The sequence below is a fragment of the Pseudomonas sp. Irchel s3h9 genome, from assembly GCF_900187475.1.
GTDB classification, from domain to species: domain Bacteria; phylum Pseudomonadota; class Gammaproteobacteria; order Pseudomonadales; family Pseudomonadaceae; genus Aquipseudomonas; species Aquipseudomonas neuropathica.
Map to the genome: position 1 here is coordinate 401508 of NZ_FYDH01000003.1, position 110211 is coordinate 511718.

At 59.5% G+C, this 110211-nt stretch carries 114 protein-coding genes and 3 pseudogenes (2 of these 117 running past the window's edge); 67 read left to right on the forward strand and 50 right to left on the reverse strand.

The features are described 5' to 3' along the window. From CKW26_RS06840 to CKW26_RS06850, 3 genes are all read right to left on the reverse strand, one after another. Positions 1–18 carry the 5' end (the start) of a M14 family metallopeptidase gene (locus CKW26_RS06840; protein WP_095048004.1) on the reverse strand. It extends 1095 nt beyond the left edge of the window, so the window shows 18 of its 1113 coding nt (coding positions 1–18); the start codon lies at positions 16–18; the stop codon falls past the left edge of the window. Between the two features lie 198 nt (positions 19–216). Continuing rightward, positions 217–996, reverse strand: a complete 780-nt coding sequence (locus CKW26_RS06845) for an ABC transporter substrate-binding protein (RefSeq protein ID WP_095048005.1) — start codon at positions 994–996, stop codon at positions 217–219. A 351-nt stretch (positions 997–1347) separates the two neighbouring features. Further along, entirely contained in the window at positions 1348–1776 is a 429-nt protein-coding gene (locus CKW26_RS06850) for a rhodanese-like domain-containing protein (protein ID WP_095048006.1), read from the reverse strand. A gap of 101 nt (positions 1777–1877) precedes the next feature. Between CKW26_RS06850 and ftrA the strand changes: the two genes are divergently transcribed. The 3 genes and pseudogenes from ftrA to CKW26_RS06865 all read left to right on the forward strand — a co-directional run bounded on the left by ftrA (position 1878) and on the right by CKW26_RS06865 (position 3941). Further along, positions 1878–2852, forward strand: coding sequence for a transcriptional regulator FtrA (ftrA, locus tag CKW26_RS06855; RefSeq protein WP_095048007.1), 975 nt, complete (start codon positions 1878–1880; stop codon positions 2850–2852). Between the two features lie 435 nt (positions 2853–3287). After that, positions 3288–3669, forward strand: a pseudogene (locus tag CKW26_RS06860) (DUF6124 family protein). Positions 3670–3671: 2 nt separating this feature from the next. Next, positions 3672–3941 (forward strand): hypothetical protein, encoded by a 270-nt coding sequence (locus CKW26_RS06865; protein ID WP_095048008.1) that lies wholly within the window; start codon positions 3672–3674, stop codon positions 3939–3941. 140 nt (positions 3942–4081) lie between these two features. On the opposite strand, the gene CKW26_RS06870 is transcribed toward CKW26_RS06865, so the two are convergent. Together CKW26_RS06870 and CKW26_RS06875 are read right to left on the reverse strand one after the other, a co-directional pair. Then, the gene (locus CKW26_RS06870; RefSeq protein WP_095048009.1) at positions 4082–4495 is read right to left on the reverse strand and encodes a hypothetical protein; all 414 of its coding nucleotides are present in this window, start codon (positions 4493–4495) and stop codon (positions 4082–4084) included. Between the two features lie 34 nt (positions 4496–4529). Further along, a complete protein-coding gene (locus tag CKW26_RS06875; RefSeq protein ID WP_095048010.1) occupies positions 4530–4868 on the reverse strand; it encodes an FKBP-type peptidyl-prolyl cis-trans isomerase in 339 nt (112 codons plus the stop codon). Positions 4869–5031: 163 nt separating this feature from the next. Here CKW26_RS06875 and CKW26_RS06880 point away from each other — a divergent pair, with 163 nt between their 5' ends. After that, the gene (locus tag CKW26_RS06880; protein ID WP_095048011.1) at positions 5032–6108 is read left to right on the forward strand and encodes a sensor domain-containing diguanylate cyclase; all 1077 of its coding nucleotides are present in this window, start codon (positions 5032–5034) and stop codon (positions 6106–6108) included. A gap of 5 nt (positions 6109–6113) precedes the next feature. On the opposite strand, the gene CKW26_RS06885 is transcribed toward CKW26_RS06880, so the two are convergent. Both CKW26_RS06885 and CKW26_RS06890 read right to left on the reverse strand, forming a co-directional pair. Further along, entirely contained in the window at positions 6114–6578 is a 465-nt protein-coding gene (locus CKW26_RS06885; RefSeq protein ID WP_095048012.1) for a hypothetical protein, read from the reverse strand. Positions 6579–6679: 101 nt separating this feature from the next. Further along, entirely contained in the window at positions 6680–6985 is a 306-nt protein-coding gene (locus CKW26_RS06890) for an RcnB family protein (protein ID WP_034156152.1), read from the reverse strand. Between the two features lie 433 nt (positions 6986–7418). On the opposite strand from CKW26_RS06890, the gene CKW26_RS06895 reads away from it, so the two are divergent. Next, positions 7419–8711, forward strand: a complete 1293-nt coding sequence (locus CKW26_RS06895; RefSeq protein ID WP_095048013.1) for an MFS transporter — start codon at positions 7419–7421, stop codon at positions 8709–8711. A 12-nt stretch (positions 8712–8723) separates the two neighbouring features. Next, complete coding sequence (locus CKW26_RS06900) at positions 8724–9494, forward strand: substrate-binding domain-containing protein (RefSeq protein WP_095048014.1); 771 nt, start codon at positions 8724–8726, stop codon at positions 9492–9494. On the opposite strand, the gene CKW26_RS06905 is transcribed toward CKW26_RS06900, so the two are convergent. Next, positions 9484–10398, reverse strand: coding sequence for a LysR family transcriptional regulator (locus CKW26_RS06905; protein WP_095048015.1), 915 nt, complete (start codon positions 10396–10398; stop codon positions 9484–9486). The two genes, CKW26_RS06900 and CKW26_RS06905, sit on opposite strands and share 11 nt — an antisense overlap. Before the next feature lie 262 nt (positions 10399–10660). Here CKW26_RS06905 and CKW26_RS06910 point away from each other — a divergent pair, with 262 nt between their 5' ends. After that, the gene (locus CKW26_RS06910) at positions 10661–12469 is read left to right on the forward strand and encodes a monovalent cation:proton antiporter-2 (CPA2) family protein (protein ID WP_095048016.1); all 1809 of its coding nucleotides are present in this window, start codon (positions 10661–10663) and stop codon (positions 12467–12469) included. A 135-nt stretch (positions 12470–12604) separates the two neighbouring features. Here the strand turns inward: CKW26_RS06910 and hcnC are convergent, their stop codons facing one another. From hcnC to CKW26_RS06930, 4 genes are all read right to left on the reverse strand, one after another. After that, positions 12605–13864, reverse strand: a complete 1260-nt coding sequence (gene hcnC, locus CKW26_RS06915; RefSeq protein ID WP_095048017.1) for a cyanide-forming glycine dehydrogenase subunit HcnC — start codon at positions 13862–13864, stop codon at positions 12605–12607. Next, the gene (gene hcnB, locus CKW26_RS06920; protein ID WP_095048018.1) at positions 13857–15266 is read right to left on the reverse strand and encodes a cyanide-forming glycine dehydrogenase subunit HcnB; all 1410 of its coding nucleotides are present in this window, start codon (positions 15264–15266) and stop codon (positions 13857–13859) included. The genes hcnC and hcnB overlap by 8 nt, the downstream gene beginning before the upstream one ends. Continuing rightward, positions 15263–15580 (reverse strand): cyanide-forming glycine dehydrogenase subunit HcnA, encoded by a 318-nt coding sequence (gene hcnA / locus CKW26_RS06925; protein ID WP_034156200.1) that lies wholly within the window; start codon positions 15578–15580, stop codon positions 15263–15265. Before hcnA ends, hcnB begins: the two co-directional genes overlap by 4 nt. A 240-nt stretch (positions 15581–15820) precedes the next feature. Further along, positions 15821–16360: a hypothetical protein gene (locus CKW26_RS06930; protein WP_007915001.1), complete on the reverse strand. Its 540-nt coding sequence runs from the start codon at positions 16358–16360 to the stop codon at positions 15821–15823. Between CKW26_RS06930 and CKW26_RS29410 the strand changes: the two genes are divergently transcribed. Beyond that, a complete protein-coding gene (locus CKW26_RS29410) occupies positions 16353–16562 on the forward strand; it encodes a hypothetical protein (protein WP_141231768.1) in 210 nt (69 codons plus the stop codon). The genes CKW26_RS06930 and CKW26_RS29410 overlap by 8 nt on opposite strands. Positions 16563–16586: 24 nt before the next feature. On the opposite strand, the gene CKW26_RS06935 is transcribed toward CKW26_RS29410, so the two are convergent. Then, a complete protein-coding gene (locus tag CKW26_RS06935; RefSeq protein WP_095048019.1) occupies positions 16587–17516 on the reverse strand; it encodes a hypothetical protein in 930 nt (309 codons plus the stop codon). Positions 17517–17823: 307 nt separating this feature from the next. Here CKW26_RS06935 and CKW26_RS06940 point away from each other — a divergent pair, with 307 nt between their 5' ends. After that, positions 17824–18507, forward strand: a complete 684-nt coding sequence (locus CKW26_RS06940) for a response regulator transcription factor (RefSeq protein ID WP_007914996.1) — start codon at positions 17824–17826, stop codon at positions 18505–18507. Continuing rightward, a complete protein-coding gene (locus CKW26_RS06945; protein ID WP_095048020.1) occupies positions 18485–19879 on the forward strand; it encodes a HAMP domain-containing sensor histidine kinase in 1395 nt (464 codons plus the stop codon). Before CKW26_RS06940 ends, CKW26_RS06945 begins: the two co-directional genes overlap by 23 nt. A 129-nt stretch (positions 19880–20008) precedes the next feature. Here CKW26_RS06945 and CKW26_RS06950 read toward each other — a convergent pair whose 3' ends face one another. The 3 genes from CKW26_RS06950 to CKW26_RS06960 are packed head-to-tail and all read right to left on the reverse strand — an operon-like array spanning position 20009 to position 22257. Further along, positions 20009–20419, reverse strand: coding sequence for an SRPBCC family protein (locus CKW26_RS06950; RefSeq protein WP_095048021.1), 411 nt, complete (start codon positions 20417–20419; stop codon positions 20009–20011). A gap of 21 nt (positions 20420–20440) precedes the next feature. After that, positions 20441–21238: an SDR family NAD(P)-dependent oxidoreductase gene (locus CKW26_RS06955; protein WP_095048022.1), complete on the reverse strand. Its 798-nt coding sequence runs from the start codon at positions 21236–21238 to the stop codon at positions 20441–20443. Next, complete coding sequence (locus tag CKW26_RS06960) at positions 21235–22257, reverse strand: aldo/keto reductase (protein WP_095048023.1); 1023 nt, start codon at positions 22255–22257, stop codon at positions 21235–21237. Before CKW26_RS06960 ends, CKW26_RS06955 begins: the two co-directional genes overlap by 4 nt. Positions 22258–22369: 112 nt before the next feature. On the opposite strand from CKW26_RS06960, the gene CKW26_RS06965 reads away from it, so the two are divergent. After that, entirely contained in the window at positions 22370–23266 is an 897-nt protein-coding gene (locus CKW26_RS06965; RefSeq protein WP_095048024.1) for a LysR substrate-binding domain-containing protein, read from the forward strand. 218 nt (positions 23267–23484) lie between these two features. After that, the gene (locus tag CKW26_RS06970; RefSeq protein WP_095048025.1) at positions 23485–24144 is read left to right on the forward strand and encodes an isoprenylcysteine carboxylmethyltransferase family protein; all 660 of its coding nucleotides are present in this window, start codon (positions 23485–23487) and stop codon (positions 24142–24144) included. Positions 24145–24268: 124 nt separating this feature from the next. Here the strand turns inward: CKW26_RS06970 and CKW26_RS06975 are convergent, their stop codons facing one another. Together CKW26_RS06975 and CKW26_RS06980 are read right to left on the reverse strand one after the other, a co-directional pair. Beyond that, complete coding sequence (locus CKW26_RS06975) at positions 24269–24937, reverse strand: HAD family hydrolase (protein ID WP_095048026.1); 669 nt, start codon at positions 24935–24937, stop codon at positions 24269–24271. Positions 24938–25015: 78 nt separating this feature from the next. Beyond that, positions 25016–25429 carry a response regulator gene (locus CKW26_RS06980; RefSeq protein WP_095048027.1) on the reverse strand — a complete coding sequence of 138 codons (414 nt, stop codon included), beginning with the start codon at positions 25427–25429 and terminating at the stop codon, positions 25016–25018. Between the two features lie 199 nt (positions 25430–25628). Here CKW26_RS06980 and CKW26_RS06985 point away from each other — a divergent pair, with 199 nt between their 5' ends. Continuing rightward, the gene (locus tag CKW26_RS06985; RefSeq protein WP_095048028.1) at positions 25629–26570 is read left to right on the forward strand and encodes a class I SAM-dependent methyltransferase; all 942 of its coding nucleotides are present in this window, start codon (positions 25629–25631) and stop codon (positions 26568–26570) included. Positions 26571–26691: 121 nt separating this feature from the next. On the opposite strand, the gene CKW26_RS06990 is transcribed toward CKW26_RS06985, so the two are convergent. Continuing rightward, a complete protein-coding gene (locus CKW26_RS06990; protein WP_095048029.1) occupies positions 26692–27471 on the reverse strand; it encodes a helix-turn-helix transcriptional regulator in 780 nt (259 codons plus the stop codon). A gap of 110 nt (positions 27472–27581) precedes the next feature. On the opposite strand from CKW26_RS06990, the gene CKW26_RS06995 reads away from it, so the two are divergent. After that, positions 27582–28697 carry a polyamine ABC transporter substrate-binding protein gene (locus CKW26_RS06995; protein ID WP_095048030.1) on the forward strand — a complete coding sequence of 372 codons (1116 nt, stop codon included), beginning with the start codon at positions 27582–27584 and terminating at the stop codon, positions 28695–28697. Between the two features lie 158 nt (positions 28698–28855). Further along, on the forward strand, positions 28856–29974 hold the full coding sequence (locus CKW26_RS07000; RefSeq protein ID WP_095048031.1) for a P1 family peptidase: 1119 nt from the start codon (positions 28856–28858) through the stop codon (positions 29972–29974). A 96-nt stretch (positions 29975–30070) separates the two neighbouring features. Here CKW26_RS07000 and CKW26_RS07005 read toward each other — a convergent pair whose 3' ends face one another. Further along, positions 30071–30658: an NAD(P)H-dependent oxidoreductase gene (locus CKW26_RS07005; RefSeq protein ID WP_095048032.1), complete on the reverse strand. Its 588-nt coding sequence runs from the start codon at positions 30656–30658 to the stop codon at positions 30071–30073. Between the two features lie 86 nt (positions 30659–30744). Here CKW26_RS07005 and CKW26_RS07010 point away from each other — a divergent pair, with 86 nt between their 5' ends. Further along, positions 30745–31380 carry a TetR/AcrR family transcriptional regulator gene (locus CKW26_RS07010; RefSeq protein WP_095048033.1) on the forward strand — a complete coding sequence of 212 codons (636 nt, stop codon included), beginning with the start codon at positions 30745–30747 and terminating at the stop codon, positions 31378–31380. Positions 31381–31765: 385 nt separating this feature from the next. On the opposite strand, the gene CKW26_RS07015 is transcribed toward CKW26_RS07010, so the two are convergent. Continuing rightward, a complete protein-coding gene (locus CKW26_RS07015) occupies positions 31766–32452 on the reverse strand; it encodes a GNAT family N-acetyltransferase (RefSeq protein WP_095048104.1) in 687 nt (228 codons plus the stop codon). 151 nt (positions 32453–32603) lie between these two features. Between CKW26_RS07015 and CKW26_RS07020 the strand changes: the two genes are divergently transcribed. The 3 genes from CKW26_RS07020 (at position 32604) to CKW26_RS07030 (ending at position 33849) form a co-directional block, all read left to right on the forward strand. Then, positions 32604–33089, forward strand: coding sequence for a DUF3592 domain-containing protein (locus CKW26_RS07020; RefSeq protein ID WP_095048034.1), 486 nt, complete (start codon positions 32604–32606; stop codon positions 33087–33089). A 181-nt stretch (positions 33090–33270) separates the two neighbouring features. Continuing rightward, positions 33271–33594 carry a YXWGXW repeat-containing protein gene (locus CKW26_RS07025; protein WP_095048035.1) on the forward strand — a complete coding sequence of 108 codons (324 nt, stop codon included), beginning with the start codon at positions 33271–33273 and terminating at the stop codon, positions 33592–33594. A gap of 42 nt (positions 33595–33636) precedes the next feature. Further along, complete coding sequence (locus CKW26_RS07030; protein ID WP_007908149.1) at positions 33637–33849, forward strand: YXWGXW repeat-containing protein; 213 nt, start codon at positions 33637–33639, stop codon at positions 33847–33849. 15 nt (positions 33850–33864) lie between these two features. Here the strand turns inward: CKW26_RS07030 and CKW26_RS07035 are convergent, their stop codons facing one another. After that, positions 33865–34428, reverse strand: coding sequence for a YceI family protein (locus tag CKW26_RS07035; RefSeq protein WP_095048036.1), 564 nt, complete (start codon positions 34426–34428; stop codon positions 33865–33867). 74 nt (positions 34429–34502) lie between these two features. Further along, complete coding sequence (locus CKW26_RS07040; protein WP_095048037.1) at positions 34503–35858, reverse strand: MATE family efflux transporter; 1356 nt, start codon at positions 35856–35858, stop codon at positions 34503–34505. 199 nt (positions 35859–36057) lie between these two features. On the opposite strand from CKW26_RS07040, the gene CKW26_RS07045 reads away from it, so the two are divergent. From CKW26_RS07045 to CKW26_RS07055, 3 genes are all read left to right on the forward strand, one after another. Beyond that, entirely contained in the window at positions 36058–36621 is a 564-nt protein-coding gene (locus tag CKW26_RS07045) for a chorismate mutase (RefSeq protein WP_095048038.1), read from the forward strand. Positions 36622–36787: 166 nt separating this feature from the next. After that, entirely contained in the window at positions 36788–37306 is a 519-nt protein-coding gene (locus CKW26_RS07050) for a phage infection protein (RefSeq protein WP_095048039.1), read from the forward strand. Between the two features lie 147 nt (positions 37307–37453). Continuing rightward, positions 37454–39094 (forward strand): sensor domain-containing diguanylate cyclase, encoded by a 1641-nt coding sequence (locus CKW26_RS07055; RefSeq protein ID WP_095048040.1) that lies wholly within the window; start codon positions 37454–37456, stop codon positions 39092–39094. Here the strand turns inward: CKW26_RS07055 and CKW26_RS07060 are convergent, their stop codons facing one another. From CKW26_RS07060 to CKW26_RS07075, 4 genes are all read right to left on the reverse strand, one after another. Next, positions 39095–39388, reverse strand: a complete 294-nt coding sequence (locus CKW26_RS07060; RefSeq protein WP_095048041.1) for a hypothetical protein — start codon at positions 39386–39388, stop codon at positions 39095–39097. It lies immediately after the preceding gene. Positions 39389–39500: 112 nt separating this feature from the next. Continuing rightward, entirely contained in the window at positions 39501–40196 is a 696-nt protein-coding gene (locus tag CKW26_RS07065; protein ID WP_095048042.1) for a hypothetical protein, read from the reverse strand. A gap of 197 nt (positions 40197–40393) precedes the next feature. Then, positions 40394–40780: a cytochrome c family protein gene (locus CKW26_RS07070; RefSeq protein ID WP_095048105.1), complete on the reverse strand. Its 387-nt coding sequence runs from the start codon at positions 40778–40780 to the stop codon at positions 40394–40396. Between the two features lie 52 nt (positions 40781–40832). After that, a complete protein-coding gene (locus CKW26_RS07075; RefSeq protein WP_095048043.1) occupies positions 40833–42164 on the reverse strand; it encodes a PLP-dependent aminotransferase family protein in 1332 nt (443 codons plus the stop codon). Positions 42165–42253: 89 nt separating this feature from the next. Between CKW26_RS07075 and CKW26_RS07080 the strand changes: the two genes are divergently transcribed. Continuing rightward, on the forward strand, positions 42254–43147 hold the full coding sequence (locus CKW26_RS07080) for a DMT family transporter (RefSeq protein WP_095048044.1): 894 nt from the start codon (positions 42254–42256) through the stop codon (positions 43145–43147). Between the two features lie 3 nt (positions 43148–43150). Here CKW26_RS07080 and CKW26_RS07085 read toward each other — a convergent pair whose 3' ends face one another. Then, complete coding sequence (locus tag CKW26_RS07085) at positions 43151–43966, reverse strand: AraC family transcriptional regulator (RefSeq protein WP_095048045.1); 816 nt, start codon at positions 43964–43966, stop codon at positions 43151–43153. A 131-nt stretch (positions 43967–44097) separates the two neighbouring features. Here CKW26_RS07085 and CKW26_RS07090 point away from each other — a divergent pair, with 131 nt between their 5' ends. Continuing rightward, positions 44098–44610: a carboxymuconolactone decarboxylase family protein gene (locus tag CKW26_RS07090; RefSeq protein ID WP_093441201.1), complete on the forward strand. Its 513-nt coding sequence runs from the start codon at positions 44098–44100 to the stop codon at positions 44608–44610. A gap of 640 nt (positions 44611–45250) precedes the next feature. Here CKW26_RS07090 and CKW26_RS07095 read toward each other — a convergent pair. Further along, positions 45251–46696, reverse strand: a complete 1446-nt coding sequence (locus CKW26_RS07095) for a SulP family inorganic anion transporter (protein WP_095048046.1) — start codon at positions 46694–46696, stop codon at positions 45251–45253. A 157-nt stretch (positions 46697–46853) separates the two neighbouring features. Here CKW26_RS07095 and CKW26_RS07100 point away from each other — a divergent pair, with 157 nt between their 5' ends. Next, complete coding sequence (locus CKW26_RS07100; protein WP_095048047.1) at positions 46854–47171, forward strand: hypothetical protein; 318 nt, start codon at positions 46854–46856, stop codon at positions 47169–47171. Between the two features lie 53 nt (positions 47172–47224). Further along, on the forward strand, positions 47225–47770 hold the full coding sequence (locus CKW26_RS07105) for a hypothetical protein (protein WP_095048048.1): 546 nt from the start codon (positions 47225–47227) through the stop codon (positions 47768–47770). A 40-nt stretch (positions 47771–47810) separates the two neighbouring features. Here the strand turns inward: CKW26_RS07105 and CKW26_RS07110 are convergent, their stop codons facing one another. Then, positions 47811–48446, reverse strand: a complete 636-nt coding sequence (locus CKW26_RS07110; protein WP_095048049.1) for a hypothetical protein — start codon at positions 48444–48446, stop codon at positions 47811–47813. Between the two features lie 128 nt (positions 48447–48574). Then, positions 48575–49033 carry an N-acetyltransferase gene (locus CKW26_RS07115; RefSeq protein ID WP_095048050.1) on the reverse strand — a complete coding sequence of 153 codons (459 nt, stop codon included), beginning with the start codon at positions 49031–49033 and terminating at the stop codon, positions 48575–48577. 143 nt (positions 49034–49176) lie between these two features. Here CKW26_RS07115 and CKW26_RS07120 point away from each other — a divergent pair, with 143 nt between their 5' ends. Next, entirely contained in the window at positions 49177–49821 is a 645-nt protein-coding gene (locus CKW26_RS07120) for a TetR/AcrR family transcriptional regulator (RefSeq protein ID WP_095048051.1), read from the forward strand. A gap of 19 nt (positions 49822–49840) precedes the next feature. Here CKW26_RS07120 and CKW26_RS07125 read toward each other — a convergent pair whose 3' ends face one another. The 3 genes from CKW26_RS07125 to ggt form a co-directional block, all read right to left on the reverse strand. Beyond that, complete coding sequence (locus CKW26_RS07125; protein ID WP_095048052.1) at positions 49841–50854, reverse strand: lysozyme inhibitor LprI family protein; 1014 nt, start codon at positions 50852–50854, stop codon at positions 49841–49843. 196 nt (positions 50855–51050) lie between these two features. Next, positions 51051–51584, reverse strand: coding sequence for a cysteine hydrolase family protein (locus CKW26_RS07130; RefSeq protein ID WP_095048053.1), 534 nt, complete (start codon positions 51582–51584; stop codon positions 51051–51053). A gap of 66 nt (positions 51585–51650) precedes the next feature. Next, positions 51651–53378, reverse strand: a complete 1728-nt coding sequence (ggt, locus tag CKW26_RS07135) for a gamma-glutamyltransferase (protein WP_093441230.1) — start codon at positions 53376–53378, stop codon at positions 51651–51653. A 154-nt stretch (positions 53379–53532) separates the two neighbouring features. Here ggt and CKW26_RS07140 point away from each other — a divergent pair, with 154 nt between their 5' ends. Next, positions 53533–54048 (forward strand): methylated-DNA--[protein]-cysteine S-methyltransferase, encoded by a 516-nt coding sequence (locus CKW26_RS07140; protein WP_095048054.1) that lies wholly within the window; start codon positions 53533–53535, stop codon positions 54046–54048. Positions 54049–54146: 98 nt separating this feature from the next. Here CKW26_RS07140 and CKW26_RS07145 read toward each other — a convergent pair whose 3' ends face one another. The 4 genes and pseudogenes from CKW26_RS07145 to CKW26_RS07160 form a co-directional block, all read right to left on the reverse strand. After that, on the reverse strand, positions 54147–54734 hold the full coding sequence (locus tag CKW26_RS07145; RefSeq protein ID WP_095048055.1) for an NUDIX domain-containing protein: 588 nt from the start codon (positions 54732–54734) through the stop codon (positions 54147–54149). A gap of 152 nt (positions 54735–54886) precedes the next feature. Continuing rightward, positions 54887–55888 (reverse strand): annotated as a pseudogene (locus CKW26_RS07150) (chitinase); the annotation flags it as partial. A gap of 43 nt (positions 55889–55931) precedes the next feature. Then, the gene (locus tag CKW26_RS07155) at positions 55932–56567 is read right to left on the reverse strand and encodes a lytic polysaccharide monooxygenase auxiliary activity family 9 protein (protein ID WP_095048057.1); all 636 of its coding nucleotides are present in this window, start codon (positions 56565–56567) and stop codon (positions 55932–55934) included. A gap of 221 nt (positions 56568–56788) precedes the next feature. After that, positions 56789–57226 carry a hemerythrin domain-containing protein gene (locus CKW26_RS07160; protein ID WP_093434348.1) on the reverse strand — a complete coding sequence of 146 codons (438 nt, stop codon included), beginning with the start codon at positions 57224–57226 and terminating at the stop codon, positions 56789–56791. Positions 57227–57373: 147 nt separating this feature from the next. Between CKW26_RS07160 and CKW26_RS07165 the strand changes: the two genes are divergently transcribed. After that, positions 57374–57799, forward strand: coding sequence for an N-acetyltransferase (locus CKW26_RS07165; RefSeq protein WP_095048058.1), 426 nt, complete (start codon positions 57374–57376; stop codon positions 57797–57799). A gap of 116 nt (positions 57800–57915) precedes the next feature. Here the strand turns inward: CKW26_RS07165 and CKW26_RS07170 are convergent, their stop codons facing one another. Continuing rightward, complete coding sequence (locus CKW26_RS07170) at positions 57916–58266, reverse strand: hypothetical protein (RefSeq protein ID WP_095048059.1); 351 nt, start codon at positions 58264–58266, stop codon at positions 57916–57918. 134 nt (positions 58267–58400) lie between these two features. On the opposite strand from CKW26_RS07170, the gene CKW26_RS07175 reads away from it, so the two are divergent. The 8 genes from CKW26_RS07175 (at position 58401) to CKW26_RS07210 (ending at position 63127) form a co-directional block, all read left to right on the forward strand. After that, positions 58401–58730, forward strand: coding sequence for a DUF6388 family protein (locus tag CKW26_RS07175; RefSeq protein WP_095048106.1), 330 nt, complete (start codon positions 58401–58403; stop codon positions 58728–58730). A gap of 25 nt (positions 58731–58755) precedes the next feature. Continuing rightward, on the forward strand, positions 58756–59460 hold the full coding sequence (locus CKW26_RS07180) for a YoaK family protein (protein WP_095048060.1): 705 nt from the start codon (positions 58756–58758) through the stop codon (positions 59458–59460). Positions 59461–59660: 200 nt separating this feature from the next. Then, a complete protein-coding gene (gene tusD, locus CKW26_RS07185) occupies positions 59661–60053 on the forward strand; it encodes a sulfurtransferase complex subunit TusD (protein WP_095048107.1) in 393 nt (130 codons plus the stop codon). Between the two features lies 1 nt (position 60054). Continuing rightward, a complete protein-coding gene (tusC, locus tag CKW26_RS07190) occupies positions 60055–60411 on the forward strand; it encodes a sulfurtransferase complex subunit TusC (RefSeq protein WP_095048061.1) in 357 nt (118 codons plus the stop codon). After that, positions 60411–60704: a sulfurtransferase complex subunit TusB gene (gene tusB, locus CKW26_RS07195; protein ID WP_095048062.1), complete on the forward strand. Its 294-nt coding sequence runs from the start codon at positions 60411–60413 to the stop codon at positions 60702–60704. Before tusC ends, tusB begins: the two co-directional genes overlap by 1 nt. After that, complete coding sequence (locus CKW26_RS07200; RefSeq protein ID WP_095048063.1) at positions 60701–61036, forward strand: TusE/DsrC/DsvC family sulfur relay protein; 336 nt, start codon at positions 60701–60703, stop codon at positions 61034–61036. Before tusB ends, CKW26_RS07200 begins: the two co-directional genes overlap by 4 nt. Further along, a complete protein-coding gene (locus CKW26_RS07205) occupies positions 61033–62034 on the forward strand; it encodes a glycosyl transferase family protein (RefSeq protein ID WP_095048064.1) in 1002 nt (333 codons plus the stop codon). Before CKW26_RS07200 ends, CKW26_RS07205 begins: the two co-directional genes overlap by 4 nt. Positions 62035–62125: 91 nt before the next feature. Continuing rightward, the gene (locus tag CKW26_RS07210) at positions 62126–63127 is read left to right on the forward strand and encodes a glutathione S-transferase family protein (protein WP_095048065.1); all 1002 of its coding nucleotides are present in this window, start codon (positions 62126–62128) and stop codon (positions 63125–63127) included. A gap of 132 nt (positions 63128–63259) precedes the next feature. On the opposite strand, the gene cysG is transcribed toward CKW26_RS07210, so the two are convergent. From cysG to CKW26_RS07240, 6 genes are all read right to left on the reverse strand, one after another. Continuing rightward, positions 63260–64654 carry a siroheme synthase CysG gene (gene cysG / locus CKW26_RS07215; protein ID WP_095048066.1) on the reverse strand — a complete coding sequence of 465 codons (1395 nt, stop codon included), beginning with the start codon at positions 64652–64654 and terminating at the stop codon, positions 63260–63262. After that, a complete protein-coding gene (gene serS / locus CKW26_RS07220; RefSeq protein ID WP_007908080.1) occupies positions 64655–65935 on the reverse strand; it encodes a serine--tRNA ligase in 1281 nt (426 codons plus the stop codon). It abuts the gene before it with no gap. 15 nt (positions 65936–65950) lie between these two features. Beyond that, the gene (gene crcB, locus CKW26_RS07225; RefSeq protein WP_095048067.1) at positions 65951–66325 is read right to left on the reverse strand and encodes a fluoride efflux transporter CrcB; all 375 of its coding nucleotides are present in this window, start codon (positions 66323–66325) and stop codon (positions 65951–65953) included. After that, positions 66325–67647 (reverse strand): replication-associated recombination protein A, encoded by a 1323-nt coding sequence (locus CKW26_RS07230; RefSeq protein WP_034155144.1) that lies wholly within the window; start codon positions 67645–67647, stop codon positions 66325–66327. The genes crcB and CKW26_RS07230 overlap by 1 nt, the downstream gene beginning before the upstream one ends. 147 nt (positions 67648–67794) lie before the next feature. Then, complete coding sequence (lolA, locus tag CKW26_RS07235) at positions 67795–68415, reverse strand: outer membrane lipoprotein chaperone LolA (protein WP_095048068.1); 621 nt, start codon at positions 68413–68415, stop codon at positions 67795–67797. Positions 68416–68482: 67 nt separating this feature from the next. Next, a complete protein-coding gene (locus tag CKW26_RS07240) occupies positions 68483–70912 on the reverse strand; it encodes a DNA translocase FtsK (protein WP_177409230.1) in 2430 nt (809 codons plus the stop codon). Between the two features lie 276 nt (positions 70913–71188). On the opposite strand from CKW26_RS07240, the gene trxB reads away from it, so the two are divergent. The 4 genes from trxB to infA all read left to right on the forward strand — a co-directional run bounded on the left by trxB (position 71189) and on the right by infA (position 73986). Next, the gene (gene trxB, locus CKW26_RS07245; protein WP_095048069.1) at positions 71189–72148 is read left to right on the forward strand and encodes a thioredoxin-disulfide reductase; all 960 of its coding nucleotides are present in this window, start codon (positions 71189–71191) and stop codon (positions 72146–72148) included. A 61-nt stretch (positions 72149–72209) separates the two neighbouring features. Continuing rightward, on the forward strand, positions 72210–72890 hold the full coding sequence (gene aat, locus CKW26_RS07250) for a leucyl/phenylalanyl-tRNA--protein transferase (protein ID WP_093434297.1): 681 nt from the start codon (positions 72210–72212) through the stop codon (positions 72888–72890). A 57-nt stretch (positions 72891–72947) separates the two neighbouring features. Next, positions 72948–73655 (forward strand): arginyltransferase, encoded by a 708-nt coding sequence (locus CKW26_RS07255; protein ID WP_095048070.1) that lies wholly within the window; start codon positions 72948–72950, stop codon positions 73653–73655. A gap of 112 nt (positions 73656–73767) precedes the next feature. Beyond that, positions 73768–73986, forward strand: coding sequence for a translation initiation factor IF-1 (infA, locus tag CKW26_RS07260; RefSeq protein ID WP_002553999.1), 219 nt, complete (start codon positions 73768–73770; stop codon positions 73984–73986). A 959-nt stretch (positions 73987–74945) separates the two neighbouring features. On the opposite strand, the gene clpA is transcribed toward infA, so the two are convergent. After that, on the reverse strand, positions 74946–77216 hold the full coding sequence (clpA, locus tag CKW26_RS07265) for an ATP-dependent Clp protease ATP-binding subunit ClpA (protein WP_016987404.1): 2271 nt from the start codon (positions 77214–77216) through the stop codon (positions 74946–74948). Positions 77217–77246: 30 nt separating this feature from the next. Further along, on the reverse strand, positions 77247–77630 hold the full coding sequence (gene clpS / locus CKW26_RS07270; protein WP_011334948.1) for an ATP-dependent Clp protease adapter ClpS: 384 nt from the start codon (positions 77628–77630) through the stop codon (positions 77247–77249). A gap of 224 nt (positions 77631–77854) precedes the next feature. Between clpS and CKW26_RS07275 the strand changes: the two genes are divergently transcribed. Continuing rightward, entirely contained in the window at positions 77855–78148 is a 294-nt protein-coding gene (locus CKW26_RS07275; RefSeq protein ID WP_095048108.1) for a cold shock domain-containing protein, read from the forward strand. An 86-nt stretch (positions 78149–78234) separates the two neighbouring features. Here the strand turns inward: CKW26_RS07275 and icd are convergent, their stop codons facing one another. After that, positions 78235–79491, reverse strand: coding sequence for an NADP-dependent isocitrate dehydrogenase (gene icd, locus CKW26_RS07280; RefSeq protein WP_007920207.1), 1257 nt, complete (start codon positions 79489–79491; stop codon positions 78235–78237). 481 nt (positions 79492–79972) lie between these two features. On the opposite strand from icd, the gene CKW26_RS07290 reads away from it, so the two are divergent. The 22 genes from CKW26_RS07290 to nuoN all read left to right on the forward strand — a co-directional run bounded on the left by CKW26_RS07290 (position 79973) and on the right by nuoN (position 106196). Further along, positions 79973–82198, forward strand: a complete 2226-nt coding sequence (locus CKW26_RS07290; protein WP_095048071.1) for an NADP-dependent isocitrate dehydrogenase — start codon at positions 79973–79975, stop codon at positions 82196–82198. Between the two features lie 205 nt (positions 82199–82403). Further along, the gene (locus CKW26_RS07295; protein ID WP_095048072.1) at positions 82404–82850 is read left to right on the forward strand and encodes an NUDIX hydrolase; all 447 of its coding nucleotides are present in this window, start codon (positions 82404–82406) and stop codon (positions 82848–82850) included. Positions 82851–82909: 59 nt separating this feature from the next. After that, positions 82910–84034, forward strand: a complete 1125-nt coding sequence (mnmA, locus tag CKW26_RS07300; protein ID WP_095048073.1) for a tRNA 2-thiouridine(34) synthase MnmA — start codon at positions 82910–82912, stop codon at positions 84032–84034. After that, positions 84031–84654, forward strand: coding sequence for a high frequency lysogenization protein HflD (hflD, locus tag CKW26_RS07305; RefSeq protein ID WP_095048074.1), 624 nt, complete (start codon positions 84031–84033; stop codon positions 84652–84654). The genes mnmA and hflD overlap by 4 nt, the downstream gene beginning before the upstream one ends. A gap of 127 nt (positions 84655–84781) precedes the next feature. Then, on the forward strand, positions 84782–86152 hold the full coding sequence (gene purB, locus CKW26_RS07310; protein WP_016987412.1) for an adenylosuccinate lyase: 1371 nt from the start codon (positions 84782–84784) through the stop codon (positions 86150–86152). 86 nt (positions 86153–86238) lie between these two features. Beyond that, the gene (locus CKW26_RS07315; RefSeq protein ID WP_095048075.1) at positions 86239–87408 is read left to right on the forward strand and encodes a cupin domain-containing protein; all 1170 of its coding nucleotides are present in this window, start codon (positions 86239–86241) and stop codon (positions 87406–87408) included. After that, positions 87401–87826, forward strand: a complete 426-nt coding sequence (locus tag CKW26_RS07320) for a GNAT family N-acetyltransferase (RefSeq protein WP_034155132.1) — start codon at positions 87401–87403, stop codon at positions 87824–87826. Before CKW26_RS07315 ends, CKW26_RS07320 begins: the two co-directional genes overlap by 8 nt. Before the next feature lie 233 nt (positions 87827–88059). Then, the gene (locus tag CKW26_RS07325; RefSeq protein ID WP_095048076.1) at positions 88060–88821 is read left to right on the forward strand and encodes a secretin N-terminal domain-containing protein; all 762 of its coding nucleotides are present in this window, start codon (positions 88060–88062) and stop codon (positions 88819–88821) included. 473 nt (positions 88822–89294) lie between these two features. Further along, on the forward strand, positions 89295–90620 hold the full coding sequence (gene aceA / locus CKW26_RS07330; RefSeq protein WP_007920195.1) for an isocitrate lyase: 1326 nt from the start codon (positions 89295–89297) through the stop codon (positions 90618–90620). 637 nt (positions 90621–91257) lie between these two features. Then, complete coding sequence (locus CKW26_RS07335; RefSeq protein WP_003223812.1) at positions 91258–91671, forward strand: NADH-quinone oxidoreductase subunit A; 414 nt, start codon at positions 91258–91260, stop codon at positions 91669–91671. Between the two features lie 10 nt (positions 91672–91681). Beyond that, entirely contained in the window at positions 91682–92356 is a 675-nt protein-coding gene (locus CKW26_RS07340) for an NADH-quinone oxidoreductase subunit B family protein (protein WP_003223809.1), read from the forward strand. Positions 92357–92429: 73 nt separating this feature from the next. Beyond that, positions 92430–94214: an NADH-quinone oxidoreductase subunit C/D gene (gene nuoC, locus CKW26_RS07345; RefSeq protein ID WP_093434270.1), complete on the forward strand. Its 1785-nt coding sequence runs from the start codon at positions 92430–92432 to the stop codon at positions 94212–94214. Between the two features lie 2 nt (positions 94215–94216). Further along, complete coding sequence (gene nuoE / locus CKW26_RS07350; protein WP_007920186.1) at positions 94217–94714, forward strand: NADH-quinone oxidoreductase subunit NuoE; 498 nt, start codon at positions 94217–94219, stop codon at positions 94712–94714. Beyond that, positions 94711–96066 (forward strand): NADH-quinone oxidoreductase subunit NuoF, encoded by a 1356-nt coding sequence (gene nuoF / locus CKW26_RS07355; protein WP_007920184.1) that lies wholly within the window; start codon positions 94711–94713, stop codon positions 96064–96066. Before nuoE ends, nuoF begins: the two co-directional genes overlap by 4 nt. A gap of 136 nt (positions 96067–96202) precedes the next feature. Continuing rightward, the gene (nuoG, locus tag CKW26_RS07360; RefSeq protein ID WP_095048077.1) at positions 96203–98917 is read left to right on the forward strand and encodes an NADH-quinone oxidoreductase subunit NuoG; all 2715 of its coding nucleotides are present in this window, start codon (positions 96203–96205) and stop codon (positions 98915–98917) included. Further along, entirely contained in the window at positions 98914–99921 is a 1008-nt protein-coding gene (gene nuoH / locus CKW26_RS07365; protein ID WP_007920179.1) for an NADH-quinone oxidoreductase subunit NuoH, read from the forward strand. Before nuoG ends, nuoH begins: the two co-directional genes overlap by 4 nt. A gap of 11 nt (positions 99922–99932) precedes the next feature. After that, the gene (gene nuoI, locus CKW26_RS07370) at positions 99933–100481 is read left to right on the forward strand and encodes an NADH-quinone oxidoreductase subunit NuoI (protein WP_007920177.1); all 549 of its coding nucleotides are present in this window, start codon (positions 99933–99935) and stop codon (positions 100479–100481) included. A gap of 9 nt (positions 100482–100490) precedes the next feature. Then, positions 100491–100991, forward strand: coding sequence for an NADH-quinone oxidoreductase subunit J (gene nuoJ, locus CKW26_RS07375; RefSeq protein WP_007920176.1), 501 nt, complete (start codon positions 100491–100493; stop codon positions 100989–100991). Positions 100992–100994: 3 nt separating this feature from the next. Then, the gene (gene nuoK, locus CKW26_RS07380; RefSeq protein WP_003223790.1) at positions 100995–101303 is read left to right on the forward strand and encodes an NADH-quinone oxidoreductase subunit NuoK; all 309 of its coding nucleotides are present in this window, start codon (positions 100995–100997) and stop codon (positions 101301–101303) included. Further along, positions 101300–103153: an NADH-quinone oxidoreductase subunit L gene (gene nuoL / locus CKW26_RS07385; RefSeq protein WP_095048078.1), complete on the forward strand. Its 1854-nt coding sequence runs from the start codon at positions 101300–101302 to the stop codon at positions 103151–103153. The genes nuoK and nuoL overlap by 4 nt, the downstream gene beginning before the upstream one ends. Positions 103154–103192: 39 nt before the next feature. Beyond that, the gene (gene nuoM / locus CKW26_RS07390) at positions 103193–104725 is read left to right on the forward strand and encodes an NADH-quinone oxidoreductase subunit M (RefSeq protein ID WP_016986254.1); all 1533 of its coding nucleotides are present in this window, start codon (positions 103193–103195) and stop codon (positions 104723–104725) included. A 7-nt stretch (positions 104726–104732) separates the two neighbouring features. Then, complete coding sequence (nuoN, locus tag CKW26_RS07395) at positions 104733–106196, forward strand: NADH-quinone oxidoreductase subunit NuoN (RefSeq protein ID WP_007920173.1); 1464 nt, start codon at positions 104733–104735, stop codon at positions 106194–106196. Between the two features lie 157 nt (positions 106197–106353). Here nuoN and CKW26_RS07400 read toward each other — a convergent pair whose 3' ends face one another. Next, complete coding sequence (locus CKW26_RS07400; protein ID WP_095048079.1) at positions 106354–106821, reverse strand: GNAT family N-acetyltransferase; 468 nt, start codon at positions 106819–106821, stop codon at positions 106354–106356. 324 nt (positions 106822–107145) lie between these two features. Here CKW26_RS07400 and CKW26_RS30205 point away from each other — a divergent pair. From CKW26_RS30205 to CKW26_RS07415, 3 genes and pseudogenes are all read left to right on the forward strand, one after another. Further along, a pseudogene (locus CKW26_RS30205) lies at positions 107146–107250 on the forward strand (transcriptional regulator); the annotation flags it as partial. A gap of 213 nt (positions 107251–107463) precedes the next feature. Beyond that, positions 107464–108789 carry an OprD family porin gene (locus CKW26_RS07410; protein WP_095048080.1) on the forward strand — a complete coding sequence of 442 codons (1326 nt, stop codon included), beginning with the start codon at positions 107464–107466 and terminating at the stop codon, positions 108787–108789. 202 nt (positions 108790–108991) lie between these two features. After that, positions 108992–109774, forward strand: a complete 783-nt coding sequence (locus CKW26_RS07415) for a hypothetical protein (RefSeq protein WP_256579883.1) — start codon at positions 108992–108994, stop codon at positions 109772–109774. 67 nt (positions 109775–109841) lie between these two features. Here the strand turns inward: CKW26_RS07415 and CKW26_RS07420 are convergent, their stop codons facing one another. Then, positions 109842–110211, reverse strand: the 3' portion of a protein-coding gene (locus CKW26_RS07420; RefSeq protein ID WP_095048081.1) for a DUF6124 family protein. It continues 11 nt past the right edge of the window; only the last 370 of its 381 coding nucleotides appear in the window; the start codon falls outside the window, past its right edge; the stop codon is at positions 109842–109844.

Below are 110211 nucleotides of genomic sequence, written 5' to 3' on the forward strand. Positions count from 1 at the left end.
ATGGTCGATGCGTCGCATGGGTAACTCCTCAATATCTGGATCACAAAGATCCCCTGTAGGAGTGAGCCTGTTCGCGATAGCGGTGGGTCAGCCAACACATTCATTGAATGACACACCGCTATCGCGAGCAGGCTCACTCCTACAAGGGTCTCATCACAATTAGAGCGCAAAAAAAGTGGCCACCGCGCAAACGGGGCCACTTTTTTCTACGGCGTATTAATGGCCGTACACATCAAAGTCGAAGTACTTGTCCTGGACTTTCTTGTACTCGCCATTGGCGCGGATTTCGGTGATGGCTTTGTTGAATTGCTCGGCCAGCGCGGTATCGCCCTTGCGCACTGCAATGCCGGCGCCGCCACCGAAGTACTTGGCGTCTTCGTAGGTTGGGCCAACGAATTCAAAGCCTTTGCCGGCGTCGGTTTTCAGGAAACCGTCGCTCAGGTTGACCGAGTCAGCCAGCATCGCGTCGATACGCCCGGAAACCATGTCGAGGTTGGCTTCCTGTTGCGAGCCGTAACGCACCAGGTCGATCCCGGCTGGCACCAGCACTTCGGTGGCGTAACGGTCGTGGGTGCTGGCACGTAGCACGCCGACTTTCTTGCCCTTGAGCTCGGTCAGCGGGTCTTTGACACCGGAGCCTTCCTTCATCACGAAGCGCGCCGGGGTGTGGTAGTACTTGATGGTGAAATCGACGTTTTTCTTGCGGTCGTCGGTGATGGTCATCGACGACAGAATCGCGTCGATCTTCTTCACTTTCAGCGCCGGGATCAGGCCATCGAATTCCTGCTCGACCCAAGTGCATTTGACTTTCATCTGCGCGCACAGCGCATCGCCGATATCGACGTCGAAACCGGCGAGTTTGCCGTCAGGGGTTTTCATCGAGAATGGTGGGTAACCGGCTTCGATACCGATGCGGATCGGCTTGGTGTCTTCGGCCACAGCGGTCAGGGACAACATCGACAGTGCCAGGGCACCGAACATCACTAGCTTCTTCATTTATAACTCCTGTGTGCGGAGGCTTTTATTGGCAGCTTTCGATTCAGCGTTCGGTCATGGCCAATTGGCTACAAAAACCGAAGTGGCCGGCAGCCTATGGCGGCGCGCACAGGGTAAATTGTGTTTAAGCGACAAATACTTATGAAAGATCGGCGCACCGATTGACCGGGGTCAACGGGTGCGCCGTCGTGGTGCAAAGGCTGTAGGACAAGCGCATTTCCAGCGCAGAAAAACGCTGACTTCCCTGTAGGAGCTGCCGCAGGCTGCGATCTTTTGATCTGGCTTTTCAAACATCAAGATCAAAAGATCGTCCGAACGCGGCCCGAGCCTGCGGCAGCTCCTACAAGGGGATCAGCATTCGCAGCCGATTGCGGATTTGGCCGCAGGCGTCAGGCTCAGTTGAAAACCTTCATCCAGCCATCCAGTAACGCCGCCAATCATCTCCTTGACCGGGTAACCCAACGCCGCCAGTTTCACCGCTGCCTTGTTCGCGCCATTGCAGTGCGGGCCGGCGCAATAGACCACGAACAGCGTGGTTTTCGGGTAGCTGGCCAGTTCCGCGGCCGTCAGCAAACGGTTCGGAATATTGATCGCACCCGGCACGTGCCCGCGCTCAAAGGCCAGCGGCCCACGGACATCGACCAGGACAAAATCAATCTCGCCAGCCTCTTGGCTACTGAATACGTCGGAACAATCGGTTTCGAAGGTCAGACGATTACTGAAGTGCATCAGGGCGATCGCCGACGGCGCCGCAGGGATGTCGCGAACCAGACTGACCATGGGTGTTGCTCCTTTATCTGAACGGGTGTGAACAGACTTTATCGAGCCGCCGCTTGCGGCTACAGTGGCGCACAAGACACTCACCGGGAATTTTCCGCCAAATGCCGACATCACCAGGTTTGGTCGCAATTCTGGCCTACGACGGCCTCTGCACATTCGAGTTCGGCATCGCCGTGGAGGTCTTCGGCCTGACCCGGCCGGAGTTCGATTTCCCGTGGTACACCCACGCCATTGCGGCGGTCGATCAAGGCCCGATGCGCGCCTTGGGCGGCATTCAGGTGCTGGCCGATGGCGGCCTGGAATTGTTGGCCGAGGCGCGCACCATCATCATTCCCGGCTGGCGCGACCGCAACGCGGCGGTGCCTCCAGCATTGATCGACGCGTTGCGTCAGGCCCATGCCCGGGGCGCGCGCTTGCTGTCGATCTGCTCCGGTGTATTTGTGCTGGCGGCCACCGGTCTGCTCGACGGCCACGGCGCCACCACGCATTGGCGTTACACGGCGGAACTGGCGCAGCGCTTCCCGGCGATTGCCGTCGATGCTGATGTGCTTTACGTCGACTCCGGGCAGTTGATCACCTCGGCCGGCAGCGCCGCCGGAATCGATGCCTGCCTGCATCTGGTGGCGCGGGACTTCGGCACGCAAGTCGCCAACTCGGTGGCGCGGCGCCTGGTGATGTCGCCGCAACGCACCGGCGGTCAGGCGCAGTTCATTCCGACCCCGGTCAGCCCGACGCCGCGCAATGATCTGTCGCGGGTGATGCAGTGGGCGCGCGAGCGTTTGCATGAACCGCTGGAGGTGCGTGATCTGGCCAGTGAAGCGGCGATGAGTGAGCGCACGTTTCTGCGGCGGTTTACCGAGGCCAGCGGGCAGTCGCCGAAGGCGTGGTTGCAGCACGAACGGTTGGCGCGGGCGCGGGAGTTGTTGGAGAGTACGCCGCATAACACCGAGCAGATTGCCGAGCGTTGCGGTTATCGGTCGGTGGAGAGTTTTCGTGTGGCGTTTCGCGGCGTGGTAGGTGTGCCGCCGTCGGTGTATCGGGAGCGGTTTGGGCGGGGCGTGAGGGTTGAATCCTGAGGTGATTTTGAAGGCGCCTTCGCGAGCAGGCTCGCTCCCACAGTTTGGAATGCGTTCCCCCTGTGGGAGCGAGCCTGCTCGCGAAGGCGCGCAGTCAAACGCAGCATCATTTAGACATCAGCCACAAGGCTACAGCGCCTTGCGCCTTTGCCTACAACTACGCCAGAATCCGCCGGCTTGTGCGGCTTGGGGGCTGCCGGTAACTTGGTTCGCGTCACTGAATGTTCAGTGATCGGGTTTAGTCGCTCGGTTTCATCTCTAGCTTGCAAGCAGTTATTCAGTCTGGCATTTCCATGCCTGCACTCAATGGCGGCTATGCGTAGGGCGCTTTCGAGCGCGCCGGTTTAGCTAGGAGTCCGGTCGACTAACCTGCGTATAGCTGCCACCCAATGTTTAGTCGCAAACGGTGTCAGCCTCATTGAGGTTTCCTAGCATATGTTCAAAATCACGCCAAATCCGCCCGAAACAGACGCGGAAATCGATCCAAATCCAACGTCCCCCCTATTCCACACCGGGTTCCAGAAAACTCCACGAAGCCACCGAACGCGCCCTCGATCACTATCTGAAACCCACACCGCCTTCACCACCACGCAAACCCAGCACCATGTTCCTCGTCGACCCGAACACCGGCGCCGAAGACCTCATGGCCCATGCCTGCGAATCCATGGCCTCGGCCAGCATCATGCTCAGCGACTTCGCCGCCCTGCTCGACTCGCCCTACCGCAACACCGTGCTCGGCATCCAGCAAGTGGTCATGCTCGGCGAACTCGCGGTCAACCGCGCCCTCGACAAAATCGACCCCGCCCTGAGGCAATAAACATGTCCAACAAAACCGATGCACAAGTCGTCGCAGCACTGGTGGCCATGGGCTTCAACGAACGGGACGGACGCTGGGCACAAAACGCCTGCCTGGTGCTCTTCGAAAGCGAACGCGAATCCATCGTCGCCTCCGCCGTCACCGCCCTTCCCCAACTCGATGAACTGGAAATCGACGCCGTCCTGCCCGCACTGCGCCGCGTAACCCGCCGGTTCCCCTCACTGCAAAAAACCGTGGCCGACACACTGGCAGAAATGGCCCACGCAGCCTGATTGACCGCGTGATCGTTCTTCGCGAGCAGGCTCGCTCCCACACTAGATCTGCGGTGGCTCATGGAATTTGAGTACGCCGCCGATCCAATGTGGGACCGAGCCTGCTCGCGAAAGCGTTCTTTCTGCATCGGACGCGTGAGTCACGAAGCTCGAAAATCCGCGAGGATAAAGGGTGTGTGGTCACGCAAGTAAACGTCGACATCGTCCAGCGAGTGCAACGCTTCACTGGATGACTCCACGCGCTCTTCATCGTCATGACGAATGACCGTGACGAAAAAGGTTTCTTCCTGTCGGACCAACGTCGCACTGCGTTTGACCGGCCGCCCATCTTCCTGAGCAAAGGACATCGCACGTACCGTTTCATTTTGCAAAGCTTCAGACACGTCTGCTTTGAGGGCCTTGCGCTTGGCGAGCAGTTCTTTCGCGACTATCCAGCTGCCGACTGCAACGGCAGCGGAAACGAAATACATGTAGTTGTAATTCGATCCTCTGCGCGAGGCATGCCTCTCCACCAGCCAATCGGCAACTTGTGAAACCCACTGCCACACATCCATCGCATTTATTCCCAAGCGTAAAAAAGACCCGGTTTCAATCCTCCCGCGTCAGCACTTCCAACAACTCAATCTCAAACACCAGATTCGAATTCGGCGGAATCTTGCCCATCGTCCGCTCGCCATACCCCAAATGCGCCGGCACCAGCAATTTGCGCTTGCCCCCCACCTGCATCCCCATCAAGCCCTGATCCCAACCCTTGATCACCCGCCCGGTGCCAATCACGCACTGGAAAGGTTTGCCTCGGCTGTAGGAAGAATCGAACTCGCTGCCGTCTTCCAGCCATCCGGTGTATTGGGTGGTGATCAGCGCACCTTTGACGGCGGCTTTGCCTTCGCCGGCCTGAAGATCGATTACCTGCAGTTCATCATTCATAACATTCACTCTATTGTTCAGCCGGCCGCCGTTTTCCCAGAAATGCCGGGGATTGGCAACCTGCCAGCGCAGATCAACATGGTATCCGAACCGAGTAATGAAGCATTAACATAGCCAACCGCCACTACCCCACGGATCGACTCGCCATGCTGGCAGCGCCCTAATGACTCTGTTCTGGATCAGCCTTGCCGTGGGCGCGATCATGCTCGCCGTCATCGCCCTGCTGCTGTGGCGCGAACGCGGTTTGCGCAGGCAGCTCGCGCAGTACCGTGATCTGCTGAGACGGGCCGCCGATGGCCAACACATTCAGCAGGACGGCGACGTCGAGCGTTTCAAGCGTAGCCAGTACTTTGCGCGTATCGGCACTTGGGATTGGGAAGTCGACACGGATCGGCTGTACTGGTCAGATGCGATTTACGGCATGTTCGGGTTCAAGATCGGCGAAATCACCCCGTCCTATGCGTTGTTCTGTTCCTGCGTCCATCCGGACGACCGCACCAAGGTGCGCGAAGGCGAACTGCGCTGCCTGGAGACTGGCGAAAACCACGATGAGGAGTACCGCGTGGTCTGGCCCGACGGCACGATTCGCTGGCTGCGGGAAACCGGCAACGTTGTACGCAACGACCACGACGCGGTGGTGAAAATGATGGGCGTGGTGCGCGACATCACCGAAGAAAAAGCCTCGGCCAGCTACCTGCAACACCTCGCCCACTTCGATCCGCTGACCGGCCTGCCCAATCGCCTGGTGCTGGAGCAACGCTTGTCGGAAGCGCTGGATCACGCGCGGCAGTCCGAGACACGCGTCGCACTGGTGTTCGTCGACCTCAACGGTTTCAAAACCATCAACGACCGCTACGGCCATGCCGCCGGCGACCGCGTGCTGGTCACTATGGGCACGCGGCTGAAACGCATCCTGCGCGCTACCGATACCGTCGCGCGCATTGGCGGCGATGAGTTCGTGGTGATCCTGCAAGGCCTGTCGCCGAGCCTGAGTTTGCAGGACGAAGCGCGCAGCATCTGCCAGAAAATCTTCATCGAACTGTCGCCCCCGATCAGCATCGGCAACGACCAGCGCCACATCGGCACCAGCCTCGGGGTGGCGGTGTTTCCGGACCATGCGACGGCGATGGATCGCTTGCTGCACGTCGCAGATCTGGCGATGTATGAGGCCAAGCGCAGTGGCAATAATCAGTATCGGTTGGGGGGTGGGCAGGTGATGAATCACGTTCGGGTCGAGTAGCTCGATCAGTCCGCAGGCAGGCCAAACGGAACGCCATTGAAGGTATGCGTGCAGCAACGGCAATGAGGCTTCATCTCTTCGACACTCAGCTGCGGATTGACGATTTGCAGCTGCTTTTGCTCATCGACGAAGAGGCCGTTGAAGTAGGCCGACTCGCCCAGTCGCACAATGTCCTTGCGATCGTCTTCGTGGATGGCAACCATCCAGAAAACCGGTTCTGGCCGATCAAGGCGAGATACCGCTTCGCTGAAAATCTCATCCCAATGACCGCCGACGCGGGATAACAGAAAACGAAACAACGGCGTGTAGTCGTAGCCGTGGTGTTTGATGCCATGCATAGAGCCGCGCGTGGCCTCGCTGTGGCTTTGCGCTTTGGTGTTTCGTTGATCACGGTAGTGCCCGCCTGGGTTGTTGCGCCAGACGTTATGGGCGGTGGTGTTTTCTTTGCGATACAGCGGTTTCTTTTCCAACCTGTTGCTCCTGACTTCCCGACATCCAAAACGCCCCAAGGGTTTTACCCGAACGGCGCTCGATTGCAATCAACCGTCCATGGCTGATTATTGCCGGAGATTTAACGCGGGACCGGCTTCATCTCGACAATCGTCCCGTTGGTGATCATCACCATGACGTACTGGTCATTGATCTGTACCCATTGCGCCTGATCAACAGGTTTTTTCAGGCCCTTGGTTTTCCAGTCGATGGCTTTTTCACTGCGCTGATAAATATCCGGCGCCCGATCATTGACCTTCAATTCGCGGTCGCTGACCGGGGATTGCACGGCCTGTTCATTTGAGGTTTGCGCCGCTTGAACAAGTGGGCTGATCCCGGCAATGCCGGCAACGAGGGCCAGGCTGGCGATTAGGGTTTTGCTGTTCATCGGTGAACCTCCTGAATTGTGTAGTACCTCAACTCCGACTGCGTGGGGCGGGAATCATTCCTTTTTTGCCAGGGGTGGGTGCTAGAGGAAATCAAGAGCCCCTCACCCTAGCCCTCTCCCGGAGGGAGAGGGGACTGACCGAGGTGTTTGGCAGAAGTGTGCCGACGTGCGATACCGAGTCGAATGCAAGTTTCAAAACCAACCGAAATCGGCTCCCTCTCCCTCGGGAGAGGGCTGGGGTGGCGAAACCATAAACAGCCGTTACAGCAGCAATGGATTTGTACCCAAAAAACCCCATTGATCCACTTTGCACATCAATCCATGCCAACAATGCAATTAACATCCGGTTACACCTGCGCCACCATCCACCTCAATAAAAACCGTGCGCCGCCCTCCCGTCGCGCACGTCATAAAAGCGGTGGAGTACTTTTCTATGACAGCCTCAATCCCTCACAACGGCTCGCGGGCCGGTGCCATTTTCCGGGTGACCTCGGGCAACTTCCTCGAACAATTCGACTTCTTCCTCTTCGGCTTCTACGCCACGCAGATCGCGGCGGTGTTCTTTCCGGCGAGCAGTGAATTCGCCTCTCTGATGATGACCTTTGCGGTGTTCGGCGCAGGCTTCTTGATGCGTCCGCTCGGCGCCATTGTGCTCGGTGCGTACATCGATGATGTCGGTCGGCGCAAAGGGTTGATCGTCACGCTGTCGATCATGGCCAGCGGCACGATCCTGATTGTGCTGGTGCCCGGATACGAAAGCATCGGCCTGTTTGCGCCGGCACTGGTGTTGATCGGGCGCTTGCTGCAAGGCTTCTCGGCCGGGGCGGAATTGGGCGGTGTGTCGGTGTATCTCGCCGAGATCGCCACGCCGGGCCGCAAAGGTTTCTTCACCGCTTGGCAGTCGGCCAGTCAGCAAGTGGCGATCATCGTCGCCGCCGCGTTGGGCTACGCCTTGAACGCGTGGATGGCGCCGGATGTGGTGGCCGATTGGGGCTGGCGGATTCCGTTTTTCGTCGGCTGCATGATCGTCCCGTTCATCTTTTTCCTGCGCCGTAACTTGGCGGAAACCGAAGAGTTCGCCGCACGCAAACACCGCCCAAGCATGGGCGAAGTGTTCCGCACCCTCGGCCAGAACTGGGGCGTGGTACTCGGCGGCATGTTGATGGTCGCGCTGACCACTACCGCGTTTTACCTGATCACCGTGTACGCGCCGACCTTCGGTAAAACCGTGCTGCACCTGAGCACGTCCGACGCGCTGTTGGTGACGCTGCTGGTCGGTGTGTCGAACTTCTTCTGGTTGCCGATTGGCGGCCTGTTGTCCGACCGTATCGGCCGTCGTCCGGTGCTGATCGCCATGTCGCTGCTGGCCCTGGCCACGACTTATCCGGCGCTGTCGTACCTGGTGCAGGCGCCGAGCTTCAGCCACATGCTGCTGTCGCTCTTGTGGCTGTCGTTTATCTACGGCTTGTACAACGGCGCAATGATTCCGGCGCTCACCGAGATCATGCCGGTGGAAGTGCGGGTTGCCGGTTTCTCCCTCGCGTATAGCCTGGCCACGGCAATTTTCGGCGGTTTCACCCCGGCGATGTCGACCTTCCTGATTCAGTACACCGGCGACAAAGCCGCGCCGGGTTACTGGATGAGTATCGGTGCGCTATGTGCCTTGTGCGCCACTCTTTATCTGTACCGCCGTGCCGGTGGTCGTCTGCAACCTGTCGCGGCCTGAGGAAAACTCGCCATGAAAAAACTGTTTACTGTCACCGCCCTGCTCGCCGGTCTCGCGTTCAACCTCGCGGCCCAGGCCGAAGAATTGAGCGTGATGACCTCCGGCGGCTTCACCGCCGCCTACAAAATCCTCGGCCCGAAATTCGCCGCCGCCTCCGGCAACACACTGACCACCAGCCTCGGTCCGTCGATGGGCAAAGCACCCGAGGCGATCCCCAATCGCCTCGCGCGCGGTGAACACGCCGACGTGGTGATCATGGTCGGCTATGCCCTCGATGACTTGATCAAGCAAGGCAAGGTCGACCCAGCCTCGCGCGTTGAACTGGCGGATTCGCGGATCGGCCTGGTGGTGCGCGAAGGCGCACCGAAACCGGACATCAGCAGCGTCGACGGCCTTAAGAAAACCCTGCTCGACGCACAATCGGTGGCCTACTCAGACAGCGCCAGCGGCGTCTACATCGAGCAGCAGTTGTTCAAGAAACTGGGCATCGAAGATCAGCTGAAACCGAAGGCCAAGATGATTGCGAAAATCCCCGTGGGTTCAGTGGTTGCCACCGGCGACTATCAACTGGGCTTCCAGCAGGTCAGCGAATTGCTGCCGGTGCCGGGTGTGAGTTTCGTCGCGAAGATTCCGGAATCGGTGCAGTCGGTGACGCGTTTTGCCGCTGGGATTCCGGTCGGCGCACAGCATCCGCAAGAAGCCAAAGCGCTGCTCGCTTACCTCGCCGCGCCGGCCGCGCAAGCAGACGTGCAGGCCACCGGACTGGATTCGGTCAAGCGCTGACAATCGGCGGCTGGACCTTCATTTCCACCACCAGCCGCTCCAGTTCCAATGCCGCCGGGGTCAGCGTACGACCCCGGCGTTTGATGATGCCGACACTGCGCATCACTTGCGGATCGGTCAGCGGCACCCGCGTCAGGATCGGATGATCCGGCCCAGGCATCGCCATGAGCGGCACCGCCGCCACCCCCAACCCCGCCTCCACCAAACCGATCATCGTTGTCACATGCCGGGTTTCGCAGACGCTCGAACGCTGCGGCACCACCGTGCTCAACGCCTGGTCGAGCAGAAAGCGGTTGCCGGAGGTCTTGTCCAGCGAGATGTAATCCTGCTGATAAAACTCATCCCACGTCACGCTACTGCGCCCGGCCAACAAATGATCGCGGCGACAAGCGACGACGTAGCACTCCTGCACAAGCGGTTCGAACTCGACTTTGGCATCCTGCGTGCCGAGAAAACTCAAGCCGAAATCCGCCTCGCCATTGACCACCGCACTCAAGACATCGTGCGCACTGGAGTCGAGCACTTTGACTTTGATCCGTGGAAATTGCTGGTGATAGCGCGCGATCACGCGGGGCATGAAGTAGTACGCCGCCGAAGGCACACAAGCAACGGTGACATGGCCCAAACGGGTCGATGCGACTTCGCTGATGCCCAATAACGCAACGTCGAGATCATCGAGCAAACGCTCGACACTGGGCATGAATCCGCGCCCGGCCTGGGTCAGGCTGACCTTGCGTGTGGTGCGTTCGAAGAGTTTTACGCCGAGGGCGTCTTCAAGCTTTTCAATGCGCCGGCTCAAGGCCGGTTGCGAGAGGCGCACGGTGTCGGCGGCCTTGCGGAAGCTGCCCTGCTCGACCACGGCGCGAAAAGCTTGCAGGTCGTTGAGGTCGAAGTTGATGGCCATGGCGGGACTCGGGAGATTGATTCGCTTAGGCTATAAATGTAACCAATTGATGCAATTTATTACAGACCACATGAAGATCCCCTGTAGGAGCTGCCGCAGGCTGCGATCTTTTGATCTTGATTCTTCGAAGGCAAAAGCAAGATCAAAAGATCGCAGCCTCGTTGCACTCGACAGCTCCTACAGGGGATCTTCGGTGGATGAAAAGTCGCTGTAGCCCTTATCCTTGTCACCCCCGCCGTACCGTTGTCAGGAGTAACCCCCCATGCCCCATGAAGGCAATCTGTTGCAAGCCGCTGTCGTCTTTCTGTTCGCGGCCGTGCTCACCGTGCCTTTGGCCAAACGTCTGCAACTGGGCGCCGTGCTCGGTTATCTGTTTGCCGGGGTGATCATCGGTCCTTCAGTGCTGGGCCTGATCGGCAACCCGCAAAGCGTCGCGCATATTTCCGAACTGGGCGTGGTGTTGCTGTTGTTCATCATCGGCCTTGAGCTGTCGCCGCGACGTTTGTGGGTGATGCGCAAATCGGTGTTCGGCGTTGGTCTGGCGCAGGTGTTGCTGACGGCTTCGGTGATCGGCGTGCTGGCGCTGTCGGTGTTTGGCCAACCGCTGAACAGTGCGATCGTGCTCGGCCTCGGTCTGGCCCTTTCCTCGACGGCATTCGGTCTGCAAAGTCTGGCCGAGCGCAAGGAACTGACCAGCCCCCATGGGCGGTTGGCGTTTGCGATTCTGTTGTTTCAGGACATCGCCGCGATCCCGTTGATCGCACTGGTGCCGATGCTGGCGGGTGGTGCTCACGACACCAGTAACGCGGAAAGCCTGAACCATGCGTTGCAGGTGCTCGGCGGTATCGCCGTGGTCGTGGTTGGTGGGCGTTATCTGTTGCGTCCGGTATTTCGCGTGGTGGCGAAAACCGGTCTGCCGGAAGTGTCGACGGCCACGGCGTTGCTGGTGGTGATCGGCACGGCGTGGTTGATGGATCTGGTCGGTGTGTCGATGGCGCTGGGCGCGTTTCTTGCCGGGTTGCTGTTGGCGGATTCGGAATATCGCCATGAACTGGAAGCGCAGATCGAGCCGTTCAAAGGTTTGCTGCTCGGGCTGTTTTTCATCAGCGTCGGCATGGGCGCCAACCTCAGCCTGCTGCTGAGTGCGCCGATCACCGTGCTGGGGCTGACGCTGCTGTTGATCGGGCTGAAATTGCCGCTGCTGTTCGTCGTCGGGCGTCTGGCTGGTGGCTTGAACAAGGTCAGTGCGATTCGCCTCGGTATCGTCTTGGCGGCCGGTGGTGAATTCGCTTTTGTGGTGTTCAAGATCGGTCGCGACCAGGGCCTGTTCGAACCGCGTTTGTATGACTTGCTGGTGTTGACCATCACCCTGTCGATGGCGGTGACGCCGTTGTTGCTGCTGATCTGCGCGCGGCTGGTCAGCCCAAAAGTGCAGCCGGTGGAAGTGCCGGAAAAATACCGTGAGATCGACACTGACACGCCACGCGTGGTGATCGCCGGCATGGGCCGGATGGGCCAGATCGTCGCGCGGATTCTGCGTGCGCAGAACATCAAATTCGTCGCGCTGGACACCTCGGTGGAAACCATTGAACTGTCGCGCAGTTTTGGCGGTGTGCCGGTGTTCTACGGCGACCCGATGCGCCCGGAAATCCTCAATGCGGCCAAGGTCGGTGAGGCGGAATATTTCGTGATTGCCACGGATGATCCGGAGACCAATATCAAGACCGCCGAGGTGGTGCGCAAGCTGTATCCGCACATGAAGATCATCGCGCGGGCGCGTAACCGTCAGCACGTGCACCGTTTGGTCGATGTTGGCGCGGAGGCGATTCGTGAGACGTATTACTCAAGTCTGGAGATGAGTCGGCGCACGTTGGTCGGGCTCGGTCTCACCCAGGCTCAGGCCGATGCGCGGATCAAGCGCTTCAAGCACCACGACGAACAGGTGCTGGAGGCGCAGCACGCGATCTACGACGACGCGGCGAAAGTCCTGCAAACCGCCCAGGAAGCCCGGGCGGAACTGGCGCGGTTGTTCGAATCGGACCAGCTAGAAGAAGAATCCCGCAACACCTGAGCCACACCCGATTGTTCCCACGCTCCGCGTGGGAATACAGCCCGGGACGCTCTGCGTTCCAATTCGCAAGCTGGAACGCGGAGCGTCCCTTGAGGCATTCCCACGCGGAGCGTGGGAACGATCATCTTGCCAAGGTCAGGCCAGTTCCAGTTCCAACGCTTGCTTGACCGGCGCGACTTCAAAGCGGTCCGCCAGAAACGGCGTGATATCCAGCGGCAACGGCTCATCGTTGACCAGTTTGTCCAGCAGCACACCGGTAATCGCCGAGGTCAGAATGCCGGTGCGGAAGTGTCCGCAGGCATTCAAATACCCTTCCACCCCACGCATCGGTCCGAGAATCGGCAACTCATCCGGCGAGCCCGGACGCAAACCCGCCCAGGTGCGTTTCAGATTGACGTCCTTGAGTTCCGGCAGGCAGCGCACCGCGCCCTGCACCAGCCCGGCGATTTCCGGGTAGGTGGTGGTGACGTCGAAGCCCTTATCTTCGGTGGTGCTGCCGATCAGGATCTCGCCGTTGTCCTTCTGCGCCACGTAGCAGTCGCTGGTGGTCAGGCAGCCGTTAAGGATTTTCGGCATGCGCTCGGTCAGCAGAATCTGGCCCTTTACCGGTTTCACCGGGATACGAATACCCGTCGCCCATTCACTCAAGTCCGCCGCCCAGGCACCACCGGCGTTGATCAGCGTCTTGCAGTGGAACACGCCCTCCTCGGCCGTCTGCACACCGGTGACGCGACTGCCGTGATGCAACACACCGGTGACGTTGGTGTTGACGAAGATGTCGACGCCGTTCTGCCGTGCACCTTCCATGTAGGCATCGGCGAGGCGGAACGGGCTGACCTGGTGATCGCAGAGAAACTCCAGTGCCCCGCGTGCTTCGTGGCTGACGCTCGGTTCAGACTCGCGTAGCGCCGCCTGATCGAGCCAGCGCACCTGATCGGCCAAGTGCGGAATGCAGCCGACGATGTGCTCGGCGTAGAGCCGGTCTTCATCGTCGTAAATGACGAATTTCAACCCGGTCTTTTCGAACTTGAAATCCATCCCATGGTTGTCTTTCAGCTCACGGTGCAGCGCCGGGTACAGCGCGTTGGACTGCAGGGCGAAATCGAAGAATGACTCCGGCAGAATGTGCGGCGTGCTTGCGTCCACTGCCACCGCCGCGCCCTGGGTTTCGCGCTTGCGGTTGGCCGACATCATGCGGAAGAAAATCACCCCGCAGCCGAGGCCGACCGACTCACCGATCGCCCACAAACCGCCGGCCGACGCACGGGTGGCGTTGCCCGGGCGCTTGGCATCGATCAGCGCCACTTTGAGGTTTTTGCGCTTGGACAATTGATAGGCGCAGGACGCCCCGATCACGCCGCCGCCGGCAATGATCACGTCGTAGAACTTACTCATGGGTAGCGGCCTCCGTGCCGACAGACTGGAACGCGGAAAAAGGAATCGGATCAATCGGAAAACGCGGACGCAACCAACCGACGTCCTTGCGCCCGGTAGCCTGACGCAAGCGATCGCTGCAGTAGCCGACGCACATGCGCCCCTGGCAATCGCCCATGCTTACGCGGGTGCGCATTTTCAGGCTGGCGATGTCTTGCACGCCTTGCTCCAGCGCCAGGTCGATGTCAGCGCGGGTCGCGTGTTCGCAACGGCAGATCACCGTGTCAGCGGCAGGCAATGCGGTCTGGCCGACGCCGCGTTCGGTGTAGCGATCCACAGCAGCGCGAAAGCGCACGATGGCTTTGAGTTTGCTCAAGTAACGGTCGCGGCGCACACGCGCCAATTCCTCTTCGAGCACGCCGCGTTGCAGGAGAATCGAGGTTGCGGCGATCTTGCCGGCGAGCATCGCCGCTTCACCGCCGCGAATCCCGCCCATGTCACCGGCCAAGTGCACGTGGGGTTCGTTACTTTGCTGCCAGACGTTCGCGTTGGCGCGCAGATAACCGTCATCGCTGAAGCCGTGATCCAGGCCCATCTGCTGGCTCAGTTGGGTGCGCGGAATAAAGCCATAACCGACCGCGAGGGTCTTGGCTTCGAAACGCTCGACGCGGCTCATGTCCGGTTCCCACGTGGCCGAGTACGGCGCGACGCTGACGCTTTTCAGCTCGCCCTCACCATGCGCCTCGACCACGCCCCAGCCGTAGTTCATCGGGATGCCGTGCAGTTTCAGGTAGGCGAGCATGCTCAAACCATCGAGAAACAATTGCGGCTTGTTCAGCAGCGCCAGACTTTCGCGGGCAATCTTGCCGAACGCGCAAGCCTCATACACGCCCGCGACGCTGACGCCCGACGCATGCAACTGCGTCGCCACCAGCGGCAGCAACGGCCCGGTGCCGGCGATGATCACCGGCCCTTGCGGCTTGACCACGCCACTTTTGATTTGCAGTTGCAGACCGCCGAGCATGATCACCCCCGGCAACGTCCAGCCCGGAAACGGCACGCTGCGTTCGTGGCAACCGGCAGCCAGGAGCAATTGCGGATACTCGATCTCGTGCAATTGCTCATCGCCATCCAGCACTACCAATGCACGAGTACCTTCGGCGCCGACCACACGATGGTTGAGGCGTACATCGATCAGCCCGGCCTGTTCCTGAAAATCACCGTGCAGTTTGCCCAGCGCTTCGGAGTAGCGCGGGCCGAGATAATCCAGCTGCACGCCGTCACGCAGCGGCCCGCGATAGACCACACCGCCAAGGCGTGAAGCTTCTTCGAGCAAGGTGCAACGCACCCCGTGGCGCGCCAGTTCGATGGCCGCCGCCATCCCCGCCGGGCCGCCGCCGACGATGACCGGTTGCAGGCTCATACGACCACCTCCTGCGCGGTGATGCGGTTGACCTGGGTTTCAATCTGCATGCCGTCACGCACCACAGTCTGGCAGGCACGGCGTTTGTGCCGGCCGTTGATTTTCACCAGGCAGCACTGGCACACGCCCATGCCGCAATAGGCGCCGGTGATCTGGTCGTGATCGTTGCGGGCAATCTGGCGAACGCCGAGGGACTGGATAACGCTGAGGACGGTTTCGCCGATGGCGGCGGTGACCGCTTGACCGTTGATGTGGACGGTCATGTCCGCCTGCGCCAACGGCTGGATATCGAAGGTTCTTTCTTGGCAGTGCATTGCTATGTTCATCCGTGAGAGTTCGGTTGAGGTGGTGTCAGCTCCTTGCTGCACTACACCGGGTCGACGCGTTTATTGTGGCTGTGAGGGGCGTCGACGCAGCTACTTCGTCAGCGCAACAAGGTGCGCGTGAAGCACTGTAGTTCATGCCTCAGCAAAGGCCTGGATCATTTACGTTAGGCGATATCGCCCGGCGAAATATTGATCCAAGCCAGTGAAAGCGGCTGGATTGTCAAACGATCAATTGGAGAAGACGTACTGCCCTTTGATCTTCCTTGTACCGACCAAAGCGAGGTCCGGAAACAGCAGCGATTTGACCCAGGCGGCGTAGAACACCATGGCCAGAATGAACGCCACGCCGAGCAGAGTCGACACGGGTTCTTCACTGAAGCCGTAGAATTCACGAGGAATCTGGCTGATCGTGAAGGTGACATAGATTGTGTAAATCACCGCGATGCCCTTGTAAAAGCCCCACGCAAACAAGAGCGGAATCACGCCAATAATCAAGACCATGGTCAATGCCATAGCGATGCCACCGTCATTGATTTGAAGCAGCCCGGCTATCGCCCCGAGAAGTCCCCAGATACCCATCAGTGCGACCAGAATGTTGACTTTAACGGCGTGTCGTTTTCTCAGGGCGGGATCCGGATGCGCCCCGATCCAGCCCGCCAGCACTCGATCCTTGACCTTGCCACCCGAAAACGCCTTGAAGGTTTCGGCCCTGGAATGCCCGCTATCGAGCATTTCGACGACTTTTCGTTTGATTGCTTGCTTGTTCAACGTATTCATCCTTAAACGTGCGCGCAACGGCCGCCCCGTTGCCGACGCGGATTTTCCCCTTGTTGCCCGTCAGAAAGCAAAAAGCCGCTTCCACCCGAAGGTGGAAACGGCCGAGGCATGGGCCTCAATGGAGCAATCAGTGCACGAACAGGGCGATCAGGATGATGATCGGGATCGGTACGCCGAGGAAAAACAGCAGTAATGAGCGCATGGTGATGCTCCTTGTTTAACGGACTGGAGTGGTCGTGGTGTAGGTGTCGACTTCTACGTACTCGACGGCATCCCGACGACGACCGCCGTAAGTAGCCGCGAGGCTGGCGAAGAACGCACCGGCCAACAGCGAAATGAACATCCACAGCGAGGTCAAGGCAGCGACTTTCGCAGCGGTGTCGGCGGCTTGTTGAGCTTTGACTTTGGCGTCGGCGAGGGCTTTCTGAGTGCGCGCATAAATCTCGTCAACGCGACGTTCGGCATCGGCCTGAGTCAGGTTGGTACGTTGCGCGACCAGTTGTGCGAGGTAAGTACGGTCTTCAGCACTCAGCTGACCGTTGGCCAGGCTTTGCGCAAAGATGCGGGCCACAGCGCCATGAGCGGCGTCATCGCTGACAGAGGCCGGACGGTCATCGCGGAACAGGCTGTCAATGTAGTAGCCGTACTGGTTGCTGTCGGTGTTGGCCGCCGCAGAACCGGCTGCTTGAGTCATGGCGCTGGCAGCACCGCCAGCCACACTGGCACCGGCCTGCACACCACCACTGATCACGCTGCTGACCGATCCGACCACCAGCACTGCAGTGACCAATGTAGCCACACACCAGGCCAGGAAGCCGTGCGCGGTGTCGCGGAAATACACCTCGTCACCGTGCATGTTCGCCCACTTCACCCGCAAGCGACCGGCGATATAACCGCCCATGCCGGAAGCGATGATTTGCGTCAGCGCCAGCCAGACAATCGTTGAAATGCCCAGGCCCTTGGCGCTGACGCCCTCTCCGGCCCACGGTGAAACGGCAGAGAAACCCAAACCGAACCCGAGCAGGACCAAAATCATCGACAGGGCAGCGGCAGCCGCGGCACCTGCGAAAATCGCGCCCCAGGACACGCCCGAAACGCTGCTCGACTCTTCAACGGCAGGATAAAACCCATCAGAAGATCTATTCATTGTTGTTCTGCTCCAGGCATGAAAAATGGTGTTACAACTCGTCAGCAGAGGAATTGCAGTGACCGTGCCATTCGCGAAAATTAAATAAAATTTTTAATTTCAATAAGTTAGAAAGAATGAACTTACGCAAACCTTGCAAATTGCAATAATTGCCGGATAACAGCGGGTTTTATGCATTGGCCTCAAGTATCAATAGCGCTCCAAATCTGCGTTTGTGACAGGTCAACATGAAAGTTAATTTAAAGCGCCAGCGGATTTTCTTGGCAAAATGCTGCCATTCCGTTTGAACCGATCAGCAGGCCTGCCTATGACTCGTATCTTGACCATCGAAGACGACGCCGTGACGGCTCGGGAAATCGTCGCCGAACTGAGCAGCCACGGGCTGGAAGTCGACTGGGTCGACAATGGCCGCGAAGGGCTCGACCGCGCCGTGAGCGGCAACTACGACCTGATCACCCTCGACCGCATGCTGCCCGAACTCGATGGCTTGGCCATCGTCACCACGCTGCGTACCATGGGCGTGGCCACGCCGATTCTGATGATCAGCGCCCTCTCCGATGTCGACGAGCGCGTACGCGGCTTGCGCGCCGGCGGTGATGATTACCTGACCAAACCGTTCGCCACCGACGAGATGGCCGCACGGGTCGAAGTGTTGCTGCGTCGGCAGAACAGCGGCGCTACTCAGGCAACGACGCTGCAAGTGGCCGACCTCGAACTGGACTTGATCAGCCATGAAGCGCGCCGCGCCGAACAGGTGCTGACGCTGTTGCCGACTGAGTACAAGCTGCTCGAGTTCCTTATGCGCAACAGTGGCCAGATCCTTTCGCGGATGATGATTTTCGAAGAGGTCTGGGGCTATCACTTCGACCCCGGGACCAACCTGATCGACGTGCACATCGGCCGTCTGCGCAAGAAGATCGACGCCGCCGGCCATGTGCCGCTGATCCGCACGGTACGGGGCTCGGGTTATGTCATTGCCGAACCCGTCTGACGGCTGGCGCTCCTCCAGCAGCCGATTGCTGGCGCTGTACAGTTCGCTGTTCGTGGCCTGGAGCGCGATCCTCATGGGGGTCATGTATTACGAGGTCTCCGGCTACCTCGACAACCTCGCCAAACACTCGTTGATGCAACGTCAGCACCTGTTTTCGCACTTTCGCGGCGAACAACTGGAAGACGCCCTCGCCGCCAGCATGACCTTCGACATTCGCGGCATCGACGCCTATGGCCTGTTCGACGCCAACGGCGTTTACCTCGGTGGAGCGCTCCAGCAGATCCCCGAAGGCCTGCCGCTGGACGGCAAGATCCACATGCTTGCCGAATGCGCCGACTCCGATGACCCGACCCTGCCCAATGACAGCTGCGATGCGGTGGCCACACAAACCCGCGATGGGCGCTGGCTGGTGTTGCTGCGCGACAACGGCTCGCTGTTCGCCGTCACGCGGATCATTTTGCATGCGTTGTTCTGGGGCGTGTCGCTGACGATTCTGCCGGGCATTGCCGGTTGGCATTTACTGCGGCGTCGGCCGTTGCGGCGCATCCGGGCGATTCAGGCCAGCGCTCAGGCGATTGTTGCCGGCGACCTGACCCGGCGCCTGCCCCTGTCCAATCGCCGCGATGAACTGGACATGCTCGCGGCCATCGTCAATGCGATGCTGGAGCGCATCGAGCGCTTGATGAATGAAGTCAAAGGCGTCTGCGACAACATCGCCCATGATCTGCGCACGCCACTGACGCGCCTGCGCGCGCAGTTGTATCGCATGCAGCAGCAGGCTGGTGAAGGTTCGCAGGAAGCGGCGCAACTGGATCTGGTGCTCGCCGAAGCGGACACGCTGATGGCGCGGTTTCGCGGGTTGTTGCGGATTTCCGAGCTTGAGGATCGCCAGCGCCGTTCAGGTTTTGTCGAGCTCGATCCAGTGCAATTGCTGGAAGAACTGCACGAGTTTTATTTGCCATTGGCCGAGGAAGGCGAGCTGCGTTTCGAGCTGAACATGCCGGAGACCCTGCCGCCGCTCAATGGTGATCGGGCGTTGCTGTTCGAGGCCTTGGCCAATCTGCTGAGCAACTCGATCAAGTTCACGCCACCGGGCGGCACGGTGATGTTGCGTGGGGTGAACGCCGGTGGGCAGACGCGGATTGAGGTGCACGACTCAGGGCCGGGGATTCCCGAGGCTGAGCGTGAGGCGGTGTTCCAGCGCTTCTATCGCGCCGAGGGTGGGCAGCCGCAGGGTGGCTTTGGCCTCGGATTGTCGATTGTGGCGGCGATTGTCAGCTTGCATGGCTTCAGTCTTGAAGTCGGCAGCAGTGATCTGGGCGGGGCGAAACTGCTGCTCGATTGCCGGCAGAGCCTGATCAAAAACTCCTGATTACTGACATGATCGTTCCCACGCTCTGCGTGGGAATGCCTCAAGGGACGCTCCGCGTTCCAGCTTGCGAAAGGGACGCGGAGCGTCCCGGGCTGCATTCCCACGCAGAGCGTGGGAACGATCATCAACTCAGGTTGGGTAATTGGCTCGGAGTGCCTCGAGGCCACCCTGATAGATGCCGTTAAACAACGCCACCACTTCCTCATCACTCACGCCTTTGGCGTTGAAACGACCCGACCACGTCACCCGTGCACCCTGCCCTTGGGCCTCAACCTTGATCGTCGCCAGGTAATCAGTCGCCGGGAACGGTGCCTGTTCGATCGAATAGCTGTAAGTCTTCGCGGCGTTATCGAACGCTTGCAGTCGCTCGATTACCACAGCGCCGTCAGCGGTTTGCAGGGTGCGCACGCGGCCACCGTCGCTCAGCTCACTGTTGGGAATAAAGGGCAGCCAATCGGGCAGCGTGTTGAAGCCGCCGATCAATTGCCAGACCTGATCGGCCGAGGCCGGAATGTCGATGGTTGCGGATGCTGTTGGCATAAATAAACGTCTCTCCAGAATTCAGATAGTCAGGCTGTCGACCACGCCGCCATCGACGCGCAACGCGGCGCCGGTGGTGGCCGAGGACAGCGGCGAAGCAATGTAGGTCACCAGATGCGCGACCTCTTCGACATCCGCCACGCGCTGGATGATCGAGGTCGGGCGGGCCTTGCGCACAAAGGCGTCGGCTTCATCGCGCAGGTTGCGCCCGGATTCGGCGGCAGCCTCCTTGAGCATGTCTTCCAGGCCGTCGGTGAAGGTCGGCCCCGGCAGGATCGCATTGACCGTCACCCCGGTGCCAGCCAGACGTTTGGCCAGACCGTGGGACACCGCCAGATTGGCGCTTTTGGTGACGCCGTAGTTGATCATGTCGGCTGGCGTGGCCACGCCGGATTCCGAGGAAAGAAAGATCACCCGGCCCCAGCCCTGCTCGACCATCGCCGGCACGTAGTGCCGCGCCAAGCGCACGCCGGAAATCACATTGACCTCATAGAAGCGCGTCCACTCGCTGTCCGGCGTATCGAAGAAATCCACGTCATTAAAGATGCCGAGATTGTTCACCAGAATGTCCGCGCGCGGCTCAGCGGCGAAGAGTTTTTGCGCGCCCTCGGCCGTGCCCAGATCCGCAGTCAAACCACGCAACTGCGCCCCCGGCACTTTCTGCCGAATGCTCGCCAGCGCCTGCTCGACCTTGGCCGTGTCGCGGCCGATCACCACCACGGTGGCGCCGGATTCGGCCAGCGACTGGCTGATGCCCAGACCAATGCCGGCGGTGCTGCCGCTGACGATGGCCAGTTTTCCACTCAGATCAATCTTCATGCCTTCACCTCATCGATTGGCAATGGTGCACGTTCAGAAACCAGTCTGGCGTCGCGCATCGCCTGCCAGAAACCGGCAGGAATGATCGCCGACAACGCCGCGACATCTTCGGCGATACGACCGGGTTTGCTCGCGCCGGGAATCACTGCAGCGACCGCCGGATTGGCCAGCGAAAACTGTAGCGCGGCGGCTTTGATATCAACGTTGTAAGCGGCGGCGATGCGTTTGATCTGCTCGACCTTGGCGATGACTTCAGGGCTGGCCTGCTGGTATTCGAAGTGCGAGCCGCCGGCGAGAATGCCTGAGCTGTAAGGGCCACCGACAACGATTTCAACGTTCTGCGCCCGAGCCGCATCCATCAAGCGCTGCAGCGGGCGTTCGTGATCGAGCAGCGTGTAGCGACCGGCCAACAGGAAACCGTCCGGCTGCGCTTCGCTGAGATCAAGGGTCAGTTCGCACGGCTCGACTTTGTTCACGCCCAGGCCCCAGCCTTTGATTACGCCTTCTTCGCGCAAGCGGGTGAGCACTTTGAATGCGCCAGTGCGGGCCTGATTGAAGTACTCCAGCCATTGATCGCCGTAAAAATCCTGAGCGATGTCGTGCACCCAGACGATGTCGAGGCGATCGGTTTGCAGACGCTTGAGGCTGTCTTCGATCGAACGCATAGTCGCGTCGGCGCTGTAGTCGTTGACGATCTTGTTCGGCCGACCGTGCTCGAACACCCCGCTCTTCTCGCCGAGATCGCGGGCGGCGGCGTCTTCGATTTCATCGAGAATCACCCGGCCGACCTTGCTGCTCAGCACGTAGTCGTCGCGTTTGTACTGCTTCAGTGCTTCGCCGAGGCGGATCTCCGAAAGACCGGAGCCGTAGAACGGCGCGGTATCGAAGTAGCGCACGCCGGCATCCCACGCGGCGTGCACGGTGGCCTGCGCTTCTTCTTCGGGGATGGCGCGGAACATGTTGCCCAGTGGCGCGGTGCCGAAGCCCAGTTGACCGGGAAGTTTGTCTTTCAAGCTCATTGGATTGTCCTCATACGTTCTTGGTCGGCGTGACCGTTGAGCAGATCCTAGATTGCGACACCGAGACCGTCCAAGACATAATCTGCAGCACTTGAGTCCCTATAGGTCTGACATGATCGACATCCGCCAATTGCGCTACTTCGTTGTAGTCGCCGAGGAAGAACACGTCGGCCGCGCCGCCGAACGGCTGCATATTTCCCAGTCGCCGCTGAGCCGGCAGATCGCCCAGCTCGAAGAACGCCTGGGCCTGACGCTGTTCGAGCGCAGTCAGCAACGCATTCGCCTGACCCGTGATGGCCAGACCTTCCTCGCCGAAACCCGCGCCCTGCTCACCCACGCCAATCGCCTGGAATCCCTCGGCAAACGCCTGGGTCGTGGCGAAGAAGGCGGTTTGTGCATCGGCTATATCGAAAATGCTATGCACGCCGGCGTCTTGCCCAATGCCTTGCGCGTGTTACGCGCGGATCGTCCCAACGTACACGTCGCGTTGTACAACCTCAGCTCCGCCGAGCAATTGGAGGGCTTGCGACAGCGTAGTCTCGATATCGCGTTGGTGAGCGAGCCGCCGACCGATGACGATCCGGATCTGCTGAGTTTCCAGGTGCTCGATGACCCGATGCTGCTGGCGTTGCCGGAGCAGCATCGTTTGGCGCAGCAAGCGGCGTTGAGTCCCGAGGATCTGGCCGATCAGGAATGGATCGGCGTGCAGCCGCGTCAGGATGCCAAAGATGAGTTTGCCAGCGCCTGCATTCGCGCCGGCTTCACCCCGGATGTGCGCATGCAGGCGACCGAACCGTTTACCGCGCTGGGTCTGGTGGCGTCGGGGCTGGGGATTGCGATGATTCAAAAAGGCCTGAGCCATAACGCACCGCCGGGTGTGGTGCTGCGCGAACTGCCGTGGCTGACGTTGACCACGCCGTTGTGGGCGGCGTGGCACCGGATCAATCTGCGGCCATTGGTCGAGACCTTCCGCAAAGTCCTGACTGACGGTGAGATAGCCGCTGACTGACAGGGCCTCTTCGCGAGCAAGCTCGCTCCCACAGGAATTCGTGTCGTTCACAGAATTGAAATCTACCCCATAACCTGTGGGAGCGAGCCTGCTCGCGAAGGGGCCGGCACATCCAACATCGAATGTGACTGACCCAAAGCCTTCGCGAGCAGGCTCGCTCCTACAGGTTTTGCGGTGGATCTACACTCATCAGATCAGCATCCAGCCGTGAGTTGACCATGAGAATGTCCGCACAAATGACCGTCGTCGCGGTACTCGCCACCCTCGCCTACCTCGGCCTGGCGGTGTGGGGCATTGGTGGTGTGGCGATGTTCTTTTCCCACGGTTCGCTGGTGATCGTCGCATTGGCGACGGTGGCGATGGTGATTGCTTCGCTGTTCAGTGAGGTCAACCTGAGTGCTGGCGAGCGTGAAGACCGCGCCAATCGCTGGGTGATTCCGGCGTTCGGTGTGATCGGGCTGCTCAGTGGTTTTCTGCCGGCTTACTGCGACCGGGTGAATTTCTGGACGCTGGGCGGTGAAGGCGTGCGCTGGCTCGGCGCATTGCTGTTTATCGTCGGCGGCGTGCTGCGGTTGTGGCCGGTGTTTGTGCTGGGACGGCGTTTCAGCGGACTGGTGGCGATTCAACCGGGGCATCGGTTAGTCACCGATGGCATTTATCAACGGCTGCGCAATCCGAGTTATCTGGGGTTGTTGATCAATGCCGTGGGCTGGGCATTGGCGTTTCGTTCGGTGGTCGGGTTGATGCTGGCGGCGCTGACGTTGATCCCGTTGATTGCCCGGATTCACTCGGAAGAAGCCCTGCTGCGGGCGCAGTTTGGCGCGGAGTACGACGCTTATTGCGCACGGAGCTGGCGGTTGGTGCCGGGGGTTTACTGACCACAGGGCAACACTTAACCCTGTGGGAGCTGGCTTGCCAGCGATAGCGGTAGTTCAGTCAAATTTATAGTGACTGACAGGGCCTCATCGCTGGCAAGCCAGCTCCCACAGGGACTGTGTTGTGTCAGTTTTTTTGCAGGTGAAGTTTGCCGTCGTTGTCGACCTTGACCTGCACCGCACCATAACTGGCCAGCGTCGCATGGGCCGTTTCCAGCGGATGCTGATGCGTCGTGGTGATGATCATCAGCGGTGCACCGGCCGCTTCGGCAGCCTGAATACCGACGGTGGCGTCTTCAAAGATCAGGCAATCATGCGGCTCCAGGCCCAGTCGTTGGGCCGCCAGTAAATAGCCGGCCGGGTCGGGTTTACCCGCTTTGACGTCCTCAGCGGTAATCATCACCGCAGGCGTTGGAATCCCCGCCGCCGCCATGCGCCGCAACGCCAGATCCCGTGGCGCCGACGTCACCATCGCCCAGCGATTTTTGGGCAGGCTATTGAGAAATCTCGCCGCGCCGGGTATCTCGACAATGCCTTCGACGTCTTCGATTTCCGCCTCGGTGATGAACGCCGCTTGCGCCTCGGCATCCACCCCCGGCAGGTTCAGCCGGGTGATGGTGTCGATCGCGCGCACACCATGAATGGTCGGCAAAAACGTTTCCACATCGACGCCATGGCGCACGGCCCAGGCTGCCCAGATCCGCTCGGCGGCGGCGATGGAGTTAAGGACGGTGCCGTCCATGTCGAACAGAAACGCGCCGAACGCGCGATCGAAGACGTTATCGTGAGCAGACAAAAGATCGCATCCTTTGACAAGACTGGGCGGATTGGCCGGGCAATGTAGCATTTTTGCCCGGCGATTCGTCCCGGCATCTCAGTGCAGGCGCGGAGCCTTGGACTTGAACGCGCTATCCACGCAGTCGAGTAACTGGCCGATGGCCCACGGCTTCTTGATGAACGCCACCGGGTGTTTGACCCCCGACGTCTCCGGGGTTTCATAGCCGGACATGACCATGACCGGCTTGTCCGGCCAGCGTTCGCCGACCAGATTGGCCAACCCGGCGCCATTGATTTCGCCGGGCATGGTGATGTCGGTCAGCAGCAAGGCCACTTCCGGCGCGTGCTCTTCCAGATACAGCTTGGCGTCATCCGCGCTGGTACGTGGCTCGACTTTGAAACCTTCCTCCTGAAGAATTTCGCAGAGAAACTCCAGAATCAACGGATCATCCTCAACCACCAGAATCAATCCGTCAGGAAGGTGCGCGCTCGCCGTAGGTATTGGGCACATGGAACTGCACTCCCTGAATTGCATTAACGATTTAGCGGCTTGAATCCGCTGCTTAACTGGTATGAGCAGCGGGCTCTGCAGAAATTCACTTTTGATACAGGTCTTTTGCGAAACGGCGTTTTTGCCCGTCAGCGGCAATCGTTCGCGACGGTGTATTTGTGGTTAAAATGCCGGCCCTTTTGCTTGCCGATTCTGACCGATGAACCCTGAAGCCCTCGCCACCCTCCACGCCCATCTGCTGCCGGCCCTCGCGGCTGCACCGAGCGAAACCCGTCGCCTGTTCCACGGGCGCGGTCGCTGCTGGGCCGGGCTGGAGCAGTTGACCGTGGACTGGCTGCAAGGCGTGATGCTGGTGTCGCTGTTCAAGGAACCGGCGCCTGAGCAACTGGACAATCTCAAAGCGTTGCTGCTGGGTCTCACAGATTCCGCCGAATGGAAACAGTCTGACGCGCACACGTTGCTGATCCAGCATCGCTACTTGCCACAGAGCACTGCCGAATGGTTGCTGGGCGATGAAATCGAAGAAATGAGCATCGTCGAGGGCGGCTTGCAGTACCGCGTCGACCTGGGGCGCAAACAGAACGCCGGGCTGTTTCTCGACATGCGTTACGGGCGCAACTGGGTGCGCGAGCAGGCCAACGGCAAACGTGTGCTCAATCTGTTTGCCTACACCTGCGGTTTTTCCGTGGCGGCCATCGAGGGCGGCGCCAGTCATGTGGTCAACCTGGACATGTCCCGCGCGGCCCTGAGCCGTGGCCGCGACAATCATCGCTTGAACGGCCATGATCTGAGCAAAGTCAGTTTCCTCGGCCACGACCTGTTCAAGTCGTGGGGCAAGGTGATCAACAGCGGCCCGTATGACTTGGTGATCATCGACCCGCCGTCGTTCCAGAAAGGCAGTTTCCTGCTGACCAAGGATTACCAGCGCGTGCTGCGCCGCTTGCCGGAATTGCTCACGGCGCAAGGCACAGTGCTGGCGTGCATGAACGACCCGGCATTCGGTTCGGACTTTCTGATTGATGGCGTGACTCAGGAAGCACCGAGTCTGCGCTTTGTAGAGCGACTGGAGAATCCGCCGGAGTTTCCAGACATAGATCCTGAAAGCGGTCTCAAGGCCCTGATCTTCCAGCGCACTATCTGACACCCCGAAGATCCCTTGTAGGAGTGAGCCTGCTCGCGATAGCGGTCTATCAGTCAAATAGGTGGTATCTGACACACCGCTATCGCGAGCAGGCTCACTCCTACAGGGGGATTGTGTTGGGTCAGGGAGTTGGTGGGCGCAGCACCAAAGCAAACAACTCGCCATGCCCGGTGACATTGAGCTTGTGATAAAGATTGCGCCGATGCACCTTGACCGTCTCCGGCGAAATGCCCATCTGCTGGGCCATTGCCTTGCTGGAGAAGCCCTGCAAAATCAGCCGCGCCGTATCGACCTCACGCACCGTCAGCCGCGCGTCGAAGCGGTCGAGCAACGTCGCCAGATCCCCAACCACCATTTCCGCCGCCGCGCCCTGCGGCGGCAGCAACTGCACATGCCGACGCATTGCCGCCAACACCCAATCGCGCACGCACAGCAACCGGCCCTGCTCGGCCATGTCGAACGGCGTCGAACGGCCCAATGACAAACCGAGCACGCCGCCCTCGACGTTGATCATGAACTGCAACTCGTCCTCGCCCACCACCGAACGAAAGTAACTCTGGTAGTACTCGCTGTGCAGAAACTGGTCCGGCGCCACCGAGGCGAGGCTGTGCAAACCATCAGCAATGCCGGTCGAGGCGCTCTGGTAAAACGGATCAAGCAGGTACATCCCGGCGCTGTAACCGGCCAGTTCTTCCTCCTCGTCGGGGCGGCCCTTGCTGTCAAAGTCGATCAGCAATTGCGGCGCCTGCCCGGCTTTCATCAACGCCACCAGCGCGTTGTCCAGCGGCACCAGCAGCCGCAACGTGTCCACCAGCGCACGCCAGAAACCGTCCTGACCGACACCGGCAAATACCCGCGCCAGGCTCTGATGCACTGGCAGTTCCTGCAGCAACGCGTCCACGCACTACCCCTTTTGAGTAACCCATGATGGGAATGGGTCAGGCGTGACCGGCCCGATAGGCTGACCACTCCTGTTCATCACCGGCCTGCACAGGCCAGGAGTGCCGCATCATGCGTGGTCACCGTGGCTGTATCAACCTCAGCATTCAACTGGGCCTGCTGGTCGGTACTGGCGCCAGCTCGATCGCCATGGCCGCTGACGCGCCGAGCGTGCACGTCTACAACTGGTACGACTACATCGGCCCGAACACCCTCCACGACTTCCAGCGCGACAGCGGTATCCAGCCGGTCTACGACACCTTCGACAGTGCCGAAGTCCTCGAAGGCAAATTGATGACCAGTCGCAGCGGCTACGATGTGGTGGTGGCAAGCAACTTCAGCCTGCCGACGCTGATCAAGGCCGGCGCGCTGGCCCCGCTGCCACGCGAGCAACTGCCGGGCTGGAAGAATCTTGATGCCGATTTGTTGGCAAAACTGGCCAACAACGATCCCGGCAATCAATACGCCGTGCCGTATCTGTGGGGCACCAACGGCATCGGTTACAACGTCGACAAGGTGCGCGCAGCGTTAGGCGACAAGGCACCGGTGGATTCGTGGGATCTGGTGTTCAACGAAGCCAACCTCGCCAAACTCGGCCAGTGCGGCGTGGCGATGCTCGATTCGCCGTCGGAGATGCTGCCGGTCGCCCTGCACTATCTCGGCTTGCCCCCCAACAGCACCGATCCCGAAGACTATAAAAAAGCCGAAGCGCTACTGCTGAAACTGCGCCCGCACATCGCCTATTTCAACTCGTCGAAATTCATCAGCGACCTGTCCAACGGCAACATTTGCGTGGCGGTCGGTTGGTCCGGGGCGATGCTCGAGGCCAAGACCAATGCCGAGCAGGCCAACAACGGCGTGAAGATCGCCTACAGCCTGCCCAAGGAAGGCGCGCCGGTGTGGTTCGACACGTTGGTGCTGCTCAAGGACGCGCCGAATCGGCCCCAAGGGCTGGCGTTTATCGATTATCTGCTGCGGCCCGAAGTGATTGCGCCGGTCAGTGATCATCTGTCGTATCCCAATGGCAACCGAGCGGCGACAGCGCTGGTGGCCGCCGCCACGCGGGACAACCCGGCGGTTTATCCATCGGCCACGGCGATGGCCACGCTGTACACCCTTGAACCCCTGCCCAAAGCCACCGAACGGGTGCGCACGCGGGTGTGGAGCAAGGTCAAGAACGGCCAGTAACCCCTTTTGAACATTTCACCAAACCCTGTGGGAGCGGGCCTGCTCGCGAAAGCGGTGGGTCAGGCACTGATGTGTTGAAAGTGCCGACGCCTTCGCGAGCAGGCTCGCTCCCACAGGGGCGGTGAACAACCCTGCATTTTTTAGAGAGACAGAAATCAATGAAACCTCGTGCCCGTGACCTCAACATCCGCATCGGTCAACTGCATCCCGGCCCGCTCAACGCCATCACTGATGTACCCGGCGTACGCGTCGGCCACGGCAATGTGCGCGGACGCAGCAGCGCCGGACGGGATATCTGCACCGGCGTGACGCTGATCGAACCGCGTCCGGGTTCGACCAATCAGCAACCGTGTTTTGCTGGCGTGCATGTGCTCAACGGCAATGGTGACGCCACCGGGCTTGAATGGATTCGCGAGGCGGGTCTGCTGACCAGCCCGATTGCCTTCACCAACACCCACAGCCTCGGTGTGGTGCGCGATGCCTTGGTTGTCCTGGATCGTCAGCAGCAACCCGACGACGGCCGTCTCTACTGGAACATGCCAGTGGTGCTGGAAACCTTTGACGGCTTGCTCAACGATATCAACGGTTTTCACGTGCAGCCCGCGCATGTGGCTGAAGCCCTGAAAAACGCGGTCGACGGCCCAGTGGTGGAAGGCGCCGTCGGCGGTGGCAGCGGCATGATCTGCCATGAATTCAAGGGTGGCATCGGCACCTCGTCGCGGCGCTTGAGCGCTGCGCAGGGCGGCTGGACCGTCGGCGCGATCGTCCAGGCCAACCACGGCATTCGCAGCGAACTGCGGGTCGATGGCTACCCGGTCGGGCGCTACATGGAACAGAAAGATTCGCCGTTCTTGCGGGCATCGTTGCCACATCCGGGCATGGGTTCGATCGTCGTCTGTCTGGCCACCGATGCGCCGCTGTTGCCTCATCAATGCACGCGTCTGGCGCAGCGTGCGAGCCTCGGTCTGGCGCGCACCGGCGGCGGCAACGAGGATCATAGCGGCGACATCTTCATCGCCTTCGCCACCGGCAACGCTCATGTGCCACCGGCGGCGTACGAAGGCAAAGGCGCGCCGACCTGTGACGGCTTGCGCATGGTCAACAATGACCATATCAGCGAGTTGTTCCTGGCCGCGACCGAGGCGGTTGAGGAAGCGATCATCAATGCCTTGCTGGCCAGTGACAGCACCGAAGGCAACGGTCACTCGGTGCCGGGACTGGATGCCGAAACCCTGCTCGCTGCCCTCGAAAAATCAGGCTGGCCTGGCGCCCGCTGACAGCGCAAAAACACTGTAGGAGCTGCCGGAGGCTGCGATCTTTTGATTTTAAGAACAAGATCAAAAGATCGCAGCCTCCGGCAGCTCCTACAGGGGTTATGTGAAGATTTGGCTACCGAGTTCCCTTGCAACCGCCAGTTGCTCCGATGGATCGCGCAACTCCGATTCCGGCAACAACGTCGAACTCAGCACCGTCGCTCCGCAGTAGTCGAAAATCCCGTGCTCAATCTGCGCCTTCATCGCAGCGCCATAGCCGTGGCGCTCGTAAGTGCGTGCATCCGCGCCGGCGAGGCCGACCAGATGCACGCGCAGGCGCTGCAGCAGCTTCACATGCTTGAGGTCACCACTGAAATCGAAGGCCCAGCCATTGCTGAACACCCGATCGATCCAGCCTTTGAGCTGCGCCGGCATCGACCACCAGTACACCGGATACACCAGCACCAAGGTATCGGCGCGGTCGATGCGTGCCTGCTCGGCCAGGACATCAGCGGGCGGCGCGGACTCGCGGTGATGCACGGCGAAATCCGCCGCGCCAAAACATGGCTCGAAGCCCTCGGCATAGAGATCGGCGATTTCAAAAGTGTTGGCCGGGTTGGCCTGAACAAGGCTTGCAGTGATTTGCGCGGCGACGCTGTGGGTCAGCGAGCGTGGGTCGTGATGCGCGACGACGATCAAGGCGTGCATGGCAATTCTCCGGTTGGTGATTGTTCACCAAGGCTTATATACTCTTGGTAAGTTACGAACAGTAAGTTACGTTTGGTATATAAACGATGTCAACCACTGAAATCAGCGAACCCGACTCCCCCGCTCCGCGGCGTCGCCTGTCCCGTGAAGATCGCCTGCGCCAATTGCTCGATGTCGCCTGGCAAATCATCCGCGCCGAAGGCTCTGACGCCCTGACCCTCGGCTATCTCGCCGAAATGGCCGGGGTGACCAAACCGGTGGTGTACGATCATTTCGTCACCCGAGCCGGTTTGCTTGCAGCGCTCTATCGGGATTTCGATGCTCGGCAAACGGCGTTGATGGACGCCGCGATTGCCCGAAGCGAACCGACACTGACCGGCATCGCTTCGGTGATTGCCACGGCGTACGTTGATTGCGTGATGCTGCAAGGCAGAGAAATCCCCGGGATCATCGCAGCGCTGGCGAGCACTCCGGATCTGGAGAAGATAAAGCGTGAGTACGAGGCGATCTTCCTCGAAAAATGCCGTCGCGATCTACAACCGTACGCCCACGGCGGGGAAATTACTCAAGCCGGATTGCGCGCAATGCTCGGCGCTGCCGAAGCGCTGTCGCACGCGGCGGCCAACGGTGAAGTCAGCGCGAAAGAGGCCAGCGACGAGTTATTCGCAACCATCCTTGCCATGGTCGGACGCGCCGCCGTTCGGGCGACTGGCGGTACTTGAGCCGTCACTTGCACACTCCTACGATGGAATCACGCAGTGGCTCCGCTCTTCGAGCGCTGCGTAGGCACGGGTGCTCTGAACCCCAATCAAGCCCGTGCCTTGCTTCATGCGCATCTTGAGCCTCGAGGGCTCTACTTCCTCCCCATCAAAGAGCTTTGAGGCTCTTTTTTTGTCTGCGCAAATCAGTAGCCCGGCGCCTGATCGGCGTGAATCGAACGCTATGCTGCCTGCGCCAGCAACTCGCGATAGTCCTCCGGGCTGCCCTTCACGGGCCCCGCCAACCCCAAGGCGCGGATCACCTTGAACGTCAAACCCGGCTGAATGGCGCCCACAAAAAAGCCCTTGCTGCGCGATTCACAGCAAGGGCTTTTTCGCCGAAGCGAGGTCAGTGCACGGTCAGGCGCTGGCGGACAAAATCCTCGACATGGCGAGTGGTCTGATCGAGGTGCCGGTCGCGCTGTTTCTCGGCATCGAGCATCGCCCGTTTGCCATTTTTCTGCAGCAGGTAGGTGTGGATCTGCTGCACTTCCAGCGAGCGGTAAATCGGCGTGGTGTCGATAAATCCGCGCAAGCCATTGCTGCGGTAATGCCGGGTGCTCATCAACACCTGGGTTTCACGCTGGCCAATCACCTCAAAGCCCAACGCTTCGAAGTACGGGACTTTGCCGATCGTGCAGGCCAGCTCCGCATGGGGATAACGCCCGACCATCTCACCGATCATCGCCCGCGCCACGCCCTGGCGCCGATGCCCTTCGCGCACCGCCATGTAGGCCACGCTGCAGGCTTCCCAGTCGCCCTGCACCGGCAGGTACAACAGAAAACCGATCACTTGCTCCGGATCATCCTCGTCGGTGGCCACCAGCAACTCCACGTCGATACCCTTCTCGCCATTCAACGCTTCGAGATACAGATGCACCTCATAGCCAACTGCGTACTGATAGACGTTGTACAGCAGGTTGCTCGGGCCGAGGCCGACCGCGCTGATGTCGGTCAGGTAGTCGACGACCATCTGCAGGATCTGGCTGTTGACGGCCTCGGGGCATGGGGATTTGTAGTGGGTGATGCGTGGCATGACGAACTCCGACGGTAAAAAGCGTTGCCGACCGCCGCAGCGGTCGACGAGCCGCGACATCATACCGTGACGCACGCGCTCGACGTCTAAAGTTCCTGTTCCGAGCGCCGATGTAACGGTCTCCTACAAATGTCACCACCAGGGATCGGCCATGTACTACCCGCGCGAAGCTGCCAAGGATCACCTTTACAACCGTATCGTCATGCTGACCGTTGCTTGCTGCGTGGTTTTGCTGCTCGCTGCAATGGCGCACAAGTCGGGCATGCTTTATGGGGCGCTGAGTTTCAACGGTGTGGAAACCCGCGGCAACGTCACGGTACTGGAAAAGATTCCAATGAACGCCAATGGCAAGGTCATTCACTATCAATACACCGATGCCCAAGGCCAGACCCATGAAGGGCAACACGCCGACGAACGCTACGTCGAGCATACCCAATATGAAGTCGACGGCCCCATCACCCTGCTGGTGTCGCCGTGGATGCCGGATAAAAGCTGTATCGCCAGCCAGTTGCAGAGTTACCGTACGAGCTTCTACATCATGACCGGCGGTGTGTTGCTCGCACTGCTGTTTCTGCTGATCTCGGGCAGGACGTTCTGGCAGATTCAGGCAATGAAAGAACAAGACCGGTTTTATTGAGTCCAGCCTCACAGGCAACAACCATCACGCGCGCCGGGCGTCTTGCTGCGGCGCCATCCTGACGTTCTCGCACCGCCCTCCCTGAAAAAAATTTCATCCACCTCAGACGGGATCTTTCGCAAATCAGGCATCCAATTCTGCAGCTGCGTTGACTTTTCAACGCAGGCCTTGAGGAGTTGTCATGAGCGTTTTGCGTTCCCTGTCCAAATGGCGAAAAACCCTGCTGCTGGTGTCGTTGACGCTGGCGGCGCTGAGCAGTGCCCCGGTGTTTGCGCAACCGGTGGTGATCGTCCAGCAAGCTCCACCGCCGATGCGCATGGAAGTGATGCCCGGCGCACGTCCCGGTTATGTCTGGGATCAAGGTCATTGGCGCTGGCAAGGACGCGGTTACGTGTGGATACCCGGCCACTGGCAACCGGTGAGGTACGGCGCGCGCTGGAAACCCGGGCACTGGCAGGCACGCGGACCAAACTGGTTCTGGGTCGAGGGGCATTGGGTGCGATGAATGCGCGACAGCCTGACCATCACTTCTTGCGAGAACACCTCCATGTCGAAGACCGTTAAAGCATTGCTGGCCGCCACGCTGGTGGCCGTTACGTTGTCCGGTTGCGTCGTCGAGCCGGCCCGTCCGCATCGGCCTCCGCCGCTGGTCGAAGTCGTTCCGGTGATGCCGGCGCCGGGTTATCACTGGGTTGCCGGGCACTATCGCTGGGGCGGCAACCAATGGCGCTGGGTGCCGGGTCACTGGCGGGCCTATTGATTGCAACGGCGGGCGTCACTGCTGTGGCGCCACCACTTTGAATTTGATGGCGATGTCCTTGGACACCACGGTGTCCGCCCACTCCCCCGCGCCGAGGCCGAACTCGTCACGGTTGAGCACCAGCTCACCGTCGAAAACGCCGATGGCGTTGTCCGGTTTCAATTCCACCGGTACCTGAACCTCACGGGTGATGCCTTTGAGGGTGAGCTGGCCGTAGATCAAGTAAAGATTTTTGATTTTTGGATCTTGGGTAAAACGCTTGGATTCGAACACCGCCACGGGGAATTTTTCAGTGTCGAACCATGCCGGTTTCACCAGCTCGGTGTTGGCGTCTTCGCTGCCGGCATCAATGCTGGTGAGGTCGATATGCAACGAGGTGTGGGCGTCGGCGAGGTTGTCGGTGTCAAAGTCCAGCGTCGCCTCAAACTTGCCGAAGGTGCCGTAAACCCGCGAGCCCATCTGGTTGTAGGTGAAGCTGATCTGGCTGGCGGTGGTGTTGACCCGCGTGTATTCGTCAGCCTGCGCGGCACAGACGACGCACAGCGAACTCGCGGCAGCCAGCAGTATTCGGATCGACATCGGATTCTCCAGGCGGGGCTTGCCGTCGAGGGCCTCGATTGAATTAAGCAAACATCCGACTGTTACGCCAGCGCCTACACCAGCCGCTCGATCTTCTGATGCTGCCAGACCAGTTTGTAATAAAGGGTCTGCAACACCAGCATGCCCAGATAGGCCACCGGAAACGCCATCCACACGCCCTGCAAACCATATTGGCCGTCCAGCCAGTACGCCGCCGGCAGTTGCACACCGACAACGCAAATGATCGCAATGATCACCGGCACCAACACTGTGCCGCTGGCGCGCATGATCCCGCCGATGATGGCCTGGAAGCCAAAGACCAACAGGCTCCACAGCATGATGTGCAGCAGATGCTCAGCCATTGCCCGGGTCGAATCCTCGGTCAGGAACAGCCCCAGCAACCAGTGCGACATCAGATAGCCGAGCACGATCAAGCCGCCGGTCAGGCACACGTTGATCAACAGCCCGGTGCGCAGAATCGGCCCCATGCGCTCCAGCCGCCCGGCGCCGATGGCCTGCGCACCGAGGATCGACGCGGTGATCGCAATCGACAACGCCGGAAACTGCACATAGTTGACGATCTGCGTCACCGCGCCATACGCGGCGGTCGCTTGCGAGCCGTGCTGGTTGACCAGCGCCAGAATCACCAGCTCCGACAGCGACAGCACAATCATCTGCACGCCGGTCGGCAGACCGATGCGCAAGACCTTGCCGAGAATCGCCCCGTCAAGGCGCAGCGCGGCGAAGAACTCCCGATCCGGCGCCAACGGGTGCCCCTTGCGAATCAGGCGCCACGCCAGCCACGCCATCGCCGCCAGGTTACCGGCCAGCCCGGCGTACGCCGCACTCTGAATACCCAATTGCGGCAAGCCGAACCAGCCGCGAATCAGCGCCGGGGTCAAGGCCAGCCCGACGCAGGTCGAGACCATCAGCGCCAGCAACGGCGACAGCGTATCGCTGACCCCGCGCAACAGCTGGGTGAACAACACAAACACCAGCAGCGACGGCAAGATCCACATCATCACATGGGCATACGCCACCGCATCGTCGAGCACATCCGCCGGCGTCCCCAGCCCCGCCAGCGCCTGCCGCGCGAACACGCTGCCCAACACCGCCGCCACCAGACCGATCAACACCCCGAGCAGCAGCGTTGCCCCGGCAATCGCCTTGACCATGTGCGGCTCACGCGCGCCCCACGCCTGACCGATCAACACACCGGCGCCCGCGCCGAGGCCGATCACCAGTGCGATAAAGAAGAACACGATGGGAAACATCCCCGACACCGCCGCCAACGCCTGGGTGCCGAGCATCTGGCCGATGTAGATGCTGTTGACCGTGCCCGACATCGATTGCAGAAAGTTGGACAGCACCATCGGCGCGAGGAACAGCAGGTAGGTGTGCCAGAGTGGGCGTTGGGCGACGGCTTGCATTGAATAGAGGTCCATCTCGACGGCGGGAGGGCTGATGGAGGATAGCTTCGGTGAGTTGCACGCGGGGCGCAATTAACATTTCAATGGGGTGTTTATGACCGGTGACCGCGCTTGTGTAACGGACACGGTTCTGTAGGTGCAAGTTCACAGCTGTGGTAAACAACTGCCCACTTTCACTTCTCTCATTGAGGCTCTGTTCATGCCGCGCTTTGCCCATCTGCTGACCGCCACCCTCCTCGCCGTGCTCACCACCAGCGCTCACGCCGCCGCGCCCGCCGAAACGTTGAAGCCGTTGCTGGAAACACTCAACGAACGCCTGAACATTGGCGACCTCGTCGCGCTGACCAAATGGGACAGCGGCAAGCCAATTCAGGACAGCCCTCGTGAGGCGCAGGTCATCGCCAACGCGCGAACGCTGGCCACCGAGCGCCAGCTCGACGCGGAAGACGTGGCGCAACTGATCGCCGCGCAAATGGAGGCGAATAAACTGGTGCAGTACGGTTTGCTCGCACAATGGCAAGCGTCCGGCGCCGCGCCGGACACCCCGCGCCCCGACCTGGGAAAACAGATTCGCCCGCGTCTGGATGAACTGCAAACCCGCCTGCTGCAGCAATACGCCGATTTCGCGCCGTATCGCCATGATGCGAATTGCCCGGCGTGGCTGGCCAAGGCGCGCAGCGGCCTGACCCACGACGCGCTGCATGAACTGGCCCTGACACGGGCGACCGGTGAGTTGTGTGTGCGGGCGGCGAACTCGCGCTGAGAAACGGCCAGATCAAAAGATCGCAGCCTGCGGCAGCTCCTACAAGGGGGATTGGTGAACCATCATTGCGGTCGATGTTCACCATCACGGCAATGAAGTTCTCATAAAAATTCCACGGCGTAACATCAGCTCCATACCAACCAACAACACCCCGGAGCACACGATCATGAAACGCCAGACCCTTCTCAGCATCGCTTTCTCGGTTTTCGCCATTAACGCTTTTGCCGCCACCCCGGCACACACCCAAGTCGCAGAAGGCGGCTCGGACAAGTTGATTGAAAGTCGTGTTGCTGAGGGCGGTTCTGATCGCCTGATCGAACGTCGTGTTGCCGAAGGTGGCGCTGATCGCCTGATCGAACGCCGTGTTGCTGAAGGTGGCGCTGATCGCCTGATCGAACGTCGTGTTGCTGAAGGTGGCGCTGATCGCCTGATCGAACGTCGTGTTGCTGAAGGTGGCGCTGATCGCCTGATCGAACGTCGTGTTGCCGAAGGTGGCGCTGATCGCCTGATCGAACGTCGTGTTGCTGAAGGTGGCGCTGATCGCCTGATCGAACGTCGTGTTGCCGAAGGTGGCGCTGATCGCCTGATCGAACGCCGTGTTGCTGAAGGTGGCGCTGATCGCCTGATCGAACGTCGTGTTGCTGAAGGTGGCGCTGATCGCCTGATCGAACGCCGCGTCGCATAACTCTGCGGCTTCATCGCAATCACAATGAAAGCCCGGCCTGATCAGCCGGGCTTTTTCACGTCCGGCGCCATCCATTTCCCGACTGGCCACCCACCGCCCATTGCGCATACCATGCGGCCACAACTCCAAAACAGACCTCGACTGCCCATGCTCAAAGCCAGTCTGCGTAGCCACCTCACCCTTTGGTTTGCCGGTTTATCCCTGCTGACGCTGCTGAGCGTGGGCTTCTATGTCGGCCATATCGCCACGGAACAAATGAAGCAAGCCAGCGGCAATGCGTTGCTCAACACCGCGCGCTCGGCCGCATCGTTGTTGGGTGAACGACTGCGCGAACGCCAGTTGGAGGTGTATCTGCTCAGCCGTGCGCCGCATCTGGAGCGTGGTGATCTGGATAACCCGGCGATTCTGAAATCGATGCAACTGCGCACCCAGGCCCGCACCGAGTATGCGTGGATGGGCGTCACCGATGCCGAGGGCAAGGTGCATCAGGCGGTGAACGACTTGCTGGTCGGCCAATCGGTGCAGCAACGGCCCTGGTTCCAGGCCGGGTTGCGCGGCGAGTACACCGGCGATCCTCATGAGGCGGTGTTGCTGGCGAAAATGCTGCCGGCCCTGCCGAACGGTGAACCGCTGCGCTTCATCGATTTCGCCGCACCGATCCGCAACGCAGACGGCCAGGTGATTGGTGTTCTTGGCGCCCACGCACACTGGAGCTGGGTGACGCGCATTGTTGAGTCGGCGGCGCTTTCGCATAAAAACTCAACGCCGGATATCGAAGCGTTGATCATCGATCACGATGGCAAAGTGCTCTACCCGGAAGCGCTGATGGGTCAGCAACTGGCAATTGACACCAAAAGGCAAGGCTGGACGGCGGGCAACGGATTCCTCACCAGCGTGGTCATCGTACCGACGCCATCGAGTACGGTGCTGTCATGGTCGATTGCCGTGCGCCAGCCATTGGAAACCGCACTGCAACCGGCGCGCCTGCTGATGTACAAATTGCTGATTCTGGGTGTGGTCGCGGCGGTGCTGTTCGGCTTGGTGGCTTACTACCTGGCGCTGTACCTGAGCCGACCGATCGAACAGCTCGCGCGCTCGGCGCGGCAGGTGCAAAACCAACAACCCGGTGCGCAATTCCCGCTGCAACACCCGGTGCTGGAAATTGCCCAGCTCGGCCAGTCCATTGATGCCATGACGCAATCGCTGCTCGGCAAAGAGCGCGAGCTGCAAGAGGCCAATGCCTCGCTGGAAGCAACCGTCGCGCAACGCACCGCTGCGCTGACGCAGGCCAATGCCGAATTGCTCAGCTTGGCGACCCACGACAGTTTGACCGGCGTTTACAACCGTCGCCGTTTCGACGAGAAACTCACCGAATACACACTGCTGTTCCGCCGCACCGGACGTCCGTTCTCCCTGCTGCTGATCGATGCCGATCACTTCAAGCGCATCAATGATTCCCACGGCCACGCAGTGGGTGATGATGTGCTGCAACAATTGGCGCAGTTGATTCAGAGCAGCTTGCGCACCACCGATTTCGTCGCCCGTTACGGCGGCGAAGAGTTCGCTGTGCTGTTGCCGGAAATCGCCAAACCCGACACTCCGGAAGTCGTCGCCGAGAAGATCCGCGTGGCGGTCGCCGAAGCTCACTTCCCGGTGATCGGGCAAGTGACGGTCAGCATCGGCATCGGCCTGGCGGACCCGGCCGATAACAACCACAACGCACTGATCAAACGCGCCGATCAGCAGTTGTATCAGGCCAAGGCGGCAGGTCGTAATCAGGTGGCGTGATCAGCCCTTCTTCACTTCGCAAATCCCGTTGGCCCGGTTCTTCCCGGTGTACGACACCGCAGGCGAACCGTCGGGATTGATGCTCAGGGAAATGGTCACGCCCGCGCCTTTGGCTTCGAAGTAGTTCTCATTGAACTTCTTCAACTGGCCTTCCTTGCCATTGATGTAGATCGGGCCGCCTTCATCGGCGTGCACTTCGATCTTGCCCGGGCACGTCGCGTTGAGCATAGGGATGCCGGCATGGGCGATTGCGCTGACAAGCAACAGCGGGGCTGCCAGTAGCAGAGATTTCATGGTGAGCTCCTTGAGTGCAACGGTGTGCCGGACGATAGGGAAATACCGCACAAGTACCCTATCGACCCGTGACCGACCGCAGCGTTCCGCGAACACGATCGCCTTGTGCCGATTACTGTTTCAAGTGATCGACCAGCTTGTTGACCACCAGATCGGACACATGGCTGAACGCTTTGCGCAACGCCTCGGGATCCGTGGCGTACTGCTCCGGTGTATAGGCGATGGTGTTGGCATCGTTGGATACAGAGATCGTGTCGAAATTACGCCATACCGCTGAGCCGTTACGCTTGATTTGCGCCGTGGCACCGATGACGGGATACAACACGGTGCTGAAGTTCTTCAGGCAGAGGCCCCATTGCGAGACCAGAATTTCGACCTCGGCATCGGCTCGCTCACCCTCGCCCACCACGGTAAACAGATGCTCCTGCTGTACGCGTTTTTCGAAGCTTTGCCGGATCAACTGGCTCAGGTCGATGCCATTGGCCTTCATGTTGTTGCGAATCGCCAGAGTGATATCGCCGGTGGCCACGTCCGCCGCTTTCGTCCCTGCCACAGAGCCCGCCCCCGTTAACGCACCGGCGCCAGAAGTCGAAGCACCTGAGGCCATACCTGCCGCTGCGCCGGCTCCAGCACCCAGGCCGGCGCCCCAGGTCTGCGTCATGCTGGTGTATTGAAAGTTATCGACGGCAACAAACACCGGCAGCACTTTCACGGTTTTGATCTGCTGGCGGTCTTCAACGCTGAGATCTTTGGTCACGCAACCCGTCAGCAAAACGAGGGCAGCAACAGCGACGAGTAGCTTTTTCATGTCATTTTTCAATCAGGGACTTGGGTGTCCGGCATATCGCCCGAGCACCGCAATACTTGAGTCGCGAAGAAGACGTAGTGGTGACGGTCATGACCCTGGCGGCGGAATCAATCGAGCGTGATGGAGGGGGTTGCCACAGAGAGCATCAACCGACATCGCTGCACCTCAAAAACACGCACGCCCTGTAGGAGCTGCCGTTATTGCGTGAAGGTCTGGAGGTACGCCAGCAAATTGTCGAGTTTTTCTTCGTCGCTCAAGCCCCAGAAAATCATCCGCGTACCGGGCACCACGCCTTTCGGATCCTTCAGATAGGCGATCAGCGTTTCGCGATCCCAGGTCACTCCCGAGTTCTTCATCGCATCTGAATACACGTAATTCGCTGACGTACCGGCGGGCCGACCGATGATGCCATTGAGTTGCGGACCGAATCCGGGGCGGGCCGATTCGCCGACCTGATGGCAGCCGCCGCACAGACGCGGAAAAATTTTCGCGCCGGCTTCGGGGTCGCCTGCGGCGAGGGTGAACGTACTGGACAGGCCAGTGGCGAGCATCAGGGCGAGTGACAGTGCAGCGGTGTTTTTCATCGAGAGTTCCGGATCGGTCTGCATCGGGCGACGCAAGGGTAGCATTATGTTTTTACAGGTAAGCGCCAATGATCTTTCTGACTTTGCTCAACGCCTGACGCAACACGTCCATCTCTACCGAGCCCAACGCCAAGCGAATCGCATGTGGCACATGACCCGCCACCGAAAACGGTTCAGCCGTGGTGACGGAAATCTGCTCGTGCATCAGCTCGACGACAATCTGATCGGCGCGCACGTCTTCCGGCAGCGGTAGCCACAGGAAATACGACGCCGGATGGCCAATGCTCGGCAGTCCTTTCAACACTTCGGTGGCCAGTGCCTGCCGCACCTTGGCGTCGTTGCGCTTCTGTTCCTCAAGCACCGTCACCGTGCCGTCGTCGAGCCAGCCACAGGCGATGGCAGTCATGACGCCTGGGGTGTTCCAGGTCGTGGCGCGGATGATGCGTTCCAGTGCTGGCACCACGTCGGTCGGGGCGGCGATGAAACCGACACGCAGGCCTGTGGCGATGTTTTTCGACAGGCCCGACACGTACACCGTGCGCTCCGGCGCCAGATCGATCAGCGTACGCGGTGGGTTTTCAACCAAAAAGGCGTAGGCCGCGTCTTCGATTATTGTCAGATCATGTCGCCGGGCAATAGCCACCAACTGCTCGCGCTGCGCCAGCGGCATCACCCAACCCAACGGGTTGTGCAACGTCGGCATGCTGTACACGGCGCGCACCGAGCGGCTGCGACAGAGTTTCTCCAGCGCGACGAGATCCGGCCCTTGATCACCGAGCGGAATGGCTACGACTTCCAGATGCAGCGCTTCGGCCAGCACCTTGAACCCGGAATAGGTCAGCGCGTCGGCGGCAATCACATCGCCGGGTTTGAGCAGCGTCATCAGCGTCACTGCGAGGCCTTGCTGGGCGCCGTTGACGATCAGCACTTGCTCGGCCTCGACCCTCACCCCGCGCGTCAGCAGGTGCCGCGCGACCGACGCGCGCTCGTGGCCGCGCCCGGCGTGCGGTTGATAACGCAGCAACGCCTCCAGATCGCCCGACAACGCCAATTGGCGCAGCGCAGTGCGCAACAAATCCGCCTGACCGGGCAACGACGGATAATTGAAATTGAGGTCGATCATGCCGACCGCCACTTGTTTCTGATCGATGCCCTGCCCCGGCGACAGCGAGGTTTCGCGGACAAACGTGCCGCGCCCGGTCTCGCCGCTGATCAGGCCCATGGCCTCCAGCTCCGCGTACACCCGCGAAGCCGTGACCAGCGCCAACCCTTCCTGAGCCGCCAATTGCCGATGGGTCGGCAACCGTGTACCTGGCGGCAGCATCCCCGAGCGAATGTCCGCAGCAAAGGCATCAACCAGTGTCTTGTAGCGCGAACGTGGCATGCCGGATGTATCCATGACAATTCTTTGATTGTGCTGATTCTCGGCTCTAGCATGGCTGCAATGCAACCCACTTCCGAGCGTGAACGGTGATGGAAAGGACTTCGAATCTAACGACCCCGGCACTGGAAAAAACCAGTGGCTGGATCAACGGTTTTATCGGCGTGGTGATCTTCAGCGGTTCGCTGCCGGCCACGCGTATGGCGGTGCTGGAGTTCGATCCGGTGTTTCTCACGGTGGTCCGCGCCGCCATCGCCGGGGTGTTGGCGGTGGTGCTGTTGTGGCTGTTTCGCGAGCGGCGCCCGGCGCGCAATCAGTGGTTGTCGCTGTTGATTGTCGCGCTGGGCGTGGTGCTTGGTTTTCCGCTGTTGACCGCCCTGGCGCTGCAACATGTGACGTCGGCGCATTCGATTGTGTTTGTCGGCTTGCTGCCACTGGCCACAGCGATTTTTGCTGTGCTGCGCGGCGGTGAGCGGCCGCGACCGGTGTTCTGGATTTTCTCGATGCTCGGCAGCGCGCTGGTGGTCGGCTTCGCGCTGGCACAAGGTCTGACTGCCTCGCCCACTGGCGATCTGCTGATGCTCGCGGCGATTCTGGCCTGCGGTCTCGGTTACGCCGAAGGCGCGAAGTTGTCGCGCACTCTCGGCGGCTGGCAGGTGATTTGCTGGGCGCTGGTGCTTTCGCTGCCACTCATGGCGGTGTTGAGTGTGTGGCTGGCGCCCGCCTCGTTCAACACAATCAGTCTGTCGGCGTGGCTATGCCTGGGTTACGTGTCGCTGTTCAGCATGCTGATCGGTTTTGTGTTCTGGTATCGCGGCCTGGCTCAGGGCGGGATTGCCGCGGTCGGTCAGTTGCAATTACTGCAGCCGTTTTTCGGTCTGGCGCTGGCGGCGACCCTGCTACATGAACAGGTCAGCCTCGGCATGCTCGCCGTGACGTTTGGCGTGATCCTGTGTGTCGCCGGGGCGAAGAAGTTCGCCAAATGATCTTCAGGCACCCGCCTTCCACTCGCGTGGGCTGAGCCCGGTCTTGCGCCGAAACGCCCGGGCCAGCGCCGAAGGACTTTCGTAACCGACCTCTTCGGCAATCAGCGCAATCGGTCTGCCTTCGCGCAGGCGTTTCTGCGCCAGGCTGACGCGCCAACTCAGCAGATAATCGGCCGGCGTTTGCCCGACAACCCGGCGAAACTGCTCGGCAAACCCGGCGCGGGACAGGTTGGCGACAGCGGCCAGATCCGCCACGCTCCACGGTTTTTGCGGTTGCTCGTGCATCAGGTTCAAGGCACGGGACAGGCGTGGATCGGCCAGCCCGGCGATCATCCCCGGTTGTTGTTCGCGACTGCTGATCAAATGCCGCAGCAACAGAATAACCAGCAGTTCGAACAGGCGATCCATCACCGCCACCCGCCCGCAATGACCTTCGAACGCTTCCTTGAACAGCCATTCCACGGTGTTGCCCAACTCCGGGATGTCCGTCAGTTTCAGCACCAGATAATCCGGCAGCGCCGCCGCCAGGGCATTGCCGGAGCCGCCATCAAACGTCAGCGTGGCGCAGACCAATCGGGTGTCCATGGCTTCATCGGCAAACATGCGATGGGTAAAGGGTCGGGGGAAGAAGATCAGCGACGGTTCGCTCAGGCGAATCTCACGCTCGTTGCCCGGTTTGAGCAGCAATTCACCGGCCTGCAAAAGATGCACATGCCCCACCGGCTCGTTGTCATGAACGCTGACGCCGCAAAACGCGCCGCTGTGGAACGTACCGGCATTCACGCCGAAATGGCTGAGCAATGTTGAAAGGCGATCCATGGACGACTCCGAGGGCATATCTGGACGATCTGCCGCATATCCTCGACGATTTGCCGCCAATCCACCAGCCTCACTGCATAACATGACCTCCATCCCCGGCGCACTTCGCACCGGACTTTCGGAGAATCAACATGAGCCGCATCCACGCTATCAGCCTCGAAACCGCCGCCGACGCCAGCCGCCCTGTGCTGGAAGGCGTGAAAAAGAAAATCGGTTTCCTGCCCAACGTCTTCACCACCCTGGCCAAAGCACCGGTGGCCCTCGAAACCTACGTACAAGCCTCAGCGATCCTCGGCAAGACCTCGCTGAACGCCCAGGAAAAAGAAGCGGTGTACCTCGCCACCTCACAGGTCAACGGTTGCGACTACTGCCTGGCGGCACACACCTTGTTTGCCGGCAAAGCCGGGCTCTCGGCGCAGGACATCGTCGCCGCACGCCAGGGCGAGCTCAACGCCTACGCCACCCTCGCCCGCCAATTGACTGAAAGCCGTGGCCACTTGAGTGATGAACAAATCGCCGCCGCCCGCGCTGCCGGCATCGACGACGTGAAGATCATTGAAGTGATTGCACTGGTGGCCGTGCAGAGCCTGACCAACTACCTGAACAACGCGGCGCTGACCGATATCGACTTCCCGGCCATCTGAAGTCTGGCCACACAACAACACCAGTGGGAGCGAATCTGCAAGCGCTAGCGGCGTGTCATTCAAAGCATCTTTGACCGACCCGACGCCATCGCGAGCAGGCTCACTCCTACAATTGGATCGCCTACAACCCGCCAGAAACAGGTCGGCTGTCAGGCCGCCAGAAACAGGTCGGCTGTCAGGCCGCCAGAAACAGGTCGGCTGTCAGGCCGCCTTCGCGAGCAGGCTCGCTCCCACAGTTTTAACGTGCGTACAACCCCAGCGGCAAAGCCGCCCCACTCAACAGGATGAGCGTTAGCTCGGCTGCAGCTCTTGATCTTGATCCACGGGCGACGTCGGAAGGCTGAGTGGAGGGATTCATCCGGGCGTGGGAGCGCAGCGACCGTTTGGCGCAGCCAAACACAGCGAGAGGAGGTGCAGCGAAGCAAACCGTAGGCGATGCGCCCGGATGGATCCCGGAGCGAAGGAACCCCGAGCCCCAGCGAGCGGGCCGCACGTAGGAGCAAGCGTTTTTTTGCTTACTTTTTTTAGGCGTTTGTAAAAAAAGTGAGTCGCCGTCAGGGCGAAACCCTAAGTGGCCGTTACCGCAGCAACGGATATGTACTCAGTAATCCAGACAACCATAGCCAACGCCCACGACTGATCAGTGATGCTCCTCCCCCGCCCGCTTAAGCAACTTCTTGCACCGCTCAGACAAATGAAACACCTGCAAATGCTTACCCGCCTTGGCATAGCGCTCGCGCAGAGTCTTCAACGCCGCAATCGCCGAATAATCGACAAAACTCAAATGCCGACAATCCAAAGTCACCCGAGCCGGATCATTAGCCGGATCAAACTGATTGAGAAACGGCGTAGTCGAAGCAAAAAACAACGTGCCATGCAGACGATAAAGCTTGCTGCCGTCAGCCTCCAGATGCTCATCGGCATACAGCTCACGAGCCTGCTGCCAGGCAAAGTTAAGCGCAGCGATAATGATGCCGCACAACACCGCAGTGGCCAGATCAGTGAACACAGTGATGGTAGTCACAGCAATGATCACCAGCACATCATTGAGCGGTACTTTGTTCACCACCCGCAACGACACCCAGGCAAAAGTCTGCTGCGACACCACAAACATCACACCCACCAGCGCCGCCAGCGGAATACGCTCGATCAGCGGCGACAGAAACAGAATGAACAACAGAATCAGCACCCCAGCGACAACGCCAGACAAGCGCCCGCGCCCACCGGAACTGAGGTTGATCACGGTCTGGCCGATCATCGCGCAACCGCCCATGCCACCGAATGCGCCCGAGACCATATTGGCCGCACCGAGCGCCACGCACTCGCGATCCGGATAGCCACGGGTTTCGGTGATTTCATCGGTCAGGTTCAACGTCAGCAGGGTTTCCAGCAGACCGACCAGCGCCATCAGAATCGCGTAAGGCGCGATGATGCGCAGGGTTTCAAGATTCCACGGGATGTCCGGCAAAGCGAACGTCGGCAAGCCGCCGGCAATGTGCGCCATGTCGCCGAGGGTGCGGGTCGGCAGGCCGAACAGATAGACCAGCAGACCGACGCCGAGGATTGCCACCAGTGCTGGCGGCACTGCACGGGTCAGGCGCGGCAGGATATAGACGATGGCCATGGTCAGCGCCACCAGCCCGGCCATCAGGTACAACGGCGTGCCGCTGAGCCAGTCCTCACCGCTCTTGAAATGTTCCAGTTGCGCCAGCGCAATGATGATCGCCAGGCCGTTGACGAAGCCGAGCATCACCGGGTGCGGCACCATGCGCACCAGTTTGCCCAAGCGCAGCAAGCCGAACGCCATCATGATCAAACCACCAAGCAACACCGTCGCCAGCAAATACTGCACACCGTGCTGCACCACCAGCGCAACGATGACCACGGCCATCGAACCGGCCGCGCCGGAGACCATGCCCGGCCGCCCGCCGAACAACGCCGTCAGCGTGCAAATGATGAACGCGCCATACAGGCCCATCAGCGGATTGAGGTGCGCCACCAGTGCGAACGCAATGCATTCGGGCAACAGGGCAAACGAGGTGGTGAGTCCGGCCAGGACATCGGCGCGCAGACGAATCGGTTTCATGGCTTACCTGATTGAGCGGCCGCCGAGTGCGGCTGCAGGTGTTCGGGAAAAAGAGGGTTGCGGATGTTACGGAATTGTCGCGGATCGGGCCAGTGAACGCTGACACTTGTCGACTCGGGCTTTATGCTGGCCCGCTCCTCTGGTCATTGAGTTCGACATGTCTGCATTTCTGAGCGCCCGCGAGGTGTCTCAGCGTCTGCGTGAAGCGGCGTTGGGCGTGCTCGTTTTGAAAATCTGCGAGCGGCCTGCCGAGGCCGGGCTGGTCACGGTCGATATCGGGGGCTGGCAGTTGCGGCTGGATGTTGAAGGTGGGCGGTTACACCACTGTGAATTTGCCCGCAGCGACGATGGGCAAGAAGGTGCGCTGGAGAGCTGGCAGCGTTACGGCACCGATCCGGTGAGTTTGCTCAGTACCTGGGAATTGGCGCAGATCGAGCAAATGCTCAACGCGCAAACGAACGAGGTTGCTCAATGATGGCACTCTGCCCATAATTCGCGCCCTCCTCTATTCCCACGCAAGGAACTGCCGTGAAGAAGTCGCTGTTGTTGATCCCGATGCTGGCCCTGCTCCTGCAAGGCTGTGGCATGACCATGACCCGTTACGAACCAAGCTTCGAGAACGTGCAGAAGCTAAAACAAACCCCGCCGCTGCACGCGATCAGCAATCCTCAGGTCACGGCCGAATCCGGTGAAGGTTCGCTGGTGGTCCGTGCCAACCCGGTTCGCTCGCCGTCCGGCAGCATCCCGGCACACATTCAGGATGCGATCACCGAAGAACTGCGCAAGGCCGGTCTGCTCGATCCGCAGGCTCAGCGTCAGTTGAAAGTGCTGGTGGTGAAGAACGAACTGTCCGCCGGCATGGGCACGGGCGACGGCAAACTTGCTGCACGTTTCACCCTGCTCAACGGCAACAATGTGGTGTACGACGCGACCAAGAATGTCAGCAGCCAATGGAGCAGCAGCTTCTTCGGCTTCATTGCGATCCCGAACGCAGTCAACGCTTACAACCCGATGGTGCGTGACTTGCTCAAGGAACTCTACAGCGATCCACAGTTCATTCAGGCCCTGAAGTAAGGGTAAAAAAAGAGCCGCGATTGCGGCTCTTTTTTTCGCTTCAGCCCCGTGGAATGCGGGTTTCGAGTGCCGAGTACTTCAGGTTCTTGCTATCAACCATCTGCTTGAGCAGCGCGTTGACCTGACGGGTGAAGGTGTCATTCACCGCGTCTTTCGGTGTGTTGGCCATCAGTGGAATGAACCAGATACCAATCCAGGTGCCGACCGCATCGTGGTTGCTCGCGGTGGTCAGGGCCTGACCTTGTCCATCCATGCCTTCCAGGCTCATGGTGTACTGATCGGTGCCGTACGCCGGGATCACCCCCAGGCTGAAACCACTGATGAAGCCCAGCACCATCGAGCCGGCATTCGGCGGATGGTTGTACATTTTCAGACGCAGGCTGTAATCGCCCGGCTGCTTCTGGAACTCGTCCAGGGTGACACGGCCGAACAAACCCGAGTCAGTGAGAATTTTTTGCAGCTGTGGTTTCAGTTGATCGCGCGCTTGCGGCACTTCCACGGCGGAGCCGCTTTTCGGTTCGCCCTGGTAGAAGTCGAAATCGACGTAGACGTTTGGCTTGTTGGTGTAGCTGGCCATCGACGGCATGGTCACCGGCGCCACTTCGTCTTTGGTGAAACTGGCACAACCGCCCAGCGCAAGTACCAGCCCCAGCGCCAGCATTTTCCCGAATTGCATGATGTCCGTCCCTATGTGTACAAGACCAAATGATGGCATTGCGCCTTCATTGTGAAGGCCGGGCGGATTCTAGAGAGAGCGGCCTTCGGGCGAAAGCCTGAATTGAGGAAATCAGCAAAAAATTTTGCTCAGCCCTGCCGCAAGTCGAGGTTGTAGGTGTAATAACCGCTGTCACGCACGTAGCCGAGGGATTCGTACAAGCCTTGAGCCGTGAAGTTGTCGGTTGCGGTTTCCAGTACCAGCCCTTTGGCACCGGTCGCCAAGGCAAAGTCGCGTGCAGTGTTCATCAACAATCGGCCAACCCCACGCCCACGGGCGGCGGGCGTGGTGAACAGGTCGCTGAGTAGCCAGGTGCGGTGGGCATCGATGGACGAGAACGTCGGATACAACTGCACGAAACCCAGCGCCTCGCCCTTTTCATCCTGAACCAGAAAAATCGCGGATTCATCGTCGGCCATGCGCGCGGCGATGAAGGTTCGTGATTGCTCAAGGTTCGACGGCTGCTGGTAAAAGCCTCGGTAAGCGTCGAACAACTGCGCCACCGCATCCAGGTGTGTCGCGTCGGCCCGCAGTGCCTGAAGGGTCATGTGCCCGCTCCGTTTCCAGTCAATGATCGAACCAGCATAGCGCCGCCCTTCGAGTGTGCTGGCTTCATCGCTATATAGTTTTGTATATTGCGAAACCGAAATCGCCAGAATCTTTCCATGCCGTCCAGCCAACCTGTATTGCCATGAGTGCCATCCGCGTACGCAACGAGCAGTTGATCCTCGCCGCTGCCAGCGAGGAATTCGCCGCCAACGGCTTCAACGCCACCCAGACCCGCGATATCGCGGCGCGTGCCGGGGTGCCCAAAGCCAATCTGTATTACTACTTCCAGAGCAAGGAAAACCTCTACAGGAAAGTGCTGCTGGGGTTTGTCGAGCCGCTGCTGGAAGCCTCGGCGGTGCTGCGTGAAAGTGATGATCCGCTGACGGGACTGCGCGCCTACGTGGCCGCACGCATTCGCATCGCCCGCGAACATCCGGCGATTGCCAAGGTATTCAGTGGCGAGTTGCTATTGGGCGGTCGCCAGTTGCCGGATGAGTGCCGCGATCTTTTGCAGGCCGAAGCGCGGCGCAACGTTGAATGTCTGCGCAGCTGGATCGAGCGCGGTTTGCTCGCTCCGGTGGATCCGGAGCATTTGATGCTGTTCATCTGGTCGGCGACGCGCACGTACACCAATATCGGCTGGCAGATGGGCCGGATCATGGGGCGCGAAGTGCCGCAGGACGAGGATTATCAAACGGCGGCACAGACGATCACGCGCATGGTGCTGGAGGGCGTGGTCGTAGCGCCGCGGGTGGGCGAGATTCGTGGTGTGTTGTTTGCGACGTGATGGCGCAGTGCTGCGCCGATCAGGGCATGAAGTCTACGGGGAGTTCCAGATGATCTTTCATGCGCTCGTTCCAGTCGTGCAAGGCGCCAGGTAGACGTTTTTTCCATTTCGCAACATCGGTGTAATAGCGCAGCCGCGAGTGTCCGGTGTTGTCGTAGGTAACCAACAAGACCCAGAAATGGCCATCGGCTGACCGCATCACGATGCCGGTGCCACCCAGGCCGCGCATCCACATCTCCCAGACCTGACTACCCGGCACATCAGCGGAAGGTTCAGCGGTCATCAACGAACCGGACTTTTCCACCAGCGTCTGATAATCAGTCTTGAGCAACGTGTGCAGTGCCTGGTTTTCTTCCGGTGTTTGCGCCAGGCCCAGGCTGAGCATGTCGTAATCCAGCGTCAGCGGTTGCTGCGAAGCGACAAAACGACCGGTGTAGTAGACGCCCAACCCGGCACTGCAATATCCGCCTGCACCGACGATAGAAATATCCAGCACACCATTGATGGGGGTGAACAACAGGGTGCACTGGTCTTCCGAGTAAACGGCTTTACCGTCCTTGAGTGTGGCAACGCCATCCAGATCACCGGAGTTGGCGCCCTCAGCCGCCGTGATGTCGATGCTGATGTGCGTGGGATCGCGGCGCTGGGTTATGACTGTCGCCGAGGTTGCGGTCCCTGGCGGAATGAGCTGCCAGGTCGCGTCCCAACTGAAGGGCTGGGTGGCGTGTTCAAGTTCGGTCAGGCGCATTAAATACTGCCGACGCAAACAGGCTGTCTGATCGCCACAGGCGTTGCGGTTTTTCAGCCACTGTCGCTGGTCTGACTTGAGGGCTTTGGCATCGGGGACATCAGCCGATGTCGAGTGCCAGAGCTTGCCCAGCTTCTCATCGAGTTGCGAGATCTGCGGGTCGCCACAAATGGCTTTTTCAGTTTTGCTGGCGGCACTGGTGCAATCAAAACTGCTGGCGTGGGTGATAGAGGCAAACGCAAGGCACATCAGTGCCAAGGCATGACGCAGGGAGATAGCGAACATCGAGAGATTCCATTCTTCGGACGGCGCGCAGTATGCCAGTGCTGCCAGCGGAAATCCCTGATGTACATAGCAATCAGGATTTCGCAATCACTGTAGGAGTGAGCCTGCTCGCGATAGCGTTCGGTCAGACGATGTTGCATCAAATGCCACACCGCTATCGCGAGCAGGCTCACTCCTACAGGTTTTGTGTGGATGGTCAGAACGTGATGCTGGCTGCGGGTTTGACGTCGATACGCGCCACCGAGCCAGTCAGATGCGCCAGATCCTTGTTGTGCTCGGCGATGATGTCTTCGGCGCTCATATTGCCGTTGTCGACGGTGGAATGCGCGTCGGCGGCAAGCACTACGTCATAACCCAGCTCATGGGCCCGGCGTACGGTCGCATTGACACAGTAATCGGTTTGCAGACCGCAAATAACCAGTCGTTCGAAGTCTTCACTTGGCAAAAATTTACCCAGGTCAGTCTGGTAAAACGAGTCCCGGGTGGTCTTGCGTACGCGCAAGTCACTGGCGACGGTTAACAGTTCATCAGCCAGTTGCCAGCCTTCGGCACCATGGGCCAACGGGCTGTCCTCTTCTTCATGCTGGATCAGCACCACGCGCACGCCAGCCTTGCGTGCGCGAGCACTGAGACCGTTGATGGTGTCGATCACACGCTGAATGTCGTAGCACTGATATTCACCCGAGCAGAGGGCGCGCTGGACGTCGATGATCAGTAATGCGGTGGTCATGATGAGCCTTCCTTGATCAGTCCTTGAGACAGGGGCGGACGTAAGCCCGCCCCCTTTTTACGCTCCTCAGTAACCCAGTGACAAGCCCGTGTTGCGGCGTGGATCGTTGGCGCCGTAGAAACGGTTTTTGCCGACCGGCTTACCGCCCAGGGAAGGTGCACCCACCAGAATCGCGGCGATGTGGTTGGCGTCCTGCGGACCGGCGAACTTGTGACCCCAGCTCTCGAGGAGCTTCTTCGTGTCGGGGCTGGCGGCGAAGTCTTCGAGGTTGGTTTCCTCCGGCATCCACTGCTGGTGGAAGCGTGGCGCATCGACCGCTTCCTGCAGGCCCATGCCGTAGTCGATGACGTTGAGCATGGTCAGCAAAGTCGCCGTGATAATACGGCTGCCGCCCGGTGTACCGACCACCATCACCACTTTGCCATCCTTGGTGACAATGGTCGGGCTCATCGACGACAGCGGTGCCTTGCCCGGAGCAATCGCATTGGCTTCGCCCTGCACCAGGCCGTACATGTTCGGCACACCGACCTTGGAGGTGAAGTCGTCCATTTCATCGTTGAGAATCACCCCGGTCTTGCTCGCCATCACGCCCGCGCCGAACCAGTCATTGAGGGTGTAAGTGACCGACACCGCATTGCCCCACTTGTCGACGATCGAGTAGTGAGTGGTGTTGCTGCCTTCATGGGGGGCTACGCCGGGTTTGAGTTCAGCCGACACGCCGGCCTTTTGCGGCTGGATGGCGTCGCGCAGTTTGGTCGCGTAGTTCTTGTCCAGCAGATGCTCAATCGGATTTTTGACGAAATCCGGATCGCCCAGGTAGCTGTTGCGATCAACATAGGCGTGGCGCATGGCTTCGATCTGATAATGCATGCCCTGGGCCGAATGGAAGCCCAGATCCTTCATCGGATAGCCTTCGAGGATGTTCATGATCTGGCAGATCACTACCCCGCCAGAGCTTGGCGGCGGCGCCGAGACCACGTGATAACCACGGTAGTCGCATTCCACCGGAGCCAGTTCGCGGGTCTTGTATTTATCGAGGTCAGCCTGGGTGATGATGCCTTTGTTGGCCTGGCTGGAGGTGACGATGGCGTCGGCAACCCAGCCTTTATAGAAGCCGTCGGCGCCTTTTTCGGAAATGGTCCGCAGGGTTTTGCCGAGATCCTTCTGCACCAGTTTCTGCCCGACCTGCATCGGCTCGCCGTTATGCAGGAAGATCGAACCGGAGTCGCGCATGTCCTTCTTGAACACGTCGGTGGCGTACTCCAGCAACTCGACGTCACCCTGCTCCAGCGCAAAACCGTCTTCCGCCAGTTTGATCGCCGGCGCAATCATTTCCTTGCGCGGTTTGGTCCCGTATTTGCTCAGCGCCAGCTCCATGCCGGACACGGTGCCCGGCACGCCCACCGCCAGGTGGCCACGGGTACTCAAGTCGGGAATGACGTTGCCTTCCTTGTCGAGGTACATGTTGGCAGTGGCCGCCAGTGGTGCTTTCTCACGAAAATCGAGGAAGGTCTTGCGCCCGTCTGCCAGTTGAATGGTCATGAAGCCGCCTCCGCCCAGGTTGCCTGCTGCGGGATAGACCACCGCCAGCGCGTAACCCACGGCGACCGCCGCATCGACGGCATTACCGCCACTTTTCAATACGTCGACGCCGACATGGGTGGCCAGATGTTGCGCGGTGACCACCATGCCGTTTTCTGCGGCAACCGGTGCCACCGACGCCGCGTGAGCCATGAGACAGCTGAGTGCCAGTGAGGTCGCTATCAGCGATTTGGCCAAAGGTTCGTACTTCATGAGTCGATCTCTTTTTTGTTTTCAGGGTCTGTGCAGAACAGAAGGGGGGAACGCTGCAAAAGCACCAAGCAGTATGGTCGGCTTTGCGTATTGCGCCTCCCCGATCAGGCAGTATGCTGGGCGCTGTTGCCGCCCTGCTCCGGAGTCTGCCGTCATGTCTTATACGTTCATCACCGTGCCATCGCCCGTCGGCGAGCTGAAGCTGGTCGCGAACGGCTCACGACTGGCGGCCATCCTCTGGGAAAACGATAAACCCGACCGCGTGCGCCTCGGGCCGATGAGCGAGGCACACGACAATCCGATCCTGATTCGAACGGCTCGACAACTTGAAGAATATTTTTCCGGGACGCGTGACTGTTTTGATCTGGAACTGGATTTCGCTGGCACCGATTTTCAGAAAAAGGTCTGGGCGGCGCTGCTGACCATTCCCTTCGGCCAGACGCGCACCTACAGCCAGATTGCCAGACAGATTGGCAATCCCGCTGCTGTGCGGGCAGTAGGCGCCGCCAACGGACGCAACCCGATTTCCATTGTGGCGCCTTGTCATCGGGTGATCGGCGCCTCGGGGAAGCTCACCGGGTTCGCCGGAGGGCTAGAGGCGAAAGAGCACTTGCTGACCCTGGAGGGTGGCGACTGGTCGACGGTTGGCAAAACCGGGGATTTGTTTTAGTCAGTTAACACAGATCAAGAGATCGCAGCCTTCGGCAGCTCCTACCCTGGAGTGCGTTTTCCTGTAGAAGCTGCCGAAGGCTGCGATCTTTTGATTTATCAGGTAAACACGTTATTCATCGCCGCATACTGCAACAGCATGATGGTCTTGGCGTCGCAGATCTCGCCGCGCTGAAACGCCGCCAGCGCTTCGTCGAAGCTCCACTCCAGCACTTCAAGTTCTTCAGTCTCTTCTTCCAGACCACCACCTTCGCTGACCTTCGATGCCGCGTCGTATTCGGCAATGAAAAAGTGCAGCTTCTCGGTCACTGAACCCGGACTCATGTAGGCCTCGAATACCTTCTTCACATCGTGCACGCGATAACCGGTTTCCTCTTCGGCTTCATCGCGAATCCGCTGCTCCGGCGCAGCGCCCTCGAGTAATCCGGCCGCCACCTCGATCAACAAACCATCATGACCATTGACGAATACCGGCAAACGAAACTGCCGGGTCAGTACCACCGTGCGCTGTTCACGATTAAACAACAAAATCGCTGCACCGTTGCCTCGATCATAGACTTCACGAGTCTGACGCTGCCACTCGCCGTTGTTGCGGTGATAGTCGAAGGTGATTTTCTTCAGCAGGTACCAGTCGTGGGACAACACCTGAGTGTCGACGATGCTGACCCGCTCGGCTGTGTTGGACATGACGCTTGATCCTGTTTCCTGAATAAGCCGCCATGGTCGAATAATTGCGCCAACAAAAAAAGCCCGGCAGCGCTACCGGGCTTCTTTATTTGCAACTAACGAGCGACGTGCGACAGCGAGTCATCGACATCCTGCTCGACTGAACGAACCCCGTGAATCAACGGCCCATAACGCCGGCTGAACTCCCAGTTGTACGGCACGCCATCCTTGCTGGTGCCGTTGTCCCAGTTTACCGACCAGGTCATCAGGCCTTTGATCGGCAGCCCTTTGATCGCCAGACGTTTGAGGACGTTACCGACCACGGTTTTGTCGATCACATAACCGGTTGCCGCCGCATCGTTGTTGGCCGGCAGGCCTATGACGAATTTGTCCGCCGCGATGCGGGTGAAACCGCGTGTGCCGGTTACCAGACTTTCGGTCAGGTAGTAGAGGAAATCCTCTTTCAACGCATCGTTGTTCTGCGCAATCCACGCGCCCGCGCCGTTGTTGGCTTCCTGCACCCAGACCCCGTCGCCACCCTGGTTGTAGAACTGCGGGGCGATGAAGTCGTAGTAGCCTTCCAGGGCCTGCAGGTAGCTAAGGTATTTGCCGGTGCTGGTCAGGTATGGAAACTCCGGGGCCATGCTGATGATGAAGTGCTTGCCTTGGCCTGCGTAGTGATCCTTGACCAGTTTCAGTGCGGCCGGCAGGACGGTCTTGTTGGCCGCGAAATCAATCGCGCTCTGTTCAAGATCAATATCCAGGCCGTCGAAGCCGTAGGTTTCCACCAGACGGATGATTTCATTGGCCAGCGGTTGTTCCTGACCGCTGCGCAACTCGATGTGCGCATCGGCGCCACCGAGGGAGATCAACACGGCCCGCCCTTGGCTGTTGAGCACGCCGACCTGACGGCGGAACTCGGCATCGGAAACGTTGAACGGCTTGAAGGTCGGAATCCCGCTGCCCTTCATAAAGGCCACCGCGACCACGTTGTACTCCTTGGGCACTTGCTCCAGCGACAGGCTGGCGAAGCGGCCCTGACGATAACCATCGCTCGGGCCTGCGGGCCAGTTGTGCCAGAAGCCCATGAGGATCTTTTTGCCGGCAATGCTCGGCATCAGCGAGGCGGCATCGCTCGCGGCGTTTTGCACTAAAGAGAAATCGATTTTTGACATGTTCTAATCCTTCAGAACGTGTGGGTTTGGCGACGCAGCGCCGTTATTTGAAGTCGACGTCGAAGGCCTGATAGAAAGCGTTGCCGGTGTTGGCGACGATCCACATCAGCACGATCACGTGATGGCCTTTTTTGTTGGCCGGCAGTTTCACCGCGTGATTGACCTTGGCCTTCAGCTCATTCGGGTAGCTGTAATACGGCACCTGAGTGTAGAAGTCCTCGAAGAACGGTTGGGCTTCCAGTTGCGCGCGGCTGATGCGTTGTTTCGGGTCCCAGCCATCCTTGGTGATCAGCCAGCGATAGCCGCGAGTGGTGTGCGGCGCGGTGTATTCCCACTTGATTTCGAGGGTTTGTCCCGGGGTGACATTGAGCAGCGGCCAGGTGAATGGACGACCGAGTTTCTTGCTCATTTCTTCATGGGTGAAGTTAACGCAGTCGCGGCCATCACTCTTACCACCGCTGAGAATGTAGCCGTCGGCCGGTGGCGTGACACTGTCCGAGTCGCTCTGGTATGGCGCCGGAAACGGCCCCGCTGCCAGCGCCGGGAAATTTTTCCCGCCTTCCATTTCATTGACCTGCCAGGCACCGAGCAGTCCTTGCTCAATGGCCACCGCACCGCGGCTGGCAGGAGAGATGACGCGACCATGTCGCAGTTGGGTTTGTGCTTGTGGTTGACTCATGTTTTTCACTCCGTTGATTTAAGAACTCTCCTTTCCGAGGAGAGGCCTTCAAGCTAACGGAGGCGAATTTTTTGTCCATCGGCGGTTTTGTCGCAGTCAGTGGGTGAAAGCCAGCAAAACACCGCAAATACTGGATGTATATACAGTCATTTACGATAACACCCACCCGAGATGACGCCAAAAGATTACACGCCGATGCTGCAAAAACTGCCATTCAGTACTCACGGCAACTGTGCCTTGAACTCCTTTTCGTACTGCCCGGCGAGTTGTACTTTCTGTTTCTCGTTGAGCAATTTGCCGGCCATCTGGAAGAACTTCTGCTCTTCTTCCTTCAAATGATGATGAACCTTGTCCGACAGCTTCTTCGCGGTTGCCAACCACGCGGGACTGGACATCTCGGTCTCGTCGAGTTCTTCCATCATCTCGTCCATTTCATGGTGTTCAGCGATGGCATGGCGGCTCAGATCGACACCCTCGTCTAGCTCCATCAACGGAATGTAGAAATGGCGTTCTTCGGCGGTTTCGTGGGCTTGGAGTTCGGCTTTGAGTTGTTTGTACGCCTCGACCCGCTCCGGGGTGTCGCCGCTGGTTTCGATCAGGGTTTTGGCGTAGCTACGCTGGCGCTCATGGCTTTCGCGAAGGGCTTCGAAAATATTCATGGGGGATCCTCATCAACCGCGTGCTGGAATGACGCTGTAAAAGCTAGACCCCGGCGCGTGAGCGGCAGTTCCACCGGGTTGAGAGGGGCTTGGAAGATCACCGCCGGGCAGGATAGGCTGCGGGTTCAAACCACAAGGAAGTCAGGCATGAACTTGCGCATCGAGTTGTCTCAACATTCCACAGAAGAAGAACGCCAAGCGATTCTCGCCCCCCTGCATGCCTATAACGTGGCCAAGGCCGGGATCGCGGTATCCGAACCGCTCACCCTGCTGGTGCGTGACGATCACGATCAGATTCTGGGTGGACTCTATGGCCGGCTGGTCTGCCAGTGGTTGTTCATCGATTTGCTGTCAGTGCCTGAAGCAGGCCGGGGCCAGGGTATTGGCTCGAAACTGATGCGCATGGCCGAAGAGCTGGCGCGGGAGAAAGGCTGCATCGGCGCATGGCTCGACACGTTCGACTTTCAGGCACCGGAGTTCTACAAGAAACTCGGGTACAGCCAGTTTGGTGAGATTGTCGATTATCCGCCGGGGCACAAGCGGCATTTTTTCCAGAAGCGACTTGTAGGTTGAATGTACCGACCCCTTCGCGAGCAGGCTCGCTCCCACATTTGGAATGCATTCCACGGTAGGATTGAGCCTGCTCCGGGCGGCGTTCCGACGATGCCGACAGCCACGTCAACGCATGATCAGAGGCAAGTCGCCAACGCGGCCAACCGGCGCTTGGCGACAAAATCATCCTTCTGCGCGTAGTAATTCAGCGTCGTACCCGATGCTTCGGTGAGCACATCGACAAAAGACTCTGCCGAACGGGTATACACCGTCGTACCGCCCGATTTACGCGGTTCCAGATACGCCGCCGCATCCACGCCAAACACCGCTTCGTCCTGCCAGCCGAACTGCACACAACGCGCCACGTCTTTTTCGGCTTTGTCCGACGTCAACACTTTGTACGGGGTTTTCGTGCGAGCATCGTCTATCACCGAGCCTGCGCAACCGGCCAGCAGTGTCGCGGCCAGCGCTACCATCAGAATTCGCATTGCATTCGCTCATTCAGAAAAAAGCGGACTGTATCATCGCAGCAGCAGGAATCGTTCTGCTTTACTGCATTTATAGCGCGACAGGCGCAGGCCGCTGCGGCAACCTAAGGTCATCAGCCTCACAAGGAAAACACATGGCGCCTACCGACCAGCGACATGAAAACGCCCTGAAAGTATTTCTCGAGGCGCGTCCCGAACTACGCGAATCCCTCGACCACCTCAACCCGTTACTGGCTCAGGCCAAAGGCGAAACTCAGGCGCAGTATCGTGAAGAGCGACTGCATGAAGCATTTGAGGCCGAAGCGGAAAGTCTCGGACTTTTTGCCTGGGAGTTGACCTTGCAACTGACGGCTGATTCGCCTGAGGAGTATCAGGCGCAGCGGTTGGAAGTACACCGTGAAGTCGCGGAAATGGCCGGGATGGGTTGGCCGGAGTATTGCGATCTGTATGGCATAGAACCATAACCGCCGCCCAAGGACACTTCTACCGATGCTGCCATCCGCCTCGACTCACCGCGCCAGCCCCGGGCATCTGCACACTCAGAAGTGGCGCGGGCGGATTGGTCTGGCGCTGGTGGCCAGCCTCTCGGTACTGGCCGGCATGACCGACGCCATCGGCTTTATGGCCAGCGGCGACTTCGTCTCGTTCATGAGCGGCAACACCACCCGACTTGCCGTGGCGATCAGCGATGGTGATATCGGGCTGACCCTGCGTTTGTTGATCCTCGTCGCCACTTTTATAGCCGGGAACGCCTTGGGCGTTATCGTTGCCCGTTTCGGTGGCCGCCGGGCGCTGCCGCTGCTGCTGTGTATCGCCACCCTGCTGTGTGCGGCGGCCGCCTGGCCATTCGACACCCAACTGCCGGCGCTGATGGCGGCGATCATTGCGATGGGCATGCTCAACGCGTCGGTTGAAGAGGTGAACGGCTTGCCGGTCGGACTGACTTACGTGACTGGCGCATTGTCGCGGTTCGGCCGTGGTTTGGGACGCTGGATGCTCGGCGAACGACGCAGCGGCTGGCGGGTGCAACTGGTGCCGTGGAGCGGGATGTTTATCGGCGCGATTCTGGGGGCGGTGCTGGAACACCACTTGGGACTCCAGGCGATGTTTGTCAGCGGTTTGCTGGCTGCAATCATCGGGCTGTTCTCCCTGAAAATCCCGCGCCGCTGGCAACTGGGCTACATGCCCCGCTAACGGACTCCTCAACCAACGCTCATGTAGGAGCTGTCGAGTGAAACGAGGCTGCGATCTTTTGATCTTGCTTTTAAAGATCAAGATCAAAAGATCGCAGCGTACCGCAGCTCCTACAGAGATCGTGTTTCGCTGCAAGCGCTGCGATCCTTTGCGGTCTGCAATGCTTTATCATGGCCGCAGTTTTGCTGATCGAGTCCGTCATGAAGTTCGCCATTGCGCTGTTTTCCGCCGCCCATGCGCCCTCCTCGCGCCGCGCCCTGCTGTTTGCACAAGCCGCGCTGGCCGGTGGGCATGAAATTGTCCGGCTGTTTTTCTATCAGGACGGCGTTTACAACGCTTCGGACGCGGTGGTCACGCCGCAGGACGAACTCGACCTGCCCAAACAATGGCGCACGTTCATCAGCGAACAGAAGCTGGACGGTGTGGTGTGCATCGCCGCCGCCCTGCGCCGTGGCGTGCTGGACGCTGAAGAAGCCAAGCGCTATCAGCGTGACGCCGTTTCCGTGAGCGCGCCGTGGGAATTGTCCGGCCTCGGTCAGTTGCATGACGCGGTACAAGACGCTGACCGCTTGATCTGCTTCGGAGGTGCGTGAGATGGCTAAATCCCTGTTGATCATCAGCCGTCAATCGCCATGGTCTGGCCCCGCGGCCCGCGAAGCGCTGGACATCGTGCTGGCCGGTGGCGCCTTCGATCTGCCCATTGGCTTGCTGTTTCTCGATGATGGCGTCTTACAACTCGCCGCCGGGCAGAGCGCCAAGGCCCTGCAACAGAAAGACTTGAGCGCTAACCTGCAAGCGCTACCGATGTTTGGTGTCGAAGAGTTGTTCTACTGCGCAGAGAGCGCCAGCACTCGTGGCCTCGGCACTCTGTCGCTGGACGAAGCGCAGCCGCTGGCCGCCGAGCAAATCACCGCCCTTATTGACCGTTACGACCAGGTGATCACCCTCTGATGTCGACTTTGCATGTGTTGTCTCATTCCCCGTTTGGCGACGATCGCCTGACCAGTTGCCTGCGCCTGATCGGCAGCGCTGATGCTGTGTTGCTGTCCGGCGACGCGGTCTATGCTCTGCAACCGGGCACCGCGCCGTTCTCCGCACTGCAAAGCCGCCAGATCAAATTGTTGATTCTGGCCGAAGATGCACAGGCTCGCGCCATCGAAGTCCCGGACTGGGCTGAGGCCATTGATTACCCGGCCTTCGTCGAGCTGTCGATCCATCACGACAAGGTCAACAGCTGGTTATGAATGCCATGACCGTCGGCGCCCGCGCCATCGAACTGGACAAGGACGGCTTTCTCGTCGACCTCAGCGACTGGTCTGCCGACGTTGCCAGCGCCCTCGCCGCTGCCGAAGAGATCGAGTTGACCGCCGAACACTGGGAAGTCCTCGAACTGCTGCGCAGCTTCTACGCCGAATTCCAGTTGTCCCCGGCGACCCGTCCGCTGATCAAGTACACCGCGTTGAAACTCGGCCCGGACAAAGGCAACAGCCTGCACCTGAACCGACTGTTCAAAGGCACCCCCGCCAAACTCGCCGCGAAACTGGCGGGCCTGCCCAAACCGACGAATTGCTTATGACCGACTTTCCAGCGCTGACCCTCGAAACGCCTGCCGAACACCCGTTCGCCCAATTCGTGCGCATTCTTGGCAAAGGCAAACGTGGCGCTCGCGACCTGACCCGCGAAGAGGCCCGCGAAGCCATGGGCATGGTCCTTGACGACAAGGTCGAGGACACCCAGCTCGGCGCGTTCCTAATGTTGCTGCGGCACAAGGAAGAAAGCGCCGAGGAGATGGCCGGCTTCACCGAAGCCCTGCGCGAGCGCTTGCAGGCGCCGGCGCTGAACGTCGATCTGGACTGGCCGACTTACGCTGGCAAGAAGCGTCATCTGCCGTGGTATCTGCTGGCAGCCAAGTGCCTGGCACAGAACGGCGTGCGCATTTTCATGCACGGCGGCGGCGCACACACCGCCGGGCGTCTGTACAGCGAGCAATTGCTTGGTGAATTGAACATTCCGCTGTGCCGCACTTGGCAGCAGGTCGGCACGGCGCTGGGTAACGGTGGCCTGGCCTTCATGCCGCTGGTGGACTGGGCGCCGCAATTGCAGAACATGATCGATTTGCGCAACACCTTGGGCCTACGCTCACCGATTCATTCCCTGGCGCGGATTCTCAATCCACTGGGCGCGCGTTGCGGCCTGCAAAGCATTTTCCATCCTGGGTATCAAGCCGTGCATCGCGATGCCAGTGGTTTGCTTGGCGACACGGCGATTGTGGTCAAAGGCGATGGCGGCGAAATCGAGATCAACCCGGATGCCGACAGCCACCTCTACGGCACCACCGGCGGCGAGAGCTGGGACGAGGAATGGCCGCAATTGTCGGCGCAACGCCACGTCAAACCGGCGACCCTGGACGTCGAACACCTGAAAGCCGTATGGCGTGGCGAGATGGTCGACAGTTACCCGCAAATGGCGTTGATTGCGACCATGGCGCTGGCCTTACGCGGCCTCGGTCAAAGCCGTGAGCAAGCCTTCGCAACCGCCGAGCACTACTGGGCCGCGCGGAACAAATCGATTTAACCGATCATTCGCGCCCGATCTTTGCGCTTTTTGTTCGAACTCATCGGAATAGACTCGACTCCAACGATTATTGGTTTACGGAGTCTTGATCATGGGTTTACTCGTCGATGGCCACTGGCAGGACAAGTGGTACGAAAGCAGCAAGGACGGCGCCTTCCAGCGCGAACAGGCCAAGCGCCGCAACTGGGTAACCGCCAACGGCGAACCCGGCCCCAGCGGTGAAGGCGGTTTTGCCGCGGAGGCCGGGCGCTATCACCTCTATGTTTCGCTCGCCTGTCCGTGGGCGCATCGCACGCTGATCCTGCGCAAACTCAAAGGGCTGGAGAGTCTCATCGACGTCTCGGTGGTCAGTTGGTTGATGCTGGAAAATGGCTGGACCTTCGACACGGCGCTCGGCTCAACCGGCGATAAGCTCGATGGTTTTGAATTCATGCATCAGCGCTATACCGCCGACACTGCCGATTACACCGGCCGCGTCACCGTGCCGGTGCTGTGGGACAAAAAGCTCAAGCGCATCGTCAGCAACGAATCAGCGGAGATCATCCGCATGTTCAACAGCGCGTTTGATGGTTTGACCGGCAATGATCTGGATCTCTACCCGGCGCCATTACGCGGCGAGATCGATGCGCTGAACGAGCGGATTTATCCGGCGGTGAACAACGGCGTGTATCGCGCAGGTTTTGCGACGTCGCAACAGGCTTATGAAGAAGCGTTCGATGAGGTGTTTGCCGAGCTGGATCAGTTGGACCGGCTGCTGGGTGCCAATTGCTACTTGTCGGGTGAGTACCTGACGGAAGCGGACATCCGTTTGTTCACCACGATGATTCGTTTTGACGCGGTGTACCACGGCCACTTCAAGTGCAACCTGCGGCGGATTGCCGATTACCCGAATCTGTCGAACTGGCTGCGTGAGCTGTATCAGTGGCCGGGGATCGCCGAGACGGTGGACTTCCAGCACATCAAGAACCACTACTACGGCAGTCACAAGACCATTAACCCGACAGGGGTTGTGCCGAAAGGGCCGGAGCAGGATTTCAACGTGGCCCATGATCGGGCGCGTTTGAGCGGCAAAGGGGTTTGGTACCGGGGCTGAGATTTGTATTGTTTTTGAGGGCCCCATCGCTGGCAAGCCAGCTCCCACAGGGATTTTGGTGATACTGAAGATTGCAGCTTCAACACAAAACCTGTGGGAGCTGGCTTGCCAGCGATGGGGTCAACTCGGTTTTCAGACCTGCGCCTGAGCCCCTTCGAACCACGCCAGCTTCTCGCGCAGTTGCACCACTTCACCGACGATGACCAGTGTCGGCGCATGCACTTCATGCTCCGCCACCAGTCGCGGCAGGTCAGCCAGCGTGCCGGTGAAGACGCGCTGATTGACCGTGGTGCCCTGCTGAATCAATGCCGCCGGGGTATCGGCTGAACGACCATGTTTGATCAGTTGTTCGCAGATGACCGGCAACCCGACCAGGCCCATGTAGAACACCAGCGTCTGCGCCGGCGCGACAAGGTCGGCCCAAGGCAGATCGGTGGAGCCGTCCTTCAGATGGCCGGTAACAAAGCGCACCGACTGCGCGTGATCACGATGCGTCAGCGGAATCCCGGCATATGCCGCGCAACCACTGGCCGCCGTGATACCCGGCACAACCTGAAACGGAATGCCGTGAGCGGCCAGTTCTTCGATCTCTTCGCCACCACGGCCGAAGATAAACGGATCACCGCCCTTCAACCGCACCACACGCTTGCCGGCCTTGGCCAGGTCGACCAGTTGCTGGTTGATCTGATCCTGTGGCACGGCGTGATCAGACCGACGTTTGCCGACGTAGACCCGCTCGGCATCACGACGGCACAGCTCAAGAATCGCTGGCGCCACCAAGCGGTCGTACAGCACCACGTCGGCTTGCTGCATCAGACGCAACGCCTTGAAGGTCAGCAGGTCTGGATCGCCCGGGCCTGCCCCGACCAGATACACCTCACCGGTCGTGACCATGGCTTCACCATCGATCTTGGCTTGCAGCAGACGCTCGGCTTCGGCGCCCTGCCCGGCCAGTTGCCGGTCGGCAATCGGCCCCTGAAACACGTCTTCCCAGAAACCACGACGCTGCTGCACATCCGGAAACAGGCTTTTCACCTGATTGCGGAAACGCGCGGCGAGCCCGGCCAATTGGCCGTAGGTCGATGGAATCCAGGTTTCGATCTTGGCGCGGATCAAACGCGCCAGCACCGGCGCATCGCCGCCGCTGGACACGGCTATGATCAGCGGCGAACGGTCGACGATCGCCGGGAAGATCACACTGCACAAGGCAGGCGCGTCGACCACGTTGACCGGCACGCAGCGCTTGTGCGCATCGGTGGAGACTTGGGCGTTCAGCGTCTCATCGTCGGTGGCGGCAATAATCAGCCCGCAACCGTCGAGATCCGCCTCGACGTAACCGCGCAACAGGCATTCACCGCCAGAAGCGGCGACCAGTTCACGCAGTTGCGTTTCGATTTCAGGTGCGACCACCCGCAGCAGCGCACCGGCATCGGCCAGCAGGCGGGATTTGCGCAAGGCAATTTCCCCCCCACCGACGACCAACACACGACTGCCGCGCAGGTTGTGAAACAGCGGCAGATATCTCATTTAGCCGATGACCTCAAGGCCACCCATGTACGGCTTGAGTACGTCCGGTACACGGATCGAGCCGTCGGCCTGCTGGTAGTTTTCCAGCACGGCAACCAGCGTACGACCAACCGCCAGACCGGAACCGTTCAGGGTGTGCACCAGCTCAGGCTTGCCGGTTTCCGGGTTGCGGAAACGCGCTTGCATACGACGGGCCTGGAAGTCGCCGCAGTTCGAGCACGAGGAGATTTCGCGGTACTTGTCCTGGCTCGGGATCCACACTTCGAGGTCATAAGTCTTGACCGCGCTGAAGCCCATGTCGCCGGTGCACAGCGCCAAGGTGCGGTAAGGCAGACCGAGCAATTGCAGGACTTTTTCAGCGTTGGCGGTCAGGCCTTCCAGCGCTTCCATCGAAGTCGATGGCTCAACGATCTGGACCATTTCGACTTTGTCGAACTGGTGCTGACGGATCATGCCGCGGGTGTCACGGCCCGATGCACCGGCTTCACTGCGGAAGCACGGAGTGTGCGCGACGAACTTGATCGGCAGCAGTTTCGAATCGACGATTTCGCCCGCAACGATGTTGGTCAGCGACACTTCAGCGGTCGGGATCAGGTACAGATCGGCTTCGCCTTCGCGAGCGATCTTGAACAGGTCTTCTTCGAACTTCGGCAGTTGACCGGTGCCTTGCAGCGCCGGCGCCTGAACCAGATAAGGCGTGTAAGCCTCTTCGTAGCCGTGCTCGTTGACGTGCAGGTTGATCATGAACTGCGCCAGGGCGCGGTGCAGACGCGCGATCGGGCCACGCAGCAGGGCGAAACGCGCGCCGGACAGCTTGGCGGCGGTTTCGAAATCCAGCCAGCCGAACTTCTCGCCCAGGGCAACGTGATCTTTCACTTCGAAGTCGAACGCGGTCGGCGTGCCCCAGCGGCGCACTTCAACGTTGTCGTCTTCGTCTTTGCCGACCGGCACGGATTCGTGCGGCAGGTTGGGGATACCGAGCAGGATCGAGTCCAGTTCGGTCTGGATCGCGTCCAGCTCGACTTTACCGGCACTCAGTTCGCCCGCCATGCGCTCGACGTCCGCCATCAACGGCGCGATGTCTTCGCCGCGCTGCTTGGCCTGACCGATGGATTTGGAACGCGCGTTACGCTCAGCCTGCAGTGCTTCGGTGCGGGTCTGGACGGTCTTACGCTGTTCTTCCAGCGCTTCGATGCGCGCGGTATCCAGGGCAAAGCCACGGGAAGCCAGGCGGTCCGCTACGTCCTGAAGGTTGCTACGTAACAGTTTGGAATCGAGCATGTCGGTTTCTCGTTATCAAAGTTTGGTCAAAGACAGGCCAGCCCACGTCGCGAGCAGCCCGCCGAATACGCTGAGTGCCGCATAGCCCAGGGCCAGCGGCACTTGCCCGCTTTCCAGCAGGCGCACCGTATCCAGTGAAAAGGATGAAAATGTCGTCAGCCCCCCAAGGAAGCCGACCATCAACCCGGCGCGTACCTCGATCGGCACTTCCGGGCGTATCAAAAACAGGCCGTACAACACGCCAATCAGCAGACAGCCCACGATATTAACGGCCAGCGTCGCGGTATAGAAGTGCCGCGGCCAATTGGCGTTGACCCAATTACCGGTGGCGAAGCGCAACAAGGTGCCGGCAACCCCGCCGGCGGAGACCGCAATGATCAATGGAAACACTATTTTCTCCGCTGCCGAGGGCTTAAACGATCGAGTTGGGCGAGGTGGTTGAGCTTCTCGCCGATCTTCAATTCCAGGCCACGCGGCACCGGTTGGTAGAACGGGATGGGATCAAGCTCTTCCGGGAAATAGTCTTCGCCAGCGGCATAAGCGTCCGGCTCGTCGTGGGCATAGCGGTATTCGTCACCGTAGCCCAATTGTTTCATCAGTTTGGTCGGTGCGTTGCGCAGGTGCAACGGCACTTCCAGCGAACCGTTTTCAGCGGCGGCACGCAGCGCGGTTTTGAAGCCCATGTACACCGCGTTGCTTTTCGGCGCACAGGCCAGATAGGTGATGGCCTGGGCCACGGCCAACTCGCCTTCCGGACTGCCGAGACGCTCCTGCACCTCCCACGCCGCCAAGCACAGGCTGAGGGCGCGCGGGTCGGCGTTGCCGATGTCTTCACTGGCCATGCGCACCACACGGCGGGCCAGGTACAGCGGATCGCAACCACCGTCGATCATCCGCGCAAACCAATACAGCGCGCCGTCGGGGTTGGAGCCGCGCACGGACTTGTGCAGCGCCGATATCTGGTCGTAGAACGCCTCGCCGCCCTTGTCGAAACGCCGACGCGTATCGCCGAGCAGGCTCTGCAGCAACTCGGTGCCGATTTCGCTGTTGTCTTCAGCCAGGTCCGAGGCGTTTTCCAGCAGATTGAGCAGACGCCGGCCATCGCCATCGGCGGCGGACAGCAGCATCTGGAAGCCTTCATCGTTGAGCGTCAGGTTGCGCTTGCCCAGCCCACGCTCTTCAGTGAGTGCGCGATGCACCAGTTTGCGCAGCGCCGCTTCGTCGAGGCTTTTCAGCACGTAGACGCGGGCACGCGACAGCAGAGCATTGTTGAGTTCGAAGGAAGGATTTTCGGTGGTGGCGCCGATGAAGATCAGCGTGCCGTCTTCAACGTACGGCAGAAACGCATCCTGCTGGGATTTGTTGAAACGGTGCACTTCATCGACGAACAGAATCGTGCGCTTGCCGTACTGGCCGGCCTGCTGCTTGGCGATTTCAACAGCCTGACGGATCTCTTTGACCCCGGCGAGCACTGCCGAGACCGTTTCGAAGTGCGCATCGGAGACTTCCGCGAGCAACCGCGCCAAAGTGGTTTTACCCACTCCGGGCGGCCCCCAGAAGATCATCGAATGCAGGGCACCCTGCTCCAGCGCCTCACGCAGAGGCTTGCCGCGAGCGAGCACGTGCTCCTGACCGACGTACTCATCCAGATTGGTCGCACGCAAACGCGCGGCCAGTGGCTGGGCAATCGGTGCACTGCGAAACAGATCCATCACGTAGCGTTGAAACCTCTATTTGATCAGGTCGATCTTTGCCCTTGTGGGAGCGAGCCTGCTCGCGAAAGCGGTGTATCAGCCACTATTAATGCTGGATGAAATATCGCTTTCGCAAGCAGGCTCGCTCCCACAGGGTTTACGTGTTTATTCCTGGATCACGTCGGCATCCTTGGGGATGTCGAACTTGAACTTCGATGCCGATACCGGCTCGTTGGCCTTGACCCCGGTAAACAGGATGTTCGTGCGCTGGCCGACGCTGTCGATCAGTTGCATATCGTTGAGCAGACCGTTGCGGAACGACAGACGCAGGTTATCGAACAGAGTGTCTTTGGTTTTCGGCTTGAGGGTGAAGTCGATCACGCCGCCCGCCTCTTTCGCGCTGATATCAAAACTCTGGCTGATCTTCGACACATCACCGGACAGCAGCAGCGCCGGGGTCTGGGTCAGACGCTCGTCGAGCTTCTTGATGGTCGCCTGTTCCAGATCCGGGTCCCACAGGGTGACTTTCTTGCCGTCGGAAACCATGGTCTGCTCGTTTGGCGCATTGGTGTGCCAGTAGAACAGGCCCGGACGCTGCAGGGTCATGTTGCCGGTGGTTTCCTGCAACTGCGTGCCGCTGCCGTCGAGGGTCAGCTGCGAGAAGTTCGCGCTCAGGGTCTTGGATGTTTCCAGCAATTGGGTCAGACGCGCCACGTCCTTTTGATCGGCGTGGGCCGTGAGAGTGGTCAGCGCCAGTACTGGCAGCAGCATGCGGATAAGACGCATGGGAGTCCTCTTGAATACTCGTTGGGAGAGCGGCGGCACATCATTGTCCCGCCTCTTGCGTTTGCAATCAGTCGCGTACCGGGCCTGGGGCCAGGACTTCACGGGAACCGTTGGTGTTCATCGAGGTGACGACCCCGGCCATTTCCATGGCTTCGATCATCCGTGCGGCGCGGTTGTAGCCGATCTTCAGCTTGCGCTGTACAGCGGAAATCGAGGCACGACGGCTTTCCAGTACAAACTGTACAGCTTCATCGTACAGCGCGTCGGCTTCCGGATCATCGCCGTCGCCGCCACCGCTGCTGCCTTCAAAACCGCTGCCGGCTTCTTCGACACCGTTGAGGATGTCATCGTTGTATTCCGGAGCGCCGCGCAGTTTCCACGCTTCGACCACACGGTGTACTTCATCGTCGGATACGAACGCACCGTGAACCCGGATCGGCAGGCTGGTGCCCGGCGGCATGTAGAGCATGTCACCGTGACCGAGCAGCTGTTCGGCGCCACCCTGATCGATGATGGTGCGCGAGTCGATCTTGCTCGATACCTGGAACGCCATACGCGTCGGAATGTTGGCCTTGATCAGACCGGTGATCACGTCCACCGATGGCCGCTGGGTGGCGAGGATCAAGTGAATACCGGCAGCACGGGCCTTCTGGGCGATACGGGCGATCAGTTCTTCAACCTTCTTGCCGACGATCATCATCATGTCAGCGAATTCGTCGACCACTACAACGATGGTTGGCAGCTTCTGCAGCAACGGTGCTTCGTCGTGGATGCTTTCGCGTTTGTACAGCGGATCGCTCAACGGTTCGCCGGCATCCTGCGCTTCCTTGACCTTGGCGTTGAAGCCGGACAGGTTGCGCACGCCCATTTTCGCCATCAGCTTGTAGCGGCGCTCCATCTCGGCAACGCTCCAGCGCAAGGCGTTGGCGGCGTCCTTCATGTCGGTAACGACCGGGCACAGCAAGTGCGGAATGCCTTCGTAGATCGACAGTTCCAACATTTTCGGGTCGATCATGATCAGCTTGGCGTCTTCCGGGCCGGACTTGAACAGGATCGACAGGATCATCGCGTTCACACCCACCGACTTACCGGAACCGGTCGTACCGGCCACCAGCAAGTGCGGCATCTTCGCCAGGTCAGTAATGACCGGCTTACCGCCGATGTCGTGACCCAGCGCCAGGGTGACCGGCGATTTGAAATTGTCGTATTCAGGCGTCGACAGCACTTCGGAGAAGCGCACGATCTGCCGGTCTTCGTTGGGAATCTCGATACCGACGGTGGTCTTGCCCGGAATCACCTCGACCACACGTACGCTGGTCACGGCCAGCGAACGCGCGAGGTCTTTGGCGAGGTTGGCGATGCGGCTGACTTTCACGCCGGCGGCAGGCTGAATTTCGTAACGGGTAATCACCGGACCCGGGTGGATCGAATCCACCGTGACCTCGACACCGAACTCCTTGAGCTTGATCTCCAGCAAATGGCCGACCGCCGCCAGGGATTCCGGTGAGTAATTGAGTTGTTTCTTTTCCGCCGGATCAAGAATCGAAATCGGCGGCAAAGTGCCTTCCACGGCGCTGTCGACGAACAACGGCACCTGTTTCTCTTTCTGCACGCGCTTGCTTGGCTCGGGCGCCTTGGCCGGGGCCGGGGCGATAACCGGCGGCACTTGTTTCTCGCGGTCGGACATGTGCTTGCTCAGGGCTTGCTCACGTTCGATCAGGCGTTCTTTGACTTTGGCTTGTTCGCGCTTGTCAGTGACCGTCGGCGCGACCACGTCATGCACGCGATCGTCGACTTCACGCAATTGCGCAACCAACTGCTTGCGCTCGGTACGGGCCGACCACCAGCGATTGAGCGCGCCTTGAAACAGTTCGAACAGATCAAGGGTGATCTTGCCGGTGATATCCATCACCTTGAACCACGACAGATCAGTGAACACCGTCAGACCGAACAGGAACAACGCAATAAACAACAGGGTGCTGCCCTGAATATTCAGTGCATTCTTCGCCAGATTGCCGAGGCTTTCGCCCAGCGCGCCACCAGCTCCCGCCGGCAGGCCCGAGGCCGCGTGAAAGTGCAGATGCGCCAGCGCAGCGCCAGACAGCACCAGAAACACCAGACCGATCAGACGCCAGGAGAACAGCCAGCCGCTCCACTGCCACGGCTCGTGGCGCTGGCGGAAAATCTGGTACGCCTTGATCGCCAGCAGCAACGGGAAGATATAGGCGAAGTAACCCAGCACCATGAACAGGATGTCGGCGCTGTAGGAACCCGCCGGGCCGCCGAAATTCTGTACGTCATCGATCTTGCTGTTGTGGCTCCAGCCTGGATCGTCCTTGCCGTAGGTCAGCAAAGCCATCATCAGGAACAGGCACAAGGCGCCGATGGCGATCAATGCACCTTCCTTGAGCCGGTAGTGCAACTGTTGGCGCCAGAGCGGGACGACTGTTTTTGGTGCTTCGGTGGATTTCTTCAAAACGCTTCTTTTCCTGCGCACAAGGCGCGTCCATCTATTGAATGACGATAAAAAACTGCCCAATCCAGGCAGGTAAAAAAGTGAACGAGCGCAACTGAGACTACTTTTAACACTGTGCTGCCGCTTTTATAAATACAGCACACGGCGAACATTCTGTAACAGCCCGGCATTGTACGGGTTTGTGCGTCCGATGCCATGCTTCAAGCCCCAGGATTGAGCATAGTCAAGCACACAGAGGCCGCGACTCAATTTGAGCATGCATTACCTTTTGTGACAAAGGCTTATGAGGTCTATTTGATGAACGTAGCGAAGCATTCACGCCTGATCATCCTTGGCTCCGGCCCGGCCGGTTACAGCGCTGCCGTGTATGCCGCCCGCGCCAACCTCAAACCCGTGGTCATCACCGGCCTGCAGGCCGGTGGCCAGCTCACCACCACCGTCGAGGTCGACAACTGGCCCGGTGACGTCGAAGGCCTCACCGGCCCGGCGCTGATGGAACGTATGCAAAAACACGCCGAACGCTTTGCCACAGAGATCGTTTACGACCACATCCACACCGCCAAGTTGCAGCAGCGCCCGTTCGAGCTTATCGGCGACAGCGGCACTTACACCTGCGACGCACTGATCATTGCCACCGGCGCCTCGGCGCAGTATCTCGGCTTGCCCTCGGAAGAAGCCTTCGCCGGCAAAGGCGTTTCCGCCTGTGCGACCTGTGACGGCTTCTTCTATCGCAATCAGGTGGTCGCCGTAGTCGGCGGCGGCAATACGGCGGTTGAGGAGGCACTTTATCTGTCGAACATCGCCAGGGAGGTGCACCTGATCCATCGTCGCGACAAGCTGCGTTCGGAGAAAATCCTTCAGGACAAACTGTTCGAGAAAGCTGCGAACGGCAACGTGCGCCTGCACTGGAACCAGAATCTCGACGAAGTGCTCGGCGATGCCAGCGGCGTCACCGGCGCGCGACTGCGGGACAGTCATACCGGCGAAACCCGCGAACTGGCGTTGGCCGGCGTATTCATTGCCATTGGTCACAAGCCCAACACCGACCTGTTCCAAGGCCAGTTGCCGATGCGCGACGGCTACTTGCGGGTCAAGGGCGGCAGCGACGGCGACGCCACCGCCACCGAGATTCCCGGGGTATTTGCCGCCGGTGACGTGGCTGACCACGTTTACCGCCAGGCGGTAACATCAGCCGGTGCCGGGTGTATGGCCGCACTGGATGCCGAGAAGTATCTGGACGACATTCCTGTCATTTAACGGCACACTTTATCGCGGGCCAGACGCCCCACCGCCCTCCCCTTCCGTAAGCCTGGATGCCATGCTGACTTGGTTACAACGTAATTCCCTGACTTTTCCGCCACTGGAAAAGGCCATGCGCGACCCCAACGGATTGCTGGCTGCGGGTGGCGATTTGTCGGCCGACCGGCTGATTCAAGCTTATCGCCATGGCTGCTTTCCATGGTTTTCCGAGGGTCAGCCGATTCTCTGGTGGTCGCCGGATCCGCGCACGGTATTGTTTCCCGACGAACTGCATGTCTCGCGCAGCCTCGGCAAACTGCTGCGTCAGGAACGCTATCAAGTGACCTTCGATCAGGATTTCGATGCCGTGATCCGCGCCTGTGCCGCACCACGGGATTACGCCGATGGCACCTGGATCACCGAGGCGATGCAGGACGCCTATGTCGAACTGCATCGTCGCGGCTTCGCGCATTCGGTGGAGGTCTGGGATCAGGGCGAACTGGTCGGTGGCCTGTACGGCCTGGCGATGGGCCAATTGTTTTTTGGTGAATCGATGTTCAGCCGCGCCGACAATGCCTCGAAATTCGGCTTTGCCACCCTTGTGCGGCACCTGAAAGACTCGGGATTCGTGCTGATCGATTGCCAGATGCCGACCGATCATCTGCACAGCCTCGGCGCCAGAGCCATTCCCCGCCAGGAATTCGCCGACTATCTGGCCCGCCATCTGGACCAACCCAATCGTGCCACCTGGGTTTGCTGAGCGACTTTTGCGCGCGTGGCTTACACTTAATTCACCAGCTTATCCCGAGGGTTGATCATGACCGAGTTGGCGCGATTGAAGTTCTATGCCACTCAGCCTCACTCTTGCAGTTATCTGCCCGAGGAGCAGGCCACGACCCTGTTTCTCGATCCGAGTCAGCCCATGGATGTGCATGTCTACGCAGACCTGTCGGAAATGGGCTTTCGTCGCAGCGGCGATCATCTGTACCGGCCGCATTGCCAGAACTGCAATGCGTGCGTACCTGCGCGCATTCCCGTGGCGCAGTTCATGCCCAATCGTCAGCAGAAGCGGATTCTCAAGCGCAATACGGATTTGCAGGTGCGCCCGGCCAAACCGCAATTCAGCGAAGAATATTTCGATCTGTATCAGCGTTACATCGAACAGCGTCACGCAGACGGCGACATGTACCCGCCGAGCCGCGATCAATTCTCGACTTTTCTGGTACGCGATCTGCCCTTCTCGCGCTTCTATGAGTTCCGACTCGACGGACGGTTGCTCGCCGTGGCGGTCACCGATTTACTGCCGAACGGTTTGTCAGCGGTGTACACGTTTTACGAACCCGCCGAAGAACGCCGCAGCCTTGGCCGATTTGCCATCCTCTGGCAAATCGCCGAGAGCCAGCGCCTCGGGCTTGAGGCGGTGTACCTCGGTTACTGGATCAAGAACTGCAAAAAGATGAACTACAAGACGCAATATCGCCCCATCGAACTGCTGATTAATCAGCGCTGGGTGATCCTCAACTAAACCCAAGCCGTAAACCCCTTGGCGTAAACCCCATTTTTCGGGCACAATGCACGCCGCTTTTGCCTGGCGCAGTTGCACCGGGCCATTCATTGGATACCGAGGGCTTTACTGCATGTCGAAAGAAGACAGCTTCGAAATGGAAGGCACTGTCGTCGACACCCTGCCCAACACCATGTTTCGTGTGGAGTTGGAAAATGGGCACGTCGTAACCGCGCATATTTCCGGCAAGATGCGCAAGAACTACATTCGTATTCTTACCGGTGACAAAGTGCGCGTCGAGCTGACGCCCTATGACTTGAGCAAAGGGCGCATCACTTACCGCGCTCGTTAATCAAGTCAATACAGAACGCCCGGTTTATGCCGGGCGTTTTTGTTTGTCTGCGTTTTGGGGTTTGGGGTTTGGGGGCATATCCGTTTTTTCGGGTGCGGCCGCTGGCGGTTTCGCTCTTACAGCGAGTCCCTTTTTCAAACGCCAAAAAGGAACCAAAAGGCTTTGCCCCTGGCGTACGGCACTTCGCCTAGGCTCAGCGTTCCCTCGCTACGGTGTCCATCCGGGGGCATCGCCTACGGTTTGCTTCGCTGCACCTCCTCTCGATGTATGCGGCTACGCCGCACGGCGCTGCGCGCCTACCCCCGGATGAACACCTCCGCTCGGCCTGCCGATGGGGCAAAAGATCAAAAGCCAAAGCTAGATCAAGAGCCAGATCAAGAGCCCCTCACCCTAGCCCTCTCCCGGAGGGAGAGGGGACTGACCGAGGTGTTTGGGTGACGTACGCCGACATGAAATACCGAGTTGAACTCAGACTTTGAAATGCTCACAAATCGGCTCCCTCTCCCTCGGGAGAGGGCTGGGGTGAGGGGCAGCAACAACCCAAATCAAAAGCCGAACACCCGCGCTCTTGACCACTCAATAGGCCGAGTGTCAGCTCGCCTGCTCTTGATCTTGATCTGCAAGGCGACGTCGGAAGGCTGAGTGGAGGGATTGATCCGGGTGTGGGAGCGCAGCGACCGTTTGGCGAAGCCAAACACAGCGAGAGGAGGTGCAGCGAAGCAAACCGTAGGCGCTGCGCCCGGATCGATCCCGCAGCGAAGGCACCCCGAGCCCCAGCGAGCGGGCCGAACGTAGGAGCAAGCGTTTTTTGCTTACTTTTTTTGGCGTTTGAAAAAAAGTGAGTCGCCGTAAGGGCGAAACCGTAATAAGCCATCATCGCAGCAACGGATATTCACCCAAAAAACCCAAACGACAAATAACAAAAAGGCGCCCGAAGGCGCCCTCTTGATCTCAGGCCATCAGGCCATTTCTGCGGTAGTTTCGAAGTCAAACGTCAACTCACCATCCTTGATGTCGATGTGCACCACACCGCCATGCTCGGCCAGCTCGCCAAACAGAATCTCCTCCGCCAACGGACGCTTGATCTTGTCCTGGATCAGACGTGCCATCGGACGCGCACCCATCGCCGAGTCATAACCACCCGCCGCCAGCCAACTACGCGCAGCATCAGTGACCTCAAGCAACACACGCTTGTCTTCCAACTGCGCCTGAAGCTCGGTGAGGAACTTGTCCACCACACTTTTGATGACCTCATGGCTGAGGCGACCAAACTGGATAATGGTGTCCAGACGGTTACGGAACTCCGGCGTAAAGCTCTTCTTGATCACTTCCATCGCATCAGACGAGTGGTCCTGATGGGTGAAACCGATCGAAGCACGCGCCGCCGTTTCGGCACCGGCGTTGGTGGTCATGATCACAATCACGTTGCGGAAGTCCGCCTTGCGCCCGTTGTTGTCGGTCAGCGTACCGTGGTCCATCACCTGCAACAGCAGGTTGAAGACTTCCGGATGTGCCTTCTCGATCTCATCGAGGAGCAATACGCAATGCGGTTGCTTGGTGATCGCTTCGGTCAACAGACCGCCTTGATCAAAGCCGACATAGCCCGGAGGCGCACCGATCAGGCGCGATACGGTGTGACGCTCCATGTACTCGGACATGTCGAAGCGAACCAGCTCGATCCCCAACGCCTTGGCCAATTGCCGCGCAGCCTCGGTTTTACCAACACCGGTCGGGCCTGCGAACAGGAACGAACCGACGGGCTTGTCAGGCGACTTCAGGCCGGCACGCGACAGTTTGATCGCAGTCGACAGCGAATCGATCGCCGCGTCCTGACCAAACACCGTCAGCTTCAGGTCACGCTCCAGGTTACGCAGCAGCTCCTTGTCGGAACTGGTGACGTGCTTCGGCGGAATCCGCGCGATTTTCGCGACGATGTCTTCAACCTGCGGCACCTCGATGCGCTTCACGCGTTTTTCGACCGGTTGCAGACGCTGATAGGCGCCCGCCTCGTCGATCACGTCGATGGCCTTGTCCGGCATATGCCGGTCATTGATGTAGCGCGACGCGAGTTCTGCCGCAGCGCGCAATGACTCATCGCTGTATTCGATGTTGTGGTGCTGTTCGAAACGCCCTTTCAGGCCGCGCAGAATACCGATGGTGTCTTCCACCGACGGTTCGACCACATCGACCTTCTGGAAGCGCCGTGCCAGGGCACGGTCCTTCTCGAAGATGCCGCGGAATTCCTGGAACGTGGTCGAGCCGATGCAGCGAATGTCGCCAGACGACAGCAGCGGTTTGAGCAGATTCGAAGCGTCCATGACCCCGCCCGACGCAGCGCCGGCACCGATGATGGTGTGGATTTCGTCGATGAACAGGATCGCCTGCGGACGTTTTTTCAGTTCGTTGAGCAGCGCCTTGAAGCGCTTCTCGAAATCACCGCGATACTTGGTGCCCGCGAGCAGAGCGCCAAGGTCGAGCGAGTAAACAACGCTATTGGCCAGCAGGTCCGGCACCTGATTATCAACAATGCGCTTGGCCAGGCCTTCGGCAATCGCAGTTTTACCCACGCCCGCCTCGCCTACCAGCAGCGGATTGTTTTTGCGCCGACGCGCGAGAATCTGCGCGACACGCTCGACTTCCGATTCACGGCCGACCAACGGGTCGATGCGACCCTGGCGCGCGAGCTCGTTGAGGTTGCTGGCATAAGCATCCAGAGGATTGCCTGAAGAAGAAGACTCACCGCCCTCGTCGTCCTGCATATCTTGTTCACCTTCAGAGTGATCGCCATGCCCCGGCACTTTGGAAATGCCGTGTGCGATGTAATTGACGACATCGATGCGCGCAACGCTCTGCTGTTTCAGCAGGAACACTGCCTGACTCTCTTGCTCACTGAAGATGGCAACCAGCACGTTGGCGCCGGTCACTTCGCGTTTGCCCGAGCTCTGTACGTGGAAAACAGCACGTTGCAGTACACGCTGGAAGCCCAGGGTTGGCTGGGTTTCGCGATCTTCGTCATGAACGGGGATCAATGGCGTGGTGGAGTCGATGAACTCCTGCAGGTCATGCTTGAGTTTGTCGAGGTTTGCGCCGCAGGCACGCAAAACGGTGGCGGCAGCCTCATTGTCCAATAGGGCCAGCAAAAGGTGTTCGACGGTCATGAATTCATGACGTTTCGAACGAGCCTCCTTGAAGGCTAGATTGAGGGTGACTTCGAGCTCGCGGTTTAACATAGCTTCACCTCATACCCAAGTGGTCGGCGATTAACCGTCCTTCTCGATTTCACAGAGTAGCGGATGCTGGCTTTCCCTGGCGTACTGGTTGACCTGCATGGCCTTTGTCTCGGCGATGTCGCGGGTAAACACTCCACATACTGCCCGTCCTTCTGTGTGAACGGCCAGCATGACCTTGGTCGCCAGCTCGCGATTCAGGTTAAAAAACACCTCGAGCACTTCGACGACGAAATCCATCGGTGTGTAGTCATCATTAAACAAAACCACCTTGTACATCGGCGGCGCCTGTAACGCAGGCTTTGCTTCCTGAACAGCAACGCCTGCCGAATCGTCGTCGTGCTCCTGTGGAAGATCCTTTTGGAGAAGCGGGCGATCCTGATTGAATGTTAGTCGAATCTGGCTGATTGCATGCATGGAAAGAAAGGTTCGTCAGTTGTGCAAATACAGTGGTGGGGGCGGTTGTCCACGTTTTCAACTCCGACTGCCCGGTCACCTTGACTATCGGGAAAACGGTGTTACAACCAATAGAGCCCACAGTGGGTAAAAAAGATCCGCGGAGTCAATCCTTTTAACGGATTAGATTGCGGATGAATTGGATGATACTCCAGCGATGGAGTCTGTTGCAGAGGGATTTGAGCATGGCTGTCGGCAAGGTGAAATGGTTCAACAATGCCAAGGGATTCGGCTTTATCAATACCGACGCCCGCGAAGGCCGCGATGAAGACGGAAAAGAGATTGATTTCTTTGCGCACTACTCCGCCATTGAGATGGAGGGGTATAAAACGCTAAAGGCCGGACAACTGGTGAGTTTTGAGATTGTTCAAGGTCCCAAGGGGCTGCATGCCCTAAAAATCACAAACGTCATCATTGAACCATCCAGCCCCGCTGAGAGTGCTGCTTTTGGCGCTGCCGCCGCAACTGCCAAAGCGTGAGCTGACTGATCTTCACCTGAATATCCCAAGCAATAAAAAACCGCCTGACTCAATGAAGAGTCAGGCGGTTTTTATGTGCCCGCGTTTTACATATGCGAAATCAGCGCATCGCCGAAACCCGAAGACGAAACCAATTTGGCTCCGTCCATCAGACGCTCAAAGTCATAGGTCACAGTCTTGGCCGAAATAGCACCGTTGGTGCCCTTGATGATCAGATCCGCCGCTTCGGTCCAGCCCATGTGGCGCAGCATCATCTCTGCAGAGAGAATCAGCGAACCCGGGTTGACCTGATCCTTGCCGGCATACTTCGGCGCAGTACCGTGGGTCGCTTCGAACATCGCCACGGTGTCGGACAGGTTGGCGCCCGGTGCAATACCGATACCGCCCACTTCCGCCGCCAGGGCGTCGGAGAGGTAGTCGCCGTTGAGGTTGAGGGTCGCGATCACATCGTATTCGGCCGGGCGCAGCAGGATCTGCTGGAGCATGGCGTCGGCGATGGCATCTTTGACCACAACGTTCTTGCCGGTTTTCGGGTTTTTGAACTGCATCCACGGTCCGCCGTCGAGCAGGGTCGCGCCGAATTCTTCAGCGGCCACTTCGTAGGCCCACTCTTTGAAGGCACCTTCGGTGAACTTCATGATGTTGCCTTTGTGCACGATGGTCAGCGAATCGCGGTCGTTATCGACCACATATTGCAGGGCCTTGCGCGCCAGACGCTTGGTGCCTTCCAGCGAAACCGGCTTGACGCCGATGCCGCAGTTTTCGTCGAAACGGATCTTGGTGACGCCCATTTCTTCTTTAAGGAATTTGATGACCTTGGTGGCTTCCGGCGAACCGGCCTTCCACTCAATGCCCGCATAGATGTCTTCGGAGTTCTCGCGGAAAATGGTCATGTCGACGTCGCCGGGCTTTTTCACCGGGCTTGGTACGCCTTCGAACCAGCGCACCGGGCGCAGGCAGACGTACAGGTCGAGTTGCTGACGCAGGGCCACGTTCAGCGAGCGGATGCCGCCACCGACCGGGGTGGTCAGCGGGCCTTTGATGGAAACCACGTAATCCTTGACGGCATCGAGAGTTTCCTGAGGCAACCAGGTGTCCTGATCGTAAACCTGAGTGGCTTTTTCCCCGGCGTAGACTTCCATCCAGGAAATCTTGCGTTTACCGCCGTATGCCTTTTGAACTGCAGCATCGACAACCTTGATCATCACCGGGCTGATGTCGACACCAATGCCGTCACCTTCGATGAAGGGGATGATCGGGTTATCAGGAACATTGAGAGAATGGTCTGCATTGACGGTGATTTTGTCGCCGACGGCTGGAACCTGAATCTTCTTGTAACCCATGCTGAACTCCATTGTTTGGATTGAACATCTGGCTTGGTCCGAGCGTAACCCAGTTAAATCAACACGCAAACCCTCTGTTCGTGGCGCGCCTACATCTCGTTTCGTACAAGCCTGAAAGCAAAGGGAAAAGCGCCAAACTCAAGCATTCGCGACGACTCTACGCCCGACCCTGCCCTGCGACCTTTAGACCAATGGACGAGAATCGTTGCATATGAACCATCGGCAGATTGCCAGCTACCTATGTATAATGCCGCCCGCTGACCACAGGGTCACGACGGCTGGCCTCTCTAGCACGAGACTTTCCGCCTGATTGGTCGGGTTGTTACCGCAGTCCGACTGCTTGACGCTCTACTGATGCACCCAACATCACCGCGAAGAATCTCGACATTCGGTTCATGGATGACTTTGAACGAACGCGCTTACCCGGCGCCCCTCGAGTTTCTGCGCACGCTTTAGCAAAGAAGAGAGAGTTAATCCGAATATGCCCACCCGCTCGAAGATCATCTATACCTTCACCGACGAAGCTCCAGCCCTCGCCACCTATTCCCTGCTGCCGATCATCGAGGCTTACACCGCCTCGGCCGATATCGCCGTGGAAACCCGCGATATCTCTCTTGCAGCACGTATTCTGGCCAGCTTCCCCGAGCAACTGGGCGACAAAGCCGTAGCCGACCACCTCGCCGAACTGGGCGACCTGGCCGTTACGCCTGAAGCCAACATCATCAAGCTGCCGAACATCAGCGCTTCGGTGCCACAGCTGCAAGCCGCGATCAAAGAGCTGCAAGCTCAGGGTTACAACCTGCCGGACTATCCGGAAACCGTGACCAGCGACGCCGACAAAGACGCCAAGGCGCGTTACGACAAGGTCAAGGGCAGCGCCGTGAACCCGGTACTGCGTGAAGGCAACTCCGACCGTCGCGCACCGCTGTCGGTGAAGAACTACGCGCGCAAGCACCCGCACAAAATGGGCGCCTGGGCCAAAGACTCCAAATCCCACGTCGCTCACATGAGCACCGGCGATTTCTACGGTAGCGAAAAAGCTGCCCTGATCGACGCCGCTGACGCCGTGAAGATCGAGCTGATCGCCAAAGACGGTACCGCTACCGTTCTGAAAGAAAAAACCACCGTTCAGGCCGGCGAGATCCTCGACTGCGCCGTAATGAGCAAAAACGCCCTGCGCGCGTTCATCGCTGCTGAAATCGAAAGCGCCAAGGCTCAAGGCGTGCTGCTTTCGGTTCACTTGAAAGCAACCATGATGAAGGTCTCCGACCCGATCATGTTCGGCCAGATCGTTGCCGAGTTCTATAAAGACGCCCTGACCAAGCACGCTGACGTGCTGGCCGAGATCGGCTTCAACCTGAACAACGGCATCGGCGATCTGTACGCGCGCATCAAGGCCCTGCCGGCCGAGCAGCAAGCTCAGATCGAAGCTGACATGGCCGCGGTCTACGCTGCTCGCCCATCGCTGGCGATGGTCAACTCCGACAAAGGCATCACCAACCTGCACGTGCCGAGCGACGTTATCGTTGACGCCTCGATGCCAGCGATGATCCGTGACTCCGGCAAGATGTGGGGCACCGACGGTCAGCTGCACGACACCAAGGCCGTGATCCCGGATCGTTGCTACGCGACCATCTACCAGGCTGTGATCGAAGATTGCAAAGCCAATGGCGCTTTCGACCCGACCACCATGGGCAGCGTGCCAAACGTTGGCCTGATGGCGAAGAAAGCCGAAGAGTACGGCTCGCACGACAAGACTTTCCAGATCAAGGCTGACGGCGTGGTTCGCGTCACCGACAGCAAGGGCAACCTGCTGATGGAACAGGCTGTTGAAGCCGGCGACATCTTCCGCATGTGCCAGACCAAAGACGCGCCGATCCAGGACTGGGTCAAACTGGCCGTCAACCGTGCTCGCGCGAGCAACACTCCGGCGATTTTCTGGCTGGACCCAATGCGCGCTCACGATGGCGTAGTGATCGAGAAGGTTCAGGCTTACCTGAAGGATCACGACACCGCCGGTCTGGACATCCAGATCATGGCGCCGGTCGACGCCATGAAGTTCACCCTGCAGCGCACCCGCGAAGGCAAGGACACCATTTCGGTGACCGGCAACGTACTGCGCGACTACCTGACCGACCTGTTCCCGATCATGGAACTGGGCACCAGCGCCAAGATGCTGTCGATCGTGCCGCTGATGAACGGCGGTGGCCTGTTCGAAACCGGCGCCGGCGGTTCGGCACCGAAGCACGTGCAGCAACTGGTTGAAGAGAACTTCCTGCGCTGGGATTCTCTGGGTGAATTCCTTGCACTGGCAGCGTCCCTTGAGCATTTGGGTGTGAACTACAACAACCCGAAAGCCCTGGTGCTGTCGAAAACCCTGGATCAGGCCACCGGCCAGTTCCTCGACAACAACAAGTCGCCATCGCGCAAAGTCGGCAACATCGACAACCGCGGCAGCCACTTCTATCTGGCGATGTACTGGGCTCAGGCCCTGGCTGCCCAGACTGAAGACGCTGCACTGCAAGCGCAGTTCGCGACTCTGGCTAAGACTCTGACCGAGAACGAAGCAACCATCGTTGCCGAGCTCAACGCCGTTCAGGGCAAGCCAGTCGACATCGGCGGTTACTACCACGCCAATGCCGAGCTGATCAGCAAGGCCATGCGCCCAAGCGCAACCCTCAACGCGGCGATTGCTGCGCTGGTTTAAGGTTGTAAAGGGAACATCACAAACCCCGGCCTCGTGCCGGGGTTTGTGTTTCCGGGCTTTATGATCACCACAAAACCCTGTGGGAGCTGGCTTGCCAGCGATAGCGGTGGATCAGTCACCTTCAATGCTGAATGATAGGCCGCCATCGCTGGCAAGCCAGCTCCCACAGGGATCGGGTTCCAATATTCAGAAACGAGGACACCGTATGGAATGGCTCCCCCACATCACCGTCGCCACCATCGTCGAGGACAACGGCCGCTTCCTGATGGTCGAGGAACACAAGGCCGGGCGTAACGTGCTCAACCAGCCCGCCGGCCATCTCGACCCGGACGAAACCCTGATCGACGCCGCCGTGCGCGAAACCCTCGAAGAAACCGGCTGGGACGTCGAACCTACCGGCGTGATCGGCATTTACCTGTACACCGCACCGAGCAATGGTGTGACCTACCAGCGCGTGTGCTTCAGCGCCAAAGCCGTGCAACACCACCCCGATTACCAACTCGACGACGGCATCGTCGGCGCCAAGTGGCTGACCCGCGACGAATTAATCGCCCAGCGCGATAACTGGCGCAGCGAGCTGATCATCCGTTGCATCGACGATTATCTGGCCGGCCATCACTTCAGCCTCGAACTGATCCGCCCTTCTCTTTAGCCTTGAGGCCGCGAGCCTGCTAGAATCGCGTCCTTTTTCAAGACACTCATTGAATCCCTATGCGTGATCCAGCCCCTTCTGACACATCCAAGAAGCGCGTCATTGTCGGCATGTCCGGCGGCGTGGACTCTTCCGTTTCCGCTCTCCTGCTGATCGAGCAGGGTTACGAGGTGGAAGGCCTGTTCATGAAGAACTGGGAAGAAGACGACGGAACGGAATACTGCACCGCCATGGACGACCTGGCGGATGCTCAGGCTGTCTGCGACAAGATCGGCATCAAGCTGCACACCGCCAACTTCGCTGCTGAATACTGGGACAACGTGTTCGAGCATTTCCTGGCCGAATACAAGGCCGGCCGTACGCCGAACCCGGACATCCTGTGTAACCGCGAGATCAAGTTCAAGGCGTTCCTCGACTACGCCATGATGCTCGGCGCCGACCTGATTGCCACCGGCCACTACGTGCGCCGCCGCGACATTGATGGTCGTACCGAGCTGCTCAAAGGCCTCGATCCGAACAAGGATCAGAGCTATTTCCTGCACGCCGTTGGCGGCGAACAGATTGCCAAGACCCTGTTCCCGGTCGGCGAACTGGAAAAGCCGGAAGTGCGCGCCATTGCCGAGAAATACGAGCTGGCGACCGCCAAGAAGAAGGATTCCACCGGGATCTGCTTCATCGGCGAGCGTCGCTTCAGCGATTTCCTCAAGCAATACCTGCCAGCGCAACCGGGCGAGATTAAGACCACCGAAGGCGAAGTCATCGGCCGTCATCACGGCTTGATGTACCACACCATCGGTCAGCGCCAAGGCCTTGGCATTGGTGGTTTGAAAGACGCCGGCGATGAGCCGTGGTACGTGCTGCGCAAGGATCTCGACACCAACGAACTGATCGTCGGCCAGGGCAACAACCATCCGTGGCTGTTTTCCAGCGCCCTGCTCGCTTCGGAAATCTATTGGGTCAACCCGATCGACCTGAGCCAGCCGCTGCGCCTGACCGCGAAAGTGCGTTATCGCCAGAGCGACCAGACCTGCACCCTGGAAAAAACCGCCAGTGGCTACCGCGCCGTGTTCGACGAGCCGCAACGCGCGGTGACGCCGGGCCAATCGGTGGTGTTCTACGACGGTGAAATCTGCCTCGGCGGCGGCGTGATCGAAGTGGCCGAGCCGTGGAGTGGCCAGGCATGAGCCCGACTCAGGAGCAACTGACGGCGCTCGGCGGCGTGTTTCTCGCCGCCGTGCTGGTCGACCGGATCGCCAAGACCGGCCAGACCAACGAAGCCGGCCTGAGCTGCATGCTCGGCAGCCTGCTCGTGCGCGACCCGAAGGACACGCTGGACGTGTACGGCGGCGACGACATCAATTTGCGCGAAGGTTACCGTGCACTGATCGGCGCCCTCGAGCGCGACCCAAGCACATTGCAGCGCGAGCCACTGCGTTATGCCCTGTCGATGCTCGGCCTGGAACGTCAACTGGCCAAGCGCAACGACATGCTCGACATCATCGGCAAGCGCTTGCCGCAGATCCAGTCGCAGGTCGAGCATTTCGGCCCGGCCCACGAAAACGTGGTCGCGGCTTGCGGCGCGCTGTACCAGGACACCCTGAGCACCTTGCGCCAACGCATTCAGGTGCATGGCGACATGCGCAATCTGCAGCAGCCGAGCAATGCCTCGAAAATTCGCGCTCTGTTGCTTGCCGGCATTCGTTCGGCGCGCCTGTGGCGGCAGCTCGGCGGCCATCGCTGGCAGTTGGTGATCAGCCGGCGCAAGCTGCTCAAAGAGCTGTATCCGTTGATGCGCAGCGAGTAAATCGCCCTGCAATAAAAGCTTTGTAGTCTGTAACGCGTAATACGCCGGTCAGTTGGCAACGGACCGGCGGATTTTTTCATGTATGATACGCGCCCCATTTCGTTGCCCGACTGTCCGAGAACACCCCATGCAGCTTTCTTCGCTCACTGCGGTTTCCCCTGTTGACGGCCGCTACGCCGGCAAAACCCAGGCCCTGCGCCCGATTTTCAGCGAGTACGGCCTGATCCGTGCCCGAGTTCTGGTTGAAGTACGCTGGCTCCAGCGCCTGGCCGCCCACGCTGGCATTCCTGAAGTACCAGCCTTCTCCGCCGAAGCCAACGCCGTTCTCAATGAACTGGCTGAAAACTTCTCGCTGGAGCACGCCGAGCGCGTCAAAGAGATCGAGCGCACCACCAACCACGACGTCAAAGCGATCGAATACCTGCTCAAAGAGCAGGCGGCCAAGCTGCCGGAGCTGGCCAAGGTCAGCGAGTTCATCCACTTTGCCTGCACCAGCGAAGACATCAACAACCTGTCCCACGCCCTGATGCTGCGCGAAGGCCGTGACGACGTGATGCTGCCGCTGATGCGCCAGACCGCCAACGCCATCCGCGAACTGGCCATCCGTTTCGCTGACGTGCCGATGCTGTCGCGCACCCACGGTCAACCAGCCTCGCCAACCACTCTGGGTAAAGAGCTGGCGAACGTGGTTTACCGTCTCGAGCGTCAGATCGCTCAAGTCGCTGCCGTGCCGCTGCTGGGCAAGATCAACGGCGCTGTCGGCAACTACAACGCCCACCTGTCGGCCTACCCGCAGATCGACTGGGAAGCCAACGCCCGCGCCTTCATCGAAGACGAGCTGGGCCTGGGCTTCAACCCGTACACCACGCAGATCGAACCGCACGACTACATCGCCGAGCTGTTCGACGCAATTGCGCGCTTCAATACCATCCTGATCGACTTCGACCGTGACATCTGGGGCTACATCTCCCTGGGTTATTTCAAGCAGCGCACCATCGCTGGCGAAATCGGTTCGTCGACCATGCCGCACAAGGTCAACCCGATCGACTTCGAAAACTCCGAAGGCAACCTGGGCATCGCCAACGCACTGTTCCAGCACCTGGCGAGCAAACTGCCGATTTCCCGCTGGCAGCGCGACCTGACCGACTCCACCGTACTGCGTAATCTCGGTGTCGGCTTCGCCCACAGCGTGATCGCCTACGAAGCCAGCCTCAAAGGCATCAGCAAACTGGAGCTCAACGAGCAGAAGATTGCCGCTGACCTCGACGCTTGCTGGGAAGTATTGGCTGAGCCGATCCAGACCGTGATGCGCCGCTACAACATCGAAAACCCGTACGAGAAGCTGAAAGAACTGACCCGCGGCAAGGGCATCAGCCCTGAAGCGTTGCAGACTTTCATCGACGGCCTGGACATGCCAGCGCAAGCGAAAGCCGAGCTCAAGCAACTGACTCCGGCCAACTACATCGGCAACGCTGTAGCGCAAGCCAAACGCATCTGATCGACCGCTTGATCCGCTTGAGACGCCCGGCCGCGCCGGGCGTTTTTATTCCCGTCTGAAAAGTGCTTTTTTTCAATAGGTTACATATGAATTCCGATATTCCTCTTCAACTTCTGGGCGGCCTCACAGCACGCGAATTCCTGCGCGACTACTGGCAGAAAAAGCCACTGTTGATCCGTCAGGCGATTCCTGACTTCGAAAGCCCGATCGACGCCGACGAACTGGCCGGCCTGGCCCTGGAAGAAGAAGTCGAATCGCGCCTTGTGATCGAGCATGGCGAGCGCCCATGGGAACTGCGTCGCGGCCCGTTCGCTGAAGACGAATTCAGCAAGCTGCCGGAAAAAGAGTGGACCCTGCTGGTTCAAGCGGTCGACCAATTCGTCCCGGAAGTCAGCGAACTGCTGGAAAACTTCCGTTTCCTGCCGAGCTGGCGGGTCGATGACGTGATGATCAGCTTCGCCGCCCCGGGTGGCAGCGTTGGTCCGCACTTCGACAACTACGACGTATTCCTGCTGCAAGGCCACGGCAAGCGCAACTGGAAAATCGGCCAGATGTGCGATTCCGAGAGCCCGCTGCTGCAACACGCGGACCTGCGCATCCTCGCTGAATTCCACGAGACCGAAGAATGGGTACTGGAACCGGGCGACATGCTCTACCTGCCACCGCGCCTGGCTCACTGTGGCGTCGCGGTCGATAACTGCATGACCTACTCGGTCGGTTTCCGCGCACCAAGCGCTTCCGAAGTGCTGACTCACTTCACCGACTTCCTCAGCCAGTTCCTGACTGACGAAGAGCGCTACACCGATGCCGATGCGCAGCCGGCCAGCGATCCACACCAGATTCAACACGATGCACTGGATCGCCTGAAAGCCCTGCTCGCCGAGCACATGAGCGACGAACGCCTGCTGCTGACCTGGTTCGGCCAGTACATGACCGAGCCACGCTATCCGGAACTGGTGGCCGGCCCGGAAGAAATCGAAGAAGAAGACTTCCTCGCCGCCCTACAGGATGGCGCCATTCTGATCCGCAACCCGAGTGCGCGCCTGGCCTGGTCGGAAGTCGATGACGACCTGCTGCTGTTCGCCAGCGGCCAGAGCCGTTACCTGCCGGGCAAGCTACGCGAACTGTTGAAGCTGATCTGCGCCGCTGACGCCCTGCACACTGACAACCTCGGTAAGTGGCTGAACGACGAAGACGCTTGCGGCCTGCTGTGCCAGTTGGTCAAGCAAGGGAGCCTGGGGTTCGCTGATGAATAAAATTCGCGTTCGTGTCGCAGACTGGCAGAAGGACATCGCCGAGATCCGGCGCATTCGTGAAACGGTGTTCATCGCCGAACAATCGGTGCCACCTGAGCTGGAATGGGACGCGGATGACGCGACCGCCGTGCATTTTCTGGCGTTTGAAGGCGACTTTCCGATTGGTACTGCGCGCCTGTTGCCTGATGGGCACATTGGCCGGGTTTCAGTGCTGAAAGACTGGCGCGGCATGAAAGTCGGTGATGCGCTGATGCAAGCGGTGATTGCTGAAGCTGAAGAACGTGGATTGAAGCAGCAAATGCTCAGCGCGCAGGTTCAGGCCACCGCGTTCTATGAGCGCTTAGGCTTCAGCTTGGTCAGCGAGGAATTCCTCGAAGCCGGGATTCCGCATGTCGACATGGTTCGGCATTCGGCCTGAGCTCTGCCCTGATCATTCCCACGCTCTGCGTGGGAATGCCTCTCGGGACGCTCCGCGTCCCTTGCGGCATGTGACGCAGAGCGTCACTGGCTGCATTCCCACGCAGAGCGTGGGAACGATTACGCCCCGACATCAACCGATGCCGGGGCGTTTTGCTGTCTACGATTCAACTTGCCCCACCCAAGGCCGACAAACTGGCAATATCAAGCCTTTCGAAAGCGGAGATAACGGACATGTCCCTACGCACCCTGCTCACCACCCTGCTGCTCGGTTGCAGTTTTTCGGTGATGGCAGCCACAGAAATCGTGCCTCTCAATTACCGCACCAGCACTGACATGCTGCCGATGGCGCAAGACTTCCTCGGCAAGGACGGTCAGGTCAGCGCCTATGGCAACCAACTGATCATCAAGGCCGAGCCGGACAAGATTCAGGAACTCAAGGCGCTGATCACCCAACTCGACACTGCGCCCAAGCGTCTACTGATCACCGTCGACACCAACGAAAACAATGGCCGTGGGGACGAAGGCTATTCAGTCAACGGCTCTCAACCAAACCAGACCCGCATCATCAGCCGCAGCACCGCCAGCCGTGAGGGCGGCGTCCAGCAAGTTCAGGCCACCGATGGCATGCCGGCGCTGATTCAGGTTGGCCAGAGCGTTCCGATCACCAATGTTCAGAGCGATTCCTACGGCGGTTACAACAGCCAGACGCAATACCGCAACGTCACCCAGGGTTTCTATGTCACCGCCAGCGTCACCGGCGACATCGTTCACTTGGCGATCAGTACCAACCGTGACCGCATGAGCCAGGAACGTCCCGATGTAGTGAACGTGCAAAGCACCGACACAACTGTCAGCGGGCGCCTCGGCGAGTGGATCACCCTCGCCGGCGTCAATCGCCAGACCCAGGCCGACAAACAGGGCCTGACCCGCAGCTACTCGACTCAAGGCCGGGATGACATGACCTTGCGGGTGAAAGTCGACGCCCTGGACTAAAGCACCGAAAACTGACTGATTAGTCGTATTAGACGAAAGATGTAGTGCTTGAAAAAAAGCACTACAAAACGTTTGACGGGGTAAAAAAGCGAAGGCATGATGGCCTCGCTCCCGCTAATCAGAGGCCCTGGCAAGGGCCTTCGAAGCGATGTTCGCACCTACCCCGCGAACCGCTTCGTGTCTGTACCGCCCACAAGGTGTGTTTGACGAGGTTGCCGACTGGAACGAAGTTGTCCCGAGGGACGGAAGCGTAATTAGGTAACCCGGCTTCACACTGTAGACCGTATAAAGGCCCACGACGCCCGAATGCGCCCGCAGTCCGCCACTACCTGCTCACTTCCCCTCGAGCCTATCGTTCATCCCGTCGCCTACCCCGCCGAATCCGACTTGACCACCTAAGCTTCTGGTCAGCGAGCGCAGGAATTTTCCACCGCAGAACAACTTTTCATAAAGACGCGACGAGGTTTATCTCCATGGCACTGACACGCGAACAGCAAATTGCAGCCCTCGAAAAAGACTGGGCTGAAAACCCGCGCTGGAAAGGCGTGACTCGCACTTACTCCGCTGCTGACGTCGTCCGTCTGCGTGGCTCGGTTCAACCTGAGCACACCTTTGCAAAAATGGGCGCCGACAAGCTGTGGAACCTGGTCACCCAGGGTGCCAAGCCTTCCTTCCGTCCTGAGAAAGATTTCGTCAACTGCATGGGCGCTTTGACTGGCGGCCAGGCTGTTCAACAGGTCAAAGCCGGTATCCAGGCGATCTACCTGTCGGGCTGGCAAGTGGCTGCGGACAACAACTCCGCAGAATCCATGTACCCGGATCAGTCGCTGTACCCGGTGGATTCGGTTCCAACCGTGGTCAAGCGCATCAACAACTCGTTCCGTCGTGCTGACCAGATCCAGTGGAAAGCCGGCAAGAACCCGGGCGACGACGGCTACATCGACTACTTCGCGCCGATCGTGGCTGACGCTGAAGCCGGTTTCGGCGGCGTACTGAACGCCTATGAGCTGATGAAGAGCATGATCGAAGCAGGCGCCGCTGGCGTTCACTTCGAAGACCAACTGGCTTCCGTGAAGAAGTGCGGTCACATGGGCGGCAAAGTACTGGTTCCGACTCAGGAAGCCGTACAGAAGCTGACCGCTGCACGTCTGGCTGCCGACGTTGCCGGTACTCCGACCATCATCCTGGCCCGTACCGACGCTAACGCTGCTGACCTGCTGACTTCCGACTGCGACCCGTACGACCAGCCGTTCGTAACTGGCGAGCGCACTCAGGAAGGCTTCTACAAGGTTCGCGCCGGCCTCGATCAAGCCATCGCCCGTGGCCTGGCTTATGCGCCGTACGCCGACCTGATCTGGTGCGAAACTGCCAAGCCGGATCTGGACGAGGCTCGTCGTTTCGCTGAAGCGATCAAAAAGGAATACCCGGACCAACTGCTATCGTACAACTGCTCGCCGTCCTTCAACTGGAAGAAAAACCTGGACGACGCGACCATCGCCAAATTCCAGCGCGAACTGTCCGCCATGGGTTATAAGCACCAGTTCATCACCCTGGCCGGCATTCACAACATGTGGCACAGCATGTTCAACCTGGCGCACGACTACGCCCGCAACGACATGACTGCCTACGTGAAGCTGCAGGAGCAGGAATTCGCTGACGCCGCCAAGGGTTACACCTTCGTGGCTCACCAGCAGGAAGTGGGCACCGGCTACTTCGACGACATGACCACTGTGATTCAAGGTGGCTCGTCCTCGGTAACCGCACTGACCGGTTCGACTGAAGAAGAACAGTTCCACTGATTCTGCTTCGCTGAGCAAACGGCCTTTGCGGATCGTATAGAAAGCTAACCGCAGAGCCGCAAAACTGACGCCCCGACTGGTTCGGGGCGTTTTTTTGCCCCGATTTAATGAACACCACAAATCCCTGTAGGAGTGAGCCTGCTCGCGATGGCGGTGTGTCAGCTTGCGCATACGGTGACTGACCCACCGCCATCGCGAGCAGGCTCACTCCTACAGGGATCGGTGTCGTTCGGAGAAAACATTGATCCAGAGCGGTACAACCGTCAGAAAAATCCGCTAAAACGGGCGCCGTCGCTAATTGCAGTAACGTGCAAGTAAGACAACTTCCCGACTGACATCCCGTTAAACAGTTACAAAACACCCTCAAACGATATTAATTATCATTTAGCCACAACTATGTTCGTTACATTCCCTACAAAACATTATTTGCATAAACCCGCCTAATGCCCGCAACGCATGGGCTGCAGGGCATTGGAGATGCGCTATGTCCTTATTCCAATAAATAATTTCGCTATAGGAATTTTACTTGCAGGGTGTTTAGCCATAAAATCAGCGCGATTGATTGCTGCGACATATCGTCACTGCCTATTTCTTTATCAAGCTCAGAGACCTTTGCTCTCTGTTAAGGATTACCAGCATGCCCGAAGCGACAGGACTCATGGCCCACAATTGGGGCTTTGCCATTTTCCTTCTGGGTGTCGTCGGCCTGTGTGCCTTCATGCTTGGCGTCTCCAGCCTCCTCGGGTCAAAAGCCTGGGGTCGCAGCAAAAACGAACCGTTCGAGTCGGGCATGCTACCTACCGGTGGCGCCCGCTTGCGGCTCTCAGCCAAATTCTATCTGGTCGCGATGCTCTTCGTGATCTTCGATATCGAAGCCCTCTTTCTCTTTGCATGGTCTGTGTCCGTCCGCGAAAGCGGCTGGACCGGATTCGTCGAAGCTCTCGTTTTCATAGCAATTCTGTTGGCAGGTCTTGTCTACCTGTTCCGAGTGGGCGCCCTTGACTGGGCTCCGGAAGCTCGTCGCAAGCGGCAGGCGAAGCTGAAACAATGAGGCTTTGGCAATGCAATACAATCTCACCAGGATCGACCCCGATGCTCCTAACGAGCAATATCCGATTGGCGAACGGGAAACCGTTTCCGATCCGTTAGAAGATCAAGTCCACAAAAACATTTTCATGGGCAAGCTGGAAGACGTGCTGAGTGGCGCGGTCAACTGGGGACGTAAAAACTCCCTGTGGCCGTACAACTTCGGCCTGTCGTGCTGCTACGTGGAAATGACCACCGCCTTCACGGCGCCCCACGACATCGCGCGCTTTGGCGCCGAAGTTATCCGGGCATCGCCGCGTCAGGCCGACTTCATGGTTATCGCCGGCACCTGCTTCATCAAGATGGCGCCGATCATCCAGCGTCTCTACGAGCAAATGCTCGAGCCGAAGTGGGTTATCTCCATGGGTTCGTGCGCTAACTCCGGTGGCATGTACGACATCTACTCTGTGGTTCAAGGGGTGGACAAGTTCCTGCCCGTGGACGTCTACGTACCTGGCTGCCCGCCCCGTCCGGAAGCATTTCTGCAAGGCTTGATGCTGCTGCAGGAATCGATTGGACAGGAGCGTCGTCCGCTTTCCTGGGTCGTTGGTGATCAAGGCGTGTATCGCGCCGACATGCCTTCGCAGAAGGAACAGCGCCGCGAACAGCGAATCGCAGTCACCAACCTGCGCAGCCCTGACGAAGTCTGATCCAGATCTGTTCTGAAATAGAAACGAGAAGCTGGCTTCATTCTTTACGTTGACCGAAAGCGAAAAAATAACCATGACTACAGGCAGCGCTCTGTACATCCCGCCTTATAAGGCAGACGACCAGGATGTGGTCGTTGAATTGAACAACCGTTTTGGCCCGGAGGCGTTCACCGCCCAGCCAACCCGCACCGGCATGCCGGTGCTGTGGGTGGCGCGTGCCAGACTCGTCGAAGTCCTGACTTTCCTGCGCAACCTGCCCAAGCCGTACGTCATGCTCTATGACCTGCACGGCGTGGACGAGCGTCTGCGCACCAAGCGTCAAGGGCTGCCGAGCGACGCCGAGTTCACAGTGTTCTATCACCTCATGTCGCTGGAGCGTAATAGTGACGTGATGATCAAGGTCGCCTTGTCCGAGAGCGACCTCAGCTTGCCGACCGTCACCAGCATCTGGCCGAACGCCAACTGGTACGAGCGTGAAGTCTGGGACATGTTCGGTATCGACTTCAAAGGTCACCCGCACCTGTCGCGCATCATGATGCCGCCGACCTGGGAAGGTCACCCGCTGCGCAAGGACTTCCCGGCGCGCGCCACCGAATTCGATCCGTACAGCCTCAACCTCGCCAAGCAACAGCTTGAGGAAGAAGCCGCGCGTTTCCGTCCGGAAGACTGGGGCATGAAGCGTTCCGGTCCGAACGAGGACTACATGTTCCTCAACCTCGGCCCGAACCACCCTTCTGCGCACGGTGCGTTCCGCATCATTCTGCAACTGGACGGTGAAGAGATCGTCGACTGCGTGCCGGACATTGGCTACCACCACCGTGGCGCCGAGAAGATGGCCGAGCGTCAGTCGTGGCACAGTTTCATCCCGTACACCGACCGTATTGACTACCTCGGCGGCGTGATGAACAACCTGCCGTACGTGCTCTCGGTCGAGAAGCTGGCCGGCATCAAGGTGCCTGAGAAGGTCGACGTCATCCGCATCATGATGGCCGAGTTCTTCCGGATCACCAGCCACCTGTTGTTCCTCGGGACTTACATCCAGGACGTCGGCGCCATGACTCCGGTGTTCTTCACCTTCACCGACCGCCAGAAGGCGTACACGGTGATCGAAGCCATTACCGGTTTCCGTCTGCACCCGGCCTGGTACCGCATCGGTGGCGTCGCGCACGACCTGCCACGCGGCTGGGAAAAACTGGTGAAGGACTTCGTTGAATGGCTGCCAAAACGCCTCGACGAATACACCAAGGCTGCCCTGCAGAACAGCATCCTCAAGGGCCGTACCATCGGCGTCGCCCAGTACAACACCAAAGAAGCCCTGGAATGGGGCGTCACCGGTGCTGGCCTGCGTTCGACCGGGTGCGACTTCGACCTGCGTAAAGCGCGTCCGTACTCCGGCTACGAGAACTTCGAGTTCGAAGTACCGCTGGCTGCCAACGGCGATGCCTACGACCGCTGCATGGTTCGCGTCGAAGAGATGCGCCAGAGCATCAAGATCATCGACCAGTGCATGCGCAACATGCCGGAAGGCCCGTACAAGGCGGATCACCCGCTGACCACGCCGCCGCCGAAAGAGCGCACGCTGCAGCACATCGAAACCCTGATCACGCACTTCCTGCAAGTTTCGTGGGGCCCGGTGATGCCGGCCAACGAATCCTTCCAGATGATCGAAGCGACCAAGGGTATCAACAGTTATTACCTGACGAGCGACGGCGGCACCATGAGCTACCGTACCCGGATCCGCACTCCAAGCTTCCCGCATCTGCAACAGATCCCTTCGGTGATCAAAGGCAGCATGGTCGCGGACATGATTGCGTACCTGGGTAGTATCGATTTCGTTATGGCCGACGTGGACCGCTAAGCATGAACAGCACGCTTATCCAGACAGACCGTTTCACCCTCAGTGAAACCGAGCGCTCGGCCATCGAGCACGAGCTGCATCACTACGAAGACCCGCGCGCGGCGTCGATCGAAGCCCTGAAGATCGTTCAGAAAGAACGCGGCTGGGTGCCGGATGGCGCCCTGTACGCGATCGGCGAGATCCTCGGCATCCCGGCCAGCGACGTTGAAGGTGTGGCGACGTTCTATAGCCAGATTTTCCGTCAGCCGGTTGGCCGTCACATCATTCGCGTCTGCGACAGCATGGTCTGCTACATCGGTGGCCACGAGTCGGTGGTCAGCGAAATCCAGAACAATCTGGGCATCGGTTTGGGTCAGACCACCACCGACGGTCGTTTCACCCTGCTGCCTGTCTGCTGCCTCGGCAACTGCGACAAGGCACCGGCGCTGATGATCGACGACGACACCTTTGGTGATGTGCAGCCTGCTGGCGTCGCCAAACTGCTCGAGGGCTACGTATGACCCTGACATCTTTCGGTCCTGCCAACCGCATTCAGCGTTCGGCTGAGACTCACCCGCTGACCTGGCGCCTGCGCGATGACGGCGAAGCCGTGTGGCTCGACGAATACCAGGCCAAGAACGGTTACGCCGCTGCGCGCAAAGCCTTCGCCGACATGGATCAGGACGCCATCGTCCAGACCGTGAAAGACGCCGGCCTCAAAGGTCGCGGCGGTGCAGGCTTCCCCACGGGCGTGAAGTGGGGCCTGATGCCCAAAGACGAATCCATCAACATCCGCTACCTGCTGTGCAACGCGGATGAAATGGAGCCGAACACCTGGAAAGACCGCATGCTGATGGAGCAACTGCCCCATCTGCTGATCGAAGGCATGCTGATCAGTGCTCGCGCGCTGAAAACCTACCGTGGCTACATCTTCCTGCGTGGCGAATACACCACCGCCGCCAAGCACCTCAACCGTGCCGTAGAAGAAGCCAAGGCAGCGGGCCTGCTGGGTAAAAACATTCTCGGCAGCGGTTTTGATTTCGAGCTGTTCGTCCACACCGGCGCCGGGCGTTACATCTGCGGTGAAGAAACCGCACTGATCAACTCCCTCGAAGGCCGCCGCGCCAACCCGCGCTCCAAGCCGCCCTTCCCTGCCGCCGTCGGCGTGTGGGGCAAGCCGACCTGCGTGAACAACGTGGAAACCCTGTGCAACGTGCCGGCGATCATTGCCGACGGCGTTGACTGGTACAAATCGTTGGCCCGCGAAGGTTCCGAAGACATGGGCACCAAGCTCATGGGCTTCTCCGGCAAAGTCAAAAACCCTGGCCTGTGGGAACTGCCATTCGGGGTCACCGGTCGCGAGTTGTTCGAAGACTACGCCGGCGGCATGCGCGACGGCTTCAAACTCAAGGCCTGGCAGCCAGGCGGAGCCGGTACCGGTTTCCTCCTGCCAGAACACCTCGACGCACAAATGTACGCCGGCGGCATCGCCAAAGTGGGCACCCGTATGGGTACCGGCCTGGCCATGGCGGTGGACGACAGCGTCAACATGGTCTCCTTGCTGCGCAACATGGAGCAGTTCTTCGCTCGCGAGTCGTGCGGTTTCTGCACCCCGTGCCGCGATGGTTTGCCATGGAGCGTCAAGCTCTTGATGGCCATCGAACAAGGCCGCGGTCAGCCAGGCGATATCGAGACCCTGCTGGGTCTGGTCAACTTCCTCGGCCCTGGCAAGACCTTCTGTGCTCACGCACCGGGTGCCGTGGAACCGTTGGGCAGTGCCATCAAATACTTCCGTCCAGAGTTCGAAGCCGGTATCGCGCCAGTCAGCGCCGCCGTCCCGCCTCTGGCAAGGCCGATCGTAATCGGCGCGTAAACGCTTAAAAAGGCGAAGGGTCCGTGCCCTTCGCCTTTCGTCCGATGACGCCTTTCGGGGCTGACTGGATTCGGACGGATAACAAGATTCCATTAGCCACGCCCGCTGACACCGGGCCAACGAAGACCTTTGAACCATGGCCACTATCCACGTAGACGGCAAAGCGCTCGAAGTCGACGGGGCAGACAACCTGTTACAGGCATGTCTGTCGCTGGGCCTCGACATCCCTTATTTCTGCTGGCACCCCGCGCTTGGTAGCGTCGGGGCCTGTCGCCAGTGCGCGGTCAAGCAGTACACCGACGAGAACGACACCCGTGGTCGCATCGTCATGTCCTGCATGACCCCGGCCACCGACAACACCTGGATCTCCATCGACGATGAAGAATCCAAGGCGTTCCGCGCCAGTGTTGTTGAATGGCTGATGACCAACCACCCGCACGACTGCCCTGTGTGCGAAGAAGGCGGTCACTGCCACCTGCAAGACATGACCGTGATGACCGGCCACAACGAGCGCCGGTATCGCTTCACCAAACGCACCCACCAGAACCAGCAACTGGGCCCGTTCATTTCTCACGAAATGAACCGCTGCATCGCTTGCTACCGCTGCGTGCGTTTCTACAAGGATTACGCCGGCGGCACCGACCTCGGTGTGTTCGGCGCCCACGACAACGTGTACTTCGGTCGCGTTGAAGACGGCACCCTCGAAAGCGAGTTCTCCGGCAACCTCACCGAGGTCTGCCCGACCGGTGTGTTCACCGACAAGACTCACTCCGAGCGCTACAACCGTAAGTGGGACATGCAGTTCGCGCCGAGCATCTGCCATGGCTGCTCGAGCGGTTGCAACATCTCCCCGGGCGAGCGTTACGGCGAACTGCGTCGCATCGAAAACCGTTTCAACGGTTCGGTGAACCAGTACTTCCTGTGCGACCGTGGCCGTTTCGGTTATGGCTACGTCAACCGCACCGACCGTCCACGTCAGCCGCTGCTGGCCGACGGCACCAAACTCGGTCTGGACGCTGCGCTGGATAAAGCCGCTGATCTGCTGCGCGGGCGCAATATCGTCGGTATCGGTTCGCCGCGCGCCAGCCTCGAAAGCAACTACGCGTTGCGCGAACTGGTCGGCGCCGAGCACTTCTACTCGGGTATCGAAGCCTCCGAGCTGGAACGCATCCGTCTGGTCCTGCAAGTGCTCAAAGACAGCCCGCTGCCAGTGCCAAACATGCGCGACATCGAAGACCACGACGCCGTGTTCGTCCTCGGTGAAGACCTGACCCAGACCGCCGCCCGTATGGCGCTGTCGCTGCGTCAATCGGTCAAAGGCAAAGCTGAAGACATGGCCGAAGCCATGCGCGTTCAGCCTTGGCTCGACGCGGCGGTGAAGAACATCGGTCAGCACGCGCTGAACCCGCTGTTCATCGCCAGCCTGGCGGAAACCAAGCTCGACGACATCGCTGAAGAATGCGTACACGCCGCTCCAGACGATCTGGCGCGCATCGGTTTCGCCGTGGCTCACGCTCTGGACGCCAGTGCCCCTGCCGTTGAAGGTCTGGACGCTGAAGCACTGGAACTGGCCAAGCGCATCGCCGACGCCCTGCTCGCGGCAAAACGTCCACTGATCATCGCTGGTACTTCGCTGGGCTCCAAAGCCTTGATCGAAGCCGCCGCCAACATCGCTAAGGCGCTGAAGCTGCGCGAGAAGAACGGTTCGATCAGCCTGATCGTGCCGGAAGCCAACAGCCTTGGTCTGGCCATGCTCGGTGGCGAATCGGTCGACGCGGCGCTGCAAGCCGTCATCGACGGTAAGGCTGACGCGATCGTTGTGCTGGAAAACGATCTGTACACCCGCACCGCCAAAGACAAAGTCGATGCTGCACTGAACGCTGCGCAAGTGGTGATCGTTGCTGACCATCAGAAGACGGCTACCAGCGACCGCGCGCACCTGGTTCTGCCAGCAGCAAGCTTCGCTGAAGGCGACGGTACTTTGGTCAGCCAGGAAGGTCGCGCCCAGCGCTTCTTCCAGGTTTTCGACCCGCAATACATGGACGCGAGCATCCTGGTTCACGAAGGCTGGCGCTGGCTGCACGCCCTGCGCGCGACCCTGTTGAACCAGCCGATCGACTGGACGCAACTCGACCACGTGACTGCTGCCGTTGCTTCGAGCACCGAGCAACTGGCGCGTATCGTCGACGCAGCACCGTCCGCCGCGTTCCGCATCAAGGGTCTGAAACTGGCGCGTGAGCCGCTGCGTTACTCCGGTCGCACCGCGATGCGCGCCGACATCAGCGTTCATGAACCGCGCACCCCGCAAGACAAAGACACCGCGTTTGCCTTCTCCATGGAAGGTTACTCGGGCTCTGCCGAACCGCGTCAGCAAGTGCCATTTGCATGGTCGCCGGGCTGGAACTCGCCACAAGCGTGGAACAAGTTCCAGGACGAAGTCGGTGGTCACATTCGCGCTGGCGACCCGGGCACCCGCCTGATCGAAAGCACCGGTGATTCGCTGAACTGGTTCGCTGCAGCGCCACGCGCGTTCAACCCGGCGCCGGGCACCTGGCAAGCCGTGCCGTTCTTCCACCTGTTAGGCAGCGAAGAAAACTCTTCGAAAGCCGCCCCGGTTCAAGAGCGCATTCCGGCTCCATACGTGGCTCTGGCCAAGTCGGAAGCGGATCGTCTGGGCGTCAACGACGGTGCCCTGCTGAGCCTGAACGTGGCCGGTCAGACCCTGCGTCTGCCGCTGCGCATCAATGAAGAACTGGGCGCCGGTCTGGTGGCATTGCCTGCGGGCATCGCCGGCATTCCACCGGCATTCGCCGGCGTATCCGTCGACGGTCTGCAGGAGGCAGCGCAATGACCTGGTTCACCCCTGAAGTGATCGATGTGATCCTCTCGGTCGTCAAAGCCATCGTGATTCTGCTGGCCGTTGTGGTTGCAGGCGCGTTGCTCAGCTTTGTCGAACGTCGCCTGCTGGGCTGGTGGCAGGACCGTTACGGTCCGAACCGTGTTGGCCCGTTCGGTATGTTCCAGATCGCCGCCGACATGCTGAAGATGTTCTTCAAGGAAGACTGGACCCCGCCGTTTGCCGACAAGGTGATCTTCACCCTGGCACCGGTGGTGGCCATGTCCGCCCTGCTGATCGCCTTTGCGATCATCCCGATCACCCCGACCTGGGGCGTCGCGGATCTGAACATCGGCCTGCTGTTCTTCTTCGCCATGGCCGGTCTGTCGGTCTACGCGGTGCTGTTCGCCGGCTGGTCGAGTAACAACAAGTTCGCCCTGCTCGGCAGCTTGCGTGCGTCGGCGCAGACCGTGTCCTACGAAGTGTTCATGGGCCTGGCCCTGATGGGCATCGTGGTGCAGGTCGGCTCGTTCAACATGCGCGACATCGTCGAGTACCAGGCGCAGAACCTGTGGTTCATCATTCCGCAGTTCTTCGGCTTCTGTACTTTCTTCATCGCTGGCGTCGCCGTGACTCACCGTCACCCGTTCGACCAGCCGGAAGCGGAACAGGAACTGGCCGACGGTTACCACATTGAATACGCCGGTATGAAATGGGGCATGTTCTTCGTCGGTGAATACATCGGCATCATCCTGATCTCGGCGCTGCTGGTCACCCTGTTCTTCGGTGGCTGGCACGGTCCGTTCGGCATCTTGCCGCAACTGGCCTTCGTCTGGTTCGCACTGAAGACCGCGTTCTTCATCATGCTGTTCATCCTGCTGCGCGCTTCCATTCCGCGTCCGCGTTATGACCAGGTGATGGATTTCAGCTGGAAATTCTGCCTGCCACTGACCCTGATCAATTTGCTGGTGACCGCTGCGGTCGTGTTGTGGAACACGCCTGCAGTCGCGGTTCAGTGAGGATTTGACCCATGTTCAAATATATTGGCGACATCGTTAAGGGTACTGGTACCCAGTTGCGCAGCCTGGTCATGGTCTTCGGCCATGGCTTTCGCAAGCGCGACACCCTGCAATACCCGGAAGAAGCGGTCTACCTGCCACCACGCTACCGTGGTCGCATCGTCCTGACCCGCGACCCCGATGGCGAAGAGCGTTGCGTTGCCTGCAACCTGTGCGCCGTGGCTTGCCCGGTGGGTTGCATCTCGCTGCAGAAAGCGGAAACCGAAGACGGTCGCTGGTACCCGGACTTCTTCCGTATCAACTTCTCGCGCTGCATTTTCTGCGGTCTCTGCGAGGAAGCCTGTCCGACCACCGCGATCCAGCTGACTCCGGATTTCGAGATGGCCGAGTTCAAACGTCAGGACCTGGTGTACGAGAAAGAAGATCTGTTGATCTCCGGCCCCGGCAAAAACCCTGATTACAACTTCTATCGTGTTGCAGGTATGGCAATCGCTGGCAAGCCGAAAGGCTCCGCGCAGAACGAAGCCGAACCGATCAACGTGAAGAGCTTGCTGCCTTAAGGAAGAACGATGGAATTCGCTTTCTATTTCGCATCGGGTATCGCTGTTGTGTCCACGCTTCGCGTAGTCACCAACACCAACCCTGTGCACGCCCTGCTCTACCTGATCATCTCGTTGATCGCCGTGGCCATGACCTTCTTCGCACTCGGCGCGCCGTTCGCCGGCGTGCTGGAAGTGATCGCCTACGCCGGCGCCATCATGGTGCTGTTCGTGTTCGTGGTGATGATGCTGAACCTCGGCCCGGCCTCGGTTCAGCAAGAACGCGTCTGGCTCAAGCCCGGCATCTGGGCCGGTCCGGTGATTCTCGCCGCCTTGCTGCTGGCCGAACTGCTGTATGTGCTGTTCGCTCACCAGAGCGGCCAGGCCATCGGCCACACCACCGTAGACGCGAAAGCCGTGGGCATCAGCCTGTTCGGTCCGTACCTGCTGGTGGTCGAACTCGCCTCGATGCTGCTGCTTGCCGCAGCCGTCACGGCGTTCCATTTGGGCCGTAACGAGGCGAAGGAGTAAGACATGCCTGCTATCCCTCTCGAACATGGTCTGGCAGTTGCCGGCATCCTGTTCTGCCTTGGTCTGGTCGGCCTGATGGTCCGCCGCAACATTTTGTTCGTGTTGATGAGTCTGGAAGTGATGATGAACGCCTCTGCACTGGCGTTCATTGTTGCTGGCGCCCGTTGGGGCCAGCCGGATGGACAGATCATGTTCATCCTGGTGATCAGCCTTGCAGCCGCCGAGGCCAGTATTGGTCTGGCGATCCTGCTGCAACTGTATCGCCGCTTCCACACGCTCGATATCGACGCTGCCAGTGAGATGCGCGGATGAATCTTATCTTTCTGACTTTCGTATTCCCTCTGATCGGTTTCCTGCTGCTGTCGTTCTCCCGTGGACGCTGGTCGGAAAACCTCTCGGCACTGATCGGCGTGGGTTCCATTGGCTTGTCGGCGATCGTCGCCGCCTACGTCATCTGGCAATTCAACGTCGCACCTCCCGAAGGCGGTCACTACACCCTGGTGCTGTGGAAGTGGATGGCGGTCGAAGGCTTCAAGCCTGACTTCGCCCTCTACGTCGACGGCCTGTCGATCACCATGCTCGGCGTGGTCGTTGGCGTCGGTTTCCTGATCCACCTGTTCGCATCCTGGTACATGCGCGGCGAAGCGGGCTACTCGCGCTTCTTCTCGTACACCAACCTGTTTATCGCCAGCATGCTGTTCCTGGTACTCGGCGATAACCTGTTGTTCCTGTACTTCGGCTGGGAAGGCGTGGGCCTGTGCTCGTACCTGTTGATCGGTTTCTACTACAGCAACCGCAACAACGGTAACGCCGCACTCAAGGCCTTCATCGTGACCCGGATCGGCGACGTGTTCATGGCCATCGGCCTGTTCATCCTGTTCCAGCAAGTGGGCACGCTGAACATCCAGGAACTGCTGGTGCTGGCACCGCAGAAATTCCAGGTCGGTGACTTCTGGATCACCCTGGCGACCCTGATGCTGCTGGGTGGCGCTGTAGGTAAATCGGCACAACTGCCGCTGCAAACCTGGCTCGCGGACGCAATGGCCGGTCCTACTCCGGTTTCGGCACTGATCCACGCCGCGACCATGGTGACCGCAGGCGTTTACCTGATCGCCCGTACTCACGGTCTGTTCACCCTGGCGCCGGACATCCTGCATCTGGTTGGCATCGTAGGTGGTGTGACTCTGGTTCTGGCCGGTTTCGCGGCACTGGTACAAACCGACATCAAACGTATCCTCGCCTACTCGACCATGAGCCAGATCGGCTACATGTTCCTGGCGCTCGGCGTTGGTGCATGGGATGGCGCGATTTTCCACCTGATGACCCACGCCTTCTTCAAGGCCCTGCTGTTCCTTGCTTCCGGTGCGGTGATCGTTGCCTGCCACCACGAGCAGAACATCTTCAAGATGGGCGGTCTGTGGAAGAAACTGCCACTGGCCTATGCCAGTTTCATCGTTGGTGGTGCCGCCCTGGCCGCTCTGCCACTGGTTACCGCAGGCTTCTACTCCAAGGACGAAATCCTTTGGGAAGCGTTCGCCAGCGGCAACCACGGTCTGCTTTACGCAGGTCTGGTCGGCGCGTTCATGACTTCGCTGTACACCTTCCGCCTGATCTTCATCACGTTCCACGGTGAAGCCAAGACTGAAGCCCACGCCGGTCACGGCATCTCGCACTGGCTGCCACTGTCGGTGCTGATCGTGCTGTCGACTTTCGTCGGCGCCATGATCGTGCCACCGCTGCACGGCGTGCTGCCAGAAAGCGTTGGTCATGCCGGTGGCGAAGCCAAGCACAGTCTGGAAATCGCTTCGGGCGCCATCGCCCTGGCCGGTATCCTGCTGGCAGCGCTGCTGTTCCTCGGCAAGCGTCGCTTCGTAACGGCAATCGCCAATAGCGGCATCGGCCGCTTCCTTTCGGCCTGGTGGTTCGCTGCCTGGGGCTTCGACTGGATCTACGACAAACTGTTCGTCAAGCCTTACCTGGCGATCAGCCACGTACTGCGCAAAGACCCGCTCGACCAGACCATTGGTCTGATCCCGCGTATGGCCAAGGGTGGTCACACTGCCCTGAGCCGCACCGAGACCGGTCAACTGCGTTGGTACGCTGCTTCGATGGCTGCTGGTGCCGTGCTGGTGATTGGCGCCATCGTGCTGGTAGCGGTCTGATATGAACCTTGCGAATTTGCGAAAGGAAACGAGCCCGTCATGATTCTGCCTTGGCTAATCCTGATCCCCTTCATCGGCGGCCTGCTGTGCTGGATGGGTGAGCGCTTCGGCGCTACCCTCCCGCGCTGGATTGCGCTGTTGACCATGACCCTGGAACTCGCCCTCGGCCTCTGGCTGTGGGCCCACGGTGACTATTCATTTGCACCGGCGCCTGGCGCCGATCCGACCTGGGCGCTTGAGTTCAAGCATGTCTGGATCCAGCGCTTCGGCATCAACGTGCACCTGGCCCTCGACGGCCTGTCGCTGTTGATGATCCTGCTGACCGGTCTGCTGGGTATCCTCTCGGTACTCTGCTCGTGGAAAGAGATTCAACGTCACGTTGGCTTCTTCCACCTGAACCTGATGTGGATCCTGGGCGGCGTTGTCGGCGTGTTCCTCGCCCTCGACCTGTTCATGTTCTTCTTCTTCTGGGAAATGATGCTGGTGCCGATGTACTTCCTCATCGCGCTCTGGGGTCACAGTTCTTCGGACGGCAAGAAAACCCGGATCTACGCAGCGACCAAGTTCTTCATCTTCACTCAGGCTTCCGGCCTGATCATGTTGGTGGCGATCCTCGGTCTGGTGCTGGTCAACTTCAACAATACTGGCGTGATTACCTTCAACTACGCCGACCTGTTGAAAACCAAGATGTCGATGACCACCGAGTACATTCTGATGCTCGGCTTCTTCATCGCCTTCGCGGTCAAGCTGCCAGTGGTTCCGTTCCACTCGTGGTTGCCTGATGCCCACGCCCAGGCGCCGACTGCCGGTTCCGTCGACCTCGCCGGTATCTTGCTGAAAACCGCTGCCTACGGTCTGCTGCGTTTCGCCCTGCCGCTGTTCCCGAATGCTTCGGCCGAGTTTGCGCCGATTGCCATGACCCTCGGTCTGATCGGGATCTTCTACGGTGCGTTCCTCGCTTTCGCACAAACCGATATCAAGCGTCTGATCGCCTTCTCGTCCGTTTCCCACATGGGTTTCGTGTTGATCGGCATCTACTCCGGCAGCCAACTGGCGCTGCAAGGTGCAGTGATCCAGATGTTGGCGCACGGTGTGTCGGCGGCGGCACTGTTTATCCTCAGCGGTCAGTTGTACGAGCGTCTGCACACTCGTGACATGCGTGAGATGGGCGGTCTGTGGTCGCGTATCGCTTACCTGCCGGCGATCAGCCTGTTCTTTGCAGCCGCTTCGTTGGGTCTGCCGGGTACCGGTAACTTTGTCGGCGAGTTCCTGATCCTGATCGGCTCCTTCGCAAGCTGGCCGTGGATCACTGCAATTGCCACCTCCGGTCTGGTGTTCGGTTCGGTCTACTCGCTGATCATGATCCACCGTGCCTACTTCGGTCCGTCGAAATCGGATTCGATCCTGCACGGTATGGACGCTCGCGAACTGATCATGGTGCTGGGCCTTGCGGTGCTGCTGGTTTACCTCGGCGTCTACCCGCAACCGTTCCTCGACACCTCTGCCGCCACGATGCATGGCGTGCAGCAGTGGCTCGGCACCGCCTTCACTCAACTCGCTTCGGCCCGGTAAGAGCGCTATGGAATTCACGATTCAACACTTTATTGCGCTTGCGCCACTGTTGATCACCAGCCTCACCATTATCGTGGTGATGCTGGCAATCGCCTGGCGCCGCAACCACTCGCAGACCTTCCTGATCTCGGTCGCCGGTCTGAACCTGGCCTTGCTGTCGATCCTGCCAGCCCTGAAAGTCGCGCCTCTGGCCGTGACTCCACTGCTGCAAATCGACACCTTCGCTTGCCTGTACATGGCGCTGATCCTGGTCGCCACCCTCGCCTGCGTCACCCTCGCCCACGCCTACTTGGGTGATGGCGGTTCGGGTTACCCGGGCAACCGTGAAGAACTGTACCTGCTGATCCTGATGGCCGCCGCCGGTGGTCTGGTTCTGGTCAGCGCGCAGCACCTGGCCGGTTTGTTCATCGGTCTGGAACTGCTCTCGGTGCCGGTTTACGGTCTGGTGGCTTATGCCTTCTTCAACAAGCGTTCGCTGGAAGCCGGCATCAAATACATGGTGCTGTCGGCCGCCGGTTCTGCATTCCTTTTGTTCGGTATGGCGCTGCTGTACGCAGACTCGGGTTCGCTGAGCTTCGTTGGCATCGGTCAGGCTCTGGCTGCGACTGGCCTGCCTAGCTCGCTGGCACAACTGGGCCTGGGCATGATGCTGATCGGTCTGGCGTTCAAGCTGTCGCTGGTACCGTTCCACCTGTGGACGCCGGACGTTTACGAAGGTGCTCCGGCACCGGTGGCTGCGTTCCTCGCGACTGCGTCGAAGGTTGCGGTGTTTGCGGTGATGGTGCGTCTGTTCCAGATCTCCCCTGCTGCCAGCAGCGGCGTCCTGAGCGACGTGCTGACCGTCATCGCGATCGCCTCGATCCTGTTCGGTAACCTGCTGGCCCTGACCCAGAGCAACCTCAAGCGTCTGCTCGGTTACTCGTCCATCGCGCACTTCGGCTACCTGCTGATCGCACTGGTGGCAAGCAAGGGTCTGGCGGTGGAAGCCATCGGCGTGTACCTGGTCACCTACGTGATCACCAGCCTCGGCGCGTTCGGCGTGATCACCCTGATGTCCTCGCCGTACAACGGCCGTGACGCGGACGCCCTGTACGAATACCGCGGCCTGTTCTGGCGCCGTCCGTACCTGACCGCCGTACTGACCGTGATGATGCTGTCCCTGGCCGGTATCCCGCTGACCGCGGGCTTCATCGGCAAGTTCTACATCATCGCCACCGGTGTTGAATCGCACCAATGGTGGCTGGTAGGTTCGCTGGTACTGGGCAGCGCCATCGGCGTCTTCTACTACCTGCGCGTGATGGTCACCCTGTACCTGATCGAACCAAACCTGCGCCGCCACGACGCCCAGCTGCACTGGGAACAAAAGGCAGGCGGCGTGATGCTGCTGGCCATCGCCCTGGTCGCGTTCTTCCTCGGCGTTTACCCGCAGCCATTGCTGACTCTGGTTCAGCAGGCGGGTCTGGCGGGCTGATAGCTCGGCTGGAACTGGCTACAAACGGAAATGGCACCTTCGGGTGCCGTTTTTGTTTTGTGCGGATCAACATCAAAAGAATGCAGCCTTTGGCGTTTCCTACAGCGTGTACGCCATTTCAATGTAGGAGTTGCCGCAGGCTGCGATCTTTTGATCTTTATCGCAACGCTTTCACCATTGGCACACACGCCAGTTGCAGGCCCGAAGGCGATTGATAAATCGCACTCCCCTCCCCGATGTAACCGCAACGCCGGTAAAAATCGGCAGCGTTCACCGTCGCGTCCAGACAGACTTCTTTCAGCCCCTGCGCCCTCGCCAGATCTTCGAGAAAGTGCAAAACGTGTTTACCCAGTCCGCGCTGCATGAAATCCGGATGAATGAAGATTGCACCGATTTCACGGTGCTCCAGATCAAGCATTCCGGTTGCCACGGGCTCGCCCTCAACGAAGCCCAGATAGAAATGCTTTTCCATGAGTGTGTCGTAACCGTCCTCAGCCGAACCCTTGGTCCAGTCGTGCATTTGCTGCTCGGTGTAGGCACCGATGCATTGATGCCTGATCGCCATGCGTCGTATGTCGAATGCGGTTTGGGCGTCATTCGCGGTGGCTCTTCTGATGTCGAACATTTCTCTCTCCATGAGCCATGTGCGGACGGGAACGAAAAAGCCCCGTCCATTTCTGGCGGGGCTTCGGGTACACGTCAAATGACAAACACGTATGACCTTATGGCCCGCCGGAAGCGGTCATTGAGGCGCACATCATGTTCATTCGGTGGTGGGCAGTCATGATCGGATAGTGCTGTGGATTGTTCCGACACGTCAATTGCGAAGTCTCTTTGTTGCTCTACCGAAAGCTCTTGCAAGAAGGTCAGGTTCGTCCTACAGCCAGAATTGAGGCACTTCTCTATCCTCAGTAATTGCTGAAAAGATCAATCGAGGCACGGAGGAACAATGAAACGAGACATTTTTTCCGAACTACTGGACGGCTTGAAATCCTTGGCAGATGAGCGCGAAGGCAAAGTCAAACTACGGACCACCAAGCTTCATCTGGTAAAGGATTCCGATAAAAGCGAGGAAACAAACAATCCCATACACCGATTGAGTTCAAACCAAACGCACATGACGAAATTGTAATTCCCTCATCACCTCGGCGTTATCCGCAGCTTGCAACGATGTTACCCGGCGACCATGCCGGCGGGCGCTTGCCCGTCGAACAATAAAACCCACGCCGAAGCACGTTCCCGTTCTGCCGAACCCAAGGAGTGTTTGATGGTTAACAATTCAAAAATGTCGATGGCCGCTTTAGCGGTGGTGGTTGGCTCCGGGCCGTCCGTAGTGTTTGCAGAAGAAAAAGCCGAAGGCTTTATCGAAGGCAGCAGCCTGACGGTGCTCAACCGCAACTTCTACTTCAATCGTGATCACCGCAACGGCGAGTCCAGCCCGACCGGCAACGGTTATTCCGAAGCCTGGTCGCATGCGGTGATCAGCAAGTTCGAATCCGGGTTTACCCAAGGCACCGTCGGAGTGGGTGTTGATGCGTTTGCGATGATCGGTTTGAAACTCGACACCGGTGACGGGCGCAACGGTGGGCGCAGTTCGTTTGATGTGTTGCCGGTCAACAGTGACGGCGAGGCGCGGGACGAATACACCAAGGTCGGTGGCGCCGCGAAAGTGCGGGCATTCGATACGGTGGTCAAGTTCGGTGATGTGTTCCCGGCCAACCCGGTCGTGGCGGCGGGTGACTCGCGTCTGCTGCCAGAAAGCTTTCGCGGCGTGACGGCGACCAACACCAGTATTGAAGGTCTATCGGTTCAGGGCGGTCGACTGCACGCGATGAGCCAACCGGTGTCCAGCGACATGCGCGAGAACTTCGCGACCTTTTATGCCGGCCCGGTCAATTCGCCCTGGATCGCGTACGGCGGCGGCGATTATGCGCTGAACAAAAACCTCAGTTTCAGCCTGTATTCCAGTCGCCTCAAGGATGCCTGGAATCAGTACTACGCCGGCACCGCGTGGACGTATCCGCTGTCGGATGACTTGTCGCTGTTCGGCGGCCTGAACTATTACAAGGCAGTCGACGAGGGCAAACAACTGCTCGGCGAATTCGACAACAACATCTGGAGCGGCCGTGTCGGCGTGAAACTCGGCGCGCATTCCGTCGCCCTCTCCCACCAGCGCAACAACGGCAACGACGATTTCGATTACCTGCGCCAGTCCGACTCGATCTTCCTCGACAACTCCATCCAGTACAGCGACTTCAACTCGCCCAAGGAGCGTTCATGGATGGTGCGCTACGACCTCGACATGACCCCCTATGGCGTGCCCGGTCTGTCGTTCATGACCCGTTATGCGCGCGGCACCGACGCCGATTATTCCAACGCCAACGCCGTGTACATGCGCCGCGATGCTGAAGGCAATCCGCTGACGGATCAGAAGCGTTGGGAGCGGGATATCGAAGTCAAATACGTGGTGCAGAGTGGTTCGTTGAAGGACATGTCACTGCGCTTGCGCCAGGCCACCACTCGCGCCACGGCGTTCGAGTCGGATCTGGATGAAGTGCGGGTGATTGTCGAGTATCCGTTGGCGATTCTCTGAGTTTACGAGCAATGCACATTCACCTTTAGAAGCTCCTTGCTCCTTTGGAAAGAGGTGAATTTTTTGGCGTCCTTCGGGGCGCCTTTTTTATATCTGGTGTGTACCTGATGTTGTAGCCCTGAAAACTATCAGGTAAAGAGTGGCGTACCGACGCGCCCTGCACCTGAATCGGAGTCAGGTGGATCAACACCAAGGATTAATTGTGACTGATCTCATTTACCTCTCTGCATGGGGAACTGTCCTGCTGCTGGTTTTTCTCGGCGAGGCAATAACGCTGTTTGCCGCCTATTGGCGGCTCGATCAGATGGAACACCACTTCATCGCCTCTCAATTTGTAGCCACTGATCACAAGCGTTTGGGCAATGGCCCATTGGGGCGAATGAAGAGAGTAAGGCAGATCGGCGCACTCACCGGCCTTGTCACCTACCCACTGATGCTGGAACGCCCGACGGTCATGGAGGCCGAACGCTTTCCAGTACATCTGAAAAAGTGGGGAGCGGTGCCGCGAAGCCTCCGGCGAATCGCTTTCATGGGCGCCTGCCTACTTTTACTCTGGCTGGGTTTCGAGCGGTTATGCACGATGCTCTCCACATCGACGAGCGATTTGAAGCGGCTGTACGTGGCCGCATTGATCGCCTGTGTTGTTGTGGCAGTGGTGGCACTGCTCGTGCGGACATACGTCAGTTTTTTCAAACTGGCAGCCATCGAGTCTTTTCTGAAAGAGTCCTACTTCGTCGCTCGCAATCAGCGGGTATTGGGAGACAGCGTTTATGGTCGCTCCTGCCGCCTGTACCACATTTCAAACATTCTCTGCCTGGACTACGGCTATCTGCAGGCAAGTGATCCCGAGGTCATACCCGAGATTGACCGCTTTCCGCTGCCTCTGCGGCGTTGGGTCATTATTCCCGCCCGGATGTTTGGCTACTCTGTTCCGGGTTTTGTCGCGGTTTACTGTGCCGCGATGATCTTTGGCGTCTTTGCCTGAGCGTCAACCTTTGAATAAAACGCGGCCCTAGCGCCGCGTTTTTTTATATCTGCCTCGGCAGATCGGGTCAGCCAGCGGGGTCGACGTTATCCAAGGCTCTGTTCACCGCCAGTTCGCCGAGCATGACGACTTGGGCGATCCCCAGCAGTGTCTTGCGACGCGAGCCTTCCAGCAATGCGGCGAAGTCGCCGAGCATGACCGAAGCCGAGCCCAGGGATTCGCTGGCGTTGGCCAGCAGGGATTCGGTGTCGGTGTCGGGACTGACCTGGAACATCTGATTGGGGGTGTAGGGCGTTGCCATGATGGCGGCGGCGGGTTTGAGGTAAAAGTCGAGCGCGCGGTCGGCGGCTTTGTGGAGTTTGCGGGTGTCTTCGGAGGCGTAGGGGGACTTTGTAACGGCGTCCGCTGGGACGGTTGTTTCGGGCGGATTGGGTGTT

Excerpts from the sequence above, each read along its gene's own strand:
- CKW26_RS07010 (WP_095048033.1), top strand. The coding sequence starts at position 30,745 with ATGTCAACCACTGAAATCAGCGAACCCGACTCCCCCGCTCCGCGGCGT.
- nuoJ (WP_007920176.1), top strand. The coding sequence starts at position 100,491 with ATGGAATTCGCTTTCTATTTCGCATCGGGTATCGCTGTTGTGTCCACG.
- CKW26_RS07175 (WP_095048106.1), top strand. The coding sequence starts at position 58,401 with ATGGCGCCTACCGACCAGCGACATGAAAACGCCCTGAAAGTATTTCTC.
- CKW26_RS07295 (WP_095048072.1), top strand. The coding sequence starts at position 82,404 with ATGGAATGGCTCCCCCACATCACCGTCGCCACCATCGTCGAGGACAAC.
- CKW26_RS06845 (WP_095048005.1), bottom strand. The coding sequence starts at position 996 with ATGAAGAAGCTAGTGATGTTCGGTGCCCTGGCACTGTCGATGTTGTCC.
- nuoI (WP_007920177.1), top strand. The coding sequence starts at position 99,933 with ATGTTCAAATATATTGGCGACATCGTTAAGGGTACTGGTACCCAGTTG.
- hcnB (WP_095048018.1), bottom strand. The coding sequence starts at position 15,266 with ATGAGCCTGCAACCGGTCATCGTCGGCGGCGGCCCGGCGGGGATGGCG.
- hflD (WP_095048074.1), top strand. The coding sequence starts at position 84,031 with ATGAGCCCGACTCAGGAGCAACTGACGGCGCTCGGCGGCGTGTTTCTC.
- CKW26_RS07200 (WP_095048063.1), top strand. The coding sequence starts at position 60,701 with ATGAATGCCATGACCGTCGGCGCCCGCGCCATCGAACTGGACAAGGAC.
- CKW26_RS07075 (WP_095048043.1), bottom strand. The coding sequence starts at position 42,164 with ATGCCACGTTCGCGCTACAAGACACTGGTTGATGCCTTTGCTGCGGAC.
- CKW26_RS07000 (WP_095048031.1), top strand. The coding sequence starts at position 28,856 with ATGAAACCTCGTGCCCGTGACCTCAACATCCGCATCGGTCAACTGCAT.
- CKW26_RS06950 (WP_095048021.1), bottom strand. The coding sequence starts at position 20,419 with ATGCCAACAGCATCCGCAACCATCGACATTCCGGCCTCGGCCGATCAG.
- CKW26_RS07400 (WP_095048079.1), bottom strand. The coding sequence starts at position 106,821 with ATGTTCGACATCAGAAGAGCCACCGCGAATGACGCCCAAACCGCATTC.
- tusB (WP_095048062.1), top strand. The coding sequence starts at position 60,411 with ATGTCGACTTTGCATGTGTTGTCTCATTCCCCGTTTGGCGACGATCGC.
- CKW26_RS06955 (WP_095048022.1), bottom strand. The coding sequence starts at position 21,238 with ATGAAGATTGATCTGAGTGGAAAACTGGCCATCGTCAGCGGCAGCACC.
- CKW26_RS06965 (WP_095048024.1), top strand. The coding sequence starts at position 22,370 with ATGATCGACATCCGCCAATTGCGCTACTTCGTTGTAGTCGCCGAGGAA.
- nuoC (WP_093434270.1), top strand. The coding sequence starts at position 92,430 with ATGACTACAGGCAGCGCTCTGTACATCCCGCCTTATAAGGCAGACGAC.
- ggt (WP_093441230.1), bottom strand. The coding sequence starts at position 53,378 with ATGAAGTACGAACCTTTGGCCAAATCGCTGATAGCGACCTCACTGGCA.
- clpS (WP_011334948.1), bottom strand. The coding sequence starts at position 77,630 with ATGCATGCAATCAGCCAGATTCGACTAACATTCAATCAGGATCGCCCG.
- CKW26_RS07040 (WP_095048037.1), bottom strand. The coding sequence starts at position 35,858 with ATGCAAGCCGTCGCCCAACGCCCACTCTGGCACACCTACCTGCTGTTC.
- CKW26_RS07065 (WP_095048042.1), bottom strand. The coding sequence starts at position 40,196 with ATGAAAAAGCTACTCGTCGCTGTTGCTGCCCTCGTTTTGCTGACGGGT.
- CKW26_RS07155 (WP_095048057.1), bottom strand. The coding sequence starts at position 56,567 with ATGAGTCAACCACAAGCACAAACCCAACTGCGACATGGTCGCGTCATC.
- CKW26_RS07320 (WP_034155132.1), top strand. The coding sequence starts at position 87,401 with ATGAATAAAATTCGCGTTCGTGTCGCAGACTGGCAGAAGGACATCGCC.
- CKW26_RS07275 (WP_095048108.1), top strand. The coding sequence starts at position 77,855 with ATGGCTGTCGGCAAGGTGAAATGGTTCAACAATGCCAAGGGATTCGGC.
- nuoH (WP_007920179.1), top strand. The coding sequence starts at position 98,914 with ATGACCTGGTTCACCCCTGAAGTGATCGATGTGATCCTCTCGGTCGTC.
- icd (WP_007920207.1), bottom strand. The coding sequence starts at position 79,491 with ATGGGTTACAAGAAGATTCAGGTTCCAGCCGTCGGCGACAAAATCACC.
- CKW26_RS07170 (WP_095048059.1), bottom strand. The coding sequence starts at position 58,266 with ATGCGAATTCTGATGGTAGCGCTGGCCGCGACACTGCTGGCCGGTTGC.
- CKW26_RS07070 (WP_095048105.1), bottom strand. The coding sequence starts at position 40,780 with ATGAAAAACACCGCTGCACTGTCACTCGCCCTGATGCTCGCCACTGGC.
- nuoE (WP_007920186.1), top strand. The coding sequence starts at position 94,217 with ATGAACAGCACGCTTATCCAGACAGACCGTTTCACCCTCAGTGAAACC.
- CKW26_RS07080 (WP_095048044.1), top strand. The coding sequence starts at position 42,254 with ATGGAAAGGACTTCGAATCTAACGACCCCGGCACTGGAAAAAACCAGT.
- cysG (WP_095048066.1), bottom strand. The coding sequence starts at position 64,654 with ATGAGATATCTGCCGCTGTTTCACAACCTGCGCGGCAGTCGTGTGTTG.
- CKW26_RS06900 (WP_095048014.1), top strand. The coding sequence starts at position 8,724 with ATGAAAAAACTGTTTACTGTCACCGCCCTGCTCGCCGGTCTCGCGTTC.
- CKW26_RS07410 (WP_095048080.1), top strand. The coding sequence starts at position 107,464 with ATGGTTAACAATTCAAAAATGTCGATGGCCGCTTTAGCGGTGGTGGTT.
- CKW26_RS07025 (WP_095048035.1), top strand. The coding sequence starts at position 33,271 with ATGAGCGTTTTGCGTTCCCTGTCCAAATGGCGAAAAACCCTGCTGCTG.
- CKW26_RS07325 (WP_095048076.1), top strand. The coding sequence starts at position 88,060 with ATGTCCCTACGCACCCTGCTCACCACCCTGCTGCTCGGTTGCAGTTTT.
- CKW26_RS07335 (WP_003223812.1), top strand. The coding sequence starts at position 91,258 with ATGCCCGAAGCGACAGGACTCATGGCCCACAATTGGGGCTTTGCCATT.
- serS (WP_007908080.1), bottom strand. The coding sequence starts at position 65,935 with ATGCTCGATTCCAAACTGTTACGTAGCAACCTTCAGGACGTAGCGGAC.
- purB (WP_016987412.1), top strand. The coding sequence starts at position 84,782 with ATGCAGCTTTCTTCGCTCACTGCGGTTTCCCCTGTTGACGGCCGCTAC.
- CKW26_RS07120 (WP_095048051.1), top strand. The coding sequence starts at position 49,177 with ATGAGTGCCATCCGCGTACGCAACGAGCAGTTGATCCTCGCCGCTGCC.
- CKW26_RS06910 (WP_095048016.1), top strand. The coding sequence starts at position 10,661 with ATGCCCCATGAAGGCAATCTGTTGCAAGCCGCTGTCGTCTTTCTGTTC.
- CKW26_RS06895 (WP_095048013.1), top strand. The coding sequence starts at position 7,419 with ATGACAGCCTCAATCCCTCACAACGGCTCGCGGGCCGGTGCCATTTTC.
- nuoN (WP_007920173.1), top strand. The coding sequence starts at position 104,733 with ATGGAATTCACGATTCAACACTTTATTGCGCTTGCGCCACTGTTGATC.
- nuoK (WP_003223790.1), top strand. The coding sequence starts at position 100,995 with ATGCCTGCTATCCCTCTCGAACATGGTCTGGCAGTTGCCGGCATCCTG.
- CKW26_RS06935 (WP_095048019.1), bottom strand. The coding sequence starts at position 17,516 with ATGAATAGATCTTCTGATGGGTTTTATCCTGCCGTTGAAGAGTCGAGC.
- CKW26_RS07315 (WP_095048075.1), top strand. The coding sequence starts at position 86,239 with ATGAATTCCGATATTCCTCTTCAACTTCTGGGCGGCCTCACAGCACGC.
- CKW26_RS07130 (WP_095048053.1), bottom strand. The coding sequence starts at position 51,584 with ATGACCACCGCATTACTGATCATCGACGTCCAGCGCGCCCTCTGCTCG.
- tusD (WP_095048107.1), top strand. The coding sequence starts at position 59,661 with ATGAAGTTCGCCATTGCGCTGTTTTCCGCCGCCCATGCGCCCTCCTCG.
- CKW26_RS06850 (WP_095048006.1), bottom strand. The coding sequence starts at position 1,776 with ATGGTCAGTCTGGTTCGCGACATCCCTGCGGCGCCGTCGGCGATCGCC.
- CKW26_RS07125 (WP_095048052.1), bottom strand. The coding sequence starts at position 50,854 with ATGTTCGCTATCTCCCTGCGTCATGCCTTGGCACTGATGTGCCTTGCG.
- CKW26_RS07290 (WP_095048071.1), top strand. The coding sequence starts at position 79,973 with ATGCCCACCCGCTCGAAGATCATCTATACCTTCACCGACGAAGCTCCA.
- CKW26_RS07015 (WP_095048104.1), bottom strand. The coding sequence starts at position 32,452 with ATGCCACGCATCACCCACTACAAATCCCCATGCCCCGAGGCCGTCAAC.
- CKW26_RS07230 (WP_034155144.1), bottom strand. The coding sequence starts at position 67,647 with ATGGATCTGTTTCGCAGTGCACCGATTGCCCAGCCACTGGCCGCGCGT.
- aat (WP_093434297.1), top strand. The coding sequence starts at position 72,210 with ATGCTGACTTGGTTACAACGTAATTCCCTGACTTTTCCGCCACTGGAA.
- CKW26_RS07035 (WP_095048036.1), bottom strand. The coding sequence starts at position 34,428 with ATGTCGATCCGAATACTGCTGGCTGCCGCGAGTTCGCTGTGCGTCGTC.
- CKW26_RS07110 (WP_095048049.1), bottom strand. The coding sequence starts at position 48,446 with ATGCAATTCGGGAAAATGCTGGCGCTGGGGCTGGTACTTGCGCTGGGC.
- ftrA (WP_095048007.1), top strand. The coding sequence starts at position 1,878 with ATGCCGACATCACCAGGTTTGGTCGCAATTCTGGCCTACGACGGCCTC.
- CKW26_RS07115 (WP_095048050.1), bottom strand. The coding sequence starts at position 49,033 with ATGACCCTTCAGGCACTGCGGGCCGACGCGACACACCTGGATGCGGTG.
- aceA (WP_007920195.1), top strand. The coding sequence starts at position 89,295 with ATGGCACTGACACGCGAACAGCAAATTGCAGCCCTCGAAAAAGACTGG.
- CKW26_RS06960 (WP_095048023.1), bottom strand. The coding sequence starts at position 22,257 with ATGAGCTTGAAAGACAAACTTCCCGGTCAACTGGGCTTCGGCACCGCG.
- CKW26_RS06880 (WP_095048011.1), top strand. The coding sequence starts at position 5,032 with ATGACTCTGTTCTGGATCAGCCTTGCCGTGGGCGCGATCATGCTCGCC.
- CKW26_RS07005 (WP_095048032.1), bottom strand. The coding sequence starts at position 30,658 with ATGCACGCCTTGATCGTCGTCGCGCATCACGACCCACGCTCGCTGACC.
- CKW26_RS07030 (WP_007908149.1), top strand. The coding sequence starts at position 33,637 with ATGTCGAAGACCGTTAAAGCATTGCTGGCCGCCACGCTGGTGGCCGTT.
- CKW26_RS07100 (WP_095048047.1), top strand. The coding sequence starts at position 46,854 with ATGTCTGCATTTCTGAGCGCCCGCGAGGTGTCTCAGCGTCTGCGTGAA.
- CKW26_RS07045 (WP_095048038.1), top strand. The coding sequence starts at position 36,058 with ATGCCGCGCTTTGCCCATCTGCTGACCGCCACCCTCCTCGCCGTGCTC.
- CKW26_RS06940 (WP_007914996.1), top strand. The coding sequence starts at position 17,824 with ATGACTCGTATCTTGACCATCGAAGACGACGCCGTGACGGCTCGGGAA.
- CKW26_RS06985 (WP_095048028.1), top strand. The coding sequence starts at position 25,629 with ATGAACCCTGAAGCCCTCGCCACCCTCCACGCCCATCTGCTGCCGGCC.
- CKW26_RS07145 (WP_095048055.1), bottom strand. The coding sequence starts at position 54,734 with ATGTCCAACACAGCCGAGCGGGTCAGCATCGTCGACACTCAGGTGTTG.
- CKW26_RS07210 (WP_095048065.1), top strand. The coding sequence starts at position 62,126 with ATGGGTTTACTCGTCGATGGCCACTGGCAGGACAAGTGGTACGAAAGC.
- CKW26_RS07050 (WP_095048039.1), top strand. The coding sequence starts at position 36,788 with ATGAAACGCCAGACCCTTCTCAGCATCGCTTTCTCGGTTTTCGCCATT.
- CKW26_RS07165 (WP_095048058.1), top strand. The coding sequence starts at position 57,374 with ATGAACTTGCGCATCGAGTTGTCTCAACATTCCACAGAAGAAGAACGC.
- CKW26_RS07340 (WP_003223809.1), top strand. The coding sequence starts at position 91,682 with ATGCAATACAATCTCACCAGGATCGACCCCGATGCTCCTAACGAGCAA.
- CKW26_RS07055 (WP_095048040.1), top strand. The coding sequence starts at position 37,454 with ATGCTCAAAGCCAGTCTGCGTAGCCACCTCACCCTTTGGTTTGCCGGT.
- CKW26_RS06945 (WP_095048020.1), top strand. The coding sequence starts at position 18,485 with ATGTCATTGCCGAACCCGTCTGACGGCTGGCGCTCCTCCAGCAGCCGA.
- lolA (WP_095048068.1), bottom strand. The coding sequence starts at position 68,415 with ATGCGTCTTATCCGCATGCTGCTGCCAGTACTGGCGCTGACCACTCTC.
- infA (WP_002553999.1), top strand. The coding sequence starts at position 73,768 with ATGTCGAAAGAAGACAGCTTCGAAATGGAAGGCACTGTCGTCGACACC.
- nuoF (WP_007920184.1), top strand. The coding sequence starts at position 94,711 with ATGACCCTGACATCTTTCGGTCCTGCCAACCGCATTCAGCGTTCGGCT.
- CKW26_RS06865 (WP_095048008.1), top strand. The coding sequence starts at position 3,672 with ATGTCCAACAAAACCGATGCACAAGTCGTCGCAGCACTGGTGGCCATG.
- nuoM (WP_016986254.1), top strand. The coding sequence starts at position 103,193 with ATGATTCTGCCTTGGCTAATCCTGATCCCCTTCATCGGCGGCCTGCTG.
- nuoL (WP_095048078.1), top strand. The coding sequence starts at position 101,300 with ATGAATCTTATCTTTCTGACTTTCGTATTCCCTCTGATCGGTTTCCTG.
- CKW26_RS07020 (WP_095048034.1), top strand. The coding sequence starts at position 32,604 with ATGTACTACCCGCGCGAAGCTGCCAAGGATCACCTTTACAACCGTATC.
- CKW26_RS07090 (WP_093441201.1), top strand. The coding sequence starts at position 44,098 with ATGAGCCGCATCCACGCTATCAGCCTCGAAACCGCCGCCGACGCCAGC.
- CKW26_RS07205 (WP_095048064.1), top strand. The coding sequence starts at position 61,033 with ATGACCGACTTTCCAGCGCTGACCCTCGAAACGCCTGCCGAACACCCG.
- CKW26_RS06995 (WP_095048030.1), top strand. The coding sequence starts at position 27,582 with ATGCGTGGTCACCGTGGCTGTATCAACCTCAGCATTCAACTGGGCCTG.
- nuoG (WP_095048077.1), top strand. The coding sequence starts at position 96,203 with ATGGCCACTATCCACGTAGACGGCAAAGCGCTCGAAGTCGACGGGGCA.
- CKW26_RS06905 (WP_095048015.1), bottom strand. The coding sequence starts at position 10,398 with ATGGCCATCAACTTCGACCTCAACGACCTGCAAGCTTTTCGCGCCGTG.
- tusC (WP_095048061.1), top strand. The coding sequence starts at position 60,055 with ATGGCTAAATCCCTGTTGATCATCAGCCGTCAATCGCCATGGTCTGGC.
- CKW26_RS07095 (WP_095048046.1), bottom strand. The coding sequence starts at position 46,696 with ATGAAACCGATTCGTCTGCGCGCCGATGTCCTGGCCGGACTCACCACC.
- CKW26_RS06970 (WP_095048025.1), top strand. The coding sequence starts at position 23,485 with ATGAGAATGTCCGCACAAATGACCGTCGTCGCGGTACTCGCCACCCTC.
- CKW26_RS07255 (WP_095048070.1), top strand. The coding sequence starts at position 72,948 with ATGACCGAGTTGGCGCGATTGAAGTTCTATGCCACTCAGCCTCACTCT.
- clpA (WP_016987404.1), bottom strand. The coding sequence starts at position 77,216 with ATGTTAAACCGCGAGCTCGAAGTCACCCTCAATCTAGCCTTCAAGGAG.
- CKW26_RS06980 (WP_095048027.1), bottom strand. The coding sequence starts at position 25,429 with ATGTGCCCAATACCTACGGCGAGCGCGCACCTTCCTGACGGATTGATT.
- hcnC (WP_095048017.1), bottom strand. The coding sequence starts at position 13,864 with ATGAGTAAGTTCTACGACGTGATCATTGCCGGCGGCGGCGTGATCGGG.
- CKW26_RS06875 (WP_095048010.1), bottom strand. The coding sequence starts at position 4,868 with ATGAATGATGAACTGCAGGTAATCGATCTTCAGGCCGGCGAAGGCAAA.
- CKW26_RS06870 (WP_095048009.1), bottom strand. The coding sequence starts at position 4,495 with ATGGATGTGTGGCAGTGGGTTTCACAAGTTGCCGATTGGCTGGTGGAG.
- CKW26_RS07160 (WP_093434348.1), bottom strand. The coding sequence starts at position 57,226 with ATGAATATTTTCGAAGCCCTTCGCGAAAGCCATGAGCGCCAGCGTAGC.
- CKW26_RS07060 (WP_095048041.1), bottom strand. The coding sequence starts at position 39,388 with ATGAAATCTCTGCTACTGGCAGCCCCGCTGTTGCTTGTCAGCGCAATC.
- CKW26_RS06890 (WP_034156152.1), bottom strand. The coding sequence starts at position 6,985 with ATGAACAGCAAAACCCTAATCGCCAGCCTGGCCCTCGTTGCCGGCATT.
- hcnA (WP_034156200.1), bottom strand. The coding sequence starts at position 15,580 with ATGCACTGCCAAGAAAGAACCTTCGATATCCAGCCGTTGGCGCAGGCG.
- mnmA (WP_095048073.1), top strand. The coding sequence starts at position 82,910 with ATGCGTGATCCAGCCCCTTCTGACACATCCAAGAAGCGCGTCATTGTC.
- trxB (WP_095048069.1), top strand. The coding sequence starts at position 71,189 with ATGAACGTAGCGAAGCATTCACGCCTGATCATCCTTGGCTCCGGCCCG.
- CKW26_RS07180 (WP_095048060.1), top strand. The coding sequence starts at position 58,756 with ATGCTGCCATCCGCCTCGACTCACCGCGCCAGCCCCGGGCATCTGCAC.
- CKW26_RS07085 (WP_095048045.1), bottom strand. The coding sequence starts at position 43,966 with ATGGATCGCCTTTCAACATTGCTCAGCCATTTCGGCGTGAATGCCGGT.
- CKW26_RS07140 (WP_095048054.1), top strand. The coding sequence starts at position 53,533 with ATGTCTTATACGTTCATCACCGTGCCATCGCCCGTCGGCGAGCTGAAG.